Origin of the sequence: Caulobacter vibrioides OR37, from assembly GCF_000372645.1 — a bacterium.
Taxonomy (GTDB): Bacteria; Pseudomonadota; Alphaproteobacteria; order Caulobacterales; family Caulobacteraceae; genus Caulobacter; species Caulobacter vibrioides_E.
The window spans coordinates 1-87,944 of the sequence record NZ_APMP01000015.1 but is presented as its reverse complement, the minus strand read 5'-3'; the positions used below and the strand labels follow the sequence as shown (position 1 = coordinate 87,944).

The following is an 87,944-nucleotide window of genomic DNA, read 5'->3' as shown; positions in this document are numbered from 1 at the left end:
CCCCTCGATATTCTTCAGAACGAAAACCTCGCGCAACTCAGGCGGGAGGTCCATCACGATTTTCTTCAGGGTAAGTGTTTCGTCCTGCGCGGCTGGTGTTCCCATGCGCGTGAAGAAGCTGTCGTCGACCGTCTGCGAAAGGCCGCTTACCCGGTCACGCTTCTTCAGATCGAGCACCAGATTGCGCGCGACCTGGAGGAGCAGGGCCTTGGTGTTGCGCAGCTGTCCGGCCGCTGCGTAGGGCGCCACCCGCAGGAAGGTCTCGGCCACGATGTCCTCAGCCATGTCGCTCCCCCACTGCTTCCTGACCGCCGTTCGAAGCCAACGGTTGTAGCGGCGAAAGAGGTTGTCGCCTGACGCGGCGATGGCCGCTGCTGTCGGTGCTGGGGGAACGGAGCCGTCCACGGAGAAACTTCCAACCTGGGATTGCTCACAGAATCCTACGATCAACTGAACATGAAAAGACTATAAATGAAGAAACTGAGCGTTTGCCGGTCTGTGTGACTTCGCATTGGTCCGTGATCCTGTTCGCGTCGTTGAAGTGGGCGCGCAGGGCGTATGGCCGTCTTGGAAGTACAAGTTGGTCGGCTCATTCGTCATCACCGACGGCAGGCAGGGCTTACCCAGCCTCAGCTCGCTGAAATCGTTGAAATGCAGGTCGGCTCCTTGAGCCGCATTGAGCGCGGCAAAGCGGCTCCGAGTTTTTCCACACTGTCGAAGTTGGCGGAGGCGCTTGGCGTGGAGGTCCGGGACTTCTTTGGTGTCGGAGACTTCGCAGCCGGCGAGGGACGCGAAGACCCGCTCTCAGAAATCGTCCTACTTGTCGCGAAGGCACCGGTGAAGGTTCAGCTCCGGGTTCTAAAAACTGTCAGAGCCCTGATCACTGAAGAATAGCGATCTGCTGATAAACGCGCGCCAACTCGCCGAGGAGTAGGCAGCGAGTCTGCGTCACCTACGCGGCCACAATCAGTGCTCGTGCGCAAGTGTGGCAACTTAACCTTGAATTGTACTGTGGCGCTTCGCAGTAGCGTCAGGTCTCTGGCGCCATGCAAGCATGGCCGCGCCGCTCGATCCTTCGAGACCGGATCGCGCCGCGGGCGGCTGGCGCGCGCGGCTGCGGCTTAGTGTGCCGGACCTGGCCTGGGAATTCCTCAGGCGCAATGTCGAGTACCGCGCCGAGTTCGCCAGGGTTTCGCGCCGTCCCGCACGGATTGATCCATGCTGGGGGCTGCGGTTCGGCGCCGACCCTGACGTCCCTGCGCCGCAAGCCGAGATCTACTGGCGGCCTGAGGCCGCTCCAGGACTGGTCGTGCCGTTCGAGCAGGACGCTCAGATGTCGGCGGCCGAACCGCGCTCATGGCGTCTTCCGGGCGCAGGGCGGCGGGCCGAGGACGGTCTTCATGTGCGGATGCCGGAGGGGCTGCAGCTGCAGTATCGACGCGGCGTCAGACCAAGCGAACCGCTGCTCGTCGTGCTGGCGTTCGACCAGGATTTTGGCCTTCGAGTACGCGCTGTCGATCGGTTGAACCGCGCGGTGGCGGGACTGGCGCCGCCGCCCTCTCACGTCACCGCCGCGCAGCGCGAACGACTGGCCAAGAGTCTCCTGGCTCTGGACGGCGACCTTGCGGGCGACAGCTATCGCGCCATCGCCGGCGCCATCTTCGGCGAAGCCTCGATCGCCCGGGAGCCGTGGCGCACCTCGTCGCTGCGGGCAGCCACCATTCGCCTGGTTCAGGCCGGGCGGCAGTTGATGGATGGCGGGTATCTGAAGCTCCTGCGGGGCGGCCTCTGAGGGGGTGACGAAAACGGCGCCCCCCGTCTGCGTCATCCACCCCAGGCGAGGGGCCGCGCCAGCCTATCCGAACGACACCGGCCTTCTCCGGGCGTCGCCGAGGATACGCCATGAGCAGCGACGCCCCGTCTGCACCCCAACGTCATCTTAAAACGATCGAGGCCGCACGGTTTCTGGGCCTGTCCGATCGAACCTTGGAGAAGCACCGGTCCTACGGCACCGGGCCTGTCTACCGGAAGATCGGCGGACGGGTCGTCTATGCGCTGGACGATCTGATCGCCTGGTCCGAGCTCGCGGCCCGTCGATCGACGACCGATCCGGACGCTCAGATCGTGCCCGCGGCCAAGCGCCAGGCAGAGTCCGGGAAGCGTTTCGTCGCCCCGTCGGCGTCGACCGCGCGGCGCGGATCATGAACGCCCAGGTCGAACTCCTTTGGCTCGACGGCCAGATTGAGCGCTGGATCCGGTTCGGCCGGAGCGCTGAGGAGCGGTTCATCGACCGCCGCCGACGCGTCGTCGCCTTCGCGCCCGGCGCCATCTTCGGGTTCGTCCGGTGGCGCGCGGGCGACTACGGAACCGTCGAGTCCAGGATCGCCGTGCTGCGCGCGGTTCGTCCTGGCGAGCCGTTCACGACCTATCCCTTCGTCGCGCCGGGCGCCGAGGTCCTGCTGAACCTCAGCGGCTGGTCGCGGGTCCAGATGGTGCTGGACGCGATCGATGCGATCGAGCGGATCGGGCTCTCGGCCGCCGCCGTGGCGCCGGATCACTGGCGGCACATCGGCGCCAGGGTCGGGGTCGGGCTGCCGCCCCGGTCCTACGATCGCGCCCGCCACCGCGCGTGGCTGCTGCGCCGGAACCTGGGTCGATGAAGGGCTGGTCGTTCATCGTCGCAGCGATGGTGACCAGCTGCGCGCTCGTCGTGGCGCCGGTTGTCGCGGCGTTCGAGAAGCGCTTGATCCTGAACACGACGGCCAGCGCGCCGCTGGGGTTCTACTGGCTGGACGGAAGGGCGCCGAGGGCCGGGGATCTGGCTCTGGTTCGGCCGCCGATGGACCTGGCGCGGTGGATGGCGTCACGGCGCTACCTGCCGCTCAACGTGCCGCTGATCAAACGGATCGCGGCGGTGAAAGGGCAATCGGTCTGCATCCAGGCCGGCGTGGTCCATATCGACGGGGTCGCCGTCGCGCGTGTCCTGGATCGTGATCGGCTGGGGCGCACGTTGACCGCATCGACGCTCTGCCGCCACCTGGGACCCGGCGAGATCTTCCTGCTGAACGCCGACCCGAGAAGTCTCGACGGGCGCTACTTCGGCCCTCTGCCGCGCCAGACCGTCGTCGGCCGCTTGACGCCGCTTTGGACCTGGGAGCGCTGACATGGTGCGCGTGCTCCTTCTTTCCTTGTTCGACCCGCCGACCAGATCTTTCCTCGTCCCGACCAAGGCCGCGGCAGCGGTCGCGCGCAGACGCGGTCAAGGACGGCCGGTAGGCCGGCGCGCCTGGCGCGCTTTCCTTGACGGTGGCGAGCACGGCCGCACGCTTGCGGATTTCGGGACATCTGTTCGGGCTGCACGGCCAGGGGGCTCGATCCTGGCCGCCTGCGTGCTCGCGGTGGTCGTCTCGACAACAGCGGCGACGCCGTCCCAAGGGCGCGTGCTGGCGCAGGACATCGACGCTCCCGCCAACAGCATCGTCGACGAGGCCGCGGGTCGGTTCGGGCTCCCGGCGAGCTGGATTCTGGCGGTGATCCGGGCCGAAAGCCGAGGAAATGCGCGCGCCGTCTCGACCAAGGGCGCGATGGGGTTGATGCAGCTGATGCCCGACACTTGGCGCGCCCTGACCGCGCAACATGGTCTCGGTGACGATCCTTTCGATCGCCGCGCCAATGTGCTGGCCGGCTCGGCGTACCTGCGCCAGCTCTTCGACCAATTCGGCCGCGATGGCTTCCTGGCGGCGTACAACGCTGGCCCAGGGCGCTATGCCGATGCGCTCGCCGGTCGTCGTCGTCTGCCAGCGGAGACGGTGAACTATGTCACCGAAGTCGAGCGGACGATCGCGGCCGCGCCGCGCTCCGCGGGAGGCGCGGCTGTCAAGGATTGGCGCGTGGCGGGTTTGTTCGCGAAGCCCGGTCCCAGCGCGGAAGACGCGCGCGGCGATGGCCTCTTTGTCCAGGGCGCGCCGCGGTGATCGGGCGATCCTTGAGCCGGGAGAAGGGGGGGAAGGGAGGTCGCTGGGGGAGGGTTTGCGACCTCGGCGAAGATGGCGAGATAAAAGGGCCGGGACCAGATTGGTCCAAGGCCTTGATGGTGTTGAAGAATTTCCGGGACCGCGTTCACCGCCAAGGTCCCGGCTTTTCCACCTTCCTGAATGTTTTCAGGAGTTTGTCCGGGACCAGCCGGTTCGATGGCCCCAATGTCTGACGATCAGGACTTCTTCCTGCGGCTGGGCCGGATCGGCGATCGCGGCGCGGCGAATATGGGGCGCGCCCGCAGCTTCGTCCGGGAGGTTCTCGCCGCCAGCCGCAAGAGCGGGCAGGGCGCGCTGGACCTGAAGGGCAGGGGGCGCATCCGACGGTCTGGACGCGGTCGTGACGCCAGCGGTCGGTCGTCGGTGAGCAATCGCCGGGTGATCATCAAGGCCCGGATCGTCCGGCATGGCGGTGCTCGGTATCGCGCGGCGCCGCTGGCTAAGCACATGGGCTATCTGCGCCGGGAGGGGGTCACCCGGGACGGCGCACCCGCCGAGATGTTCGACCGTGACGGAGCGGCCGACCACGACGCCTTCGCCGAGCGGTGCGAGGGGGACCGGCATCACTTCCGCTTCATCGTTTCGCCCGAGGACGCCGCGGCGCTGGACGACCTGCGCGCCACTACCCGCGAGCTGATGGCCCAGGCCGAGAAGGATCTGGGGACACGCCTGGACTGGGTCGCGGTCGACCATTGGAACACCGAGCACCCCCACGTCCATGTGCTCATCCGAGGCGTCGCGGCCGATGGCAAGGACCTGGTGATCGATCGCGACTACATCGCCCAGGGCCTGCGTCACCGCGCCGAGGCGCTCGTGTCCCTGGAACTGGGGCCGCGGACGCCGGCGGAGGTGGCCGCCAGCCTGGACCGCGAGGTCGAGGCCGAACGCTGGACAAGCCTGGACCGGAAGCTGCGGGACCGGCTGGGGCCCGACGGCCTGGCCGATCTGCGGCCGGACGGCCCGACCGACCAAGGTCAGCTGCGCCTGATCGGTCGGGCGCGGTTCCTCGAGAAGCTCGGTCTCGCCGAGGGAACTGACGGGCGCTGGCGGCTGGATGAGGACCTGGAGGCGCGCCTGCGCGCCCTGGGCGAACGTGGCGACATCATCAAGACCCTGCACAAGGCCTGGGGGCGGGATCGCGATCCCGCGGACCTTCGGATTCGAGGCGAGGATCTCGATGCCCCGCTGATTGGGCGGTTGTCCGACCGGGGCTTGCACGACGAGCTGAGCGGGCAGGCCTATGTGGTGGTCGACGGCGTCGACGGACGGCTGCACCATTTCCGGTTTCGCGACCTGGAGGCGACGGGGGATACGCCGATCGGCGGCCTGGTCGAGATCCGGCTACCGGCTGTCGAGGGCGCCAAGCCCGTGCTCGACCTGGTCCATCGCGCGGACCTGTCGATCGGGCAGCAGATCACCGCCTCCGGGGCCACCTGGCTCGACCGTCAGCTGGTCGTCAGGGACCCGTCGCTCTTGGCCGGGCACGGCTTTGGGCAGGAGGTCCGCGCGGCCCTGGAAGACCGCCGCGCGCACCTGCAGCGTCTGGGCCTGGCCGACCGGGCCGGCCGTCCTAGGCCCGGCCTGCTCGCCCTGCTGCGCGCGGAGGAACTCGAGCGCGTCGGCGGCAACCTCAAGGCGGAAGCGGCCGGGGCCTACAGCGAGGCCAAGGCGGGCGACCTCGTCCAGGGCGTCTACCGGCAGCGCGTGGATCTCGCCTCGGGCCGGTTCGCCATGATCGACGACGGCCTTGGGTTCCAGCTCGTGCCCTGGACCAGGACCTTGGACGACCGCCTCGGGCAGGCGGTGACAGGAACGATGACCCCGGGAGGAGGGGTCGATTGGGCGCTCGGACGAAAGCGGGGGAGAGGGCTTTGACAGCGAGTCCCCTCCATGAGTGGAACGAAGATCCTCTGGGGCCAGATCCTGGTCGTCGGCCTCTTGGCCTTGGCCGGCGTCTGGCTGGCGACTGAATGGACGGCCTGGCGGCTGGGGTTTCAGCCGCAACTTGGACCGGCATGGTTCTACCTCGGCCGATGGCCGATCTATCCGCCGCCGGCCTTCTTCTTCTGGTGGTTCGTCTACGAGGCCTATGCGCCCGGCGTGTTCGCGCGCGGCGCGTTCATGGCGGCCGGCGGCACGGTCGCCGCCATCTTCGTCGCCATCGGCATGTCGATCTGGCGCGCGCGCGAAGCCAAGAAGGTCACCACCTACGGCTCGGCGCGGTGGGCCACCGAGGGCGACGCCAAGGTCGCCGGACTGCTTGGCCCGGACGGAGTCGTCCTGGGCCGGCTGGGCGAACACTATCTTCGCCACGATGGCCCCGAGCATGTCCTGTGCTTTGCGCCAACGCGATCCGGCAAGGGCGTCGGCCTTGTGGTGCCCAGCCTTTTGACCTGGGCCGGGTCGGCGGTGATCCACGACATCAAGGGCGAGAATTGGCAGCTGACCGCAGGCTTCAGGGCCAAGATCGGTCCGGTCCTGCTGTTCGATCCGACCAATCCGCAGTCCAGCGCCTACAATCCGCTGCTGGAGGTGCGCAAAGGGGCGACCGAAGTCCGGGATGTGCAGAACATCGCCGACATCCTGGTCGATCCAGATGGCGCGCTAGAGCGTCGGTCGCACTGGGACAAGACCAGCCACAGCCTGCTGGTCGGGGCGATCCTTCACGTCCTCTATGCCGAGCCCGACAAGACGCTGACGGGCGTGGCCAACTTCCTGGCCGATCCCCGCCGGACGATCGAGGCGACGCTGCGGGCCATGATGGCCACGCCCCATCTCGGCGACCGCGTCCACCCGGTCGTCGCCAGCGCCGCGCGCGAACTTCTAAACAAGAGCGAGAACGAGCGGTCGGGGGTGTTGTCGACCGCGATGAGCTTCCTGGGCCTCTACCGGGATCCGATCGTGTCGGCCGTGACCGCCCGCTGCGACTGGCGGATCGACGACCTGGTGACGCCGGGACGTCCTGTCTCGCTCTATCTGGTGGTTCCCCCGTCGGACATCAGCCGCACGCGGCCGCTGATCCGGCTGATCCTCAATCAGATCGGCCGACGGCTCACCGAGGGCTTGGAAACCGCGCGCCATCGGCCCCAGCTGTTGATGATGCTGGACGAGTTTCCGGCGCTCGGTCGGCTCGACTTCTTCGAGCAGTCGATGGCCTTCATGGCCGGCTATCGCATCAAGGCCTTCTTGATCGCCCAAAGCCTCAATCAGATCGCCAAGGCCTACGGCGAGAACAATTCCATCCTCGACAACTGCCACGTCCGGGTCGCGTTCTCGACGAACGACGAACGGACCGCCCGGCGGATCAGCGACAGTCTCGGCACCGCGACCGAGATGCGGGCGATGAAGAACTACGCCGGGCACCGGCTATCGCCCTGGCTCGGCCATCTGATGGTCAGCCGCCAGGAGACGGCCAGGCCTTTGCTGACTCCGGGCGAGGTGATGCAACTCCCCGCCGACGAGGCGATCGTCCAGGTGTCGGGCGTCGCGCCGATCCGGGCCAAGAAGGCGCGCTACTATGTCGACCGCGAACTGGCCGCCCGCATTGCGCCGCCGCCGGACAAGCCCGCGATCCTTCTGCCCGCGGAGGTCTCCGAATGGGTGTCGACGATCGTGGCCAAGAGCGCGCCCGAAAAGGGTCATGGCGACGTCGACGACGAGGGCGGCCTGAAGATCGAGCCTGAACTCGACCCGCCGGAGACGATCATCCCCGTCGAGCCGGCCGAGGTCGAGCTGGACCTGGATCTCGAAAGTGATGATGGCGTTCAGGCCGAACAGTCCCGCCGGTTCCGGGCGGCGGCGCGCATCGCGGCCCTGGATCCTGACGACGGAATCCCGCTGTGAAGGTCCAGACGAAGGTGTTCATGGCCAGGGATCTTTCCCTGGCCCTGGACGCGGCTTCACGGCGCATGCGCAGGTCCAAGTCCGAGATCGTGCAGGCCGCCGTGGCGGCCTACCTGTCGCCGGACGGTGAGGAGATGGCCGAAGCGGCGATCACGCGCCGCCTCGACCGGATCACACGGGAAATGGAGCGGCTGGCGCGGGACGTCACCATTTCCAACGAAGCCATCGCTCTGTTCGTGAAGGCCTGGTTGACCGCGACGCCAACCCTGTCCGGAGGAGATCAGAAGGCGCAGAACGCCAAGGGGCACGAGCGATATGTCGGGTTCCTGGAGGCCCTGTCGCGGCGCCTGGCGTCCGGGCGCCTGTTGCGCGGCGAGATTCTGGAAGAGGCCGACGGCGACGAGCAATAGCCCTGAACAGGCCATCCTCACTTCCGGCGCCGCACCGCCCAGACCAGGGCGGCCGTGGCGGTGACGAGCGAGGCCAGGGCGGTGATGTGTTCTGGGGTCATGTGGGGCTTCCTTCAAGTGGCTCTGCCCTGCTTGAAGGATTTCTTGAACCTGCACAGGCCATGACCGAGTCCGTGTCCCCCTAACCCGGGGTCGTACCCACCCGCAGGTCACGACGCGGTTGGTACTCCTTGCTGTCGCCGCGCTTTTCGAAGAGTTCGCGGATGTGACGCGCGATCCATTTGTCGTCTGACGTGAAGGTCCATTTGGGATCGTTGCGGATTTGCTCCTCGACCATGCGGGCGCATCTAGACAGAGAGATCTGCGAGTTTTGGGCGATGATCGCCTTGGCGATCAGTCGCAGCTTTTCAGTGGCCGATCGGCTCTTCTGCCGTTTGCCAGCCTTGAAGCGGGCTTGTTGTTCGTCCGCTTGGAGACCACGCACCGCGGGCGCCAGCAGCCGCTCTTCAGCCTCGGCCCGGGCCATCAGGTAGCCGAACACGGCATACGGCGCAGGATCGTAGCTGCTGTTCCCTTCGACCAGAGCAAGGATCGCGCGCTTGTAGGTCTCCGAGAGATCGGGTGACGGCACCGGCCATGCTTCCAGCGGCTCATCGACAAGCTCGTTTATGTCCTCGATCTCGGCGCGGACGCCCAGGCGTGCCAGTAGGGCCTGGTAAGCGGAGCTGTAGTCCTCGACGAAGACGAAGGCATCGGTAGCTTCCTCGGTCAGCAGCACCAGCGGGCGGGTCGCCTCGGAAACAGTTTTGTCGGCGTGCAGTACGACGATGCGCGCTTGCTTGCCTTTGTGGGCGTCGTCGTCGCCAAACTGGGCGAAGGGCGACTTCAGCTGCGCGGTGCCGACGACGCTGATCACGACCAGGCTGCCCGGCTCGACGTCGATGACATCGACGGTCTTGGACATGAAGTCGCGGATCCACGGCGGCGTCCATGGGAAGATCAGCTCCGGCCCATACATCGACTGCCGCTGGCCGTAGGTCCCGAGGGTATGCAGGGGCTTCCAGACCTCCTTGTCGACATCGCATGTCAGGTGGAAGCAGACGCCATCGACGACGACGGGTTCTGGGCTCTCCCAGGCTTCGGCCAGGTCGAGCACTCGATTGATGTGGACCCTGTCCTCGGCGCTCAGTTCGAAGGTTTCGTCGTCAGACATTCGGAATACCCCGCCCTGGCAGCGCCAGCTCTACGCCGGCGAAGGGCTGGAGCGCGCTGGGCGGCGGCCAGTCCCTGTAGGCGTAGTCGATCAGGTCACGGACCAGCTCCGGCAGGCCCGCCGTCGGGCCGGGCTCCAGCGGCTCGCCATGGGCCAGGCGATTGCGAATGTCGGGCAGGGTCGGTCGGATGGGGCTCTTTAGTACGAGCCGCCGGGTCACCTGGCCGCCGTGTTTCTGGCAGAAGGGCAGGGCGGCGTCGGTCAGGCCATCGCCGGTGACGATATAGTCCAGGGCCTTGCCGAATGACGTCCGCATCAGCTTGTGCGGGTTCTTGGGATCATAAACTGGGCGCGGCTTGGTCAGGTGGCCATAGCGATCGACCACGGCGTACTCCAGCGCCGTGAAGGTCAGCAGGTCCGCGGCAATGAGGTGGTCCGGCGACAGCCAAGCGAAGAGATAGGACGTCTGAACGCGTGTCCATCGCTCGGATAGCTTCAGCGGCGTGTGGGCGTTGAGGCTGAAGGCGTCGACGAACGCATACCAGTCGTCGAAGGTGTTGAAGGCGCGCCAGGCCGGGACGAGATCGCGATCGGGCCAGGGGACGCCCATGACGCCCTTCTGGCGGCGGAGCTTCGCGGCGAGGGGTTTCAGGGCGGCGTTGGTCGGCATGGGCCAAGCCTAGCCGTAGATCGGGTCGCATGGGAACCGGACGAAGGGCTTCTCCTTCACTGCACTCGCTCGCCCCGGGATGGCTCCCGCGTCTCGGCGGCGGCGGGCCTTCCAAGTCTAGCGGATAGGGCCGATCCGCCGTTTCCCCTTTTACCGCGCGAAATCCCGACGGCTGGATTCGGCTGTTGAGGTCGTCGGATTCCAGGTCTTCTTACTCATCCCCGTAAGCAACGGGGACCCGCCGTGGACCTTTCCGAACATCAAGCTGGACGCGAACGCAGCCGCCAGATGCTGCGCACCGCGCTGGGGCCGCTGCTGCTGGCCCGCCTCGAAGACCCCGGCGTGGCCGAGGTCATGCTCAACCCCGATGGCCGTGTGTGGGTCGACCGCTTCGAAGGCGGCCAGTTCGACGCTGGCCTGACGGTCACGCCCGAGGACGCCGAACGCATCCTGCGCCTGGTGGCCCACCACGTCGCCGCCGAGATCCACCCCGGGCGACCGCGTCTGTCGGCCAAGTTGCCGGGCACGGGCGAGCGCTTCGAGGGCTGGCTGCCGCCGGTCGTGGCCGCACCGACCTTCGCCATCCGCAAGCCCGCCAGCCTCGTCTTCGCCTTCGACGACTATGTCCGCGACGGCGTGATGACGGAGCGGCAAGCCCAGGTCCTGGCCGATGCGGTGGATGCGCAAGCCAACATTCTCGTGGCGGGACCCACCTCCAGCGGCAAGACCACCCTGGTCAACACGCTGCTGGCCAGGATGGCGCGCACCGGCGATCGGGTGATCGTCGCGGAGGATCTGCCGGAGCTGAAATGCGCGGCCGAGAACCAGGTGGCGCTGAACAGCTGCGACGGCATGGTCAGCCTCACCGAACTCGTCCGCTCGGCCCTGCGGCTGCGGCCCGACCGTATCATAATCGGCGAGGTGCGCGGGCCTGAAGCGCTCGACCTGATCAAGGCCTGGGGGACGGGCCATCCTGGCGGCGTCGCCACCCTGCACGCCGGCTCGGCCCTAGGCGCGCTGCTGCGCCTGGAGCAGTTGGTTCAGGAAGCGGTGGTGACCGTGCCGCGCGGCCTGATCGCCGAGACCATCGACCTTATCGCCGTGCTCGCCGGACGCGGGCGAGCGCGACGCCTCATCGACCTTGTCCGCCTGGAGGGCCAGGCGCCCACGGGCGCCTACCAGCTCAGCCCCGCCTGAGACCCTAAGCCCCCCAACCCCCGACATTGCTCAAAGGAGATGGTCTCGTGTCCACGAGCCTTGCCTTGCCGCGCGCCTATGCGCCCGGCCTGCCCATCCGTGCGCGCCTTCGCGACCGGCTCCCCAACCTCAAGCCCTGGGTCGTCGCCGGCCTGGGCCTGGGCTTCACCCTGCTCAGCGCCCAGGCTCAGGCGGCCGGGTCGGGCATGCCCTGGGAAGAGCCGCTTCAGCAGATCCTGGAGTCGGTCGAAGGGCCGGTGGCCAAAATCATCGCGGTGATCATCATCATCGTCACGGGCCTGACCCTGGCGTTCGGTGAGACCTCCGGCGGCTCGCGCAAGCTGATCCAGATCGTCTTTGGTCTGTCGATCGCCTTCGCCGCCAGCTCCTTCTTCCTGTCGTTCTTCTCGTTCGGCGGCGGAGCGCTGGTCTGATGGCCGGCGATCGCGCCCTGGGGTTCGCGGCCCCCGTCCATCGGGCCCTGACCGAACCGATGCTCCTGGCCGGCGCCCCGCGCGCGATCGCCCTGGTCAACGGCACCCTGGCCGCGGCCCTGGGGCTGGGCCTGCGCCTCTGGGCGGTGGGCCTGGCCGTCTGGTTGATCGGCCATGGTCTCGCGGTCTGGGCCGCCCGCCGCGATCCCCAGATCTTCGAGGTCGGCCGCCGCCACGTGCGCCTGCCCGCGCACCTGGAGGTCTGAGCATGCTCGACCTTCGCGAATACAATAAGCGCCCCGCGCGCTTGGCCGACTTCCTGCCCTGGGTGGCGCTCGTCGCGCCCGGCGTGGTGCTGAACAAGGACGGCGGCTTCCAACGCAGCGCCGCGTTTCGAGGTCCCGATCTCGACAGCTCGACCGACGCCGAGGTCGCCGCCGTCGCCGCTCGCCTGAACGGCGCCCTGCGGCGGCTGGGGTCGGGCTGGGCGATCTTCGTCGAGGCGCGCCGCGACCCCTCAGCGGCCTATCCCGATAGCGCCTTCCCCGACCAGGTCTCGGCCCTGGTCGACGAGGAGCGGCGGGCCGACTTCCTCGGAAGCGGCGACCACTTCGAAAGCCGCTACTTCCTCACCCTGAGCTATCTGCCGCCGATCGAACGGCGCGGGCGGTTCGAGGGCCTGTTCATCGAAGGCCGCAGCGGCGTCGAGATCGACTGGCGCGCCGAGCTGGCCGCCTTCGTCGATCGCACCGATCGCTTCCTGGCGCTGCTCGACGGCCTGATGCCGAGCCTGGCCTGGCTCGACGATGCGGCCACGCTCTCCATGCTGCACGGGGCGGTGTCGACGGCGCGCCAGCGCGTGGCCGTGCCCGAGGCGCTGGTTCATCTCGACAGCCTGTTGGCCACCGAACCCCTGGCCGGCGGTCTGGAGCCGCGCCTGGGTGTTGCGCACCTGCGGGTGCTGACCCTGGTCGGGTTTCCGCCGGCCACGATGCCGGGCCTGCTCGACGACCTCAACCGACTGGCCTTCCCCTACCGCTGGTCGACCCGGGCGCTGTGCCTGGACAAGACGCTCGCCACCGGTCTGCTGACCAAGATCCGCCGCCAGTGGTTCGCCAAGCGCAAGTCGGTGCTGGTGCTGCTGCGCGAGGCCCTGACCCAGGAGCCCTCGGCCCTGGTCGACAACGACGCGGCCAACAAGGCCGCCGAGGCTGACCAAGCCCTGCAGGATCTCGGCGGCGACGCGGTGGCCTATGCCTATGTCACCGCCAGCGTGGTGGTCTGGGATGACGACCCGGCGCGGGCCGACGCCAAGCTCGCCCTGGTCGAGAAGGTCATCCAGGGCCGCGAACTCACCGTCATCCGTGAAAGCGTCAATGCGGTCGAAGCCTGGCTCGGGACCATCCCCGGCCACGTCTACGCCAATGTTCGCCAGCCGCCGCTCTCGACCCTGAACCTGGCCCACCTGGCGCCGATGTCGGCGGTCTGGGCCGGGCCGCACCGCAACCGGCACCTGGACGGTCCGCCGCTGCTCTTCGCCCGCACCGCCGGCTCGACCCCGTTCCGGCTGAGCCTCCATGTCGACGATGTCGGCCACACCCTGGTCGTCGGGCCGACCGGGTCGGGCAAGAGCGTCCTCCTGGCGATGCTGGCCCTGTCGTTCCGCCGCTATGCCGGCGCGCAGGTCTTCGCCTTCGACTTCGGCGCCTCTATCCGGGCGGCGGCCCTGGGGATGGGCGGGGATTTCCACGACCTCTCGGGCGAGAGCGGCAAGGCGCCGGTCCTGCAGCCGCTGTCCATGATCGACCAGCCCGAGGAACGAACCTGGGCGGCCGCGTGGCTGGCGGCGATCCTGGCGCGCGAAGGCGTGACGATCACCCCGACCGTGCGCGAGCACCTCTGGGCGGCGCTGGGCAGTCTGGCCGGAGCCCCGGCGTCCGAGCGCACCCTGACGGGCCTCGTCGCGCTGCTGACCAGTCCGCCGCTGAAGGCGGCCTTGGCGCCGTTCGTCCTAGGCGGACCGCACGGGCGCCTGCTGGACGGCGTCGGCGAGCATCTGGGCGAGGCCGACGTCCAGGTCTTCGAGACCGAGGGCCTGGCCCGGGCCGGGGCGGCGCCGGCGGTGCTGGCCTATCTCTTCCACCGCATCGGCCGGCGCCTCGACGGCCGGCCGACCCTGATCCTGATCGACGAGGGCTGGCTGGCGCTCGACGACCCCGCCTTCGGGGCCCAGCTGCGCGAGTGGCTGAAGACCCTGCGCAAGAAGAACGCCTCGGTCGTCTTCGCCACCCAGTCCCTGGCTGACGTCACCAGCAGCCCCATCGCCGCGGCGATCATCGAAAGCTGCCCGACCCGGATCTTCCTGCCCAACCCGCGTGCCTTGGAGCCGCAGGGCGCCGAGGCCTATGGGCGGTTCGGGCTCAACAGCCGCCAGATCGAGATCCTCGCCCGCGCCACGCCGGCCCGCGACTACTACCTGCAATCGCGGGTCGGCGACCGCCTCTTCGACCTGGGCCTGGGGCCCGTCGCGCTGGCCTTCTGCGCGGCCTCGTCGAAGGCCGATCAGGCCCTGATCGGCAAGATCCTGAAGAGCCACGGCAAGCGTGGCTTCGCCGCCGCCTGGCTGCGCGCCAAGCGCCTCAGCTGGGCCGCCGACCTCCTGCCGGGCGGATCGGCCGCTCCGGCGCCGATCTCCCCGGAGACTTCGTCATGACCCTCACGCGCCGCCGTCTGGCGGTGGCCGTGGCCGCGAGCCTGCTCGCCGCCGCGCCGGCCATCCCTTCCGTGGCCTTCGCCCAATTCACGGTCTTCGATCCGACCAACTACGCCCAGAACGTCCTGCAGGCCGCCCGCGCCCTGCAGACCATCAACAACCAGATCAGCTCGCTGCAAAACGAGGCGCAGATGCTGATCGGCCAGGCCAAGAGCCTGGCCAGCCTGCCGTATTCGTCGCTGGCCGCGCTCCAGGCCCAGGTCGATCGCACGCGTGACCTGCTGGCCGAGGCGCAAGGCCTGGCCTTCGACGTCAGCCAGATCCGAGAGGCCTTCCGCACCCAGTACGGCGCGGTGGACCTCTCGGCCAGCGATGCGGTCCTGACCCAGAGGGCTGACGCCCGATGGGGCGCGGCCGTGGCCGGCTTCCAGGATGCGCTCAAGGTGCAGGCCGGGGTCGTCGGCGGCATGGGCGCCAGCCGCGACCAGCTGGCCAATCTGGTGACCCAAAGCCAGGGCGCGGAAGGCGGCCTCCAGGCGGCCCAGGCCGGCAATCAGCTTCTCGCCCTCCAGGCCCAGCAGCTGTCGGATCTGCTCGCGCTCAGCGCCGCCCAGGGCAGGGCGCAGGCGCTCGAAGCCGCCGATCGCGCCGCCGCCCGCGCCGACGCCAAGGCCCGCTTTTCCAAGTTCATGGGGAGCGCTGGCACGCCATGACCCGATCCCTCGTCTGGGGGACCGTACTGATCATTCTGCTGGGCGCCGCTGTCTTGGCGGGCGGGGCGTCCCAGCCATCATCGACAAAGGCGCCGGCCGCCGCCTCGCGCGATCCGGACCTGGCGCGCTGCCAGGCGCTCGGCGAGGCGGGCGCTGCGGACGCGCAATGCCGCGCGGCCTGGGCGCGGTTCTTCGGCGGGGCCGCGTCATGAGCGACGTCGGCGTCATCGATCGCTTCTTCGACACCTTCAACCGGTACCTCGACAGCGGGTTCGGCTTGCTGGGCGGGGAGGTGGCGTTCCTCTCCACCACCCTGGTGGCCATCGACGTCACCCTGGCGGCGCTCTTCTGGGCCTGGGCCTCGAACGAGGACGTCCTGGCCCGGCTGATCAAGAAGACCCTGTATGTCGGGTTCTTCGCCTTCCTGATCGGCAACTTCCAGACCCTCAGCCTGATCGTCCTGAAGAGCTTCTCCGGACTGGGGCTGAAGGCCTCGGGCGCCGGGATATCGGCCGAGGACTTCCTGCGACCCGGCAAGCTGGCGGCGCTCGGCGTCTCGTCCTGCAAGCCGCTCCTGGAGGCGGCCGCCGAGCTGGGCGGCTTCCCGGGCTTCTTCGAGAACATCGTCCAGATCGTCGTCCTGCTCCTGGTGGCGCTCTTCGTCATCGTCGCCTTCTTCATCATCGCCGTTCAGGTCTTCGTGGTGCTGATCGAGTTCAAGCTGGTCACCCTGGCCGGCTTCGTCCTCGTGCCCTTCGGCCTCTTCGGACGTACCGCCTTCCTGGCTGAGAAGGTCCTGGGCAACGTCGTCGCCAGCGGCGTGAAGGTCATGGTGCTGGCCATCGTCGTCGGCATCGGCTCCTCGCTGTTTTCCGAATTCACCAGCGCCGCCGCCGGCCAGCCGACCTTGGAAGAGGTCCTGGCCATGGCCCTGGCGGCCCTGACGCTCCTGGGCCTGTCGATCTTCGGACCTGGCGTAGCCTCGGGCCTGGTGTCGGGCGCGCCGCAGCTGGGCGCCGGTGCGGCCGTCGGCACGGGGCTGGTCGTCGGTGGCATGGCGATGGCCGGCGCGGCCGCCGCCCAAATGGTCGCCACGGGCGTCGGCAGCTCCGGCGCCGGCGCGGCCGCCGCCGCCGCGGGTGGGGGACGCGCCCCGCCGGCTGGCGGGGCGGCCCCGGCCGGTGGTTCGCCGCCGAACCCGCCGCAAGGGGGCGGTGGGGCGGCCAGTTCGGGCGGAGCCTCCTCGCCACCACCGCCGCCTCCATCCGGCGGACCTAGCGGGCAGGGCGGTTCGAGCGCGCCCAGCGGCCCGAACACGCCTGGCGATGCGACCGACCAGCCCGCCTGGGCCCGCGATCTCGAACGTCGCCAGACCATGACCCATGGCGCGGCCATGGCCGTCCACGCCGCTGGCAGCGGTGACGACCACAGCGCCGGCGCGGCGCCCAGCCTTTCGGAGGACAGATCATGACCCTGCTCAAGGGACCCGCGCGCTATGGCGAGACGCCCGCGCCCGAAACCCCGTACCAGCGCCACGGCCAGGCCTGGGACGACCTGCTGGGCGCCGCCCGCGTCCAGGCCTTCAACTGGCGCCTGATGGCGTTGGGTCTGCTGACGCTGAGTGGCGGGCTCACCGCTGGGCTGGTGACCTTGTCCCTGCGGGGCGGGGTCACCCCCTGGGTGGTCCAGGTCGATCATCTGGGCGAGCCCCGGGTCGTCGCCCCCGCGATCCAGGGCGCGCGGCCGACCGACGCCATGATCGCCTGGACCCTGGCGCGGTTCATCACCGACGTGCGCACCATCTCCACCGATCCGGTGTTGATGCGCCAGGCCTGGCTGCGGGCCTACGACTTCACCTCGACGGACGGCGCGGCCGCGCTCTCCGACCATGCCCGGCGGGCCGATCCCTTCAGCCAGGTCGGCAAGACCCAGGTGACGGTGGCGGTGACCAGCGTGGTGCGCGCCTCGCCCGACAGCTTTCGCCTGGCCTGGACCGAGCAACGCTTCGCCGATGGCCAGCTGGTCGCCACCGAACGCTGGACGGCGATCCTGACCGTCACCCTGCGGCCGCCGCGCACCGCCGAGGGCCTGCGCAGCAACCCGCTGGGCGTGTTCGTCACGGCCCTGTCCTGGTCCAAGGAGTTCGGCGCATGACCCGTCTGATTTTTTCGGCGGGCCTTGCCTGCGCCCTGCTGTCCTCGACCGTCTGGGCGGGACCGAGAACTGTGGATCCGGCGCTGGCCACCCCAGCCGGCATGCAGCCCTTCCCCTGGTCGGACACCGGCGTCTATCCGGTGATCGCCATGCCAGGCCGGATCACCGACATCGTCCTGGAACCGGGAGAGGCGCTGGTCGAAACGGGCGCGATCGCGGCGGGGGACACCGCCCGCTGGACGATCGGCGACACGACGAGCGGGACCGGGGCGCAGCGCCGCGTCCATGTCCTGGTCAAGCCGACCGAGCCGGACCTGTCGACCAACCTTCTGATCAACACCGACCGGCGCACCTACTATCTGGAACTTCGCGCCTCATCCCGGACCTGGCAGGCCCAGGTCTCCTGGGTCTATCCGGTCAGCCCGCCGGTGCTGGTCGAGGCGCCGCCCGTGGCGGCCGAGCTTGATCTGTCGCGGGTCAATCGCGGCTACCGCATCGAGGGCGACCATCCGCTCTGGCGGCCGCTGGCGGTCTTCGACGATGGTCACCGCGCCTATGTCGAGTTCGGGCCGGGCGTCGTCCTGGACGACCTGCCGCCCCTCTATCGCCTGGGCGTCGACGGCAAGACCAGCGAGATCATCAACTACCACATCGAGGGGCGGCGGATCGTCGTCGAGCGGCTGTTCGATCGGGCTGAGCTGCGTTTCGGGATCAAGCGCCAGGCCCAGCGCGTGCGCCTGATCCGCCAGGCCGCCAGTGTGGAGGCGGTCCGATGAGCGACGAGCGCACCCAGGCCGAAGAGGCCATCGCCAAGACCCTGCGGCTGCGTGGATCGCCCGCGCCCGTGGCCCGTCTGTCGCGCCGCGCCCTGATCATCGGCAGCACCGCCATCGCCATCATCCTGTTCGGCGCCGTCAGCTGGTCGATGCTGGAGCATCGCCGGGCCGCCCCGCCGCGGGCCGAACCGCCGCCGGTGGCGACGCCGTCGGAACGGGTCACGGCCCTGCCGCGAGGCTATGCCGGCCCCGCCGGCGTGCCGGCGCTGGGGCCGCCACTGCCCGGTGACCTGGGGCGGCCCATCCTGGCGGCGCAGCGCGCGGGCGCGATGTCGGATGCGCCGCTGGCGTCGCCCTCGGAGGCGTCGGTTTCGTCGCCCGCCCCGCCGCGGGCTCCGGTCGATCCGGACCGCGAGGCGCGCGCGGTGGTGCGGCGCGCGGCCCAACAGAGTGGCCTCTTCGCGGCGGGGCGGGCTGATCGCGGCGGCCAGGCCTCGCCGGCCGTAAAGCCCGAGGTCGCCGGGCCAGACGCCAGGACGACGAGCGTGGAGCGTCTTCAGGCGCCGGCCTCGCCCTATGTGCTGCAGGCCGGCGCGGTGATCCCCGCCGCCCTGGTCACCGGCCTGCGGTCGGACGCGCCGGGTCTGGCCATCGCCCAGGTCACCCAGGACGTCTACGACAGCCTCGGCGGTGGCTTCCTGCTGATCCCGGCGGGCGCGCGGCTGGTCGGGGAGTATGAGGCGGAGATCCGGGTCGGACAGAGCCGCCTGCGGGTGGCCTGGACCCGGCTGATCCTGCCATCAGGCCGCTCCATCGTGCTCGACAAGCTCCCGGCCGCCGACGTGCAAGGCATGGCCGGCCTGCAGGATGGCGTCGATCGCCACAGCGGCCGGATCCTGGCGGCGGCGGGCCTTTCGACCGTGCTGGCGATCGGGGCCGAGACCGGCTCGTCGAGCGACGAGTCCAGCCTGGTCCGAGCCATTCGACGTGGCGGCGCCGACGCCGTCAGCGATGTCGGGCGCCAAGTCGTGGGCCGCAGTCTCGACCGCGCGCCGACCCTGACCATCCGCCCCGGGGCGCCGCTGCGCGTCCTACTCAGCAAGGACCTCGTCCTTGAGCCCTACCGCGTGGGAGCCCGTCCATGAATAAGCTGAAACTGCGTCCGCTGGAGGACGAGACCCCGGTCAAGATGACGGTGGACGTTCCGGCCGCCACCCACCGCAACCTCGTCGCCTACGCCCAGGCCCACGCGACCCAGACCGGCGGCAAGGCGGCCGAGCCGGTTCGCCTGATCGTGCCAATGCTCGACCAGTTCATGGCCACCGACCGCGCCTTCGTGCGCGGGCGGCGGGGGCGCGCCGAGTAGGCCGGGGCATCAAGGCGACTGTGCTTTGACGGGCGCGGTCCCTCGACGTTAGCCTTGGACATGGCCAAACCGCCCAAATCGTTGGATGACGTCGACTGGGAGACGGCCTCGCGCCACCTGATCGAGGCCTTTCCCGGCGCCAGCCTCGCCGAGGTCGTGGCTCGCGCCGAAATGGCGGCCGTCACGCTGGATCACGTGGGCAAGCCCCGCGAGGCGGAATCCATGCGGCGCGCGGCCCAGCACATCCGCAAGAAGGTCATGAACTAAGCCCGGCCGGGGCCGTGGCGAGGTGGTCTTAGGCCGTTTCGCCGCCCTCAGCCGGCGTGGGAGTGGGCGGCCGGCGCAGCGGGCTGGCGTTGAACTCGGCGATCCGAGCCACGCGTTCGGCATGGCGGCCTTGGGCGTCGATCTTCCGGAACGCCGAGACCTTGGCGAACACCGTCAGCATGGCTTCCAGGTTTTCCAGGGTCGGTTCGGCGTCGAACAGCGGACAAGTGACCTCGTCGTTCAGCGCGAAGCCGACCTTGCAGGGCGCCCCTGTGCGCTCCAGGCGAAGGTGGGCGGTCGGGTCCTCAAGACGCGGCAAGCCCCTTTGGTCCAGCCGCCACCAGTAGTCTTCGACCTCGTCGCCGTCTTCGGTACGCAGGGCGTGCAAGGTCGTCGTGAACCGCTGACAGTCGGACGAACAGACCTCCTGCAGTTCGCCCAGCAGCTGGTCGATGATCGGCATCAGAAGCATGCTCTGGACGACATCGGGGTAGGGATTGTCGGGATCGCCCGCCATCAGCACCCGCAGCAGCTCCGTGACGGCGGTCGGGCCGAAGGCCTGCAGGGCGACCAGCACGACATAGGCCTGGGCGCGCAGCAGCGGCTCGGATCTTTGACCGGCGTCTTCGGCGCGTTGGATCAGATAGAAGATGTTGGCGATGGCGTATTGGAGGGTCTCGGCCAGCTTGGCCTTGTCGAGGTCGGCGGCCCAGGGCCGCTGCGCGATCGAGCCGGCCGCGAACTCGGTGGCGATCAGCGCAAAAAGCGTCATGCCGTCCAGGTCGACTTCGCGCCGGGCGGCCCAGAACTCGGCCAGCAGCTTGGGGGCGACGAATTCGAGCCGGCCCCAGAACCGATCCTTGGCCGCTTTGACCCGGCCCTCCAAGCTCAGCGCCTGGGCGAACAAGCGCATGACGACCTGCGGCTGGCGCGACAGCATCCGCTCCAGCGTCACGCCGTCCCACAGCTGCACGACCGGCGTGGGGTGCGCCTGCTGCCAGCGCACCACCCAATCACGGGTGGGGTTGGTGAAGGTCGTGTTGGTGACGATGACGATGTAGTCGAGGCCAGGCTCGCCCAGCGCGTTGTTGACCGCCGCCTTGACCTGGTCGGCCTCCAGCGTCTTGGAGCGGCCCTTGCATTCGAACCACCATCGCTTGCGGTCCATGTCGCCAGCCGGGGTGAGCGCATAGAAGGCGGCGGCCAGGTCGCGGCCGCCATCAGCGGCCCCGCCGCCCGTGCCGCCGACCCGCCATTCCAGGTCCTGCGCCCCCATGGCGTCGAGCAGCCAGTAGACGCATTCCTCCAGGTCCTTGCCCAGCAGGGTGTCGAACCGGATCTCCGAGGGGATCACCCACGGCGTGTCGCCGTCGGCCGCCGCTTCTTCGGTCATGGACTGCAGGTCTCGTTGGCCGAGTCGGCCTCGGCGTGGGAGGCAGGATGTCGAACCTGGCCGAGGGCTTCAACGGCCCGCTCGGCTAGGCGTCGAGTTGCTGACGCAGCTGGGCGATCTTGCGTTTGACCCCGAGCTTGGGGTCGGCGGCGACCGCGGCCTCGTAGGCGGTCAGGGCGGCGGCGATGTCGCCGTCCGCCTCGTAGCCTTCGGCGCCGTAGCGCAAGAGACGGGCTTTGTAGGCGGGATGCAGGTCCGGATTGGCCATGGCGCGGGCCAGGCCGTCCTTCCAGCGGCGGGCCAGGGCGGCGTCGACCTTGCCGCCGGCCTCGCGCAGCAGCGTCTCCAGCACCATCGGCTTGCCGGCCGCCAGGCCGTGTTCGATCCAGGCCTCGCGGTCGATGAACGTCCCGTCGAACCCGAAGGCGAACTCGCCGCCGTCGCGCTGGCGCAACCGAAGGGTCCGGGTCTTGGCGTCGAACTTGTAAGTGTCGGCCCAGCCGATCTCGGGTGAGAAACGGGTGATCAGCGCGCCTGCAGCCAGGTCGAAGACGAACAGCTGGTTACCGTCTGCGTTGGGCGCGTTGGCGGTCTGGGCGACCGCATAGGCGCCGTCGGGCGACAGGCCGTTGTTGTAGAGGTTGGCTTCGACGGTGTGGGCGACCAGGGCGCGGCCGTCGGCGGCGAAAGCGCAGACCCGTCCGCACAGGAGGCCCTGGCCGAACATCCAGTCGTTCAGCACGAAGACGCCGGTGTTGGCGACCCGGCCATCGTGGGGACGCTCCAGGCGGCCTTCGGCGATCACCTGTCCGCCGTCTAGAAGGACATACCGGCCAGGACCGTCCTCGCGCGGGCCGCTGCGGTGCGCGTCGGGGTCGGCGTCCGACCACACCAGGACGAAGCGGCCGTTGGGGGATTTGGCGAACTGGCCGTAGAGGTCGCGGCTGTGAACCCTGGCCGACCTCTTGGTCACGAACTTCAGGTCGTCGTCGACCTCGGGCGCGACCTTGGCCGGTTCGCCGAACAGCTTCTTGAACATCATCCCCCCGCCGCGTTCGGTCGGGCCAGCCTTCGCGGCGGCGTCGCCGCGTGATTAAGCTGGGCCATGGCCTACAAGTCCGCCGACGAGATCCTGAAGCCCGACAGCCGCTTCGACAACCTCTGCGTGCCTGAGGGCGAAGGCCTTCGGTTCATGACCATCGCCGACCATCACCAGATGATCGAGGAGGTGGCCCTGGCCGGCGCGGCGCCGGCTGAGGTGCGTGACGCCTACGACCGGGCGCGCAACGCCAAGCTCTACGCCTTCTTCGACTACGACCTGTTCGTGGTCGGCGAGGTCCAGGCGTTCGGCGCCTTCGAGCTGGCCTTGAAGCATCGCCTCAACGGCCACGGCCTGCAGCAGAAGGGCACCTTGCGCAATCTCGTCGACCGGGCGCGCAAGGCTGGGGTCTTTCCCAAGCTCGTGCCGGGCGCCTCGATCCTCGACGACCAGGTCGAGGTGATCATCCTGCTGCGCAATGCGCTCGCCCACGGTAATTCCGAGATCCATCCGCCCGGCATGGCGTTGCGGACGCTCGAACTCTGCGCCTGGGGGATCGACACGGTGTTCCCGCTGCAGATCGCGGCTGACGGCGCCTAGCCGCGATTTTGCATCGAGACCGATCGACTGGCGCGGTGCAGACTGAGGCGACGGTTCAACAGAGCGCGCGGACCCATGAGGCCCTTCTTCGATCCGCAACCCGATCCGGACGGCGTCACCGCCATGGACATGCTGGTCATCGAGCCGGTGCTCGGCATGGGCGACGGCTACGTGCTGAATTTCAGCGACCGGACCTTCAACGCCTTCGTGGCGCGGCATTTCAACGTCGATGTCACCGCGCCGATGTACACGGGGCGCGGGCCGTCGAAGGCCAATCGCCTGCGGGCGCTGATCTACGCCTTTACACCCGAAGCCCAGGCCGAGGTGCTGCAGGCCTTCCTCAACCATCGTCGGACGCTGGAACGCGAGCACGGCATGGAGCCGCTGGAGCCGGGCTTGGCGGAGCGATACCAGGCCATCGTCGCGCGGCTGGCGCGGGATGCGGCCGATGCGCCGAACCTGGAGATCGAGCGGTTCACCGACGACGCCACCTTGAACGCCCTGGCCGACGCGATCGAACGCGACATCGCCGCCAACGCGCCGCACGCGGCCCTGGACCGGCTGCACACCTACTGCATGAAGAAGTTCGCCGCGCTCTCCGAAGCGGCCGGGCTGGCGGTGGTAGAGCACGAAACCCTTCAGGGCCGGGCAGGGCGGTACATGAACGCTCTGCGTCAGAACGGCGGCCTGGACGAGATCTCCCACAAGATCGCCAAGTCCACTGTCCAAATCTTCGAGCAGTTCAACCACGTGCGGAACAACAACAGCCTGGCCCACGACAACGATCTCTTGAAGCGCGCGGAGGGCCAGTACGTCCTGGAAACCGTGTTGAGCCTGCTGCGCTTCGTCCGGGCCTTGGATGAGAAGGCCTTCGGCCGCTAGCGCTGGAGCGGCCCAGAGGCCATGCCGGCCCCGCCGGCTAGCCTTGCTCAGCTTGATCGGAGGCGGCGGACGCGCCGTTCGGCGGAGCTTCGTCGCGGGCGGCCTGCTTGAACGGGCGCGCGAACCGCAGGGTCAGGAAGGTGGTCAGCGCCAGGACAACGGCGATGTCGTAGAGGCCGTAACCGACGGCCGCGCCCATCGCCCCGGTCGCCCAGAGGCTGGCGGCCGTCGCTGTCCCCGACGCGCGCGCGCCTTGTTTCAGGATTGCGCCGCCGCCGATGAAGCCTACGCCGGTGATCAGGCCTTCCAGGATCCGGGCCTGGGCCGACGAACCCCGGCCCAGCACGGCGATGCCGACCAGCACGAAGCCACAGGCGGCGATGGCGACCAGCGGGAACGTCCTGATGCCGGCGCTGCGCTCCTCGTGCTCGCGGTCCCAGCCCACCGGCAAGGCCAGGATGAAGGCCAGGGCCAGGTTGAAGATGTGGTTGGCGGTTTCCCACAAGGCGGTCGGATCAACCTTCATGGCCAGCAGGCATCTCCCAAGGGGGCGGTCTTGTCGCCATACTTTGACAGAAACCGCCGGGCCGAGCGCCACTATATGGCCTCGCGCGAGTTCTTAAGTGTTCGGCAGTCCTGGCGGGTTCCGTAGCCCGCCGCCATCGTCCAAGTGCAGCCTGTGCAAGGAGCATGCGCATGACCGATCCGACCTCCGCCGCCCGCCACGAGGGCGGTCTGCTCTGCCCCGTCTGTCGCGTCGATCTGGTCATGACCGACCGACAGGGGATCGAGATCGACTATTGCCCCAAGTGCCGAGGCGTCTGGCTGGATCGCGGTGAACTCGACAAGATCATCGAGCGCAGCCTGGCCTATGAGACGCCGCCGCCTCAGCCGGCTCCGACTCCGCGTCCGCAGGCGCCAGAATACGGCGGTCCCTGGGAAGGGGACTACCGGGGCGGCCACGATCGCGGCGGCCACGGCGGCAAGCATGGTGGCAAGCACGGTGGCGGGCATGACGGCGGCTACGGCGGTGGCCATGGCCGGCGTCGCGGCTTCCTGGGCGGGCTGTTCGACTAGATCAGCTCTTCCGGCAGTGGCATGAGGCCGCTGCCGGGCGTGGGCCCAGGCCACGCTCGCGGCGGCACCCGGCTCTTCAGGTCACCGGCGTTTCCTGCGGACGCTCGGATGTCTCATGGCTTAGGGGCGCGCACCATGAAACCGGCCGCGCGCCCGCCTGGAACCGTGAAGTCCCGCGACGAGAAGGTGTTGCGGGTGAAGGTCTTCAGGCCGATGGCGCTGGGCGGGTAGGGGCCTTCGACATGCAGGTTGCGCCACCGTTTGGAGGAGCGTGTGTAGCCTCCGGCCGATTGTTCTTCGCCGCCGCTGCTGTACCAGCTGGAGGAGGGGACCTCGATCATGTGCTTGTGCAGCACGCCACGCCAAAATTGCCCGCCCACCGGATCGATGAACCATAGCTCGCCCATGCCGTAAGCGTGCGCCCACTTCTCCCAGGGACGGACCGAATAGCGCGTGATCTTGAGGCCCCCGGCGAGAGGCTCGGCGCCGGCCAGGACCTCCGGCTTGATCAGGCCGAGCCAGACGACCGGCACGCCGGCGGACATGTAGGCGCGGGTCCGGCGGTCGATCTGCTCGAAATTGAGCGGCGTGTGCTGGACCTCCAGCGCGATCCGCAGCTGGCCCGGCGGCCGCCAGACCAGCACATCGGCGCGACGGTCTCCGTCCCCCGACAGCACCTCGGCCTCCACCGAACAACTGAGGCCCTGAGCGACGAAGGCGTCGTGCAGAAGCAGCTTGGCCTTGAGGTGCGCCTGGGTCTCGCCAGAAGCCCAACTGCACGTGACCGGCGGCTTGTGGGCGAAGTTGTGGGCGACCAGCGCCCCTTTACGGAGGATCACCTGGGTCTTGCAGTTGGGGCAATGGAACACCGGACCCTTCTGGGCGACCCAGGCGGTGATGTGCTGATCGCCTTGCAGCGCCACAAGCATGGCTGGGCCTCCCGATGCGCTCCGTCATCGAAGGTTGAGTCCAGGGCTATGGCAACGCTTGGAGGGTCGATATTTAAAGCCTGTTCGGACGTCCTGGGACCCGGCGGCGATAGCCACCGTCGCCACGCCGGCTTGGGGCTCCGCCCCCAGCGCGCGTCGGATCGGCTTCCGCCCAGCTTCGGCCCCTTCGGGGCCTGCAGCCGGGTCCCCGCGAAGCCGCCCCTCTGCTTGCACCCCCGGTCTCGCCGACGGGCAAGGGTTCGATGTCGAACCCCTGCGTTGAGGATGAGGATCATGGGACAAGCCGCTGATGACCTTGAGCCCCGCATCTATGTCGCCTGTCTGGCCGCCTATAACAGCGGCGTGCTGCACGGCGCCTGGATCGCGGTCGAGGACGAGGACGCCGTCTGGGCCGCGATCCGAGCGATGCTGAAGGCCTCGCCCGAGCCGATGGCCGAGGAGTTCGCAATCCACGACTACGAAGGGTTCGGCGGCGTCGAGATCGCCGAGTACGCCGGCATCGCCAAGGTCGTGGAGACCGCCGCCTTCCTGAGGGCGCGGGGGGAGTTGGGCGCCTTGGTGCTGGCCGAGGTCGGGGGCGACCTGGACGCGGCGGGCGCGGCGCTCGACGACCAGTATCACGGGGTTTTCGCCAGCCTGGCCGACTACTTCCAGGCGATGACCGAGGAGACCACGGTCATTCCGGAAAACCTGCGGCTCTATATCGACTACGAGGCCATGGCCCGCGATGCGCGGCTGAATGGCGAGGTCTTCACGGTCCAGATCGCGCACGATGCGGTGCATGTGTTCTGGACGCGTTAGGCGCGGGGCAGAGCCTTCACCACAGCGACGACCACGGCGGCGGCCGACAGGGCCAAGGCGGCGAGGCCCGCCCAGCCAGTGGGCGTCAGCAAGCGGGCGGTCGGGCGGGAGCGAGCGGGCATGCCCCATCATAGGGCGCCGCTTCGACCTTGGGCAGGCGTCGTCGCGCCTAGGGCGGTCTAGGCCTCGCGGGCGAGCTTTTCGGCCAGGTCCATCAGAGTGCGATCCAGCTCAGGGCGAATGGCGACGGTCTCCATGAGCACCACGGCTTCGCCCTGATCGAACATCGTCTCGATCAGGCCGTCCTTGGGCAGCTTGAAGCCAGGGTAGCGGTCCTTCACGGCGTCTACCGCCCAACGGTGCATCTGCTTGCCGTGGCTGCCGTCGTGCGCCGAACCATCACGGTTCATGGCGTAAAGGGTGTGGCCGCGCTGTTCGAAATGCAGGTGGTCTTGGGTGTTGGGCACGTGCGCGCGATGGAAGATCACCGCGCGGCCCTTGCCCAGGTCGAAGCGCCGACCACTTTCCTCCAGATAGCGCAGGGCTTCCACGGCCTCGGCGTCATTCGTGTCGAAGTAGTGGAAGATGAAATTGTCGGGGACGCTGATTTCGCTGTAGCGCAACTTCTGTTTCTCGCGGTGGGTTTCCGACAACCTAGGCGAGGTTGTGGTGCTTGGCCATGTCGGACCGCGCTTGAGGAACGCGGCCGCCCCGCGCCTTAGTGGGACTGGGTCGCCCTGAGCTCGGCGACCAGCCCGGCATGGGCGCTTTCCGCCTCGCTCCAGTCGGTGTGGTATTCGGTCCGGACGAGTTCGCTCGCCTTGAAGACCGCCGTCTCGAACAACACCGGGTGAGGGCTGGACGGCGATTCATCGAGCCGTTGGTCGAGTCCCGCGAAGACCGTGGAGACCGTCAACTGCGCGTTGACCCGTGACTTGGCGACGACGCGTGTTCCGCTTTCCAGGGCCGCGCGCATCCAGGCCTCCCAGGTCGCCGGATTGGGCTCGGGCTTGGCCGTCTTGCCATCGAGAATATAGGTCAGGGTCATCGCGGGGGAGCCTAGCAGAAGTTGCGGCTACGGCGAGCCCAGGACATGTCACCGGCGTCGGCGCCGCGGTCCTGCAGGGTCGAGAGCACGTCACCCAGGTCGTGCAGCTTGTAGGCGACGAGGTGGACGACATCGCCCTCGCGCTGGATGCGGCCTTCCACGCCCAGCAGGTGGGCCGACAGGGCCACGCGGCGCTGCTTTTCGTAGAGCGTCTTCCAGATCACCAGGTTGGCGACGCCGGTCTCGTCCTCCAGGGTCATGAACATCACGCCCTTGGCCGTGCCGGGCATCTGCCGGACCAGGACCAGGCCTGCCGTCCGGACGAACTGGCGGTCGCGGCCGCTCGCCGCCGCCTGGCAGGGCTTGTAGCCCCTGGCCTCCAGCGTCCCGCGCAACAGGGCCAGCGGATGGCGGCGAAGACTGAGGCCGACATGGCCGTAATCCTCGACGATCTCGCGGCCCTCGGTCATGGCCTTCAGCGTGGGCGCCGGTTCGTTGAGCTCGGACGCATCGGGCTGGTCGAAGAGGGGGAGGGCGGTGTCACGCAGCCCCTTGATCCCCCAGCCGGCTTCGCGGCGCGCCAGGCCCAGGCTGGGGCGAAAGGCGTCGGCTTCGGCCAGGCGCGACAGGGCTCCGGTCCCGACCTGGGCGCGCCGCCAGACATCGTCGATCGAACGGTAAGGGTCTTCGGTCCTGGCCAGGACCACGCGGGCCGCGTCGGCTTCGGCCAGCTTGCCGACCATCCGCAGGCCCAGCCGCACCGCAAGGCCGCCGTCACCCGTCTCCTCCAGGGTGCAGTCCCAGCGTGAGGCGTTGACGCAGATGGGACGCACTTCCACCCCATGCTCGATGGCGTCGCGGACAATCTGGGCCGGCTGGTAGAAGCCCATCGGCTGGCTGTTGAGCAGGGCCGCGCAGAAGACCTCGGGGTGATGGCACTTCAGCCAGGACGAGGCGTAGGCCAGGAGGGCAAAGCTGGCGGCGTGGCTTTCCGGGAAGCCGTAGGAGCCGAAGCCCTCCAGCTGGGCGAAGGTCTGTTCGGCGAACTCGACCGGATAGCCGCGCTCGACCATGCCGCCGACCAGCTTGTCCTTGAAGTGGCTGACCCCGCCCGTGAACTTGAAGGTGGCCATGGCCCGGCGCAGCTGGTCCGCCTCGCCGGGCGTGAAGCCGGCGCACTCGATCGCCACCCGCATGGCCTGTTCCTGGAAGAGCGGCACGCCCAGGGTCTTTCCCAGCACCTTCTCCAGCTCAGGCTTGGGGAAGGTCACCGGCTCCTTGCCCTCGCGGCGGCGAAGATAGGGATGGACCATGTCGCCCTGGATCGGGCCAGGCCGTACGATCGCCACCTCGATCACCAGGTCGTAGAACGACCGAGGCTTCAGGCGCGGCAACATGGCCATCTGCGCCCGGCTCTCGATCTGGAAGACGCCCAGCGTGTCGGCCCTCCGGATCATGGCGTAGGTGCGCGGGTCTTCAGGGGGGATGCTGGCCAGGTCGAGCGCAATCCCCTTGGCGTCCTTCAAGAGGTCCAGTCCGCGCTTCAGGCAGGTCATCATCCCCAGCCCCAGCACGTCGACCTTCATGAACTTCAGCTCGTCGATGTCGTCCTTGTCCCATTCGATGATCTGGCGGTCTTCCATCCGCGCAGGCTCGATCGGCACCAGTTCGTCGAGTCGGTCCTGGGTCAGCACGAAGCCGCCGGGGTGCTGGGAGAAATGACGCGGGGTGTTGAGCAGGAGCTGCGCCAGCTCCAGGGTCAGGCGTAGGCGCCGGTCCGAAAGGTCCAGGCCCATGTCGCGGGCGTGCTTTTCCTCGATGTCCTCGCGGCTGAAGCTCCAGATCTGGCTGGAGAGACCCTTGGTCATGTCCTCGGGCAGGCCCAGCACCTTGCCAACGTCGCGCACCGCGCCGCGCGGCCGAAAGCGCTGGACCACGGCCACGATGGCAGAGCGGTGGCGACCATAGGTCTCGAAGATCCACTGCATCACCGTCTCGCGGCGGGCGTGCTCGAAATCGACGTCGATGTCCGGCGGCTCGTCGCGTTCGGCGCTGACGAAGCGCTCGAACAGCAAGTCGTTGCGCTCGGGGTCGATGCTGGTGATGCCCAGCACGTAACAGACCGCCGAATTGGCCGCCGAGCCGCGACCCTGGCACAGGATGTCCTGGCTGCGGGAATAGCCGACGATGGAATTGACCGTCAGGAAGTAGGGCGCATAGCCGAGCTGGCCGATCAGCCCCAGTTCGTGGTCGAGGATCTTGCGGACTTCCGGCGTCACGCCGTCGGGGAAGCGCTGGGCCGCGCCCTCCCAGGTCAAGCGCACCAGGGTTTGCTGGGCTGTCTCTCCGTCGGCGACCACTTCGCGCGGGTACTGGTAGCTGAGTTCGGATAGCGAGAACTGGCAACGGGCCGCGATGGCGACGGACGCGGCGACGGCGGCCCGATGGCGCGGAAACAGCCGAAGCATTTCGGCCGCGGCCTTCAGATAGCGGTCGGCGTGACGGTCACGCCGGAAGCCGACATCGTCGATCGTGGTGTTTTCGCGGATGCAGGTGACGACGTCCTGCAGCAGGCGGCGGTCCTTGTCGTGGAACAGCACCCGGTTGGTCACCACCGGCTTCACCCCGGCCGTAAGCGCCAGGTGCTCCAGCTCGTAGAGACGCAAGGCGTCGCCGGGCCGTCGGCGCAGGGTCAGGGCCATGTGGGCGTCGGCGCCGAAGATCGCCGAGAGGCGCGAGAGCTGCTGGGCGCAGACCTCGTCGGCGTCCTCGGGCACGAGGATGGCGATCAGGCCCTCGGCGTGGGCGGCCAGGTCGGCGTGGTCGAGATCGCATTCGCCCTTGCCGGCCCGGGCCTTGCCCAGGCTCAGCAGGCGGCAGAGCCGGCCATAGGCGGCGCGATCGGTGGGATAGACCAGGACCGTCATGCCATCGCGCAGGACCAACTCGCAGCCGACGACCAGCCGCACGCCGGTGTCCTTGGCGGCGATGTGGGCGCGCACCATGCCCGCCAGGCTGTTGCGGTCGCAGATCGCCAGGGCGCGATAGCCTAGGCGCTGGGCCTCGTCGAAGAGTTCGCCCGGCGAGGACGCGCCGCGCAGCAGCGAGAAGTGCGAGGCGCACTGCAGTTCGACATAGTCGCCGAGATCCTCCGGGACTGGGTTCGTCATCCGAATACCCCGGCCATGAACCAGCGCTGGCTACCGGTGGCGGCGTCCTCGCCGTCACCGTCGCGGTAGATCCAGTAGCGCTGGCCGCCTTCGTCCTCGACCTGGAAGTAGTCCCGGCTGCGGGCCAGCTCGGCGTCGGCCCGCCACCATTCCCCGAACACCCGCTCAGGGCCGTCGGCCCGCCGCACGCGCCGGCGCGATCCGCGCCAGGTGAAGAAGGCCGGCGGCTGGTCAGGCAGGAGCGCGACCGTCTCGATGGGCTCGGGGCGGGGAAAGAAGCGGGTGGGCCTTGGCCAATCGACCGGCCAGGAATAGGCGACGGGGCGCTCGATGGCCGGGGCCTTGCGGACACTGCGCTCGGGGATGTCGCTCTCTGCGCTGGCCAGGCGGTAGACCGAGTCCGGACCCAGGCGCGCGGCCAGGGTGTCGATCAGACCCGCCAGATCGGCGACTGCCGGCTTGTCCCCACCCAGCCGCGCCTCGTCCTGCCGGTAGGCCAAGGGCTCGGCGCCCGGTGCAGCCAGGACCATCTTGTCGACCCCGAAGCCCGGATCGACCATCTCCAGCTTCTCGCAGAGGAGCTTGGCCAGACGGCGCGCGTCCCGGGCCGGGGTCGACAGGCCGATACGGGCGCTCTCGATCCGGTTGTCGACCCGGTAGAACCAGGCGTCGATCGACTTGGCCCCCAGGTTCAGGGCCTCCAGCGTGGCGCACAGTTCGACCGTCAGTTCGGTCAGATAGCGCGCCATGGTCTCGGGCGCGCCGATCGGTTCGGCGAAGATCTTGGCCGCACGTGGAGTTTCGGGGGCGAAGACCGGTTCGATCGGTTCGCGTTCGCGGGCGAAGGCCTGGTCGAGGCGGCGGATCGGCTCCAGGCCAAAGCGATGGGCTAGCGGCCCCGTGGCCGTCGCCTCCAGCTCGCCGATGGTGTCGAAGCCGGGCTTGGCCAGGGCCTGGACGAGATCCGGCGGCAGGCGCAGGGCCGCCACCGGCAGGTCCCTCAGCTGGACGCCCAGCGCGCCCGGCGGCACGACGAACACCGAGCGGCGCGAATAGCGCGCCAGGGCGTGAGCGCCGCCCCAGCTGTCGGCGATGGCCAGGGTGGCGGTATAGCCGGCCTTGGCCAGGCGCTGGCGGATATTGACCAGCATCTTCTCCTCGCCGCCGAAGAGATGGGTGCAGCCGGTGGCGTCGATGACCAGACCATCGGGCGGGTCCGGGGCCACGGTCGGCGAATAGAGGCGCTGGGCCCAGAGGGCCAGGCGCTGCAGGGCGGCGTCATCCCCGGCGGCGTCGAGATCGTGCAGCACAAGACCTGGGACCATGGCGGTGGCATGGGCCACGGCCTGGCCCAGCCGCAGGCCGGCCTTGGCGGCGGCGAGGTTCATGTGCGCGATCGCACGGCGGCGCCCGACCCGTCCGACCATGACGACCGGAATGTCAGGCGACGGCGCGGCCTTGCCCTGCATCCGCGCCAGCCGGTCGGTAGGCCAGCGGGGCAGGAAGACGGAGATGACCCTTTGCGTCACAGGCTTCTAGCTCGATGTCGAAGGCGTCGCCGGCCTTGCAGCGGAGGAGTTCTAGGAACCAGCGGGGGCGACCCACGCCGGGAACGGAAGGGGGCAGTGGAGAGGAGGGCAGGGTGGAGACCCGCCAGCGAGTTTCCGAGGCCGTCGGCTGGCCAAGGTCCGCCGCGTCGGCGATCCGCCGCCATCTTCGGACCGCGATGGCGATCTGCCCGCTCTTCTCGGCCGCCAGCTGCAGCCGGCGCGAGGCGGTCATGGAGAGCTTGCCGACCTCGCCGATGACCCCGGCCAGGCCCGGCCAGCGCAAACCTTCCTCCATGGCCGCCAGGACGCCGGCCTCGTCGCCCGCGTCCGCGAAGATCACCCGGCTGGGCGGCAGGCCGGCCTGGGCCAGCGACGGGGCGAAGAGATCGGCCTGGCGCCGGCACCAGAGAACCTCACCCTGGGCGCGGGCCAAGATCCCGGCGGCGAACCGGGCGGCCGTGGCGCCATAGAGCGCTTCCTCCGCGCCGCCGGCCACCTCGTGCAGCGCGCCCAGCGCCAGGCCGCCGCCTGGCAGGCGCGCGTCCAGCGGCGGAACGCCGAACGGCAACACCGCCCGGGTGACGCGATCCTGGGTTTCCAGGGCGCGGACCTTGCGGCGGAGGGCATCGAGGGCGGCGGGATGAAGGGCTGCTGACATGTTTGGAAGAACGACCTTGTTCCAGCTTTGTTCTCTTCGGCGTGCGGGAGTCAACGGGGCCATGGGTGCGGCGCAGGCGCGCGCCCACCGCTAGATCCAGACGCGGCAAGGGTTTGAGCGGAATCAGAATTTTTCAGCGGCGACCGAAGGTGACGTACCTTGGCAGCGCCGTCTGCGACCCTCGATCGCTAAACGGCGCCGTGCGCGCTAGAGTGGCGCGGGGGGAGCGTCATGGATGAGGATGAGCCTGAGGACGGCCGCCCGGTCTGGCGGGAGTGGCAGGGCTGGATCGGCTGCGCGCTGGCGGCGGTCATGCCGACGGCCATCCTCACCAGCCTCGTCCAGCGGATCGAAGGCAGGACCGAGCCCTGGTTCGTGCCGGGCCTGTTCATCGGCGTCTTCACGCTGATGGTGCTGGCCGCCAGGCCTTGGACGATGCGCTAGGCAGATCATCCTCGTGGACTTGGACCGCGAGCGCCGCGGCCGGGTCATGCAGGTCTCTGCCACGGCGACCGAAGCTGACGTAGGCGGGCGGTCCTTCTCTTTGTCAGCGGCTCACGGGCCGCCCGACCCCTGGCGGTGGCGGCCGGTCGAAGACCCGCTTGGGTTGCTGGCTTGACTGTGACTAGGGGGCTGGCCAGAAGTGGCCAGAATGGCCTGTGGGATCGCTTGAAAAGACAATGACGCTCGATGTCCGCGGCAGCATCAAGAACACCAAGCTCAGCAAGAATCCCTACGTGGTGTTCGAGGAGCTGATCTCGAACGCCATCGATTCCTACCTGATCCGCAAGCACGACGATCCGACCGCGCCCAGCCTCAGCATCCGGGTCGACGTGGCGTTTCAGAAAGTCGATCTGCTCGACGATCGGGATGTGATGACCATCACCTGCGCCGACAACGGCTGCGGGCTGGGAGAGGCCCAGCTGAAGGCCTTCCTGACCAAGGACACGTCGTACAAGGACGACCTGACGATCTCGGGAATCGGCAAGTGCAAGGGCGCGGGTCGTATCCAGTTCTTCCACTATTTCGCCGGCATGGCGATCGACAGCACCTTCCGCCGGGATGGGCAGGTGTTTCGTCGCTGGATGACCTACGACGAACGTCAAAAGCAGATCGAGGCCGACGATTTCGCTGAGGACGCTGGCGACGCTTCGAAGATCGGCACGACCATCCAGCTGCTGAACTTCAAGGATGCCGCACGGGTTCGCCTGCCGCCCAACGCGCTGCTCAGCGCGATGTTCTCGGCGGCGGCGCTGAAGAAGCAGATGCTGCTGGCCTTCCTGCAGCGCCTGGTCGGCCTGTCTAGCCAGCTTGGCGATTTCGAGATTGTCTTCTCGACCACCCATTGGGCCCAGCCCGACCAGACCGAAGTTCTTCGGCGCCAGGACCTGCCGGTCGTCACGGCCGTGCGGGAAGTCCAGGTCGAAGAGCGCGACCCGGACACCGGCGGCGGTCTGGGGACTTTCCAGACCTTCAGGCTGTCCCACTATCGGCTGGATGCTGCATCGTTCGGCCTGAAGCGTAACGCCATCGCGTTCTGCGCCAAGTTCTCGCCGGTTCGCGACATCACCAACCGATACCTGCGCAGCAAGACCGAACAGAACAATCCCGTCGGCGGCTACAATCACATCGTCCTGATCGAGAGCGACTTCCTCGACCAGCACGTCAATGAGCAGCGCGACAACTTCGAGGATATTCCCGAAGAACTTGAGGCCGGCGGGCTCTTTGGCTCCGAGCGGGTGTCCTACGAGACGATCCATGCCGCCATCGATCCGGTGATCGACGCCATGGTGATCCCGGGCGACTGGAAGAAAGAGGACGTGGTCAAGGAGATCACCGACAAGTACGGCGTCACCGAGGACATGCTGCAAGAGACCTCCACGCGGGTGGTCTACGGCGAGTCAGCCCAGAAGATCGTCGATCGGGTTCTGAAGAAGTACCAGGAAAAGGTCATCGACGAGACCGCCGAGATCTACCGCCTGAAGGAAGAGATTGTCGCGGCCGAGCCGGACTCCGCCGATTTCCGCAAGAAGATCAGCGAGATTTCGTGGAAATATACGACGTCGCTGAAAAACTTCGACATGGCCAACCTCTCGCAGCTCGTCGTGCGGCGCGCCTGCATCGTCGAGGTTCTGGCCCTGGCCTGCGGGCGAAACCTGTCGGTGCAGAACCTGGATGACGGCGCCCGACGCAAGGACGAGCGGATCATCCACAGCATCTTCTTTCCGATGCGCCAGGACAGCACCGAGGTCACCGACCACGACATCTGGCTGCTGAGCGAGGAATATCACTACTACGACTACATCGCCTCGGACATGCCGCTGGCCAACATCGTCTGGAACAGCGACGAGAAGGTCTTCGAGAACGACATCGATCAGGCCTTCAAGGACCTGCTGGCCCGCCGCGCGCAGGACCACGGCGCCAAACGGCCTGACATCGCGCTGTTCAGCAAGGAAGGCTCGGCGATCATCGTCGAGTTCAAGGCGCCGGGCGTGTCGATGGACGACCACGTCGGCGACCTCAACCAATATGCCCACCTCCTGGCGGCCAAGTCGGGCGGGAGGATCAAGAGGTTCTACGGCTATCTCATCGGCGACACGCTGGATCCATTGCGGCTCAACGGCTGGACGCCGTTCCCTACCGGCAAGGGCTGGTTCAATTCCGACAATCTCATAGACCCGACGACACGCACGAAGCTGGGCGAGACCTACTTCGAGATCCTGCACTTCGACGATGTCGTGGATCGCGCCCGCAAGCGCATCGGCGTCTACCAAGACAAGCTGAAGTTCAGCATCCCCAAGTAGCCGCAGACCGCGCTGGAAAGGACCTCGCCGTGGACTCGCCCTTCGTCAGCGATGAGCATCGCGAGGCCTTCGCGCGTTACGGCCGCGCCCACTTCGCGATCCAGACCCTGGAGTACGAACTGGTCAACACCTACAGCGTCCTGAGCCTGCTGCCCGAGCGCAACGGGGTCGAGGACGCGGCCTGGGAAGGGCGGGTGGACGACTTCTTCGACACCAGCTTCACCCACACCTTCGGGACCATGCTGGGCAAGATCAAGAAAACGGGGCGCCTACCAGCGGAGCTGCTGGCGCGGCTGGAGGCGTGCAAGCCCGAGCGCGACTTCCTGGTCCATCGCTTCTTCAGGTTCTACATCGAGGGCGGAGCGCCTCCAGATCAGCTCGAAGCCGCGATGATCGCGCGCAGCGACGCGGCCTGCGATGTCTTCATGGCCCTGAACCGGGACCTGGAGGCCTTCAGCCATGGCATGGCCGAACGCTTCGGGATCACCGCGCAGATGATCGCCGACGAGATCGAAGCCGACCAGACCGCCCGCCAGCGGTCTGGCGACGTCTAGATCGGCGCCGAGCGGCCCAGGATCTCGATCTTGCGGGGTGGGTCGTCTTCGACCGCTCTCCAGACCGCGTCGATGAGCAGGCCCTGGTAGGCCTCCAGCGCGGTCATCGCAGGCGTGTGCTCCAAGGCCATGGTCAGAACCGCGCGGGCGGCGACTAGGGCAAGGTCGCGCGTACGTTCAGCATCATCGTGGACGCCGATCGCGGCCAAGGCGGCGCGACGGGTCCAGCCGTCCAAAGGCCCGGTCAGTTCCGCGACCAACGTCGGGCCTTCGATCGTGCGTCGGACGCAGAAGCCGAGCGCGAGCACGCCACGGCGCGAGACCGCGCGCCAGTAGTCGATGGGCTCTAGGCTAGGTTCCTGAGGCAGGGTCATGTCCGGCTTAATAGCGTTCCGTCGACGAAGCGATTTGCGCATATCATAGCCGATGATGGACCTGGCGGGGCGCTGCCGCTGGCAGCCGAAGTTTTGAGGCCTATCTCGTATAGCGTACGTCGGAGAAACGCCCCCGGTGCCGAACCATCCGTCCTCGACGCTGCAGCGCCCGCCGGAGGCTCTGATCCGACGCTTCCACCTGGGCCAGGTCGGCAACGACACGGTCAGGACCTTTCTGACCAAGGGCTATTCCCTGGCGATCTGCTGTCGCGAATGTCCGCGACTGATCGAGTGGACGCCCGAGGATCTGCTGGAAAAGTTCGAGCATCGCGTGGACGTCAAGATCGCCGATATCGCCGCGCGGCTGTCCTGCACGGGCGTAGAAGGGTGCGGGTCAAAAGACGTCGCGGTCTTTCCCCACCTCTTCGACGGCGCGTGGTCCTGGACGCCGCCGGACCGCTAAAGCCGATCAGGCCGGCACGACGTCGTCGCTCTTGCCGCCGGTGGCCACCACCTTCAGCCGATCGGGCAGGGGCCGCTGCAGCTGGGCGACCTCAGTCCAGGGGGCGTCGCTCATCCATAGGTCCCATTCCTCCGGCTCGGTCAGGATCACCGGCATGGCCTTGGCGTGGTAGGTCTTCACCGGCTCGGCCGACTCCGTTGTCAGGAAGCCGTAGGCGACGATTTCCTCCCAGCCCTTGCTCTTCATCCGCACGCAGGCGTGCGGCGTCCAGATGCCGGCGAAGAAGGCGATCGGGCGGCTGTCATCCAACGCGAACCAGATGTTCTTGCGCGTCCTCTCGTGGTCTTGGTCCGGTTCGGCGAAGGACGTGAAGGGCACCAGACACCGGTTGCCCGCGCCTAGCCAGGGCGCCCAATGGGTGTTGATCCTGCCCGTCTTCTGGCTGACCGTGTTGCGCACGTTCGTGGTGCCCTTGTCCGGCTCCATCTTCAGTAGTTCGTCGAAATCGAACTCCGTGCCCTTGGCGCGCAGCTTGTCAGCCCGCTCCGTCGCGGCCTCGAACAGGGCCTGTTTCGATGACGGCATGCCCCAGCGCGCATCGCGCATAATCCTCTGGCCTTCCTGGCCGCGGGTGATGATCGGCGCGGCGTAGTCAGGGTAAATCCCCGGCATCGGCGGCTGGTTGTTGTTGAGGTCGCTCATAGCGCGCGCCAGGGCGGCGACTTCCGCCCGCGCCTTCATGAGGGCGTAGAGATTGCACATCCTCGAATGTCCCTGCCGGCCGATCCATTGAAGCTAGCGGTCAGGCGACCAGGTGCAAGGCCGTCTTCAATCGGCCTTCAACCACACGCGCGCATGCCACCAGCCCAGCGGGGCGCATTCCGGGTCGCCCAGGCCGTCGAAGAACATCTCGACGTGCTGGGCGCGGGGATGGTCGACCAGCGCCTGGCAGGGCGCGCCCTGGCCATGCAGTTCCACCTCCGGCGGCCGGTCAGGGCGCTCTTCGTCGAGCGGGGGGACGGTGTCCAGGGCGCTGTCCAGCCAGACGACCAGGCCGCCATCGCGGCCGGCGTCGACGTGGCGGACGGCGGGCAGGGTTTCAAGGTAGCCGGGCTCGCCAAGGACGCCGTCGATCTCCACGGCGGTCAGCGGCTCAGCGGTGACGGGATGGGCGTGGTTCATGAGAACGAATATAGAACATTGGTGGACGGAGTCGAGGCGCCATGACGCCGCGGGTGGAATGGGCCAAGGTTGCGGCGTAGCGCTTCGACACGCTGGGCGCTTTTAAGGTTCGAGGACAGGGCACGGTGAGGAATCTGGACGCAGCGATCAGGGCCGTTCAGCCTGGCGACTGGGCGACTTGGCTGACGTTCTTCGTGGCTGTGGTCGCGCTGGTGTTTTCCGTCCTGGCGTGGCGGACCTCGGCCAAAGCCCAGCGGTTGGCTGAACGGCAGGAGGCGCGGCGGACGCCGAAGCTGGAGGTCCGCTTGCTGGAATCCTTCCACCGCGACCTCGGCGAGGAGGGCAAGCTCTTCGCCTTCAAGGTCCAGATCGCCAATCCGACAGACACCGGAAACTCAGTCTCGCTGCTCGAACTAGCTATCCGCTACCGTCGCGATCTTCCGATGTCGCTGCGTCTGCCGGCGATCGCCTACCGCGATTTTGGCGAGGGCCACGGCCTTTCAACACCCTTTCGCATCGATGCACACCAAGTCGAGTCAGGATGGTGCTACTTCCTGGCCGCTCCGAAGCTTCTCGCGGGCTCCGTCACCGACGGCTACGAGGTGATCGCCAGCGATACTCACCAACAGGCGACGGGCGTCGAGGTGTTGGTGATGTCGGAGCGCCGAGCATGAGCATCTTCAAGCCGGCAATTTTCCGGCTCAACCATGATCATGAGCGGCTGGTGGCCCCCATTGTCGCTGACGGCGCCATCGGGACGGGCGGGATCGGGGACGGCCGCATCATCCCTCTCGTCATCCTCGACACGTCGCAACGATCCGACATTGACGCGGCGATCGAGGCGCAAGCCTCCGTCCACCAAGGTGACGTCAAGGTTCAGTGGGGGCAGCTGCCGGGCCACGACCATACGGTCGCGCTCTATCTAACACTCCAGCGGCCAGCTGAGGCCTTTGTCATCGTCGAGTTCGACCTCACCAAGAACCAGGGTGTCCTGGTGGAGAATATTCTCGCAAGCCGGGGTCTCTATATCCAAGCCGGGCGACCAGGGGATCGCCTGAAGCACGATGTGAATCGGCCGAAGCTCCTGGCCGAGGTCCCGGACACCGGGTTTCGGCCAGCGTGGGATCGGCTCTACTTCGACTATACGGTCAAGGCATTCCGAGCACGCGGGCTGCCTCGTCCTGCCGCCAAGCAAGCGGCGCGGGCAGCGATCAGGGAGATTCGCAAGATCGTTTCGATCCGCCCAGCCTTCGCGACGAGCGAGGACTAACGACGCCAGGGCTACGGCAAGGAAGACTAGCGCTTCCGGCGAAAGGCCCAGACAAGCTTGGCTAAGGCGGACGCAAGCGCAGCCAGGGCCAGAATGACCGCCGGATTGAAGAGGGCGTCCGTCAATCCAGGCTCTCCGTCTCCCAGGTTCCGGTCACCTCTCGACGGTCGAGGATAAGCAGCTTGCGCGTTTGGATCCCAGGATCGACGGCGAGATGACCTGCGGCGATGACAGCGTAGCGCTGTGGGTCGCGCTCGGGTTCATGAAGCACGCCGCAGACGAGCGCGATGCCAGCGCGACGCAGGAGGGCGATCTGGTTGGTGATCGCTTGATAGAGAGGGCGAACGCCGCCCAGTCGCGATCTTGGCGCCAGCGTCGGGAGGGCTAGCCGTACAGTCAGTTCGGACAAGAGTTCGAACAGCTTGAGCAACTGAGGCTGGTCGTTAGGGCAGTCGCCGATCGGCGCAAACACAAGGTGCATGCATCGCGCGATGCGCCGAAACTGCAGTTGCTTGGCAAACGGTTCGACCGAAACGAAAACCGTGTGCCCGTCGTACTGCTGCGCTACTTCTTCCTGCGTCAGCGGGGTTCGCGGCGCGGTGTAGTAGCCGGGCGGATAGCCGAACGCGGCGCCGACCTTCTCCATCAAGGCCGGCTGAACGGGCTCGCCGCGCTCGATGCGCTCGATGGTCGACAGCGACACATCAGCCAAGCTGGCTAAGGTGCTTTGCTTCCACCCGTGCAGCTTGCGACGGACATGAACATTGAACGCGATGATCTCGACTGGCGGCAAAGTCGCCTTGCCAGGTTCTGGGCGCGGTAAAGCAACAAGCCGGTCGTATAGTGAAGCGGGCATGGGGTGATCCTTTCGCCAGCCTATATCGACTGACCGCGCCTGCCAAAGGAGGGCTGTTCGTCCTTCAGTCGCTGTCGGCCGCGATCGAGGTGGGGCCGTTGTCGGCGGCTGCTTTGCCATCGTCACGCATTGCTGGGTGAGCCGTGGGGCGACTTGGGGTAGTCTCGAGGAATGATCGGTAGAGACCCCTCCCTCGACGCCTGGGCCATCGAGCAGCTTCAGGAAACTCAGGCGCGATCCGAACACGAAGTGCATGGCCTCGGCCTGCCGGACGGCGATCCTTGGCCGGGCGCTGGCGCCGTTCGGATTGAGTGCGAGGACAACCGGCAGGGAAGGCGAGAGCTGTTTCTGTCGGCCCGCCCCGTTCGCCTGGGACAGGTCGAGCTAATCCTTGACTTGAAGACGCAGGCGCCAGGGCGCGACCGACCTCACGGCAAAATCGTCAACATGGCTGTCTCACCCGACGCCCTGCGGGATTTCGCGCAAATGCTGCTCGACGCTGCTGACGAGGCCGAGCGCAACAAGCCCCGACCGAGGCCTGTTCGCTAGTCGTCTGGATCTGTCCAGGGCTTGAGAAGCGCGACCGCGGCGTGGACCGACTTGGCTTTGATGTGAGTGTAGCGGCGCAGCATCTTCCAGTCCTTGTGGCCGGTAATGAGGGCGACCTGTTCGATCTTCAGGCCGGCTTCGAACAGGCGGCTGGTCGCCTCGTGACGGGTGTCGTGGAAATGCAGGTCGTCGATCTTTAGCTTGGCGACCGTCCGCGTGAAGGCCGCGCTGATCGCCTCCGACGTATAGGGGAAGATGCGGTCGTCGAAGTTCGATCGGATGGCGCGCTGCTCCTCGATCAAGGCTAGCGGGTCGTAGCCGGTGATGCTGACCAGCGGGATACGCTGGTCGTTGCCGTACTTGTCGCGCGGGTCCTTACGATCGCGAATAATGATGGTCTTGGCCCGGAGGTCGAGATCGCTCCAGGTGATGCGGCAGATCTCGTCCTGGCGCATGGCGGTACCGATCGCGAACTGGATGATCCGCGTCATCGGGTTCTTCTGCCAGGGGTTCTCGTCGAACGCCTTGAAGATCAGGTCCAGCTCTTCCTGGGTCGGTCGTCGGTCGCGTTCCTGACTCTTTCCGATCAGGCCCAGATGCTTGAGGGCCAGACGTCCCAGCTCGATCGGCTCGATCTTAGTGTCGATCTCATGGACGGCCGAGGCATGGGCGAAGACCAACTTGATCCAGCCAACATACATGCCGATCGTCACAGGGCCGGTGCCGCCGCGCGCCCGGGTGCGGCCGAACTCGATGATGAACTGCCGATCGATCTTGGCGTAGGCGGTCTTTCCGATGGTGCGGCGCAGGTGAAGCAGCGCCTCCAGCTTCGTCCGCCCGATCGGCTTTTTCGCGGCCGCCAGATCGTCGATGTGCAGATCGATCAGGTGGGCCAGCGACGTCTTGCTAGCGATGTAGGTCTTCATCGGGGCCAAGCCCCGATCGATCGCGCTCTCCTGGGCCGTGGCCCAACGCCGCGCGTCCTCGCGCAGTTTGAACGTCTCGCTTATATAGCGGCCCTTCCGACGGATGATCGCTCGCCAGGCGCCGGAGGGCAAATTCACAAAGGTCGCCATTTTCGTGTACGCCATGTGTACAGTGAAATGTCGGAACATAGAGAAAACCTGGGTACATTTGGGTACAAGCTTCGGTTTTCGGTATCTCCTAACACATTGAATATACGACAAAAATGACGCGATTTGAACCCCATAGATTTTCTGTTGCGCCCATGATGGACTGGACGGACCGGCATTGCCGGTCCTTGCATCGCGTCCTGTCGTCGAGGGCGTTGCTCTATACCGAGATGGTGACGAGCGGCGCGGTCGTGCATGGCGATCGGGAGAAGCTGCTGAGCTACGATCCCGGGCAGCATCCGGTGGCGGTGCAACTGGGCGGGTCGGAGCCGGCCGAGTTGGCCCTGGCCGCGCGGATCGCCGAGGACTTCGGCTATGACGAGATCAATCTGAACGTCGGCTGTCCGTCGGACCGCGTGCAGAGCGGCCGCTTCGGCGCCTGTCTGATGCGGGAGCCGGACCTCGTCGCCGCGTGCATGGCGGCCATCAAGGACGCGGTGAAGGTTCCGGCGACGGTCAAGTGTCGGATCGGCGTCGACGACCAGGACCCGGAGGAGGCTCTGTTCGGCCTGGTCGACGCTTGCGCGGCGGCCGGGATCGACAGCTTCGTCGTACACGCGCGCAAGGCCTGGCTGAAGGGACTGTCGCCCAAGGAGAACCGCGACATTCCTCCGCTGGATTACGACCTCGTCTACAGGCTCAAGCGCGAACGACCGAACCTGACCATCGCCATCAATGGCGGCGTGCCGAGCCTCGACGCGGTGCTGGAGCATCTGGCCAACGGCGTTGATGGCGTGATGCTGGGGCGGGCGGCCTATCACGAGGCCGGCCTGCTTGGCGAGGTCGACCGGCGGGTTTTCGGGATGGACGTCGCGGATATCGACAGCTTCGAGGCGGTGGAACGTTATCGGCCGTACATGGCCCGAGAATTGGCCGCCGGGACGCATCTGGCGGCCATGACCCGGCACATGCTGGGCCTGTTTCATGGCCTGCCGGGCGCCCGCGCGTGGCGGCGCGTCCTGACGGTCGAGGGCGTCAAGGCCGGGGCGGGGCTGGAGGTCGTGGATCGGGCGTTGGAGGCCGTGCGCGCGGCCCTGGCGGCGCGTGACGCGCGCGCCGAGGCGCCGGCCGCCTGAGGTCCTGATCTAAGGGTGCAGGATCAGTGAGTTCGGGGTGGCCTCGAACCGAGACAGGCGGCCCAGATAGCTCATGCCCAGCAGCGAGTTCTCGAGACCCTTCTCGATGACCAGGGCGTCGACGTCGCGCACCTTGGCGCCGGCGATGGCGACGCTGGCCAGCTTGACCGAGGCCGCGCGGGTGCGGCCGTCGGCGGTGATGACGTTGTAGTCGTAGTTCAGCTTGCTGGTGTCGATGCCCAGGCGCTGGGCGTCGGCCATGCTGAGTGAAACGGCCGTCGCGCCCGTGTCGACGAGGAAGCGCACGGCCTTGCCGTCGACCGAGGCCTGGGCCCAGAAGTGGCCGTCGTCGCCCTTGGTGATCTGGGCCGCGCCGCCCTCGGCGCCGCCGAGCGTGGCCGTCGCGGCGGAAGGGGCGCGAAGCTCGGGGCGGCGGAGATCGTCCAGCGACACGACCGCCTTGGCCGCGCCGACCGCCGACAAGGCGCCCACGAGAGCGATCGCCGCGAACCTCAACATCAGACACCCCGCCATACAGGCTTTGAGACCGCTTCTGCGATCGTTGCCTCGATTATCGGCGGGCAGGCGTTTTCAAGCCGTGAATCAAAAGCGGCGATTTTCAGATCGTGGTTAACAATTCGACATCAAGTATATGTCGTATTGGTGCGAGTTTAATTACGCGGATTTAATGGGAAATATTACATACAGGTAATGGATATTATGTCTTGGAATTAACTTCGAAGGCCTCGGTGTCGACGCTATCTATCCCCTGGGCAATAGAGAGCCCGTGAGGGATGAAGTCATGAAAGCGTTTGTCATCGCGGCCGTCGTCGCCGCCTCGGTCGCGGGCGGGGCGCAGGCCGCCGGCTCTGGCCTCAGCGATCTTCAATTCCTGAAGGCCGCTCGCTGCCGTGGTCTGGCGAGCTCGGAGAACCTGGGCAAGCTGGACACCGCGTCGCTCGACGCGCTGCTGCGAAGCGAGTCCGCTCAGCGCGATCTGCCCGTGCAGACCTCGGCGAATGGGCGGATGACGTCCGCGCGCAAAGAGGCCGACGCCGCCACGGGCGACAAGAAGGCCAAGCTGATCGCCGAGCGCGATGAGGTCTGCGCGCCGTTCATGAGCGGCGCGAAATAGGCGTCAGCGTCCGCTGGCCGCCATCAGGCTGGCCATCGGATCCGGGCGATCGGGGAGGGCGGCCATGATCGCGGCGCGCTCCTCATCGCCAAGCCGGGCCCAGCCCGCGATCTCCTGCAGGGTGCGTCGGCACCCCAGGCAATAACCGGTGACGCCGTCGACCGCGCAGACCTTCACGCAGGGCGTGGCGATCGGGCGGGGCGGCTGGGCGGCGGTGGTCATCTCGTTTTCGATTTTCGGCGTTCGGCCGACGAAGCGCAAGCGTCGTCGGCGTGGCGCGGTCTTGTCCAATCGCAAGGAGTGTCCCATGCGCAAACTTATCGCTGTCCTCGCGGTCGCCGGAGTGTCCTTGGCCGCCGCGCCGGTATTCGCCGGCGAGCCCGCCTGGAGCGACAGCGAGTTTCTGAGCGCGAACCGCTGCCTAGGGCTGGCGCAGTCCAAGGATCTGGGCGTGGTCGATGCGACGGCCTTGATCGCGAAGATCAAGCAGGAGGGGCGGGGACGCATAGGCTATGTTCGCGATCGCGCCGATGAAATGCGTAGCGCCGCCCTGCGCGATGGGCGCACCCGCAGCGAAACCGTGAGGGCTAAGCTGACGGCGGAACGAGATGGCGTCTGCAAGGTTTATCTCGGCGCGACGGTCGCGGCAAACTGATCCGAGGGCCTTTGGGGTTGCTTTGAGCGCGGAGCGGTTTAAGTCCGCGCGTCATGACGTTCGAGACCGCTTCGCCCTTCGCCGACATCCGTCAACTGGCCGCCGCGCCGCCCGCGCCGGGGCCGTCTCCGACGCTGGAGCAAGGCGGACGACTGGCCGAGATCTCGGCCTGGCTCAGCGCCTGGAGCGGCAAGACCCCGCCCGCCGTCAACCGGCCGGTCGTGGCGCTGTACGCCGGCGCTCGTCAGGGTGTCGGCCCGCGCGGCTGGGCGCGCGAGCGGCTCGAAGCTATCGCCTCGGGCGGCGCGACCGTCTCCCGGCTGGCCGGAGCGCAGGGCGCGGGCCTCGAGGCCTTCGACCTGGCCATCGACCGCCCGTCGCCGGATTTCGTCGAAAAGCCGTCGATGAGCGAGAAGGAGGCGGCCGCGACCATGGCCTTCGGCATGGAGGCCCTGGCCAAGCAGCCGGACCTGCTGATCCCCGGAGTCATCGCCGCCGAGCCCGCCCGCGCCGCCGGAGCGATCTGTCTCGCCCTGTTCGGCGGCGAGGCCTCGGACTGGTCGGACCAGCCAGAGCCCGTCGCCGCCGCCGTGGCGCGCGCCAAGGCCGAGGGCATGGGCGAGGATCCGCTGGAGATCCTCCGTCAGCTGGGCGGTCGCGAGACGGCCGCCGTCGCCGGGGCCATCCTGGCCGCGCGCGTGCAGAAGATTCCGGTGCTGCTGGATGGCTACGCGGCCTGCGCCGCCGCCGCGATCGTGCGCGCCGTCGACCCCGCCGCCATCGAACACTGCATGGCCGCGCATGTCGGTCCGGCCAAGGGGCACGCCCGCCTGCTCGAAATCCTCGACAAGCGGCCGCTTCTGGCGCTGGATACCGCGGACGAGGAAGGGGTGGGCGGCGCCTCGGCCCTGGCGCTCGTCAAGCTGGCCTGCGAGGTCCGATAGGGCTTGCCGCCGCGGGGTTTTGGGCGGGCTAGGTGAACGCGGATAATATTCACTTCCGTTGACGCTAACGTCATCTTTCCAAACGGTCGTTCGACCGATATCGTGGCTCCCGAAACGCAATAACGGCCTCCCGCAGAGGGGCCGATTGAACGGGAGCCCGCCATGAATCTGGACTTCTCGCCCGAGGACCTCGCTTTCCGCGACGAGGTTCGCGCCTTCATCGCCGAGAACTATCCGGCGGGCCTGCGAGACAAGCAGGAAGAAGGCGAGGAGATGGCCAAGGAGGATTTCCTGTCCTGGCACCGCGTCCTGGCCAAGAAGGGCTGGATCGCTCCGGCCTGGCCGGAAAAGTACGGCGGTCCGGGCTGGACCTCGGTGCAGCGCTACATCTGGTCGGAAGAGACCGCTCGCGCCGACTGCGTGCCGATCCTGCCGTTCGGCATCAACATGGTCGGCCCGGTGATCTACACCTTCGGCACGCCGGAACAGAAGGAACGCTTCCTGCCGCCGACCCTGTCGGGCGACATCTGGTGGTCGCAAGGATATTCCGAGCCGGGCGCCGGTTCGGACCTGGCCAGCCTGAAGACCAAGGCCGAACGCTTCACCGGCGACGACGGCAAGGAATACTATCTAGTCAACGGCCAGAAGACCTGGACCACAATGGCCCAGCATGGCGACTGGATCTTCTGCCTGGTCCGCACCGACCCGAACGCCAAGATCCAGGAAGGCATCTCGTTCCTGCTGATCGACATGAAGTCGCCGGGCGTGACGGTGCGGCCGATCATCACCCTGGGCGGCGAGCACGAGGTCAACGAGGTCTGGCTCGAGAACGTCAAGGTGCCGGTCGAGAACCGCATCTACGAGGAAAACAAGGGCTGGACCTGCGCCAAGTTCCTGCTGGCGCACGAGCGTAGCGGCATCGCCGGCGTGGCGCGCTCCAAGCGCGGCATCGAGCGCATCCGCCAGATCGCCTCGACCGAACTGGGCGACGACGGCTCGGCCCTGATCCAGGACCCGATGTTCAAGCGCAAGGTCGCCGAACTGGAGATCGACCTGACGGCGCTGGAATATACCGAGCTGCGCACGCTGGCGGGCGAGGCGGCCGGCAAGGGCCCCGGTCCGGAGTCCAGCGTCCTGAAGATCAAGGGCACGGAAATCCAGCAACGGATCACCGAACTGGTGCTGGAAGCCGCTGGCCACTACGGCGCGCCGTACTTCCGCGGCTTCCCGAAGGACGGCGACAACGCCCATCCGATCGGCCCCGACTTCGCCCATCGCGCCGCGCCGACCTATTTCAACGTCCGCAAGACGTCGATCTACGGCGGCTCGAACGAGATCCAGCGCAACATCATCGCCAAGATGGTGCTGGGGCTCTGAACTAGAACTCTAGCACCCCTCCCCCTCGCGGGGAGGGGCTGGGGGTGGGGGTGTCAGCACGGACGCCAGGAGCTTTGCACCATTCCGACCGAGCCGATCGCTCGGCTAAGCGAATGCGTCGCGAGCCGACCTTGGCGGAAAAACTGTTCTGGAAGGCGCTGAGGAAGGTCGAGATCCCCGGATCCCACTTTCGCCGCCAAGCGCCGTTCGGACCCTACATCGTGGACTTCGTCTGCCATCGTCATCGGCTGATTGTCGAGGTGGACGGCGCGGTTCACGACCTGGACCATATCGCCGCCCGTGACCTCGAACGCCAAACTTGGCTGGAGGGTCGAGGGTATCGGGTGATCCGGGTTCCCAATTCACAAGCCATCAACGACCCGTATTCGGCAATCGAGAAGATCCTGGCGCTCGTCGGCGCCGACACCCCCACCCCTAACCCCTCCCCGCAAGGGGGAGGGGAACCATAAGAGGAAGCGCTCCCTATGGATTTCAACTTCACCGAAGAGCAGTCGATGGTCCGCGACACGGTCGCGAGCTTCCTGCAGGACAAGTACGACTTCGAGACCCGCCGCAAGATCGTCAGTTCCGACGCTGGCTGGCGCGCCGACTACTGGAAGGCGTTCGCCGAGGAACTGGGCATTCTGGGCGCTTCGTTCAGCGAGGAGCTGGGCGGCCTGGGCGGCGGCGCGATCGACAACATGGTCATCATGGAGGAGTTCGGTAAGGCGCTCGTGATCGAGCCCTATCTGGGCACCGTGGTGATCGGCGGCGGCTTCATGAAGCACTCCGGCTACGCCGGCGCGGCCTCGGTCGTCGAGGGCATCGTCGGCGGGACCACCACCATCGCCTTCGCCTATGCCGAGCCGCAGGCCCGCTACACCTGGCAGGACCTGAAGACGACGGCCAAGAAGGACGGCGCGGGCTGGACCCTGAACGGCCACAAGGCCGTGGTGGTCGGCGCGCCCTTCGCCACGCACCTGATCGTCACCGCCCGCACCGGCGGCGCCCAGCGCGACGCAGGCGGCGTCGGCGTGTTCCTGGTCGACAAGAGCCTGCCCGGCATCGTGACCCGCGACTACCCCACCGTCGACGGCAACCGCGCTTCGGAAGTCTATTTCGAGAACGTGTCGCTTCCGGCCGACGCTTTGATCTCCGAGGATGGCCTCTCGCTGGTCAACCAGGTGATCGACGAGGCCACCGCCGCCGTCGGCGCCGAGGCCGTGGGCGTGCTGCGCAAGCTGCACGAGGGCACGCTGGACTATGCCAAGCAGCGCAAGCAGTTCGGCACGGCCATCGCCAACTTCCAGGTGCTGCAGCACCGGATGGTCGACATGTTCATCGAGGTCGAGCAGTCGGTGTCGATGATCTATATGGCCACCATCAAGGTGGGCGAGGACGCCGCCGAGCGCGCCAAGGCCGTCTCGGCGATGAAGGTGCGCGTGGGCCGCGCCTGCAAGTTCGTGGGCCAGAACGCCATCCAGATCCACGGCGGCATGGGCATGACCGACGAGCTGGCCATTGGCCACTACTTCAAGCGCGCCACCATGATCGAGGGCCTGTTCGGCTCGGTCGATCACCACCTGAAGCGCTATGAGTCGCTGTCGTTCGATGCCGCCGCCTAAATCGGCGCACGGAATAGCAGCCTAGAATGCCCGAAACCGCCTGCGTCATCCCGACGCGGGCGGTTTTTTCTTGCCTGGTTCTCGGAAGGCCCGGGGCGTTGCGAGATCTGTCCCTTGGAAGCGCTCGCCCTCTCGCGATGTCGCGGGCTGATCAAGCTTGGCGCGGCGCGCGTCGAGTTGAGCGCCCGATCGTCTCGGCCAGCGGTGAAGCTTGATCGCCGGTCGAGCGCCAGAACTTGGCCTCGTCCTTGCGCCCAGCGGCGGATGGCCGACTTGGGCCGGCTGGCAAGTAGCGTCGAGCGAGAAGGGATTATCTTACAATGCTTTATGGAGGCGGTGAGCCGCGCGCTCGCGCGTGGAATCCTGCGATTGGACGGACACACGGGCGTGTCGGGCCCCGGAAGTCGCTTGTCACGTGCGTTTCGGGCCCTTCCGACATGGACTCCGACGACCATCCAAGGCCTCGGGAAAACGCGGTCCAATGCACGCTCGGATTCACGATAATAAATCAGTATACAGAGTATTTATCTGGGTGCGGAAGCCTGCCGCGACGGCCATCGTCCGTGCGCTGATATGCTCCTTATACGGATTATTTTTGCTTGCGCCGGGCCCGCAAAGGCGCATGATCTCCCCCGACGCGCTGACGACTAGGAGGGTGTGAACCCCTGTAAGCCGCGCGCGTCTCCTGGTCCTAACGGCTATGTCTGGGAGACGCCGCCATGAATGTATCGAAGATGAACCACGCCATGTTGTCGTTCGCCCTGATCGGGGGAATGTTGGTGGGGCGGCCGAGTCCAAAACCGGCCAAGTCGTCGTCAAGCTCGACAGAGCGCAAATAGTCCCAAGGGGCCCCACACCCCACGAAAAAGGCCTCCGTCGGTTTCCCGGCGGAGGCCTTATTTCTTCATGCGACTTTCGAGGCTCAGGCCTTGGGCTTGGCCGCCGTGTTGCATTGGGCGATCGCCGCGTCGTCCAGTGAAACGCCGCGATAGCTGAAGGCGGTCACTTCGCCCAGTTGGCCGACCAGCTTGCGGCAGGCGCGCGCGACGGGCAGCGACTGGACCTTGCTGGCGGCGCAGCTGTCGCCTTCGCAGTTCCAGACCGAACCTTCGTGGATGAACTTGGTGATGGTCGTCGGGGCCTTCAGCTTCAGCGAAGCGCCTTCGTTGTCGGCCGCGAAGGCCGGGGCGGTCATCAGGGCGCAGGCCATCAGGCCCGCGAAAGCAGCGGTACGCATCTCGTTGGTCTCCTATCCCCACGCCGGATGGGAGATCCGGCGCATGAGCGCGGGCGGACGTCCGCCATCTTGCTCATGCCCATAGTGCGTCTTTTTTGAAAACTAAGTCAACTGGCTAAGTTCGGCGGGTTCGCCGGCCGACGCGACCTGAGCGTCCCAGGACAGCAGAGCGGGGGTGACGTCCTCGGCCTTCTCGACCGCGCGCCAGGCGTTCGCCAGGCTGGGCGGGGTCAGGCCCTCGTCGATCGTGTGGCGGATCAGGGCGAAGAAGGGATCCCAGAACCCGCGCGGGTTATGGAACACGATCGGCTTTTGGTGAAGATCTAAACGACGCCAAGATAGCAATTCGACGATTTCTTCCAGCGTGCCGATCCCGCCGGGCAGCACGACGAAGGCGTCCGAGCGCTCGTACATCATCATCTTGCGCTCGTGCATGTTGTCGACGACCACGGTCTCGACGTCATCGAAGGGCTGCTCGCGCCCGCGCAGGAAGGTCGGGATGACGCCCAGCACCTTGCCGCCAGCGGCGTGCGCGCCCCGGGCCGCGGCGCCCATCAGTCCGACCCCGCCGCCGCCATACACCAGCCGCAGGCCGGCCTTGGCGAAGCTCTCGCCGATCCGGTGCGCGTCGGCGATGTAGGATGGATCGGCGTCATTGGACGATCCGCAATAGACGCAGACGGAGCCCAGGCGGCTAGACTCGTTGGGCATCGTCGTCCACTCCACACAAAGACGGCGGCGCGCGAGGATGCGCGCCGCCCGCCAGTTTCCTATTTGAGGCCGCATGATCAGGATTCGGTTCCAGGCTTTCAAGTCGCCGATCGTCGCCATGGGACTCGCGGCGGCGATGCTGGCCGCCTGCGGCGACGGCGCGCCGGTGACGCCCGAGGAGCACAGCAAGCCCGACAGCGCCGAGGCCGGCTATCTGGCGCCGCCCACGGTCGAGAGCGTCGGCCGCGCGTCCGGTCAGGTCGCCCTCTCGGGCCAGGCCACGCCCAAGGCCGAGGTGCGGCTGCGCGCGCCGACCGGCGAGACCGTCAAGACCAACGCCGATCCCGCCGGCCATTGGAGCCTGACCCTGCCCATCCGGCCGGGCGTGCGCCTGTTTGGTCTTTCGGAGACCCACGCGGGCAGAACCGTCCAGGCCGAGGGCTACATGATGGTCTCGGAGGACGGCGACGTCGCCCAACTGCGGGCGGGGGCGGGCGCCTATCGCTTGGTGGCCGGGTCATCCTCGCCGAAGATCCTGGCGGTCGACGTCGATCGCGAGGGCGGGGCGGTGGTTTCCGGCGTGGCGGCGCCGGGGGCGGGGCTCAATGTCCGCGTCGATCGCACGACGCGGGGCGGCGGGCGCGCCGACGATCAGGGCCGTTTCTACATCTCGCTGCGCGATCAGCTGGCGCCCGGCGCGCATGACGTCCAGATCGGCGGCGAGGGGGGCGAGGACGCGGTGAGCGTCGTCGTGTCGTCGCCCGCGCCCCTGACGGCCGGCCCAGTCCGCTCGGAGCGCACGCCGACGGGCTGGCGCGTCGACTGGTTGACGCCCGGCGGCGGCGTCCAGACCACGCTGCTGATCGGTGACGGACGATGAGGGGCTTGGGCGGGCCGCCCTCCGCCAGCCGCGCCGCCACGCCCGGCGCCATCGCGGCGGCTGACCAGCCGGTCAGGTTCTGGGCCGCGATGGGCGATCTCGTCCGGCTGGTGGCGCGCTCGCGGGCGCCTGGTCTGCGCTGGCGCGTGACCGTCGCCCTTGTCCTGACCCTGTCGGGCAAGGCGTTGGGCGTTCTGGCGCCGCTGATGCTGGGTAAGGCGGTCAATCATCTGTCCGCCGGCCATGGCGCGACCGTAGGGGTGACCTGGGCCTTCGCCGGCTTGGCGGCGGGCTGGGCCTTCGTGCGCTTCGTCGCCGCGGCCGCTCCCCAAGCGCGCGACACCATCTTCACGCCGGTGGCCCAGGCCGCGCAGAACCGCGCGGCGGTCGAGACCTTTTCGCACGCCCTGTCCCTGTCGATGGACTTCCACCAGTCCAAGCGCACCGGCTCGCTGTCGCGGGTGATCGATCGCGGCGCGCGGTCGATGGACTTTCTGCTGCGCAGCCTGGTGTTCAACCTGGCCCCCACGGGCGTCGAACTGATCATGGCGGCCGTCGTGCTGGCCAAGGCCTATGACTGGCGGTTCGCGGCCGTGGCGATGGGGACGGTGGCGCTTTACGGCTATCTGACCTTCGCCATCTCGGACTGGCGCATCGGTCACCGTCGCGCCCTGAACGAGGCCGACGCCGAGGCGGCCGGGCGGGCGGTCGACGCCTTGCTGAACTACGAGACCGTCAAGTCGTTCGGCGGCGAGGCGCGCGCCGTCGGCGGCTATGCCGGCGCGTTGGACCGTTATGGCGAGGCGCAGATCAAGGCGACCAATTCGCTGAACCTTCTGAACCTGATCCAGTCGGCGGTGATGAGCCTGGGGCTGGGCGGCATGGCGGTGCTGGCGGGCGCCGAGGCCGCCGCCGGCAAGATCGGTCCGGGCGACGTCACCGCCGCCGTTCTGATCCTGATCAACCTCTATGCGCCGCTGAACATCCTCGGCTTCGCCTATCGCGAGATCCGCCAGTCGCTGATCGACATGGAGGCGATGCTGGACCTGCGTCGCCAGACCGCCGATGTGGCCGACGCGCCGGACGCGCGCGACTTGCCGCCCCGCGCCGACCAGCGCGGCGGCGCGGTGGCCTTCGATAACGTCTCTTTCCGCCACGACGCGCGATCGGAAGGTCTATCGGACGTCTCCTTGACCGTCGCGCCGGGGACCACGGTGGCCATTGTCGGCCCCTCGGGCGCGGGCAAGACCACGCTGGTGCGTCTGGCCTTGCGGATGATCGACCCCCAGGCCGGCCGGGTGACGCTGGACGGTCACGATCTGCGCGACCTCAAGCAGGCCTCGCTGCGCCAGGCCATCGCCCTGGTTCCGCAGGACGTGGCTCTGTTCAACGACACCCTGGCCGCCAATATCGCTTTCGCACGCCCGGACGCCGGCGAGGCCGAGGTGTGGGCGGCGGCCGAAGCCGCTGAACTGGGCGACTTTATCCGCAACCTGCCCGACGGCATGGCGACCAAGGTCGGCGAACGCGGCCTGAAGCTGTCGGGCGGGGAGCGTCAGCGGGTCGGCATCGCCCGAGCCCTGCTGGCCCAGCCGCGCGTGCTGATCCTGGACGAGGCCACCAGCGCGCTGGACGGGCGCACCGAGGCGGCCATCCAGGCGACCTTGCGCAAGGCCCGGGCGGGGCGAACGACGCTGGTCGTGGCGCACCGCCTTTCGACCATCGCCGACGCCGACGAGATCGTGGTGCTGCGCCGGGGCAGGGTGGTCGAGCGGGGGCGACACGAAGCCCTGCTTCAGGCCGGCGGCGAATACGCGGCCCTCTGGCGTCGTCAGACGCGGGAGCGCGAGCCCGTCTAGAGTGTTTTTCTTGTCGCGAGCCGGGGGCTATACCGGACACGACCGCCACCCAGGGAGTTCCGCCTTGCGCTATCTGCACACCATGGTCCGCGTCCGCGATCTAGACGCCTCTCTGCGGTTCTATTGCGACGGCCTGGGGCTCCGCGAAGCGTATCGCATGGAGAACGAGAAGGGGCGCTTCACCCTGGTTTTCCTCGCCGCGCCGGAGGACCTGGAGGCCGCCAAGGAACGCAAGGCCCCGCTGGTCGAGCTGACCTACAACTGGGACGACGAAGAGTACCAGGGCGGGCGCAATTTTGGTCACCTGGCCTATCGGGTCGACAACATCTACGAGACTTGCCAGCGGCTGGCGGACATGGGTGTGACGATCAATCGCCCGCCGCGAGACGGCCATATGGCGTTCGTGCGCTCGCCGGACGGCATTTCGGTCGAGTTGCTGCAGGACGGCAGCCTGGAGCCGGCCGAGCCCTGGGCCTCGATGCCCAATGTCGGCGCCTGGTAGCCTGCCTTAACCCCCCGGCGTGGCGTTGACCCCGGCCAGCTCTTCCAGCCGGCGACGCGGGGCGTCAGCTATGCCGGTCCATAGGATACGGGCCAGTTCCATCCGATAGGCGGTGGCGTAGCCAGGCACGAACATGCCTTGCGCGCTATCGCGCGTGGCGGCGCTCAGGGCGCGGACAAGATCCATGCGGGCTAGTATGGCCTTGCGATCGACCGGCGCCTCGCTGTCCGAGGACCCGACCCGCTTGTCCAGTTCGAGCGCGGCCTTGACGGCCAGACTGACCAGGGCGGGCAACTGCCCGGTGTCGCCCCTGGTCTTGCCGCGGATCTCGGGCTTGGCCGGGTCCTTGTTCGCGAGTTCGAAATCCAGCGTCGCGACCACGCGCTGCAGCGTGGCCGGCCAATGGTCATTCGCGGTCGTCATGATGAATTCCTAGCCCCCCGGCATCTTATCCATCTTTCGGATAGCGATGTTCGCGCTCGGGTCAAAGGGGACGGGGCTTCTCGTCCTCGCTTTGGGCTCGACGCGCCTCTGGAAAAGCAGAGGGCGGCTTGCCAAATGCGGGGCGCGTTTTCTGTTCAAGAGGGCCTATCGCATGACGGATCTAGCCGCCTTTCCGATCACCAAGCGCTGGCCCGCCCAGCATCCCGACCGCATCCAGCTCTATTCGCTGCCGACGCCCAACGGGGTGAAGGTCTCGATCATGCTGGAGGAGACGGGTCTTCCTTACGAGCCGCACCTGATCGACATAGGCAAGAACGAGACGTGGGGTCCAGAATTTCTGTCGCTGAATCCGAACGGCAAGATCCCGGCGATCATCGATCCCGATGGTCCCGGCGGCCAGCCGCTGGGTCTGTTCGAGTCCGGCGCGATCCTTGTCTATCTGGCCGAAAAGACCGGCCGCTTCCTGCCGACCGATCCGGCGGCGCGCTATGAGACCCTGCAGTGGGTCTTCTTCCAGATGGCCGCCATCGGCCCGATGTTTGGCCAGCTGGGCTTCTTCCACAGGTTCGCGGGCAAGGACTACGAGGACAAGCGTCCCCGCGACCGCTACGCCGCCGAAAGCAAGCGCCTGCTGGGCGTGCTGGAGGAGCGTCTGGCGTCGCGAACCTGGATCATGGGCGACGACTACACCATCGCCGACATCGCCACCCTGGGCTGGGTGAGGAATCTGGTGGGCTTCTACGAGGCTGGCGACCTGGTCGACTATGGCGCGCTGAAGCATGTGCCGCGCTGGTTGGAAGCGGGCTTGGCGCGGCCGGCGGTGCAGCGCGGCGTCAACAGTCCCGCGCGTCCGTGAGGGGCTCGGGGCGCCCGCGACCTTTTGGCCGAGATGACGAAAATTAGGATCTCATTAACCATAACGGGCCGATTTTCAGGTGTCTTCTTTGAAGGCACCCACCATCACTGACTTTGCCAGCCCGGCCGCGAGGTCGGGCTGTTTTTTCGAAATTAGGCGCTTGCATCGGCGCGGCGAGGCGGCTATCACGCGGCCTCTTCTGAGAGCGACCTGTTCCGCGGTAGCTCAGTGGTAGAGCAGCCGGCTGTTAACCGGCTGGTCGTAGGTTCGAATCCTACCCGCGGAGCCACTCCTCCTCTCGCAGGAGCTTTCCAAAAAAGCAGCGACTTGGTCGGGCTGAGAGCCCGCGTCGTCGCGTTTCGCGAAACCCGATCTTCATGGCTTGCATCGACTCGAAGCGGTCGCTATCACGCGGCCTCTCTTGAGAGCGACCTGTTCCGCGGTAGCTCAGTGGTAGAGCAGCCGGCTGTTAACCGGCTGGTCGTAGGTTCGAATCCTACCCGCGGAGCCACTCCCCCGCCGAGCGGGGGCTTTCCACATCAATCCCACGACGGCTTCGACCGGATCGTCAGCGGCGCGCCGCCGTCCGCGTGAACCGAAACGCGATCGCCCTGGCGCTCGAAGGTCAGGTCGACCATCTCGGAGCCAACGCGCAGGCGCTCGACCTTCAGCCGGTCGATGCCGATGGGCAGGCGCGGATCGACCAGGATGATCTCGCCGCGATTGGCGTCGATCGTGATGCCGAGACAGGCTTGCAACATCATGAACACCGATCCGGCCGCCCAGGCCTGGGGCAGGCAGGCCACCGGATAGGCCACCGGAGGTTCGCCGGCCGAGCGGGGAAAGCCGCAGAACAGCTCCGGCAGGCGCATCCCCATCCGGCTGGCGGTCTCGAACAGGGCCGAGGTCAGCTTCACCACGCCGTCGCGCTCGCCGTAGCGAGACAGGCCCATGACGCACAGCGCCGTATCGTGCGGCCATACCGAACCGTTGTGATAGCTGATCGGATTGAAGCGCGCCTCGCCGGCCGCCAGGGTCCTTAGCCCCCAGCCCGAGTTGAAGGCGGTCGACAGCAGCTGGTCGGTGACCTTGCGGGCGCGATCGGGCGAGGGCAGGCCGCAGAACAGCAGATGGCCCGGATTGGACGACAACACCCGGCAGAGCCGCCCCTGGCCGTCGATGGCGATGCCGTAATAGCCGCGCTCGTCCATCCAAAAGCGCCGTTCCACCTTTTCGCGCAGGGCGGCGGCCTTCTGGCGCCATAGCGACGCCTGGCCGGTCTCGCCCCGCCGCTCGGCCAGACGGGCCATCTCGCGATAGGCGGCGAAGGCGTAGCCCTGCACCTCGACCAGGGCGATGGGGCCGGACGGGTAGCGACCGTCGGCGTGGAACACCGAGTCCTCGCTATCTTTCCAGCCTTGGTTGGACAGCCCGCTGTCCTGACCGCGCGCGTAGTCGATCAGGCCATCGCCGTCGCTGTCGCCGTCGTGCTCGATCCAATGCATGGCGCGCAGCAGGGCTGGCCACAGCGCGTCGATCAGCGCGTTGTCGCCGGTGCGGGCCTGATAGGCGCCGGCCAGGGCCACGAACAGCGGCGTGGTGTCGACCCCGCCATAGTAGCGGCCGAACGGCACCTCGCCCAGCGCCGGCATCTCGCCCTTGCGGGTCTCGTGCATGATCTTGCCGGGCGCGCTGTCGCGGAAGCTGGAGCGCTCGAGGGCTTGGTGCGCGGCGAGGTAGCGCAGAACGCCCTTGGCCAAAGACGGCTCGAACCAGAGAATCTGCCAGGCGGTGATGATGGCGTCGCGCCCGAAGGCGGTCGAGAACCAGGGGATGCCGGCATAGGGATAAGGTCCGGTCTCCATCCGCGTGGTCAGCAGGGCCAGATCCGAGCGGGACTTGCCCAGCCACTCGTTGAACAGGCGTCCGGAACTGTTCAGACGCGCTCCGTGCCGTCGGCGCGAGCGCATGTCCCAGCGCGCGCGCGCGGCCGCGTCGCGAAAGCGCTCGCGGCTGGGCATGTGGCCGTCGACCACGCCGATCTCCAGATAAAGGTCCGTCTCGCCCTCGGCCTGCAGGGTGAACATGAACTCGGCCTTGTACGGGCCCAGGCGATATGGCGCGTCCGAGAAGGCGATGTACGAGGAGCGCTCCACGCCATCCAGGCCGATATAGCTGTAGGCCACCCGTCGACCGTCGATATGCGGCGGGCCCTTCACGCCGCGTCGGGGGCGATGCGCGCCGCGCACCTCGAACATGTCCTTGAAGTCGGCGTCGAACTCGAGGGTCAGGGGCAGCAGGACGGTGTCGCGACTGTAGTTGACGCAGCGAATCCGCTCGAACAGCCGCTCGCCCCACAAGAAGCGCTTGCGCTCGATATGCAGCACGCCCGGCGGCCCCATCGGACCGCCGGGGTAGGGCAGGGCCTGGTTGGCGCCATTACAGGTGAAGAAGACGTTGTCGTGCGCCACGGCCGCCGACAGCAGGGATGGCGCGCGGCCGCCCAGCGTCAGGCGAAACAACGACAATATCCGGGTGTCGTTGTGGAACAGTCCATCGCCTAGGCCGGCGATGTCGCCGAACTGATCGGCGACGATGAACGTGTCCTTGTCCTTGAGGGCGTAGAGATTCTGTGGCGCGCGAACCTCCGCCGTCACGCCGTAGTCGACCGGAGCTTCCAGCGCCGGCGCGAGAGTCTCCATGACCCCTCCTTCATGTCGTCAGGCGCTTTGCGCCAACTCGACGAGGGAGGGATAGACGGCGTGACCGCCGCACAGTCGTTCGTACAGCGCCACGTACCGCCGAGCCATCGCCTCGGACGAGAACCGTTCCTCGAAACGCAGACGAACGCGTTTTCGATCCAGACCGTCGACGCGGAGGATGGCGTCGGCGGCCTCGTCGTCGTCGCGAACGATGAACCCCGTGACGCCGGGATCGATCACCTCGGGCACCGAACCGCAGGCATAGGCCACGACCGGCGTGCCGCAGGCCATGGCCTCGATCATCACCAGTCCGAAAGGCTCCGGCCAGTCGATCGGGAACAGCAGGGCGTCGGCCCCGCCCAGGAAGGCGGACTTTTGGTGGTCGCCGATCTCGCCGATGAACTCGATCAGCGGATCGCCCAGGATCATCGGGGCGATCTTGTCCTCGAAATAGGATCGGTCGGCCGGGTCGACCTTGGCGGCGATCTTCAGCTTCCGGCCCAGGCGCTTGGCCAGCATGATCGCACGGTCGGGCCGCTTCTCGGGCGAGATACGCCCCAGGAAGGCCAGGTAGCCGTCGCTCTTCGGGCTGAAGTGGTAGAGATCGGCGTTCATGCCGTGGTGGACCGTACCGGCCCAGTTGGCGAACGGCAGGGGGCGGCGCTGGTCGTCGCTGATCGAGACCAGCGGGAACTGCGGCCAGCGCTTGTAGACCGCGGGCAGATCCTTCAGGTCCAGACGCCCGTGCAGGGTCGTCAGGGTCCGCTCGGCGCGGTCGGCGAAGAACGGAAACTGCACCATGTCGGTGTGAAAGTGGATGACGTCGAAGCTGTCGGCGAGGGCGCGGACCTCGGCGATCTGGGCGAGATGGGCGGCGAGATCCGATTTCAGGGGGGCGGGGTCCAGGCGAATGGCCTGATCGCGAGTGGCGACCAGACGGGCCTTGGTCTGGGCGTCCGCGCTGGCGAAGAGCGTGACCTCATGGCCCAGGTCGACGAGGGCGTCGGTCAGGTGCGCCACGACCCGTTCGGTGCCGCCGTAGAGGCGCGGGGGAACAGCCTCGTAGAGGGGAGTGACCTGGGCGATCTTCATGAGACGGACCTTGCACGGAGGAACTGGAACGCGGCGCTGGTCCGCTCGACAACAGTTCCGCCGACGGCAAATGGTTCCGCCGACCGCCTTTTTGCCGCCTTATTGCGGCGACTCGCGCTGACGACGCTCCAGGCGTTCTCGACGCTCGCGCTCTTCCCGCGCTTCGCGCTGTCGGCGACGCCAACGGCCATAGGCCTTGCGAAGAGCATCGTCGAAATGCGGCGACAGATAAATCAGCACAAGCGCAATGATCGCGAGCGCGAGCACCAAGGGCGCGTTGGACATGGCATTTCCCCACGAAGCCACAATATTGAAATGCTTCCCCCCTGGGGCGGTCTTACCCGCCCGGATTGTTGTATACCCAGAGACGAAAGTCGTTCAATCAACGTTCGGTGACGGTTCTTGGGAAGGGAATATCCGCTGAACTTTTGAACGCTCGCGACCGGATGGCTGGAGTTGATGTCGCTTTTTAGGCCGTCGCGACATGGGAACGGCGCCCGCGCGGCTTGGGATCGCATTGCGTTTCGGTCAAGCCCGGACCTATAAGCCTCCTCGAAAGTCCAGTCCTTCGAGGGATTCCATGAGCACCGACTTCGCCGCCGCGCGGCTGAACATGGTCGAGAGCCAAATTCGCACCGCCGACGTCACCGACCTGCCGTTGCAGGACGCGTTGCGGGTGGTGGCGCGCGAGACCGTCGTGCCGCCTTCGAAGGCCTATCTGGCCTATGCCGACGCCGATATCGAGTACGCCCCGGGGCGCTGGCTGCTTCGTCCGCGCGAAGTGGGCAAGCTGCTGCAGGCTCTGAAGCCGCGCGAAGGCGAGAAGGCCCTGGCCATCGCCGCGCCCTACGCCGCCGCCGTGCTGGAAAAGATGGGCCTGGCGGTCACTCGCCTGGAGGGGGACGATCTGAAGACCGCGCCGGCCGGGACCTTCGACGTCATCATCTGCGAAGGCGCGGTCGCCGCCGCGCCGAAGAGCTGGCGGGACGCCCTCGCGGTCGGCGGCCGGCTGGGCGTGGTCGAGCGCACGGGTCCGGTGGGCCGCGCCGTCATCTATCTCCGCGCCGAGGACGGCGTGGGCCGTCGTCTCGACTTCGACGCCTCGCCGCCGATCCTGGCCGGCTTCGAGGTCGAGCCCAGCTTCAGCTTCTGAGTGCGGGCGGCGCCCGCGCGGGTTACCCCCCGCCGCAGACGCCGCAACGTGCGCGTGAAAAAAGCTTAACTAGCGGCGGCTGGCGGTCGGAATTACACGCCCTCATATTGTGGCGCGCGCGCGTCGCGCGATTGGGGATAGAATTTTGATGTCGAACCGTCGACGGGCCGGGTGGCTGGCCGCCGTTTGCAGCGCGGGCCTCATGGTGGGCGCGGTCGGCGCCGCGCACGCCGAGACCCTGGCTGACGCCATCGCGCTGGCCTATCAGACCAACCCGACCCTGCAGCAGCAGCGCGCCAGCACGCGCATCACCGACGAAAACGTCGTTCAGGCCAGGACGGGCTTCCGGCCCACCGTGGGCGGTCAGTTGCAGGTGGCCGGTTCGAACACCGGGCAGCCCGTCGGTCCCGATCTCAAGGCCTCGAGCAGCAGCGCGACCCTGTCGATCTCGCAGCCGCTTTACACGGGCGGTCGCGCCAGCGCCAACCTGACCGCCGCCGAGGCCGACGTGCTGTCGGCGCGCGAGAGCCTTCGCGCCGTCGAGCAGGGCGTGCTGGCCAATGTCGTCCAGGCCTATGTCGATGTCCGCCGCGACCAGGAGCGCCTGCGCATCGCCAAGGAAAACGTGGCGGTCCTGACCCGTCAGTTGGATGAGTCGAACGCCCGCTTCGACGTGGGCGAGATCACCCGCACCGACGTGGCCCAGTCGCAGGCGCGCCTGGCGGCCGCTCGGGCCGGTCTGTCCTCGGCCCAGGCCCAGCTGGAGGTCAGCCGCGCGGCCTATGCCGCCGTTGTCGGCCAAAGCCCTGGCGACCTAGCCCCCGAGCCGTCGCTGGCCGGGCTGCTGCCCGGGGCGGTGGACCAGGCGTTCGAGGCGGCCCAGTCGCGCAATCCCAGCGTCACCGCCGCGCAATACGCCGAGCAGGCCGCCGCCGCGCGCGTCGCCGTGGCCAAGGCCGGTTATCGTCCGACGGTCTCGGCCAGCGCCTCGCTGGGCTATGCGGCGCAGCGCGCCGCCGGCGTCGGCAGCCAGTTCGACGACTACAACCACGCGGTCACTGGCGCGGTGACCGCGTCGATCCCGATCTTCACCGGCGGTCTGACGACCTCTCAGGTGCGCGCCGCCACCGAGCGCGAGAATGTCGCGCGCGGCGCGACCGAAAGCGCCAAGCGCACCGCCATCCAGCAGGTCTCCAACGCCTGGAGCAACCTGCTGGCGTCGCGCGCCAATCTGGTGTCGAACCAGGAGCAGGTCCGCGCCACGCGCATCGCCTTCGAAGGCGTGCGTCAGGAGCAGCAGGTCGGTCTGCGCACCACCCTGGACGTGCTGAATGCTCAGCTGGAACTATCGAACGCCGAGGTCGCGCTGGTCGGCGCCCGTCGCGACGAGTACGTGGCCAGCGCCGTCGTGCTGCAGGCCATGGGCCAGCTGGACGTCGGCAAGCTGGCGGCCGACACCAAGACCTACGACCCCAAGGTCTCGTATGATCGTGTCACGCATGGCGTCGGCTGGACGCCGTGGGAGCCGATCGTCGAGGCGATCGACAAGGTCGGCGCGCCCTCGACGGGGTCCAAAGTCGCGCCAAAGTAGGCCTCGCGCCGCGTCGATTCAGCCCACAACGAATCCTTGAGCTTGCTTAAGACGCTCAAGTCTGCACCATCCCGGCTAAGCGCGCCCCAAGGCGCGCAAGGATTCGTACCTCTTTACGACGGCCTCGCACATGTCCGATCAGAGCTCTCAAGAACCTACGATGGAGGAAATCCTCGCCTCCATCCGGCGCATCATCTCGGAGGATGACGCGCCCGCGGAGCCTGCCGCCGAGGCCGCGCCGCCGCCTCCGCCGCCCGAGCCGGAGCATGTCGAGGATGATGTTCTCGAACTGACGGACCCGATCTCGCCGGAGCCCGAGCCGGAGCCCGAGCACCCGCCGCTGGAAACCGTCGGCGACCTCGACGTCTATTCGCCGCCGGAGCCGGCCCCCGTCCACACGCCGCCCCCCGCCGCGCCCGCGCCGGTGTTCAATCATGACGACATCGCCGACAAGCTGGTCGGCGATCACGCCGCCTCGGCGGCGGCGTCGGCCTTCGGCAGCCTGAGCTCGGCCCTGCTGATGCCCAAGGACGGCCGCACCCTGGAAGATGTCGTACGCGAGCTGCTGCGCCCGCTGCTCAAGGAGTGGCTGGACCAGAACCTGCCGCGCATCGTCGAGACCAAGGTCGAGGAAGAAGTCCACCGCATTTCGCGCGGTCGCGGCGTCTAGTCTTCCGAAAGACCCGAGAAATCGAGGCGGTCGCCGTGGCGGCCGCCTTTTTCGTTTCAGAATCCGTCAGAAAACCCAGGCCCGCCGGTTTCCCGACTGGGCCGCAGATGGCATATCCGCTCCGCCATGCTCGAAAAAACCTTCGATCCCAAATCCGTCGAACCCCGCCTGTACGCCGCCTGGGAGGCCTCCGGGGCCTTCAAGCCCAGCGAGGACCCGAACGCCGAGCCGTTCGTCATCGTCATCCCGCCGCCGAACGTGACGGGCTCGCTGCATATCGGCCACGCGCTGAACAACACGCTGCAGGACGTCTTGACCCGCTTCCACCGGATGCGCGGCAAGGCCGCCCTCTGGCTGCCGGGCACCGACCACGCGGGCATCGCCACCCAGATGGTCGTCGAGCGCCAGCTCGCCGCCCAGGGCAACATCGGCCGCCGCGACATGGGCCGCGAAGCCTTCGTCGACAAGGTCTGGGAATGGAAGGCCGAAAGCGGCGGGGCCATCACCAACCAGCTGCGCCGGCTTGGGGCGTCGTGCGACTGGTCGCGCGAGCGCTTCACCCTGGACGAGGGCCTGTCGGCCGCCGTCCGCAAGGTGTTCGTCCAGCTCTACAAGCAGGGCCTGCTTTATCGCGACAAGCGGCTGGTCAACTGGGACCCGCAGTTCCAGACCGCCATCTCTGATCTCGAGGTCGAGCAGAAGGAGGTCGACGGCGCCTATTGGCACTTCGCCTATCCGCTGGCCGACGGCGTCACCTACCAGCACCCGATCGCCTTCGACGACGAGGGCAAGCCGACCGAGTATGAGACCCGCGACTACATCGTCGTGGCGACCACGCGTCCCGAGACGATGCTGGGCGACACCGGCGTCGCGGTTCATCCCGACGACGAGCGCTACAAGGGCCTGGTCGGCAAGTTCGTGACCCTGCCGATCGTCGGCCGCCGCATCCCGATCGTCGCCGACGACTACGCCGACCCGACCAAGGGCTCGGGCGCGGTGAAGATCACCCCGGCCCACGACTTCAACGACTTCCAAGTCGGCAAGCGCGCGGGTCTGGAGGTCATCAATATCCTGACCGTCGAGGCCAAGCTCAATGGCGCCGTCCCGGCTGAATATGTCGGCATGGACCGCTTCGTCGCGCGGAAGGCCATCGTCGCCCGCGCCGAGGAAGAGGGTTGGCTGAAGGAAATCGAGAAGACCAAGCACATGGTCCCGCACGGCGACCGTTCGGGCGTGGTCATCGAGCCCTTCCTGACCGACCAGTGGTACGTCGACGCCAAGACCCTGGCCCAGCCGGCCCTGAAGGCCGTCGAGAGCGGCGAGACGGTCTTCGAGCCCAAGCACTGGGAAAAGACCTACTTCGAATGGCTGCGCAACATCGAGCCCTGGTGCGTTTCGCGCCAGCTCTGGTGGGGCCACCGGATCCCAGCTTGGTTTGGGCCAAAGTTTGATGGAGCGGCTAATCGCGCTTCGCCTAACGAGTTTGAAATTTTCGTCGCAGAGACGGAAGATGAGGCGCGTCAGCTAGCATACGATCACTACCATGCGCTCCGGATGGAGCGCCACGATATCGATGTACTGGCTGGTAAGCCGGATTCTGCCGATTTCATGAAGCTTCTGGATCGGTTCTGGAATCACGGCGGGCCTATCCCAATCTGGCGCGACGAAGACGTCCTCGACACCTGGTTCAGCTCGGCGCTTTGGCCGTTCTCGACCCTGGGCTGGCCCGAGAAGACCGCCGACCTCGCTAAGTTCTACCCGACCAGCACCCTGGTGACGGGCTTCGACATCATCTTCTTCTGGGTCGCCCGGATGATGATGATGGGCATCCACTTCATGGGCGAAGCGCCGTTCAAGCAGGTGTTCATCAACGCCCTCGTCCGTGACGAGAAGGGCGCCAAGATGAGCAAGTCCAAGGGCAACGTGATGGATCCGCTGATCCTGATCGACGAGCTGGGCTGCGACGCGGTGCGCTTCACCCTGACGGCGATGTCGGGCCAGGCGCGCGACATCAAGCTCTCCAAGCAGCGCATCGAGGGCTATCGCAACTTCGGCACCAAGCTGTGGAACGCCTCGCGCTTCGCGCAGATGAACGAGTGCGTCCGCGTCGAGGGCTTCGATCCGGCGACCGTCCAGCAGCCGATCAACAAGTGGATCCGCGGCGAGACGGTCAAGACCGTGGCCGAGGTCACCCAGGCCCTGGAGGCCCCGGCGTTCGACGAGGCGGCCGGCGCGCTCTATCGCTTCGTCTGGAACGTGTTCTGCGACTGGTACCTGGAGCTGGCCAAGCCGATCCTGAACGGCGATGACGCCGCCGCCAAGGCCGAGACCCGCGCCACCGCCGCCTGGGCGCTGGACGTGATCCTGAAGCTCTTGCACCCGGTGATGCCGTTCATCACCGAGGAGCTGTGGGGCAAGACCGCCGAGTTCGTCGGCCCGGCGCGCGACACCCTGCTGATCTCGGCGAAGTGGCCTGAGCTGCCGGCCGAATGGATCGACGCCGAGGCCGAGGCCGAGATCGGCTGGCTGGTCGAGACGGTGGGCGAGATCCGCTCGATCCGCGCCGAAATGAACGTGCCGCCGTCGGCCAAGCCGGCGCTCAGCGTCGTCGGCGCCGGTCCGGAGACCAAGGCTCGCCTGGCCCGTCACCGCGACCTGCTGCTGACCCTGGCGCGCCTCGACAGCGCCCGCGAGGCCGAGGCCGCGCCGGCCGGCTCGGTCCCGATCGTGATGGGCGAGGCGACCGGCGCCCTGGCCATCGCCGACTTCATCGACCTGGCGGCCGAGAAGGCGCGTCTGACCAAGGAAATCGCCGGTCACGCCGGCGAGATCGACAAGGTCAACAAGAAGCTCGGCAACCCCGACTTCCTGGCCCGCGCCAAGGAGGAGGTCGTCGAGGAAAACCGCGAGCGCCTCGCCGAAGCCGAGGCCGCCAAGGCCAAGCTGGAAGCCGCGCTCAGCCGACTGGAGTCGGTGGGGTAGGGACTTCCAAGGCACGGCCGTCATCCCGCGCCTTGTGCGCGGGACCCCTCTGCCTGCCGCGCGGGCGAAGAATATTCGCGCTCGCAAGCGAAAGCTGAACCATGGGCGCCGCGCATGAAGCGCGGGATGGGCGACGTTTGGGAGCGCGTCGCGATCAGGCCGGCCCGTCTAACTTATCAACGATCCCTTAGCGTCAAACGGACGTTTGCATCCGGCTTCGCGCTGTGCTCTCTGGTCGTCGAACGCGCTCGATAGACAAGACGCGACGTCATACCGGGAGAGTATTCATGACCCAGGCCGCCGCCGCCCCCGCCGCCATCCCTTGGCCCGCGATGTCCGTTCAGCAAGCCTACGCCTTGATCACCCAGCCTGGCACGCCGGGTGAGATGGAGGAGATCGAGATCCGGGGGGTGAAGACGCGGGTCTGGAAGAACGCGCCGCCGACCCTTCGCGACACTGTCCTGTTCGGCCGCTCGCACGGCGACAAGATCTTCCTGATTCACGAGGGCGAGCGTGTCAGCTTCGAGGCCTTCTATCGCGCCGTGACCCACATGGCCGCCGAGCTGGAGGCCTTCGGCGTCCAGAAGGGCGATCGGGTGGCGATCGTGATGCGCAACCTGCCCGAATGGCCGGTGGCGTTCTATGCCGGCCTGTCGCTGGGCGCGATCGTCACGCCGCTGAACGCCTGGTGGACCGGGCCTGAGCTGGAATACGGCCTGACGGACTCGGGGGCCAAGGTCGCGATCGTCGACGTCGAGCGCTACGAGCGCCTCGCCGAGCACCTGCACAACTGCCCGGACCTGCAACGGGTCTATGTGAGCCGGTCCAGGGAAGAGATCACCCGTCCCTACGTGATCCATCTGGAAAACGTGATCGGCGGCCCCAACGACTGGGCGGGGCTTGACGAGAAGCCGATGCCGACCGTCGCGATCGCGCCCGATGACGACGCGACGATCTTCTATACCTCGGGCACGACGGGCAAGCCGAAGGGGGCCATCGGCACCCATCGCAATATCAACAGCAACATCTTCGCCGCCGCCGCCGCCTCGGCCCGCGCCTTCCTGCGGCGCGGCGAGGCGCCGCCCCAGCCCGACCCCAGCCTGCCGCAGAAGGGCTCGCTGCTGTCGGTGCCGTTCTTCCACGCCACGGGCTGTTTCGCGGTGCTGAACCCCTCGCTGTTCGCCGGGGCCAAGCTGGCGATGATCCGCAAGTGGGACCCGGAAAAGGCCATGCAGCTGATCCAGGACGAGAAGCTGACCCAGATGGGCGGCGTCCCGACCATCGCCTGGCAGATCATCGAGCATCCGAACCGCGCCAACTATGACCTCTCGTCGCTCGAGAACGTCGCCTACGGCGGCGCCCCGTCCGCGCCGGAGCTCGTGCGCAAGATCAAGGAAATCTGGCCGAAGTCCTCGCCCGGCAACGGCTGGGGCATGACAGAAACCTCGGCCACCGCGACCTCGAACTCGGCGGAGGACTACGAGAACCGTCCCGACAGCTGCGGCCCGGCCGTGCCGGTCACCGATCTGAAAATCATGACCGTCGATCAGCCCTATCGCGAGCTGCCGATCGGCGAGGTGGGCGAGCTGTGGTGCAAGGGGCCTCAGGTCGTGCGCGGCTACTGGAACAAGCCCGAGGCCACGGCCCAGACCTTCGTCGACGGCTGGGTGCGCACGGGCGACCTGGCGCGCCTGGACGCCGAGGGCTTCTGCTTCATCATCGACCGCGCCAAGGACATGCTGATCCGGGGCGGCGAGAACATCTACTGTATCGAGGTCGAGAACTGTCTCTACGACCACCCGGCGGTCATGGACGCCGCCCTGGTCGGCATTCCGCACAAGACGCTCGGCGAGGAGCCGGCGGCGGTCGTGACCCTGAAGCCGGGCGCGGAAGCCACCGAGGCCGAGCTACGGGCCTTCGTGGCCGACCGGCTGGCGGCCTTCAAGGTGCCGGTCAAGGTGCTGTTCTGGCCCGAGACCCTGCCGCGCAACGCCAACGGCAAGATCATGAAGAACGAGCTGAAGAAGGTTTTCGTGGAAGGGTAGGTCCGCGTTTCCACGCTGGAGAGACGGGCCCGCATCGACTGATGCGGGCCCTTTTAGTTAGAGCGCGTTAGGTTTAAGTGCGAGCGGTTAAACCGCTCGAGCGCGCTCTAAATATTTGAATTTATAGCCTGTTTATCCGCTTCAAATGATTCCATTTGAAGCGGACAGGCTCTAGGCGAAGACCGGAGGCCTGCGGTGCGCCCAGGGCTGGGCCTCCTCCAGCTGGTAGGCCAGCTGGAACAGCAGCGCCTCGCCGCCGGCGCGGCCGGCGATCTGGACGCCCACCGGCAGTCCGTCCGGCGTCCGGTGCAGCGGCACGCTCATCGACGGGGCGCCGGCGACGTTCTGCACCGGCGTGTAGCCGACATAGGTCGTCAGGCGGGCCTGCAGCTCCTGGAAAGGAACCCAGCCGGCCACATAGCCCAGCTCGACCGGCGGTTTGCCCAGGACCGGCGACAGGATCACATCGTATTGGGTCAGCCAGGCGTCATAGAGCTGCATGTCGGTGTTCAGGCGCTCGATGGCGGCGGGCAGGGCCGAAGCGGGAAGCTGACCGATCAGCTTGGCCATCGCCAGGCTGAAAGGCTCCAGCAGCGTCTCGTCCGGCTCGCGACCGACGGCCTGACCGATCGCCGTGACCAGGTCCGCCGCGCCGCTGGCCCAAAGCACCGTGAAATCCATGCTGAACTGGCCGCCGTTCATCGGCCAGTGGGTCGGCTCGACCTTGTGGCCCAGGCTCTCCAGAAGCTTGGCGGCGTTGTTGACGGCGGTCTGAACTTCCGGATCTGGGGTCACCCCCGTGCCGGTGTTCATCACCAGGCCCACCTTCAGCGACCGCTTCAAGGGTTCGCTGATGACGCCGACCGGCTTGAACACCGCGTCGGCGCCCGTCCGTTCGGTCGCCGCGAACAGCGCCGCGGAGTCGCGCACGCTGTGCGAGACGCAGTGCGACACCGAGATGTCGATGCCGCGCGCGACGGGACGGCCCGGCAGCATCCGGCCGCGCGAGGGCTTCAGACCGAAAAGGCCGCAGTTGGCCGCCGGGATGCGGATCGACCCGCCGCCGTCGGTGGCGTGGGCGATCGGGACCATGCCGGAGGCCACCGCCGCGGCCGCGCCGCCGGACGAACCGCCCGACGAGCGGTCCGTGTTCCAGGGATTGCGCGTGGGCGTAAAGCCCATCGGCTCGGTGGTCGGCAGGAAGCCGTATTCCGGCGTCGCCGACTTGCCGATGACGACGAAGCCCGCCGCGTCGAAGGCGTCGACATAGGGCGTCTGGGTGGTCTCGGGGAGCGCGTTCAGGCCGCTGCGCGAACCATTGCGGGTGGGCAGGCCCTTATAGGGATCCAGGTCCTTGACCAGGAAGGGCACGCCCGCGAACGGACCGCTCAGCTGGCCGGCCTTGGCCTTGGCCAGGGCGCGGTCGAAGTCAGAGGTGACGATCGCGCCGATCTGGGGCTCCAGGGCTTCGGCCTTGCGGATGGCGTCTTCCACCGCCTCGACGGCGCTGATCTCCTTGCGGCGAATGCGACCCGCCAATTCCGTGGCGTCTGAGGTCCAGGGCGTAGTTGCGGACATTGTTCTGGTCTCTGCCTTCACTGAAGATGCGGCCGCGACAGCGGCGGATGCGGCCAGAAGGCCGCGACGACTAAAGCGCATCGGTTTCACTCCCCCCGATGGGTCCGACGTCTGCCGCGCCGGTGCTTGGCGTCGAGTTGACCTGGAAGAGACCCCCGCCGCAAGCCCGTGCTAAACGCCTCGGCGAAGTTTCGAGAGGACCCCATGGCCAGGAAGCGCATCGATCAGTTGCTCGTCGAGCGTGGCGTCTTCGACAGTCGCGCCAAGGCCCGCGCGGCGGTGGAGGCCGGCCGGGTCGCCGTCGATGGCCGGACCGTCGCCAAGCCCGCGGAAGCGGTTGACGAGGAGGCCGAGATCCGGGCCGAGGCCGCGCATCCGTGGGTCGGGCGCGGGGCGCTCAAGTTGGTCCATGCGCTGGACCTGTGGCCTATCCGCGTGGAGGGACGCGTGGCGATCGATGTCGGCGCCTCGACGGGGGGCTTTACCGAGGTGCTGCTGTCGCGCGGCGCGGCCAAGGTGTTCGCCGTCGATGTCGGTCGCGATCAGCTGCACGCTCGGTTGAAGGCCGAGCCGCGCGTCGTGGACCTGTCGGGCGTCGACGCGCGCGCCCTGGACGACGGCCTGATCCCGGAGTCGCCGACGCTGGTGGTCAGCGACGTCAGCTTCATCTCCCTGACCAAGGCCTTGCCGGCGGCGCTGGGGCTCGCGGCGGCGGGCGCGGATCTGGTGGCGCTGATCAAGCCCCAGTTCGAGGCCGGACGCGAACATGTCGGCAAGGGCGGCCTGATCAAGGATCCCGAGATCATCGCCCGCGTCGAGACCGAGATCGCGGCGTTCGTCGGGGCCTCGGGTTGGTCGGTGAAGGGGCTCGCGGAGAGCCCGATCACCGGCGGCGAGGGGCAGGTCGAGCGCCTGATCTGGGCGACCAAGGGCTGAAACGAAATCGGCCGCCCTTTCGGGCGGCCGATGGTTTTCCGCGAGGCGGTGATCGACTTAGTCGACGACCTGATACTTGCCGCTGGCGTCGGGGCAGACGCGAACGAAGCGCTTCTGGACGCGGCCGTCCGGCAGGTAGATCGGGCTCTCGGCCAGGGTGCAGCCGTTGATGTCCGGCTGGTTGGCGCGGTCGTTGACGCGATAGCCGCTCTCGTAGCTGTGCTCGTAATAGGTTTCGCGACGCCGGTCGTCGTAGGAGCCCCGGCGATAGTAAGGATCGTCGTAGGAGCCGTTGTAGGCGGCCGGCGGCGGGGGGGGCGGAGGCGGCGGGGGCGGCGCTTGGCCGGGCGTGCAGGCGGCGGAGCTCTTGCCGATGCCCGCGCCGACCACGGCGCCCAGCAGGCCGCCGAGGACCGAGCCTTCGGTGCGACGGCCGTGGGCGGCGATGTTGCTGCCGATCACCGCGCCGATGCCCGCGCCGGCCAGACCGCCGCCGGTCTCCCGATTCGTCGTCGAGCGCCGGCAGGCGTCGTAGTAGTAGCCTTGATTGTCGTAGGCGCCGCTGGGCGGCGCGCCGTAGGCCTGAGCCGAGGCCAGGGTCGGCGACAGAACGCCGCAAACGAGGGCGACGGAGACGCCCAGAACGGTCTTCATCTTGGAGGTCCTGCTCTTCGAGGCGATCATGGTCATGAGAGAAGCTGTCTTTTTAGGGGCGGCCCCGCTCTCCGTCGAGAGAGCCGGGCGCGCCCGCGCCCATCCGTTGATATAGACATGAACCCGGCAACATGAACGGTCCCTGACCGACATATTCAGCTTGGCTTGTCCGCGCGGAAAATCGTCCGTCGCCCTAGTTTTAGGGTATGGACGGCGGATGCAAGACCTGACGATCAACGCCGTCGGCGCCCAAGGCGACGGACTTTCCCGCACCGAAGACGGCAAGCCGGCCTTCGTGCCGCTGACCTTGCCCGGCGAGCGGGTGCGCGCGACGATGGATGGCGCCCGGGGCGAGGTCGAGGCGATCCTCGCCGCTAGCCCCGACCGGATCGTGCCGAGCTGCAAGCACTTCGGGACCTGCGGCGGTTGCGCTTTGCAGCATTGGGCGGCCCAGCCCTATCTGGCCTGGAAGGCCGAGCAGATCCGCATCCAGCTGTCGATGGGGGGCCTGGAGACCGAGATTCTGCCGACCTTCGCCTCCCCACCGGCGTCCCGACGACGCGTGGCGCTCCACGCCCGCAAGGGCGGCAAGGGCCAGGGCGCGCGGCTGGGGTTCAAGGAACGCCGCTCGTGGAACCTGACGCCGATCGAGGAATGTCCGGTCACCGATCCACGGATCATCGCCGCCTTGCCGGCTCTGGCGCGTTTGGCCGAACCGTTCCTGGAGCATCCGAAGTCGGCCCCGACCCTGCATGTCACCCTGACCGGCACGGGTCTCGACATCGACGTCACGGGCGTGGAGCGCAAGAGCGGCGGCCTGTCGGCCGACGCCCGGATGCGCGCGGCCATGGCGGCCGGCGAGGGCGACTTCGCGCGGGTCACCTTGGCGGGCGAGACCGTCTATGGCGCGCGTCAGCCGCTGGTAAAGCTGGGCCAGGCGGTCGTCGCCCTGCCGCCGGGCGCCTTTCTGCAGGCCGTGCCGGCCGCCGAGCGGGCCATGGTCGATTTCGCGGTCGCCGAGAGCCAGGGCGCGAACCGGATCGCCGACCTCTATTGCGGGGTCGGCACCTTCACCTTCCGCCTGGCCGAGATCGCCGGGGTCTACGCCGCCGAGATGAGCGCTCCGGCCATCGCCGCCTTGAAGGCCGCCGTCGGCCCGACCTCGGGTCTCAAGCCGATCACCGCCGAGGCCCGCGATCTCGTCCGTCGTCCCGTGCTGAGCACCGAGCTGGCCAAGACCGACGTCGTCGTCATCGACCCGCCGCGCGCCGGCGCGGCCGAGCAGACGGTCGAGATCGCCAAGTCCAAGGTCGGCAAGGTGGTCGGGGTGTCGTGCAACCCCGCGACCTTCGCCAAGGACGCCCGCGTCCTGGTCGACGCCGGCTTCCGGCTGGAGAAGGTGGCGCCCGTGGACCAGTTCGTCTGGTCGCCCCATATTGAACTGGTCGGAGTGTTCACGCGCTGAGGCCGGGATGGACGAGATCGCGATAGGCGAGGGGCGGAAAAGAGCGGCGTTCGCGGCGGACGCCGCTGGCCAGCGCGCCAGGGCGATGGTCAAGGCCGCTTGGTGGACGGCCGCCGGCGCGCTTGCTCGAACCCTGACCCAGCCGACCCGAGGCGAGCAGGCGCGCGCGTTTTCGCCCAAGACCGCGCCGCCCGTGAAGGCGTCCTTGCGTCGGGCCTATCTGGAGGCGTTCGAGAAGGACGCTCGCGACGTGGCCGCCGGTCTCTATCCGCCGCTGGAGGATGGTCCGGCGCGCCCATCGACGGCTCTACGTGAGGCGGCCGACTTCGTCGCCGACGCCTTCGAGGTCGATCAGCGTCGCCGTCGGGGCGACGGCGTCGAGGTGCGCGAGGTGGTCGATAGTCCAGTCTATCCAAACTATTATCGCCAGAATTTCCACTACCAGTCCGGCGGATGGTTCACCGCCGAGAGCGCCCGGCGATACGACGCCCAGGTCGAGGCCCTGTTCTCGGGCACGGCGTCGGCGATGCGTCGACGGGGCCTGTCGCTGCTGGCTCGGCGCTGGCGCGGCCAGGATCATCGCAACGCGAAAATCCTCGACGTCGCCTGTGGTTCGGGCGGCTTTCTCAAAGACTTGAAGGCGACCTTTCCCCGCGCGGCCATCTCCGGCGTGGATCTGTCCGAGGCCTATCTGGCGCGGGCGCGCCAGCGCAGCGGTCTGGGCGGCGTCAAGGCCAAGGCCGAAGCCTTGCCCTTCGCGGATTCGGCTTTGGACGCGGTGACTTGCGTCTATCTCTTCCACGAGCTTCCGCCCCGGGTTCGTCCGTTGGTCGCCGCCAGCCTGGCGCGGGTGATCAAGCTTGGCGGCGTGCTGGTGCTGGTCGACTCGGTGCAGCCCGGCGACACCCCGGATCTGGCGCGGCTGCTTGAGGCGTTCCCCGTCTATTTCCACGAGCCGTATTATGGCAGCTACGCCGAGACCGATCTGCCGGCCCTGTTCGCCGAGGCGGGCTTGCGCCTGGTCGGCCAGGACCGCGCCTTCCTGACCAAGGCGCTGCTGCTGGAGAAGACGGCCGCCTGAGTTGCCTCCCCGCCATCGCCTTGGCTAAGCATGGACGGGGCGGGGACAAAACTTGCGGAACGAACCGACGGGACGGCGATACGAGACCCTGGACGGCCTGCGCGGCGTCGCGGCCGTCGCGGTGCTGCTTTATCACATCGGCGGCTGGACCGGCCGGCCCTGGCTGGCGACCCACGGCTACCTGGCCGTCGATTTCTTCTTCTGCCTGTCGGGTTTCGTGCTGGCTCACGCCTATGGCCGGCGCGACATCGGCTGGCTGGGCTTCATGCGGGAGCGGCTGATCCGGCTTTGGCCGCTGATCGCCATCACCATGTTGGCTGGCGCGACGGTGATTATCCAGCATCGGGAGCGCGTCCCTGGATGGCTGGTTCTGGGCTTGCTGATGATCCCGCGCCTCTGGACCCAGGACGACGGGTTCTCCCCGATTTTTCCCTTGAATCCGCCGGCCTGGTCGCTCTTCTTCGAGCTTCTCGTCGGCGCGGCCTGGTTTCCTCTGCGGCGGTTGGGCACGATGGGGCACGTGCTGCTGGGCGTGCTGCTGACGCCAGCCATGCTGTTCATCGCCCACGGCATGGGCGGGGTGCTGACGGGCTGGGACCGGGCGACCTTCGTCATCAGCCTGATCCGCACGGCGTGTTCGTTCACACTGGGTTGGGCCTGCTACCGGCTCCAGGGCTATACGCGACTGTCGCTGCCCGCCTGGCTGCTGGCGCTAGTCGTGGCGGCGGCTTTCTGCGCCCCGTGGACCGCCTTGAACTGGCTGTACGACTTCGTCTGTCTGGGCCTGGTCTTTCCCTTCGTGGTGCTGGCGGGACGCGGCGATCCCGACGGCTTTGGGGGCGCGCTGTGCCGCGTTTCCGGCGCGATCTCCTATCCGCTCTACGTCCTGCACTGGCTGGGCTGGGAGCTTCTGCTGCGCGCCTTTCGGGCGATGGGCGGCGAGGGCTATCCAGCCGGCTTCGCGCTGACGGCCATTCCGCTGATCCTGGCCGGCGCCTGGGCCATGCTGAAGCTCTATGACGAGCCGGTTCGCCGTCGCCTGAAGGCGCTCTAAAAAATCTCCGCCCGCTGTCGGAAGCGGGCATAGTCCCCCGTCCTTGGGACGAACGAGGAAGCTTCCATGCTGTACGCCATCCTTTGCTACAATCAGGAAGACGTGATCTGCGGCTGGTCCAAGGCGCACGAGGACGAGGTCATGACGCGCCTGGGCGCGGTGCAGGAGAAGCTGGCCCGCGAAGGCCGCCTGGGTCCCGTCGCCCGTCTGATGCCCACGACCGCAGCCACGACGCTGCGCAAGGACCGCGAGCCGCCGCTGGTGCTGGACGGGCCGTTCGCCGAGACCAAGGAGCAGCTTCTGGGCTTCTACGTCGTCGACTGCGACTCCCTCGAGGGCGCGCTCGACATCGCTCGCGATCTGGGCAAGGCCAATCCGGGCCGCTCCTATGAGATCCGTCCGATCGCGCTGTTCAATCCGGCGCCGACGTCGGAGGCCGTCGGGACGTGACCGAACTGGGCTGGATCGAGGGAGCGATCACCGCCGCCCGGCCCCAGGCCATGGCCGCCCTGCTGCGGTACTTCCGGGACATGGACGCCGCGGAGGAGGCCTTTCAGGAGGCCTGCCTGCGCGCCCTGAAGTCCTGGCCCCAGAAGGGGCCGCCCCGTGATCCGACCGCCTGGCTCATCCTGGTGGGGCGCAACGCCGCCGTCGACGCCGTCCGCAAGTCCAGCCGAAACACCGCGCTGCCGCCCGAGGAACGGCTCTCCGACCTGGAGGACGCCGAGGCCCGGGCCGCCGAGCGCCTGGACGGTTCGCGTTATCAGGACGACGTCCTGAGGCTGCTGTTCATCTGCTGCCATCCGGACCTGCCGTCCACGCAGCAGATCGCGCTGGCCTTGCGGGTCGTCTCTGGCCTGTCGGTCCGCGAGATCGCGCGCGCCTTCTTGGTCAGCGAGGCGGCGATGGAGCAGCGGATCACCCGCGCCAAGGCCCGCATCGGCGCGGGCGACGCGCTGTTCGAGGCGCCGGGACCGATCGAGCGCGCCGAGCGTTTCGCGGCCGTGGCGGCGATGATCTACCTCCTGTTCAACGAGGGCTATTCGGCCAGCGGCAAGGCGCTCGAAGCCAAGGGCGGGCTGTGCGACGAGGCGATCCGCCTGGCGCGGCTTCTGCTGCGCCTGTTCCCGTCCGAGCCCGAGATGATGGGGCTGACCGCGCTATTGCTGATCCAGCACGCGCGCTCGGACGCGCGCTTCGATGCCGACGGTTTGGCGATCCTGCTTGAGGATCAGGACCGAAGTCTCTGGAATCGCGAAATGATCGGGGAGGGGCTGGCGCTGATCGACAAGGCGATGCTCAAGCGAGATCCCGGTCCCTACCAGGTCCAGGCCGCCATCGCCGCTCTGCACGCGCGGGCCGGCAGCCCGGAGGATACCGACTGGGTCGGCATCGACGCCCTCTATGCCACGCTGGAGATCATGCGGCCTTCGCCGGTGATCACGCTGAATCGCGCCGTGGCCGCCGCGAAGGTGAGAGGCCCCGAGGCGGCGCTGGCGATGATCGCGCCGCTCGAACGTCCTCTCGCCGCCTATTTCCACTACCAGGGCGCGCGCGGGGCCTTCCTGATGCAGGCTGGCCGCAAGACGGAGGCGCGTGAAGCCTTTAACCGCGCCATCGCCCTGGCCTCGACGGCGGCCGAAGCCGCCAATATCCGACAGTATCTCGATCGCTTGTCGGCGGAGGCGGAAAGGCCTCACCGTTAGCGCGGCGTCTGGTCGGGCTGGTCGCGTTCGCGATGAGCGCCTCCGTGCGGCGCTTTTTTGTTCTTGTTATGTTCTGAAATTGGGCTCATAGTCGCGCGATGTCCGAGGCCGTGAAACTCAAGCCGACGCCCAAGGGACGAGGCGCGAAATCCAATCGAACCGGGCGCTTCGAAGCGGAAGTTCGCGAGGCGTTCGATGACGGTTGGGGCGAGGAGGAAAGCCCCAAGCCGCTGCGCACCGAGCTGCAACCGATGAAGTCTCGGACGATCATCGCGCGCAACCAGAGCCCGGACGTCGGCTTCGATCGGTCGATCAATCCGTACCGCGGCTGCAGTCACGGCTGCATCTACTGCTACGCGCGGCCCAATCACGCCTATCTGGGCCTTTCCCCGGGCCTGGACTTCGAGAGCAAGATCTTTTTCAAGCCCCACGCGGGCCAACTGCTGGAGAAAGAACTGGCCAAGGCCAGCTACAAGCCGGCGACGATCCATATCGGCGGCGACACCGACCCCTATCAGCCCGACGAAAAGCAACTGCGCGTGACGCGTCAGGTGATCGAGGTGCTGGAGCGCCACGGGCACCCGTTCACGATCATCACCAAGTCGGCCCTGATCCTGAGAGATCTCGACATCTACGCCCGGCTGGCGGCGCGGAAGCTGACGCGGGTGGCGATCTCGATCACCACGCTGGACCGCGCCTTGGCCCGCAGCATGGAGCCGCGCGCCGCGACGCCCGGCAAGCGGATCGAGGCGGTGCGGCGGCTGACCGAGGCGGGCGTGCCGGTGACGGTCATGTTCGCGCCGGCCATCCCCGGGCTGAACGACCACGAGGTCGAGGCGGTGCTGGAGGCCGCCTCGAAGGCCGGCGCGCGGGGAGCGGGCTATGTCGCCTTGCGTCTGCCACGCGAGATCGCGCAGCTGTTCGAGGAGTGGCTCGAGACCGATCATCCGGACCGCGCGCGCAAGGTGATGTCGCTGGTGCGCCAGATCCGCCAAGGGGAGACCTATCGATCCGGCTGGGGCGAGCGGATGGTCGGCGATGGTCCGGTGGCCGAGGTGCTGCGACAGCGGTTCCATCTGGCGGTCAAGAAGTTCGGCTTGGACCAACCCTGGACGCCATTGGACTGTCGTCAGTTCACGCCGCCCAGGCTGGGCGGCGCGCAGTTGGACTTGTTCGGATAGGGCGTCGGCGCCCTCTTGACCGCGTCGTCGTCCCTCGCGAAGCAGGGGCATGATCTCCGTCGTCCTCGTCGCCTCCGAAGACTTGCCGGGCCTGGCCGCCCAGATGGCCCTGCTGGTGCCCGCCGCCGTGGACGGTCTGGTCAAGGAGGTGATCCTGGTCGCCGATGGCGAGCCGGGCGTCGAGGCCCTGGTCGAGGACAGCGGGGCGCGGCTGGTGACGACCTCGGGCGACCGTCTGGCGGCGGGCGCGGCGGCGGCGCGGGGCGATTGGATCCTGACCTTGCGCGCGACACCGGCCCTGCGCGAAGGCTGGCGGGAGCCGATCGAGAAGCACCTGGCCGGCGGGGGCGGCGCGCCGGCCGTCCTGGTGGTTCCGGGCGGTGGTCTGCTCGGCAAGCTGGCGCCGCGCTGGCATGGCGTGCTGGTCCGGCGTCTGGACTGGCCGACACGCGCGGGCGACGAGAGGACGCTGGCCTCGGCCTTGAAGGCCAAGCGCCTAAGCTATTGAGACGCGGTCAGCTGGCCCATCAGCTGGTCGATCGAGGTCGGAGTCGCGATCTGTGGGTCTAGGCGGAAGTCCACCGTCCGCGCGCCGCTGGCCACCGCGTCCAGGGTCTTGTTCTCGGCGCCAAGAAGCCGGCGATAGGTCCAGTAGCTGGCCATCACCTTCTCGACGTAGTTGCGGGTTTCCTTAAACGGCAGGCTCTCGATCAGCAGCAGGCTGTCGCAGTCGGCGCCCAGCTGGGCCAGGGTCTTGTTCAGCGTGCCCGGACCGCCGTTATAGGCCGCCACGGCGCGCAGCAGGTCGGGGCTCTTGAGGCCGCGATCCATCAGCCAGGTGAAATAGTCCTGGCCGGCGCGCAGGTTGAAGGCGGGGTCGAACAGCGGCGAGGTGTCCGACCGCAACTTGTCGTCGCCCACCGCGTCGGCGGCGGCGATGGGGCGCACCTGCATCAGGCCCATGGCGCCGGCGTTGGACACCGCCAGCGGATCGAAGCGGCTTTCCTGGCGCACCAGGGCGTAGACCAGCGCCTTATCGATCGTGAAGCCGCCAATCGGATCCAGCGGGGGCAGGGGATAGTCCTCGCCGCCGACCCGACGCACGGGGCGGCCGGCGTTGAGCGGAGCGTTGGCGTTCAGGGCCAGGGCCAGGGTGGTCCAGTCGGCGCGCAGGTTTTCATCTTCCGCCAGGGACAGGCCGGCGCGCAGCTCTTGCCCGGCCTCGCGCCACCGGCCGATCTGGGCCAGGGCGGCGGCGCGGCGGGCGCGCGGATCGGACTGCATCAGCCGATTGAGCGAAGCGGTGTCCGGTCCGGCATACGACGCGCGGGTGATCAGCGACGCGATCGGATCCTCGACTTCGTCCGCGAGGGCGACGCCGGACAGGGCCAGCTGTCGCGCGGCGATCATGCCGTAGAAGGTGTGCGGCGCGCGGGCGGCCTGGATCAGCAGTGTCCGGGCCTGGCGCTCGTGACCGCCCTGGCTGGCGGCGCGCGCGGCCCAGAAGGCGCCGGCCGCGCGCAACCACTCGTCCTCGTGCTCGTCGTCGGCGACCTGCTGAAAGTAGGCCTCGGCCTTGGCGGAGTCGCCCAGGCGGAACGAGGCCAGGCCGGCGATCCAGCGTTCGCCGCCGGCGACAGCCAGGGTCAGGGCCTTTTGCACGTCGCCCGAATAGTAGGCCTCGCGGGCGGCGCGGCCCTTGTCGGCCGGAGGAGGGTCTTTCTCTCCGGCGACGAAGAGCGCCGGAACCGGCGGTGGGGCGACCCGCTTTCCGGCGGGCTTGCGCTTGAGGGCCAGGGCGTAGATCCGGTCGGCGCCGGCTTCGTTGCCATAGGCTTTCAGCCACGCGGTCAGGTCCTGATAGCTGGCCGCGTAGGCGGTGGGATGCATGATCCGGGCGAAAGCCAGCCGGCCGCCCAGTTCACGGTCGTGGATATTGGCGAAGGCGGCCTTCGCGGCGTCGAAATCGCCGCGATCCGTGGCCGCGAAGGCCGCGCGATAGTAGCGCACATCGTCTTGGGACAACGGCTCCAGCGCGCCGGCGCGCGCCGAAAGCGCGGACGCGCAGAGGAGAAGGGCCGAAATCACGGCCAGAGGGCGAGCCCAAAGCTTCAAAAGCGATCCGCGCGTTCCCACGAACACGCGTCCCCCGTTCCGACTGGTCGGGACGAATGTCTAGTGGGGACGACCCGGTCGATCAAGTCTTTCGGTAAGCGTGAGAAGATCTTGCCAGGCCTTCTTCTTCTGCGCCGGCGTGCGCAGCAGGAAGGCCGGGTGCAGGGTCGGCATGGCCGGCAGTTCCATCGTCCGGTCTTCCGAGATCCATTCAAACCAGCGACCGCGCATCGACAGAATGCCCTCGTCGCGCTTGAGCATAGCTTTCGCCGAGGCGCCGCCGGCCAGCAGCAACATCTTCGGCTTCACCAGGGCGATCGCCCGTTCGACGAACGGGGCGCAGACGGCTTGTTCCTGGGGCGTGGGCGTGCGGTTGCCGGGCGGTCGCCAGAAGACCGTGTTGGTGATGAAGACCCGCCCCTCCAGGCCCGCCGCCTTGAACATGCGGTCCAGCAACTTGCCGGCGCGGCCCACGAAAGGCTGGCCCTGGGCGTCCTCGTCGGCCCCGGGGCCCTCGCCGATCACCATGACCGGAGCATCGGCCGCGCCGCGCGAGAACACGGCCTGCTTGGCGCCTTGCATCTTCAGCGGACAGCCATCGAAGGCGGCGATGGCGGCGGCCAGGCTCGGCAGGTCGTCGCAAGAGGCCGCCGCGGCCTTGGCGGTCGCGACGGCCGAGGCGATATCCGGGGCGCGGGCGACGACGAGGCCCGGACGGGCCGCCGGCGGAGGCGGGGGCGGCGGCTGGCTGCGGACCCGGAGCATCGCCGCGCCCTCGGCCAAGCGATCGATCGGCGCGTCCGCGTAGGAGGCCTCGACGCCGGCGTCGGCCCAGAAGGCGAGCAGGCTTTCGATGGCGCGTTGATCCACGGCGAGGCTCATCACTCCTCATTAGAGCGAGACCGCCAAAAGCGGGAGCGGTTTTGGCGCGCGCCGGGCTTCAAAATGCAAAGGCGTGAGCGCCTCCGAACTGGCGCGGGCGCGCATCGAGCTCGGCCTTCACATTGCGTCGCAGCAAAAAAGCGAAATCTGGCGCTTGACCGCCACCGCGTCACGTTCTGATAAGCTGTGACTCAAACAGTCATAAGACGGGCCGCCTGAACCAAGGCGATAGGCTCGACCGGGAGACCCTATGAGCGAAGACCTCGAACGCGAGTCGATGGAATACGACGTCGTCATCGTCGGCGGTGGTCCCGCGGGCCTGTCGGCGGCGATCCGATTGAAGCAGATGGCGGCCAAGGCCGGGACCGAGATCTCGGTGGCCCTGCTGGAAAAGGGCTCGGAAGTCGGCGCCCACATCCTGTCGGGCGCGGTGATCGATCCCAAGGGCTTGGCCGAGCTCTTCCCGAACTGGAAGGAAGAGGGCGCGCCGCTGGAGACGCCGGTCACCAAGGACCGCTTCAAGCTGCTGGGGCCGCAGGGCGAGCTCTCCCTGCCGATGTTCGCCATGCCGCCGTTCATGCACAACCACGGCTGCTACATCGCCTCGCTGGCCAATGTCACCCGCTGGCTGGCGACCAAGGCCGAGGAACTGGGCGTCGAGATCTATCCGGGCTTCGCGGCCTCGGATCTGGTCTGGAACGACGACGGCTCGGTCAAGGGCGTGATCGTCGGCGTGGTCGGCATCGCCAAGGACGGCCACCACAAGCCGGACTATCAGCCGGGCATGGAGCTGCACGGCAAGTACGTGTTCATCGCTGAAGGGGTGCGCGGCTCGCTGGCCAAGCAACTGATCGCCAAGTTCAAGCTGGACGAGGGCAAGTCGCCGCAAAAGTACGGCATCGGCATCAAGGAGCTTTGGCAGGTCCCGCCCGAGAAGCACCAGCCAGGCCTGGCCGAGCACACCACCGGCTGGCCGCTGGACAACAAGACCGGCGGCGGTAGCTTCATGTACCACTTCGGGGACAACTACGTGGCCATCGGCTACGTCGTGCACCTGAACTACAAGAACCCATGGCTGTCGCCGTTCGACGAGTTCCAGCGCTTCAAGCAGCATCCGTCCGTCCGGCCTCACCTGGAAGGCGGCAAGCGCATCGCCTACGGCGCGCGCGCCATCACCGAGGGCGGCTACCAGTCGGTGCCGAAGCTGACCTTCCCGGGCGGCGCGCTGATCGGGTGCTCGGCCGGCTTCGTCAACGTGCCGCGCATCAAGGGCAGCCACAACGCCGTCAAGACCGGGATGCTGGCCGCCGAGGCCGCCTTCGAGGCGGTGCAGGCGGGCCGCGCCAGCGACGAGCTGACCGCCTACCAGGCGTCCTACGAAAAGTCGTGGGTCGCCAAGGAGCTGAAGGTCGTCCGCAACGCCAAGCCGCTACTGGGCAAGTTCGGCACGGCCTTGGGCGGCGCCTTCGGCATGTTGGACATGTGGACCAACCACCTGTTCGGCTTCTCGTTCTTCGGCACCCTGCCGCACGACAAGACCGACGCCGCCTCGACGGGCCTGGCCAAGGACTACCAGCCGATCGTCTATCCCAAGCCCGATGGCGTGATCAGCTTCGACAAGCTCTCGTCGGTGTTCCTGTCGGCCACCAACCACGAGGAAGACCAGCCGGCGCACTTGAAGCTGAAGGATCCGTCGATCCCGATCGCGGTCAACCTGCCCAAGTACGGCGAGCCGGCGCGCCTCTACTGCCCGGCCGGCGTCTACGAGGTGCTCTACAACGAGCAGGGCCAAGACCCGCGCTTCCAGATCAACGCCCAGAACTGCGTCCACTGCAAGACGTGCGACATCAAGGATCCGTCTCAGAACATCACCTGGACCACGCCCGAGGGCGGCGGCGGTCCGAACTATCCGAACATGTGACAAGACACGCCTCCCAGGTCTTCCTGGGAGGCTTTTTCTTGCAGGCCGCGCCGAAACCTCGGAGGGTGCGGGGATGACGCGTATCCAAGCTTTTCTCGCCTGTGTTTCCGTTTCGGTTCTGAGCGCCTGCGCCGCCGCGCCGGACGCGCGGATCCCGCTGAGAGGAGCGGTCGGGCAGAACGTGCGGCTGTTCGACACCCGCACCGCCTATGGCCAGTTCCTGGCGGGCCAGGCGGCGTTGCGGGACGGCAAGTCGAAGGAGGCGGCCAGCCTCTTCGAGGCGGCGTCGACGCTGGGCGACGATCCCGGCGTGCTGGCCGAGCGTTCGTTCACCGCGCTGGTCATGTCGGGCGAGATCAGCCGCGCGGCGGCCATAGCGCCGAACGGTCCGGACACGCCCGAGGCGATCAAGCGCTTGGGCGTGCTGACTCGCGTGGTCGAGGCTCTGGCGGTCGGCAAGGGCAAGGACGCCCAAGCCCTGCTGAAGAGCGATCCTCCCGGTTTCCCGCACCAGCAGGCGGCGGCCTTGCTGGCCCCCTGGGCCGCCGCCGCTGCCGGCGATAAGGACGGCGCGATCGTCCAGCCGGCGCTGCGCGGCGACAAGCTGGTGCAGTTCTTCGGCCAGCAGGGCCAGGCGCGGCTGTTCGAGCGCGCCAAGCGCTATGACGAGGCCGAGACCGACTACAAGGCCCTGACCAGCGACACGACGACGGCCAGCATCTTCACGTTGGACTATGGCGCGTTCCTGGAGCGCCGAAATCGTCAGGCCGACGCCGTGGCTCTCTACGACAGCGCCCTGCGCGCGGCGCCGAACGACACGGGCCTGCTGCGAGCCCGGGCCCGCGCCGTCGCCAAGGGTGCGCCGCCGGCGGCGCCGACCCTTCGCCAGGGCGCGGCGGAGGGGCTGGTGGCCTGCGCGGCCACCTTCGCCGGCGAGCGTCAGACCCAATTCGCGCTGGCCTATCTGCGCCTGGCTCTGCGCCTGGATCCCGATCGCGACGAGGCCTGGGTGCTGGTCGGCGACCTCCTGAACCAGAACCAGGACTCGAGGGGCGCGATCGAGGCCTATGGCCACGTGCCGCCTGGCGCGCCGCACTATGCTTCGGCCCAGAGCAAGATCGCCTGGGCCTGGAACGACCTGGGCGACAAGGCCAAGGCCTTGGAAGTGGCGCGCGCCGCCGCCAAGGCCGCCCCCGATGATCGCGACGCCCAGGTGGCCCTGGCCGACCTGCTGCGCGCCAACAGCCAGTGGAGCGAGTCGGTGGCGGTGCTGGACCCGCTGATCGCCCGCGAGGCGGCCAGCCCGGATTGGCGACTGTTCTATCTGCGCGCGGTGGCCCTGGACCAGGCCGGTCGCTGGCCGGACGCCGAGCGCGATCTGAAGAAGGCCTTGGAGCTTAATCCCGACGAGCCCGAACTGCTGAACTTCCTCGGCTATACCTGGATCGATCGCAACGAGCACGTGCCCGAGGCCCTGGTCATGGTCCAGCGCGCCGTGCTGGCGCGGCCGCAGTCGGGCGCGATGCTGGATTCGCTGGGCTGGGCCTATTATCGCCTCGGCGACTACAAGGCCGCCGTCGAGAAGCTGGAGGGCGCGGTCGAGCTGGAACCGGGGGATCCCGACGTCAATGGCCACCTGGGCGACGCCTATTGGCGCGTCGGCCGCAAGACCGAGGCGCAGTACCAGTGGCGGCGTGTCCTGACCCTGGAGCCGGACGAAAAGCAGAAGACCGAGGCCGAGGCCAAGCTGAAGAACGGTCTGGCGGCCGCCGGGCCGGCGACGACATCGACGATGGCGCACAACTGAGCTATCGGGCGGTTGTCCTATCCCAGGCTCGAGTGAGAGATCATGCGGCTTTCCGCCTTCGCCCCGGCCAAGGTCAATCTGTTCCTGCACGTGGGCGCGCCGGACGCCGAGGGCTACCATCCGATCAGCAGCCTGATGGTCTTCGCGGACGTCGGGGACCGGGTGGCGATCCAGCCGAGCGACGCGCCGGGATTCGAAACCTCGGGACCGTTCGGCGCGGCGATTCCGTCCGGCGCCGATAATCTCGTGGTTCGCGCCGCGCGCGCCTTTCACGCCAGGCTGGGCGGGCCGATTCCGCCGTATCGACTGATCCTGGACAAGCACTTGCCGATCGCCGCGGGGCTGGGCGGAGGCTCCAGCGACGCGGGCGCGGCGTTGAAGCTGCTGCGCGACGCGCTGGCTCCCTCGCTGTCCGATGAGGATCTCAAGCCGCTGGCCGCCAGCCTCGGCGCCGACGGCGCGGCGTGCCTGCGAGCCACGGCCCTGCTGGCCGAGGGGCGAGGGGAGATCCTGTCGCCAGCGCCAGAGTTGCCCGAACTGCACGCGGTGCTGGTCAATCCGGGCGTTCCATCGCCGACAGGGGCCGTTTATCGCGCCTATGACGCGGCCGTGCATCCCGAGGGCGCGGCGCTTCCATTCCTGCCCGCCAGTCTGGAAACCGCCGAGGAGATCGCCGGCTGGCTGGCCGTCGCCACCCGCAACGACCTCCAGGCGCCGGCGGTCGCGCTGGAACCGCGCATTAGCGAGGCGCTGGACGTTCTGAGCGCAGAGCCCGAAAGTCTGCTGGTCCGCATGTCGGGTTCGGGCGCGACCTGTTTCGCGCTCTGCGCCGGCGACATCGAGGCCGAGACCCTGGCCGAGCGGCTGGCGGTCCTGCGACCCGACTGGTGGGTGCGGCGCTGCCGCTTGAGCTGAGGAGCCCCGCATGAAGCGTCGAGACCTGCTCGCCGGCCTGGGAGGCCTGGCCGTCGCGCCGGGCCTGGCCAAGGCCCAGATTCTGAACCTCGCGCCGACGCCGATCGTGCCGGGGGCGGGCGACATCCTGGTCAGTCTTGAGACCAGCCTCGGTCCTATCGTCATCGCCTTAAAGGCGCGGCAGGCGCCGCTGACCACGGCCAATTTCCTGCAGTATGTCGACAAGAAGCTCTATGACGGCGCGTCGTTCTGGCGGTCGGCCAAGTCCAAGAGCCCGGTCGACTACGGCCTGATCGAGGGCGGGCTGCAGAGCGACCCGGCCAAGGTGCTCCCGCCGGTGGCGCACGAGCCGACCACCCAAACCGGTCTGCGCCATGTCGACGGCACGGTGTCCCTGGCCCGGCGCGCTCCCGGCACCGGCGACAGCGACTTCTTCGTCTGCGTCGGCGAGGCGCCGTATCTCGACGCCAATCCGGCGGCCGAGGGCGACAATCTGGGCTTCGCGGCCTTCGGTCAGGTGATCAAGGGCATGGAGGTCGTGCACAAGATCCTGAACCTGCCCACGCCGGGCAAGGCGACCAATCCGGTGATGGAAGGGCAGATGCTGGACCCAGTCGTGCCGATCGTGACGGCGCGGCGGATCTAGATCAGGCGGGCCAGCAGAACGACGCCTCCGGCCGCCGGGACCAGCAGCAATTGCGCCAGCACCGTGCCGGCCACGCGGCTGCCGGCGAACCAGACGACGGCGCGGCGGAAGGCGGCCTCGCTGACCCGGCCGTCCATCACATCGTCGGTCATGATCGAGAGCGCCGGGTCGATCAGCACGAACAGCAGGATGGTGGCGACGCCGTTGATCATCGAAGACAGGCTGACGGCCGTCACCCGGAACTGCGGGTCCAGATAGCCGGCGTAGAGCGACGCGAAGACGCCGACCGTCAGCAGGGCCTGGGCCAGAACGTTCAGGATGATCACCCGCGCCGGCACGTCGATCTTCTGCTTCAGCGTTTTCAGATGCGTGGGCGAGGGCATGGCGACCGCCTCACGGATATAGCCGACGCCGCCCTTGGCGAAGGCGTGCAGCAGCAGCTTGGGCACCGAGCGGTGGACTTGGAAGTGCGCCACGGCGCGCGTGAACAGGCGCTGGGCGGTCGGGATCGCCAGGGCCCCGACCAGGGCGGCCAGACTGGCGCTCGCCAGCAGCCACTGGAAGTCGCCGAGCAGATGTCCACCCGAGCCGTGCAGGAGGTTGCTCTCGATCCGCTTGGACAGGAACGGCCCCTGGAAGGCGTTCGAGGCTCTCGAAAGCAGGACCAGTACATTGAACAGCGCGAACGACATGGCGATGCGCCGCGTCCGGACCCCGGCGATGCGCACCGCGTAGGCCAGGGCGCCGATCAGGTGGATCACGAAGGTCAGGACGCAGAGCAGGAAGAGTTGGGCGTCCACTGAAGGCCTCCGTTGGATTGGCCCGAGCTTGGCCGATCGGCGGAAAAAGAGAAAGGGCGCGGAGATCGCTCTCCGCGCCCTTCGCCCCTCGACGTCGCGCCAGCCTTAGCTGTGGTAGGCGCGCTCGCCGTGTTCCGAGATGTCCAGGCCTTCCTCTTCGGCCTCGGCCGAGGCGCGGATGCCCATGATCAGCTTGATCACGAAGAAGACGATGGCCGAGGCGACCAGCGACCAGATGATGGTCACGCCGACGGCCTTGATCTGGGCCATCATCTGGGTGACCAGGTCGTAGGCGCCGTTGTCGCAGGTCAGCAGGTCGCCGTCCTTGCCGCAGGTCGTGTAGTCGACGACGCCCGCGCCGCCCCACTTCGGATTGACCAGCAGGCCGGTGCCCAGGGCGCCGACGATGCCGCCGATGCCGTGGATGCCGAAGGCGTCCAGGCTGTCGTCATACTTGAAGGCGTTCTTCACGACCGAGCAGAAGAAGATGCAGACCGGCGAGACGACCAGGCCCAGCAGGATCGAGCCCATCGGGCCGGCATAGCCGGCGGCCGGGGTGACGGCGACGAGGCCGGCGACCAGGCCCGACGCCAGGCCAAGGGCCGAGGGCTTACCGCGGGTGGCCCATTCGACGACGATCCAGGACAGGCCGGCGGCGGCGGTGGCCAGGAAGGTGTTGATCATGGCCAGCGAGGCGCCGCCCGAGGCTTCCAGGTTCGAGCCGGCGTTGAAGCCGAACCAGCCCACCCACAGCAGGCCGGCGCCCACCAGGGTCAGGGTCAGCGAGTGCGGGGGCATCGGTTCCTTACCGTAACCCTGGCGCTTGCCCAGGATCAGGGCGCCGACCAGAGCCGCGATGCCGGCGTTGATGTGAACGACGGTGCCGCCGGCGAAGTCCAGCGCGCCGAAGCCCCACGACAGGCCGCCCTTCGGCGTCACGGTCGGGTTCAGGGCGATGGCGTCGGGGCCAGGCCACCACCAGACCATGTGGGCGATCGGATAGTACGACAGCAGCGGCCACAGGACGGCGAAGACCACCATGGCCGAGAACTTGAAGCGTTCGACCAGCGAGCCGACGACCAGGGCGGCGGTGATGGCCGCGAAGGTCGACTGGAACGCGATATAGGTGAATTCGGGGATGACGACGCCGGTCGAGAAGGTGGCGACGTTGCTCGACGGGGTCACGCCCTTCAGGAACAGACGGCTGAAGCCGCCGACGAAGGTGTCCCAGCTGCCGCCGTCCGAGAACGCCAGGCTGTAGCCCCACAGCGCCCAGGCCAGGATGCCGATGATGCCGACGGTCGAGACCTGCATCATGACCGACAGCATGTTCTTGGTGCGCACCAGGCCGCCGTAGAACAGGGCCAGGCCCGGGATGATCATCAGGAGGACCAGCAGGGTCGAGACCAGCATCCAGGCGTTGTCGCCCTTGTCGACCTTGTCGGTGATGGTCGGCGCGGCCTTCGGGGCGGGCGTGGCGGCCGGCGCGGCGGCCGCCGGAGCCGGAGTCGCGAGTCTACTCGT

93 protein-coding genes and 2 tRNA genes are annotated in these 87,944 nt (G+C 67.8%); 63 read left to right on the top strand and 32 right to left on the bottom strand.

The window, feature by feature from the left end:
• Nucleotides 1-285 (bottom strand): RNA polymerase sigma factor (locus tag OR37_RS21835; protein ID WP_004620362.1); only part of this gene is annotated, 285 nt, incomplete at its 3' end.
• A gap of 273 nt (nt 286-558) precedes the next feature.
• Here OR37_RS21835 and OR37_RS12670 point away from each other — a divergent pair.
• From OR37_RS12670 to OR37_RS12630, 9 genes are all read left to right on the top strand, one after another.
• Nucleotides 559-894 (top strand): helix-turn-helix domain-containing protein, encoded by a 336-nt coding sequence (locus OR37_RS12670; protein WP_081612932.1) that lies wholly within the window; start codon nt 559-561, stop codon nt 892-894.
• Between the two features lie 160 nt (nt 895-1,054).
• Nucleotides 1,055-1,792 carry a DUF2285 domain-containing protein gene (locus OR37_RS21475; protein WP_099539009.1) on the top strand — a complete coding sequence of 246 codons (738 nt, stop codon included), beginning with the start codon at nt 1,055-1,057 and terminating at the stop codon, nt 1,790-1,792.
• Between the two features lie 110 nt (nt 1,793-1,902).
• A complete protein-coding gene (locus tag OR37_RS12660; RefSeq protein ID WP_004620359.1) occupies nt 1,903-2,205 on the top strand; it encodes a helix-turn-helix transcriptional regulator in 303 nt (100 codons plus the stop codon).
• Nucleotides 2,202-2,660: a DUF2840 domain-containing protein gene (locus tag OR37_RS12655; RefSeq protein ID WP_004620356.1), complete on the top strand. Its 459-nt coding sequence runs from the start codon at nt 2,202-2,204 to the stop codon at nt 2,658-2,660. Before OR37_RS12660 ends, OR37_RS12655 begins: the two co-directional genes overlap by 4 nt.
• Nucleotides 2,657-3,163 carry a S26 family signal peptidase gene (locus tag OR37_RS12650; RefSeq protein WP_004620353.1) on the top strand — a complete coding sequence of 169 codons (507 nt, stop codon included), beginning with the start codon at nt 2,657-2,659 and terminating at the stop codon, nt 3,161-3,163. The genes OR37_RS12655 and OR37_RS12650 overlap by 4 nt, the downstream gene beginning before the upstream one ends.
• A gap of 1 nt (nt 3,164) precedes the next feature.
• Nucleotides 3,165-3,974 (top strand): lytic transglycosylase domain-containing protein, encoded by an 810-nt coding sequence (locus OR37_RS12645; RefSeq protein WP_004620351.1) that lies wholly within the window; start codon nt 3,165-3,167, stop codon nt 3,972-3,974.
• Nucleotides 3,975-4,199: 225 nt separating this feature from the next.
• On the top strand, nt 4,200-5,909 hold the full coding sequence (locus OR37_RS12640) for a relaxase/mobilization nuclease domain-containing protein (protein WP_035017358.1): 1,710 nt from the start codon (nt 4,200-4,202) through the stop codon (nt 5,907-5,909).
• A 15-nt stretch (nt 5,910-5,924) separates the two neighbouring features.
• Entirely contained in the window at nt 5,925-7,877 is a 1,953-nt protein-coding gene (locus tag OR37_RS12635; protein WP_004620346.1) for a conjugal transfer protein TraG, read from the top strand.
• Nucleotides 7,874-8,287 (top strand): CopG family transcriptional regulator, encoded by a 414-nt coding sequence (locus OR37_RS12630; protein ID WP_099539015.1) that lies wholly within the window; start codon nt 7,874-7,876, stop codon nt 8,285-8,287. The genes OR37_RS12635 and OR37_RS12630 overlap by 4 nt, the downstream gene beginning before the upstream one ends.
• 181 nt (nt 8,288-8,468) lie before the next feature.
• Here OR37_RS12630 and OR37_RS12625 read toward each other — a convergent pair whose 3' ends face one another.
• Both OR37_RS12625 and OR37_RS20780 read right to left on the bottom strand, forming a co-directional pair.
• Nucleotides 8,469-9,500, bottom strand: coding sequence for a hypothetical protein (locus OR37_RS12625; RefSeq protein WP_004620342.1), 1,032 nt, complete (start codon nt 9,498-9,500; stop codon nt 8,469-8,471).
• The gene (locus OR37_RS20780; RefSeq protein ID WP_004620340.1) at nt 9,493-10,170 is read right to left on the bottom strand and encodes a hypothetical protein; all 678 of its coding nucleotides are present in this window, start codon (nt 10,168-10,170) and stop codon (nt 9,493-9,495) included. The genes OR37_RS12625 and OR37_RS20780 overlap by 8 nt, the downstream gene beginning before the upstream one ends.
• Nucleotides 10,171-10,458: 288 nt before the next feature.
• Here OR37_RS20780 and trbB point away from each other — a divergent pair, with 288 nt between their 5' ends.
• From trbB to OR37_RS12560, 12 genes are read left to right on the top strand one after another with little or no spacing between them, the layout of a single operon-like run.
• The gene (gene trbB / locus OR37_RS12615; protein WP_004620338.1) at nt 10,459-11,367 is read left to right on the top strand and encodes a P-type conjugative transfer ATPase TrbB; all 909 of its coding nucleotides are present in this window, start codon (nt 10,459-10,461) and stop codon (nt 11,365-11,367) included.
• A 47-nt stretch (nt 11,368-11,414) separates the two neighbouring features.
• Complete coding sequence (locus tag OR37_RS12610) at nt 11,415-11,801, top strand: TrbC/VirB2 family protein (protein ID WP_004620336.1); 387 nt, start codon at nt 11,415-11,417, stop codon at nt 11,799-11,801.
• The gene (locus OR37_RS12605) at nt 11,801-12,067 is read left to right on the top strand and encodes a VirB3 family type IV secretion system protein (RefSeq protein WP_004620335.1); all 267 of its coding nucleotides are present in this window, start codon (nt 11,801-11,803) and stop codon (nt 12,065-12,067) included. The genes OR37_RS12610 and OR37_RS12605 overlap by 1 nt, the downstream gene beginning before the upstream one ends.
• A 2-nt stretch (nt 12,068-12,069) precedes the next feature.
• Nucleotides 12,070-14,514 carry a conjugal transfer protein TrbE gene (gene trbE / locus OR37_RS12600; RefSeq protein WP_004620334.1) on the top strand — a complete coding sequence of 815 codons (2,445 nt, stop codon included), beginning with the start codon at nt 12,070-12,072 and terminating at the stop codon, nt 14,512-14,514.
• Entirely contained in the window at nt 14,511-15,227 is a 717-nt protein-coding gene (trbJ, locus tag OR37_RS12595; protein ID WP_004620332.1) for a P-type conjugative transfer protein TrbJ, read from the top strand. Before trbE ends, trbJ begins: the two co-directional genes overlap by 4 nt.
• A complete protein-coding gene (gene trbK-alt, locus OR37_RS12590; RefSeq protein ID WP_004620330.1) occupies nt 15,224-15,439 on the top strand; it encodes a putative entry exclusion protein TrbK-alt in 216 nt (71 codons plus the stop codon). The genes trbJ and trbK-alt overlap by 4 nt, the downstream gene beginning before the upstream one ends.
• On the top strand, nt 15,436-16,698 hold the full coding sequence (gene trbL / locus OR37_RS12585) for a P-type conjugative transfer protein TrbL (RefSeq protein WP_004620328.1): 1,263 nt from the start codon (nt 15,436-15,438) through the stop codon (nt 16,696-16,698). Before trbK-alt ends, trbL begins: the two co-directional genes overlap by 4 nt.
• On the top strand, nt 16,695-17,381 hold the full coding sequence (gene trbF / locus OR37_RS12580; RefSeq protein WP_004620326.1) for a conjugal transfer protein TrbF: 687 nt from the start codon (nt 16,695-16,697) through the stop codon (nt 17,379-17,381). The genes trbL and trbF overlap by 4 nt, the downstream gene beginning before the upstream one ends.
• Nucleotides 17,378-18,157, top strand: coding sequence for a P-type conjugative transfer protein TrbG (trbG, locus tag OR37_RS12575; RefSeq protein WP_004620323.1), 780 nt, complete (start codon nt 17,378-17,380; stop codon nt 18,155-18,157). The genes trbF and trbG overlap by 4 nt, the downstream gene beginning before the upstream one ends.
• Entirely contained in the window at nt 18,154-19,302 is a 1,149-nt protein-coding gene (locus OR37_RS12570) for a TrbI/VirB10 family protein (protein ID WP_004620322.1), read from the top strand. The genes trbG and OR37_RS12570 overlap by 4 nt, the downstream gene beginning before the upstream one ends.
• On the top strand, nt 19,299-19,523 hold the full coding sequence (locus OR37_RS12565) for a DUF2274 domain-containing protein (RefSeq protein ID WP_004620319.1): 225 nt from the start codon (nt 19,299-19,301) through the stop codon (nt 19,521-19,523). The genes OR37_RS12570 and OR37_RS12565 overlap by 4 nt, the downstream gene beginning before the upstream one ends.
• 60 nt (nt 19,524-19,583) lie before the next feature.
• Nucleotides 19,584-19,790: a hypothetical protein gene (locus tag OR37_RS12560; protein ID WP_004620316.1), complete on the top strand. Its 207-nt coding sequence runs from the start codon at nt 19,584-19,586 to the stop codon at nt 19,788-19,790.
• A 28-nt stretch (nt 19,791-19,818) separates the two neighbouring features.
• Here OR37_RS12560 and OR37_RS12555 read toward each other — a convergent pair whose 3' ends face one another.
• On the bottom strand, nt 19,819-21,183 hold the full coding sequence (locus OR37_RS12555) for a restriction endonuclease (protein ID WP_004620314.1): 1,365 nt from the start codon (nt 21,181-21,183) through the stop codon (nt 19,819-19,821).
• An 85-nt stretch (nt 21,184-21,268) separates the two neighbouring features.
• Entirely contained in the window at nt 21,269-22,225 is a 957-nt protein-coding gene (locus OR37_RS12550) for a hypothetical protein (RefSeq protein WP_004620313.1), read from the bottom strand.
• A 63-nt stretch (nt 22,226-22,288) separates the two neighbouring features.
• Here OR37_RS12550 and OR37_RS12545 point away from each other — a divergent pair, with 63 nt between their 5' ends.
• On the top strand, nt 22,289-22,822 hold the full coding sequence (locus OR37_RS12545) for a hypothetical protein (RefSeq protein ID WP_004620311.1): 534 nt from the start codon (nt 22,289-22,291) through the stop codon (nt 22,820-22,822).
• A 75-nt stretch (nt 22,823-22,897) separates the two neighbouring features.
• Nucleotides 22,898-23,704, top strand: a complete 807-nt coding sequence (locus OR37_RS12540; RefSeq protein WP_004620309.1) for a hypothetical protein — start codon at nt 22,898-22,900, stop codon at nt 23,702-23,704.
• Nucleotides 23,705-23,741: 37 nt separating this feature from the next.
• On the opposite strand, the gene OR37_RS12535 is transcribed toward OR37_RS12540, so the two are convergent.
• Complete coding sequence (locus tag OR37_RS12535; protein WP_004620306.1) at nt 23,742-24,230, bottom strand: MgtC/SapB family protein; 489 nt, start codon at nt 24,228-24,230, stop codon at nt 23,742-23,744.
• A gap of 170 nt (nt 24,231-24,400) precedes the next feature.
• Between OR37_RS12535 and OR37_RS12530 the strand changes: the two genes are divergently transcribed.
• Nucleotides 24,401-24,781, top strand: a complete 381-nt coding sequence (locus OR37_RS12530) for a TFIIB-type zinc ribbon-containing protein (protein WP_004620304.1) — start codon at nt 24,401-24,403, stop codon at nt 24,779-24,781.
• 113 nt (nt 24,782-24,894) lie between these two features.
• Here OR37_RS12530 and OR37_RS12525 read toward each other — a convergent pair whose 3' ends face one another.
• Nucleotides 24,895-25,710, bottom strand: a complete 816-nt coding sequence (locus tag OR37_RS12525) for a competence protein CoiA (RefSeq protein ID WP_004620303.1) — start codon at nt 25,708-25,710, stop codon at nt 24,895-24,897.
• A 294-nt stretch (nt 25,711-26,004) separates the two neighbouring features.
• Between OR37_RS12525 and OR37_RS12520 the strand changes: the two genes are divergently transcribed.
• On the top strand, nt 26,005-26,532 hold the full coding sequence (locus tag OR37_RS12520) for an antirestriction protein ArdA (protein ID WP_004620301.1): 528 nt from the start codon (nt 26,005-26,007) through the stop codon (nt 26,530-26,532).
• Here the strand turns inward: OR37_RS12520 and OR37_RS22340 are convergent.
• From OR37_RS22340 to OR37_RS12495, 6 genes are all read right to left on the bottom strand, one after another.
• On the bottom strand, nt 26,529-26,654 hold the full coding sequence (locus OR37_RS22340) for a hypothetical protein (protein WP_255409018.1): 126 nt from the start codon (nt 26,652-26,654) through the stop codon (nt 26,529-26,531). The two genes, OR37_RS12520 and OR37_RS22340, sit on opposite strands and share 4 nt — an antisense overlap.
• 57 nt (nt 26,655-26,711) lie before the next feature.
• Complete coding sequence (locus tag OR37_RS12515) at nt 26,712-27,155, bottom strand: hypothetical protein (RefSeq protein ID WP_099539019.1); 444 nt, start codon at nt 27,153-27,155, stop codon at nt 26,712-26,714.
• 95 nt (nt 27,156-27,250) lie between these two features.
• Entirely contained in the window at nt 27,251-27,580 is a 330-nt protein-coding gene (locus OR37_RS12510; RefSeq protein WP_004620297.1) for a hypothetical protein, read from the bottom strand.
• An 11-nt stretch (nt 27,581-27,591) separates the two neighbouring features.
• On the bottom strand, nt 27,592-30,750 hold the full coding sequence (locus OR37_RS12505; RefSeq protein ID WP_004620295.1) for an error-prone DNA polymerase: 3,159 nt from the start codon (nt 30,748-30,750) through the stop codon (nt 27,592-27,594).
• A complete protein-coding gene (locus OR37_RS12500) occupies nt 30,747-32,279 on the bottom strand; it encodes a Y-family DNA polymerase (RefSeq protein WP_035017355.1) in 1,533 nt (510 codons plus the stop codon). The genes OR37_RS12505 and OR37_RS12500 overlap by 4 nt, the downstream gene beginning before the upstream one ends.
• Nucleotides 32,191-32,958, bottom strand: coding sequence for an ImuA family protein (locus OR37_RS12495; protein WP_004620292.1), 768 nt, complete (start codon nt 32,956-32,958; stop codon nt 32,191-32,193). The genes OR37_RS12500 and OR37_RS12495 overlap by 89 nt, the downstream gene beginning before the upstream one ends.
• Nucleotides 32,959-33,189: 231 nt before the next feature.
• On the opposite strand from OR37_RS12495, the gene OR37_RS12490 reads away from it, so the two are divergent.
• From OR37_RS12490 to OR37_RS12480, 3 genes are all read left to right on the top strand, one after another.
• On the top strand, nt 33,190-33,402 hold the full coding sequence (locus tag OR37_RS12490; RefSeq protein ID WP_004620290.1) for a hypothetical protein: 213 nt from the start codon (nt 33,190-33,192) through the stop codon (nt 33,400-33,402).
• Nucleotides 33,403-33,638: 236 nt separating this feature from the next.
• Entirely contained in the window at nt 33,639-35,762 is a 2,124-nt protein-coding gene (locus OR37_RS22135; RefSeq protein WP_004620288.1) for a hypothetical protein, read from the top strand.
• A gap of 29 nt (nt 35,763-35,791) precedes the next feature.
• Complete coding sequence (locus OR37_RS12480) at nt 35,792-36,316, top strand: hypothetical protein (protein ID WP_004620286.1); 525 nt, start codon at nt 35,792-35,794, stop codon at nt 36,314-36,316.
• On the opposite strand, the gene OR37_RS12475 is transcribed toward OR37_RS12480, so the two are convergent.
• On the bottom strand, nt 36,313-36,690 hold the full coding sequence (locus tag OR37_RS12475) for a hypothetical protein (protein ID WP_004620284.1): 378 nt from the start codon (nt 36,688-36,690) through the stop codon (nt 36,313-36,315). The genes OR37_RS12480 and OR37_RS12475 overlap by 4 nt on opposite strands.
• A 136-nt stretch (nt 36,691-36,826) precedes the next feature.
• Here OR37_RS12475 and OR37_RS12470 point away from each other — a divergent pair, with 136 nt between their 5' ends.
• The gene (locus OR37_RS12470; protein ID WP_004620283.1) at nt 36,827-37,153 is read left to right on the top strand and encodes a hypothetical protein; all 327 of its coding nucleotides are present in this window, start codon (nt 36,827-36,829) and stop codon (nt 37,151-37,153) included.
• 6 nt (nt 37,154-37,159) lie between these two features.
• Here OR37_RS12470 and OR37_RS12465 read toward each other — a convergent pair whose 3' ends face one another.
• Both OR37_RS12465 and OR37_RS12460 read right to left on the bottom strand, forming a co-directional pair.
• Nucleotides 37,160-37,915, bottom strand: a complete 756-nt coding sequence (locus tag OR37_RS12465; protein WP_004620281.1) for an SOS response-associated peptidase family protein — start codon at nt 37,913-37,915, stop codon at nt 37,160-37,162.
• A gap of 66 nt (nt 37,916-37,981) precedes the next feature.
• The gene (locus OR37_RS12460; RefSeq protein ID WP_004620279.1) at nt 37,982-38,335 is read right to left on the bottom strand and encodes a hypothetical protein; all 354 of its coding nucleotides are present in this window, start codon (nt 38,333-38,335) and stop codon (nt 37,982-37,984) included.
• A 125-nt stretch (nt 38,336-38,460) separates the two neighbouring features.
• Here OR37_RS12460 and OR37_RS12455 point away from each other — a divergent pair, with 125 nt between their 5' ends.
• Together OR37_RS12455 and OR37_RS12450 are read left to right on the top strand one after the other, a co-directional pair.
• On the top strand, nt 38,461-39,009 hold the full coding sequence (locus OR37_RS12455; RefSeq protein WP_004620277.1) for a hypothetical protein: 549 nt from the start codon (nt 38,461-38,463) through the stop codon (nt 39,007-39,009).
• Nucleotides 39,006-39,605: a hypothetical protein gene (locus OR37_RS12450; RefSeq protein ID WP_004620275.1), complete on the top strand. Its 600-nt coding sequence runs from the start codon at nt 39,006-39,008 to the stop codon at nt 39,603-39,605. The genes OR37_RS12455 and OR37_RS12450 overlap by 4 nt, the downstream gene beginning before the upstream one ends.
• A 121-nt stretch (nt 39,606-39,726) precedes the next feature.
• On the opposite strand, the gene OR37_RS21675 is transcribed toward OR37_RS12450, so the two are convergent.
• Nucleotides 39,727-40,461: a helix-turn-helix domain-containing protein gene (locus OR37_RS21675; RefSeq protein ID WP_131368823.1), complete on the bottom strand. Its 735-nt coding sequence runs from the start codon at nt 40,459-40,461 to the stop codon at nt 39,727-39,729.
• 171 nt (nt 40,462-40,632) lie between these two features.
• On the opposite strand from OR37_RS21675, the gene OR37_RS12440 reads away from it, so the two are divergent.
• Nucleotides 40,633-41,010, top strand: coding sequence for a hypothetical protein (locus OR37_RS12440; protein ID WP_035017354.1), 378 nt, complete (start codon nt 40,633-40,635; stop codon nt 41,008-41,010).
• Here OR37_RS12440 and OR37_RS12435 read toward each other — a convergent pair.
• Nucleotides 41,007-42,074: a site-specific integrase gene (locus tag OR37_RS12435; RefSeq protein WP_235046578.1), complete on the bottom strand. Its 1,068-nt coding sequence runs from the start codon at nt 42,072-42,074 to the stop codon at nt 41,007-41,009. The two genes, OR37_RS12440 and OR37_RS12435, sit on opposite strands and share 4 nt — an antisense overlap.
• A 125-nt stretch (nt 42,075-42,199) precedes the next feature.
• On the opposite strand from OR37_RS12435, the gene dusA reads away from it, so the two are divergent.
• Nucleotides 42,200-43,219, top strand: coding sequence for a tRNA dihydrouridine(20/20a) synthase DusA (dusA, locus tag OR37_RS12430; RefSeq protein ID WP_035017351.1), 1,020 nt, complete (start codon nt 42,200-42,202; stop codon nt 43,217-43,219).
• Nucleotides 43,220-43,228: 9 nt separating this feature from the next.
• On the opposite strand, the gene OR37_RS12425 is transcribed toward dusA, so the two are convergent.
• On the bottom strand, nt 43,229-43,738 hold the full coding sequence (locus tag OR37_RS12425; protein WP_004620267.1) for a TIGR02281 family clan AA aspartic protease: 510 nt from the start codon (nt 43,736-43,738) through the stop codon (nt 43,229-43,231).
• A gap of 283 nt (nt 43,739-44,021) precedes the next feature.
• On the opposite strand from OR37_RS12425, the gene OR37_RS12420 reads away from it, so the two are divergent.
• Nucleotides 44,022-44,354 carry a hypothetical protein gene (locus tag OR37_RS12420; RefSeq protein WP_004620265.1) on the top strand — a complete coding sequence of 111 codons (333 nt, stop codon included), beginning with the start codon at nt 44,022-44,024 and terminating at the stop codon, nt 44,352-44,354.
• A 3-nt stretch (nt 44,355-44,357) separates the two neighbouring features.
• Here the strand turns inward: OR37_RS12420 and OR37_RS12415 are convergent, their stop codons facing one another.
• Nucleotides 44,358-44,576, bottom strand: a complete 219-nt coding sequence (locus OR37_RS12415; RefSeq protein WP_035017361.1) for a DUF1289 domain-containing protein — start codon at nt 44,574-44,576, stop codon at nt 44,358-44,360.
• Nucleotides 44,577-44,661: 85 nt separating this feature from the next.
• On the opposite strand from OR37_RS12415, the gene OR37_RS12410 reads away from it, so the two are divergent.
• The 6 genes from OR37_RS12410 to OR37_RS21460 all read left to right on the top strand — a co-directional run bounded on the left by OR37_RS12410 (nt 44,662) and on the right by OR37_RS21460 (nt 49,794).
• On the top strand, nt 44,662-45,009 hold the full coding sequence (locus tag OR37_RS12410; protein ID WP_004620262.1) for a hypothetical protein: 348 nt from the start codon (nt 44,662-44,664) through the stop codon (nt 45,007-45,009).
• Nucleotides 45,010-45,062: 53 nt separating this feature from the next.
• On the top strand, nt 45,063-45,953 hold the full coding sequence (locus OR37_RS12405) for a nicotinate-nucleotide--dimethylbenzimidazole phosphoribosyltransferase (protein WP_004620260.1): 891 nt from the start codon (nt 45,063-45,065) through the stop codon (nt 45,951-45,953).
• Nucleotides 45,954-46,115: 162 nt separating this feature from the next.
• On the top strand, nt 46,116-47,330 hold the full coding sequence (locus OR37_RS12400) for an acyl-CoA dehydrogenase family protein (RefSeq protein WP_004620257.1): 1,215 nt from the start codon (nt 46,116-46,118) through the stop codon (nt 47,328-47,330).
• A 44-nt stretch (nt 47,331-47,374) separates the two neighbouring features.
• Nucleotides 47,375-47,800 carry an endonuclease domain-containing protein gene (locus tag OR37_RS12395; RefSeq protein WP_326972915.1) on the top strand — a complete coding sequence of 142 codons (426 nt, stop codon included), beginning with the start codon at nt 47,375-47,377 and terminating at the stop codon, nt 47,798-47,800.
• A gap of 15 nt (nt 47,801-47,815) precedes the next feature.
• Nucleotides 47,816-48,955 carry an acyl-CoA dehydrogenase family protein gene (locus OR37_RS12390; RefSeq protein ID WP_004620252.1) on the top strand — a complete coding sequence of 380 codons (1,140 nt, stop codon included), beginning with the start codon at nt 47,816-47,818 and terminating at the stop codon, nt 48,953-48,955.
• 704 nt (nt 48,956-49,659) lie between these two features.
• Entirely contained in the window at nt 49,660-49,794 is a 135-nt protein-coding gene (locus tag OR37_RS21460) for a hypothetical protein (protein ID WP_106404379.1), read from the top strand.
• A gap of 83 nt (nt 49,795-49,877) precedes the next feature.
• On the opposite strand, the gene OR37_RS12385 is transcribed toward OR37_RS21460, so the two are convergent.
• Together OR37_RS12385 and OR37_RS12380 are read right to left on the bottom strand one after the other, a co-directional pair.
• Complete coding sequence (locus OR37_RS12385) at nt 49,878-50,192, bottom strand: CC_3452 family protein (protein WP_004620251.1); 315 nt, start codon at nt 50,190-50,192, stop codon at nt 49,878-49,880.
• Between the two features lie 102 nt (nt 50,193-50,294).
• On the bottom strand, nt 50,295-50,903 hold the full coding sequence (locus OR37_RS12380) for a TIGR00730 family Rossman fold protein (RefSeq protein ID WP_004620248.1): 609 nt from the start codon (nt 50,901-50,903) through the stop codon (nt 50,295-50,297).
• Nucleotides 50,904-50,976: 73 nt separating this feature from the next.
• On the opposite strand from OR37_RS12380, the gene OR37_RS12375 reads away from it, so the two are divergent.
• The 3 genes from OR37_RS12375 (at nt 50,977) to OR37_RS12365 (ending at nt 54,144) form a co-directional block, all read left to right on the top strand.
• On the top strand, nt 50,977-51,783 hold the full coding sequence (locus OR37_RS12375) for a hypothetical protein (protein WP_004620247.1): 807 nt from the start codon (nt 50,977-50,979) through the stop codon (nt 51,781-51,783).
• Nucleotides 51,780-53,642, top strand: a complete 1,863-nt coding sequence (locus OR37_RS12370) for an ABCB family ABC transporter ATP-binding protein/permease (RefSeq protein ID WP_004620245.1) — start codon at nt 51,780-51,782, stop codon at nt 53,640-53,642. The genes OR37_RS12375 and OR37_RS12370 overlap by 4 nt, the downstream gene beginning before the upstream one ends.
• A gap of 64 nt (nt 53,643-53,706) precedes the next feature.
• A complete protein-coding gene (locus tag OR37_RS12365) occupies nt 53,707-54,144 on the top strand; it encodes a VOC family protein (protein WP_004620242.1) in 438 nt (145 codons plus the stop codon).
• 6 nt (nt 54,145-54,150) lie between these two features.
• Here the strand turns inward: OR37_RS12365 and OR37_RS12360 are convergent, their stop codons facing one another.
• Nucleotides 54,151-54,567 (bottom strand): hypothetical protein, encoded by a 417-nt coding sequence (locus tag OR37_RS12360; protein ID WP_004620240.1) that lies wholly within the window; start codon nt 54,565-54,567, stop codon nt 54,151-54,153.
• A 172-nt stretch (nt 54,568-54,739) separates the two neighbouring features.
• Here OR37_RS12360 and OR37_RS12355 point away from each other — a divergent pair, with 172 nt between their 5' ends.
• The 3 genes from OR37_RS12355 to OR37_RS12345 all read left to right on the top strand — a co-directional run bounded on the left by OR37_RS12355 (nt 54,740) and on the right by OR37_RS12345 (nt 55,955).
• The gene (locus tag OR37_RS12355) at nt 54,740-55,444 is read left to right on the top strand and encodes a glutathione S-transferase N-terminal domain-containing protein (protein WP_004620237.1); all 705 of its coding nucleotides are present in this window, start codon (nt 54,740-54,742) and stop codon (nt 55,442-55,444) included.
• A 214-nt stretch (nt 55,445-55,658) separates the two neighbouring features.
• Nucleotides 55,659-55,733 (top strand) — tRNA-Asn (locus OR37_RS12350).
• A gap of 147 nt (nt 55,734-55,880) precedes the next feature.
• Nucleotides 55,881-55,955: transfer RNA gene (locus tag OR37_RS12345), tRNA-Asn, on the top strand.
• Between the two features lie 28 nt (nt 55,956-55,983).
• On the opposite strand, the gene OR37_RS12340 is transcribed toward OR37_RS12345, so the two are convergent.
• The 3 genes from OR37_RS12340 to OR37_RS12330 form a co-directional block, all read right to left on the bottom strand.
• Nucleotides 55,984-58,146, bottom strand: a complete 2,163-nt coding sequence (locus tag OR37_RS12340) for an amylo-alpha-1,6-glucosidase (RefSeq protein ID WP_004620235.1) — start codon at nt 58,144-58,146, stop codon at nt 55,984-55,986.
• Nucleotides 58,147-58,164: 18 nt separating this feature from the next.
• Nucleotides 58,165-59,238, bottom strand: coding sequence for a glycosyltransferase family 4 protein (locus OR37_RS12335; protein WP_004620234.1), 1,074 nt, complete (start codon nt 59,236-59,238; stop codon nt 58,165-58,167).
• Between the two features lie 99 nt (nt 59,239-59,337).
• On the bottom strand, nt 59,338-59,523 hold the full coding sequence (locus OR37_RS12330) for a hypothetical protein (RefSeq protein WP_004620231.1): 186 nt from the start codon (nt 59,521-59,523) through the stop codon (nt 59,338-59,340).
• A gap of 295 nt (nt 59,524-59,818) precedes the next feature.
• On the opposite strand from OR37_RS12330, the gene OR37_RS12325 reads away from it, so the two are divergent.
• From OR37_RS12325 to OR37_RS12305, 5 genes are all read left to right on the top strand, one after another.
• Nucleotides 59,819-60,391: a protein-L-isoaspartate O-methyltransferase family protein gene (locus tag OR37_RS12325; RefSeq protein WP_004620228.1), complete on the top strand. Its 573-nt coding sequence runs from the start codon at nt 59,819-59,821 to the stop codon at nt 60,389-60,391.
• A gap of 142 nt (nt 60,392-60,533) precedes the next feature.
• Entirely contained in the window at nt 60,534-61,982 is a 1,449-nt protein-coding gene (locus OR37_RS12320) for a TolC family outer membrane protein (protein ID WP_081612934.1), read from the top strand.
• A 130-nt stretch (nt 61,983-62,112) separates the two neighbouring features.
• Complete coding sequence (gene popZ / locus OR37_RS12315; RefSeq protein WP_035017348.1) at nt 62,113-62,652, top strand: pole-organizing protein PopZ; 540 nt, start codon at nt 62,113-62,115, stop codon at nt 62,650-62,652.
• Nucleotides 62,653-62,778: 126 nt separating this feature from the next.
• Nucleotides 62,779-65,634 (top strand): valine--tRNA ligase, encoded by a 2,856-nt coding sequence (locus tag OR37_RS12310; RefSeq protein ID WP_004620221.1) that lies wholly within the window; start codon nt 62,779-62,781, stop codon nt 65,632-65,634.
• 287 nt (nt 65,635-65,921) lie between these two features.
• Nucleotides 65,922-67,679 carry a class I adenylate-forming enzyme family protein gene (locus tag OR37_RS12305; RefSeq protein WP_004620219.1) on the top strand — a complete coding sequence of 586 codons (1,758 nt, stop codon included), beginning with the start codon at nt 65,922-65,924 and terminating at the stop codon, nt 67,677-67,679.
• Nucleotides 67,680-67,850: 171 nt separating this feature from the next.
• Here the strand turns inward: OR37_RS12305 and OR37_RS12300 are convergent, their stop codons facing one another.
• Nucleotides 67,851-69,338 (bottom strand): amidase, encoded by a 1,488-nt coding sequence (locus tag OR37_RS12300; protein WP_035017346.1) that lies wholly within the window; start codon nt 69,336-69,338, stop codon nt 67,851-67,853.
• 123 nt (nt 69,339-69,461) lie between these two features.
• On the opposite strand from OR37_RS12300, the gene OR37_RS12295 reads away from it, so the two are divergent.
• A complete protein-coding gene (locus OR37_RS12295) occupies nt 69,462-70,193 on the top strand; it encodes a TlyA family RNA methyltransferase (RefSeq protein WP_004620216.1) in 732 nt (243 codons plus the stop codon).
• Between the two features lie 57 nt (nt 70,194-70,250).
• Here OR37_RS12295 and OR37_RS12290 read toward each other — a convergent pair whose 3' ends face one another.
• Complete coding sequence (locus OR37_RS12290; RefSeq protein WP_004620213.1) at nt 70,251-70,883, bottom strand: hypothetical protein; 633 nt, start codon at nt 70,881-70,883, stop codon at nt 70,251-70,253.
• Between the two features lie 181 nt (nt 70,884-71,064).
• On the opposite strand from OR37_RS12290, the gene OR37_RS12285 reads away from it, so the two are divergent.
• The 7 genes from OR37_RS12285 to OR37_RS12255 all read left to right on the top strand — a co-directional run bounded on the left by OR37_RS12285 (nt 71,065) and on the right by OR37_RS12255 (nt 77,842).
• Entirely contained in the window at nt 71,065-72,312 is a 1,248-nt protein-coding gene (locus tag OR37_RS12285) for a class I SAM-dependent RNA methyltransferase (protein ID WP_004620212.1), read from the top strand.
• Nucleotides 72,313-72,319: 7 nt separating this feature from the next.
• Nucleotides 72,320-73,393 (top strand): class I SAM-dependent methyltransferase, encoded by a 1,074-nt coding sequence (locus tag OR37_RS12280; protein WP_004620211.1) that lies wholly within the window; start codon nt 72,320-72,322, stop codon nt 73,391-73,393.
• Between the two features lie 52 nt (nt 73,394-73,445).
• Nucleotides 73,446-74,447: an acyltransferase family protein gene (locus OR37_RS12275; protein WP_004620209.1), complete on the top strand. Its 1,002-nt coding sequence runs from the start codon at nt 73,446-73,448 to the stop codon at nt 74,445-74,447.
• A gap of 66 nt (nt 74,448-74,513) precedes the next feature.
• Nucleotides 74,514-74,897 carry a YciI family protein gene (locus OR37_RS12270; protein ID WP_004620206.1) on the top strand — a complete coding sequence of 128 codons (384 nt, stop codon included), beginning with the start codon at nt 74,514-74,516 and terminating at the stop codon, nt 74,895-74,897.
• Nucleotides 74,894-76,153 (top strand): RNA polymerase sigma factor, encoded by a 1,260-nt coding sequence (locus tag OR37_RS12265; RefSeq protein WP_004620205.1) that lies wholly within the window; start codon nt 74,894-74,896, stop codon nt 76,151-76,153. Before OR37_RS12270 ends, OR37_RS12265 begins: the two co-directional genes overlap by 4 nt.
• 98 nt (nt 76,154-76,251) lie before the next feature.
• Complete coding sequence (locus OR37_RS12260) at nt 76,252-77,334, top strand: PA0069 family radical SAM protein (protein WP_004620203.1); 1,083 nt, start codon at nt 76,252-76,254, stop codon at nt 77,332-77,334.
• A 49-nt stretch (nt 77,335-77,383) separates the two neighbouring features.
• Nucleotides 77,384-77,842, top strand: a complete 459-nt coding sequence (locus tag OR37_RS12255) for a hypothetical protein (protein ID WP_004620200.1) — start codon at nt 77,384-77,386, stop codon at nt 77,840-77,842.
• Here the strand turns inward: OR37_RS12255 and OR37_RS12250 are convergent.
• Nucleotides 77,836-79,470, bottom strand: coding sequence for a lytic transglycosylase domain-containing protein (locus OR37_RS12250; RefSeq protein ID WP_004620199.1), 1,635 nt, complete (start codon nt 79,468-79,470; stop codon nt 77,836-77,838). The two genes, OR37_RS12255 and OR37_RS12250, sit on opposite strands and share 7 nt — an antisense overlap.
• Before the next feature lie 39 nt (nt 79,471-79,509).
• Nucleotides 79,510-80,331 (bottom strand): uracil-DNA glycosylase, encoded by an 822-nt coding sequence (locus tag OR37_RS12245; RefSeq protein WP_004620196.1) that lies wholly within the window; start codon nt 80,329-80,331, stop codon nt 79,510-79,512.
• 250 nt (nt 80,332-80,581) lie between these two features.
• Here OR37_RS12245 and OR37_RS12240 point away from each other — a divergent pair, with 250 nt between their 5' ends.
• From OR37_RS12240 to OR37_RS12225, 4 genes are all read left to right on the top strand, one after another.
• Nucleotides 80,582-82,252 (top strand): electron transfer flavoprotein-ubiquinone oxidoreductase, encoded by a 1,671-nt coding sequence (locus tag OR37_RS12240; protein WP_004620195.1) that lies wholly within the window; start codon nt 80,582-80,584, stop codon nt 82,250-82,252.
• 73 nt (nt 82,253-82,325) lie between these two features.
• Entirely contained in the window at nt 82,326-84,059 is a 1,734-nt protein-coding gene (locus tag OR37_RS12235) for a tetratricopeptide repeat protein (protein WP_004620193.1), read from the top strand.
• Between the two features lie 42 nt (nt 84,060-84,101).
• On the top strand, nt 84,102-84,974 hold the full coding sequence (locus OR37_RS12230) for a 4-(cytidine 5'-diphospho)-2-C-methyl-D-erythritol kinase (protein ID WP_004620190.1): 873 nt from the start codon (nt 84,102-84,104) through the stop codon (nt 84,972-84,974).
• A 10-nt stretch (nt 84,975-84,984) separates the two neighbouring features.
• Nucleotides 84,985-85,620 carry a peptidylprolyl isomerase gene (locus OR37_RS12225; RefSeq protein ID WP_004620189.1) on the top strand — a complete coding sequence of 212 codons (636 nt, stop codon included), beginning with the start codon at nt 84,985-84,987 and terminating at the stop codon, nt 85,618-85,620.
• Here the strand turns inward: OR37_RS12225 and OR37_RS12220 are convergent.
• Together OR37_RS12220 and OR37_RS12215 are read right to left on the bottom strand one after the other, a co-directional pair.
• Nucleotides 85,617-86,420, bottom strand: a complete 804-nt coding sequence (locus tag OR37_RS12220; protein ID WP_004620187.1) for a lipid II flippase Amj family protein — start codon at nt 86,418-86,420, stop codon at nt 85,617-85,619. The genes OR37_RS12225 and OR37_RS12220 overlap by 4 nt on opposite strands.
• A gap of 105 nt (nt 86,421-86,525) precedes the next feature.
• On the bottom strand, nt 86,526-87,944 hold a 1,419-nt coding region (locus tag OR37_RS12215; RefSeq protein WP_004620185.1), incomplete at its 5' end, for an ammonium transporter.

Excerpts from the sequence above, each read along its gene's own strand:
- OR37_RS12670 (WP_081612932.1), top strand. The coding sequence starts at position 559 with ATGGCCGTCTTGGAAGTACAAGTTGGTCGGCTCATTCGTCATCACCGA.
- OR37_RS21475 (WP_099539009.1), top strand. The coding sequence starts at position 1,055 with ATGGCCGCGCCGCTCGATCCTTCGAGACCGGATCGCGCCGCGGGCGGC.
- OR37_RS12660 (WP_004620359.1), top strand. The coding sequence starts at position 1,903 with ATGAGCAGCGACGCCCCGTCTGCACCCCAACGTCATCTTAAAACGATC.
- OR37_RS12655 (WP_004620356.1), top strand. The coding sequence starts at position 2,202 with ATGAACGCCCAGGTCGAACTCCTTTGGCTCGACGGCCAGATTGAGCGC.
- OR37_RS12650 (WP_004620353.1), top strand. The coding sequence starts at position 2,657 with ATGAAGGGCTGGTCGTTCATCGTCGCAGCGATGGTGACCAGCTGCGCG.
- OR37_RS12645 (WP_004620351.1), top strand. The coding sequence starts at position 3,165 with ATGGTGCGCGTGCTCCTTCTTTCCTTGTTCGACCCGCCGACCAGATCT.
- OR37_RS12640 (WP_035017358.1), top strand. The coding sequence starts at position 4,200 with ATGTCTGACGATCAGGACTTCTTCCTGCGGCTGGGCCGGATCGGCGAT.
- OR37_RS12635 (WP_004620346.1), top strand. The coding sequence starts at position 5,925 with ATGAGTGGAACGAAGATCCTCTGGGGCCAGATCCTGGTCGTCGGCCTC.
- OR37_RS12625 (WP_004620342.1), bottom strand. The coding sequence starts at position 9,500 with ATGTCTGACGACGAAACCTTCGAACTGAGCGCCGAGGACAGGGTCCAC.
- OR37_RS20780 (WP_004620340.1), bottom strand. The coding sequence starts at position 10,170 with ATGCCGACCAACGCCGCCCTGAAACCCCTCGCCGCGAAGCTCCGCCGC.
- trbB (WP_004620338.1), top strand. The coding sequence starts at position 10,459 with ATGCTGCGCACCGCGCTGGGGCCGCTGCTGCTGGCCCGCCTCGAAGAC.
- OR37_RS12605 (WP_004620335.1), top strand. The coding sequence starts at position 11,801 with ATGGCCGGCGATCGCGCCCTGGGGTTCGCGGCCCCCGTCCATCGGGCC.
- trbE (WP_004620334.1), top strand. The coding sequence starts at position 12,070 with ATGCTCGACCTTCGCGAATACAATAAGCGCCCCGCGCGCTTGGCCGAC.
- trbJ (WP_004620332.1), top strand. The coding sequence starts at position 14,511 with ATGACCCTCACGCGCCGCCGTCTGGCGGTGGCCGTGGCCGCGAGCCTG.
- trbK-alt (WP_004620330.1), top strand. The coding sequence starts at position 15,224 with ATGACCCGATCCCTCGTCTGGGGGACCGTACTGATCATTCTGCTGGGC.
- trbL (WP_004620328.1), top strand. The coding sequence starts at position 15,436 with ATGAGCGACGTCGGCGTCATCGATCGCTTCTTCGACACCTTCAACCGG.
- trbF (WP_004620326.1), top strand. The coding sequence starts at position 16,695 with ATGACCCTGCTCAAGGGACCCGCGCGCTATGGCGAGACGCCCGCGCCC.
- trbG (WP_004620323.1), top strand. The coding sequence starts at position 17,378 with ATGACCCGTCTGATTTTTTCGGCGGGCCTTGCCTGCGCCCTGCTGTCC.
- OR37_RS12570 (WP_004620322.1), top strand. The coding sequence starts at position 18,154 with ATGAGCGACGAGCGCACCCAGGCCGAAGAGGCCATCGCCAAGACCCTG.
- OR37_RS12565 (WP_004620319.1), top strand. The coding sequence starts at position 19,299 with ATGAATAAGCTGAAACTGCGTCCGCTGGAGGACGAGACCCCGGTCAAG.
- OR37_RS12560 (WP_004620316.1), top strand. The coding sequence starts at position 19,584 with ATGGCCAAACCGCCCAAATCGTTGGATGACGTCGACTGGGAGACGGCC.
- OR37_RS12555 (WP_004620314.1), bottom strand. The coding sequence starts at position 21,183 with ATGACCGAAGAAGCGGCGGCCGACGGCGACACGCCGTGGGTGATCCCC.
- OR37_RS12550 (WP_004620313.1), bottom strand. The coding sequence starts at position 22,225 with ATGATGTTCAAGAAGCTGTTCGGCGAACCGGCCAAGGTCGCGCCCGAG.
- OR37_RS12545 (WP_004620311.1), top strand. The coding sequence starts at position 22,289 with ATGGCCTACAAGTCCGCCGACGAGATCCTGAAGCCCGACAGCCGCTTC.
- OR37_RS12540 (WP_004620309.1), top strand. The coding sequence starts at position 22,898 with ATGAGGCCCTTCTTCGATCCGCAACCCGATCCGGACGGCGTCACCGCC.
- OR37_RS12535 (WP_004620306.1), bottom strand. The coding sequence starts at position 24,230 with ATGAAGGTTGATCCGACCGCCTTGTGGGAAACCGCCAACCACATCTTC.
- OR37_RS12530 (WP_004620304.1), top strand. The coding sequence starts at position 24,401 with ATGACCGATCCGACCTCCGCCGCCCGCCACGAGGGCGGTCTGCTCTGC.
- OR37_RS12525 (WP_004620303.1), bottom strand. The coding sequence starts at position 25,710 with ATGCTTGTGGCGCTGCAAGGCGATCAGCACATCACCGCCTGGGTCGCC.
- OR37_RS12520 (WP_004620301.1), top strand. The coding sequence starts at position 26,005 with ATGGGACAAGCCGCTGATGACCTTGAGCCCCGCATCTATGTCGCCTGT.
- OR37_RS22340 (WP_255409018.1), bottom strand. The coding sequence starts at position 26,654 with ATGCCCGCTCGCTCCCGCCCGACCGCCCGCTTGCTGACGCCCACTGGC.
- OR37_RS12510 (WP_004620297.1), bottom strand. The coding sequence starts at position 27,580 with ATGACCCTGACCTATATTCTCGATGGCAAGACGGCCAAGCCCGAGCCC.
- OR37_RS12505 (WP_004620295.1), bottom strand. The coding sequence starts at position 30,750 with ATGACGAACCCAGTCCCGGAGGATCTCGGCGACTATGTCGAACTGCAG.
- OR37_RS12495 (WP_004620292.1), bottom strand. The coding sequence starts at position 32,958 with ATGTCAGCAGCCCTTCATCCCGCCGCCCTCGATGCCCTCCGCCGCAAG.
- OR37_RS12490 (WP_004620290.1), top strand. The coding sequence starts at position 33,190 with ATGGATGAGGATGAGCCTGAGGACGGCCGCCCGGTCTGGCGGGAGTGG.
- OR37_RS22135 (WP_004620288.1), top strand. The coding sequence starts at position 33,639 with ATGACGCTCGATGTCCGCGGCAGCATCAAGAACACCAAGCTCAGCAAG.
- OR37_RS12475 (WP_004620284.1), bottom strand. The coding sequence starts at position 36,690 with ATGACCCTGCCTCAGGAACCTAGCCTAGAGCCCATCGACTACTGGCGC.
- OR37_RS12465 (WP_004620281.1), bottom strand. The coding sequence starts at position 37,915 with ATGTGCAATCTCTACGCCCTCATGAAGGCGCGGGCGGAAGTCGCCGCC.
- OR37_RS12460 (WP_004620279.1), bottom strand. The coding sequence starts at position 38,335 with ATGAACCACGCCCATCCCGTCACCGCTGAGCCGCTGACCGCCGTGGAG.
- OR37_RS12450 (WP_004620275.1), top strand. The coding sequence starts at position 39,006 with ATGAGCATCTTCAAGCCGGCAATTTTCCGGCTCAACCATGATCATGAG.
- OR37_RS21675 (WP_131368823.1), bottom strand. The coding sequence starts at position 40,461 with ATGCCCGCTTCACTATACGACCGGCTTGTTGCTTTACCGCGCCCAGAA.
- OR37_RS12440 (WP_035017354.1), top strand. The coding sequence starts at position 40,633 with ATGATCGGTAGAGACCCCTCCCTCGACGCCTGGGCCATCGAGCAGCTT.
- dusA (WP_035017351.1), top strand. The coding sequence starts at position 42,200 with ATGACGCGATTTGAACCCCATAGATTTTCTGTTGCGCCCATGATGGAC.
- OR37_RS12425 (WP_004620267.1), bottom strand. The coding sequence starts at position 43,738 with ATGTTGAGGTTCGCGGCGATCGCTCTCGTGGGCGCCTTGTCGGCGGTC.
- OR37_RS12420 (WP_004620265.1), top strand. The coding sequence starts at position 44,022 with ATGAAAGCGTTTGTCATCGCGGCCGTCGTCGCCGCCTCGGTCGCGGGC.
- OR37_RS12415 (WP_035017361.1), bottom strand. The coding sequence starts at position 44,576 with ATGACCACCGCCGCCCAGCCGCCCCGCCCGATCGCCACGCCCTGCGTG.
- OR37_RS12410 (WP_004620262.1), top strand. The coding sequence starts at position 44,662 with ATGCGCAAACTTATCGCTGTCCTCGCGGTCGCCGGAGTGTCCTTGGCC.
- OR37_RS12405 (WP_004620260.1), top strand. The coding sequence starts at position 45,063 with ATGACGTTCGAGACCGCTTCGCCCTTCGCCGACATCCGTCAACTGGCC.
- OR37_RS12400 (WP_004620257.1), top strand. The coding sequence starts at position 46,116 with ATGAATCTGGACTTCTCGCCCGAGGACCTCGCTTTCCGCGACGAGGTT.
- OR37_RS12390 (WP_004620252.1), top strand. The coding sequence starts at position 47,816 with ATGGATTTCAACTTCACCGAAGAGCAGTCGATGGTCCGCGACACGGTC.
- OR37_RS12385 (WP_004620251.1), bottom strand. The coding sequence starts at position 50,192 with ATGCGTACCGCTGCTTTCGCGGGCCTGATGGCCTGCGCCCTGATGACC.
- OR37_RS12380 (WP_004620248.1), bottom strand. The coding sequence starts at position 50,903 with ATGCCCAACGAGTCTAGCCGCCTGGGCTCCGTCTGCGTCTATTGCGGA.
- OR37_RS12375 (WP_004620247.1), top strand. The coding sequence starts at position 50,977 with ATGATCAGGATTCGGTTCCAGGCTTTCAAGTCGCCGATCGTCGCCATG.
- OR37_RS12370 (WP_004620245.1), top strand. The coding sequence starts at position 51,780 with ATGAGGGGCTTGGGCGGGCCGCCCTCCGCCAGCCGCGCCGCCACGCCC.
- OR37_RS12360 (WP_004620240.1), bottom strand. The coding sequence starts at position 54,567 with ATGACGACCGCGAATGACCATTGGCCGGCCACGCTGCAGCGCGTGGTC.
- OR37_RS12355 (WP_004620237.1), top strand. The coding sequence starts at position 54,740 with ATGACGGATCTAGCCGCCTTTCCGATCACCAAGCGCTGGCCCGCCCAG.
- OR37_RS12340 (WP_004620235.1), bottom strand. The coding sequence starts at position 58,146 with ATGGAGACTCTCGCGCCGGCGCTGGAAGCTCCGGTCGACTACGGCGTG.
- OR37_RS12335 (WP_004620234.1), bottom strand. The coding sequence starts at position 59,238 with ATGAAGATCGCCCAGGTCACTCCCCTCTACGAGGCTGTTCCCCCGCGC.
- OR37_RS12330 (WP_004620231.1), bottom strand. The coding sequence starts at position 59,523 with ATGTCCAACGCGCCCTTGGTGCTCGCGCTCGCGATCATTGCGCTTGTG.
- OR37_RS12325 (WP_004620228.1), top strand. The coding sequence starts at position 59,819 with ATGAGCACCGACTTCGCCGCCGCGCGGCTGAACATGGTCGAGAGCCAA.
- popZ (WP_035017348.1), top strand. The coding sequence starts at position 62,113 with ATGTCCGATCAGAGCTCTCAAGAACCTACGATGGAGGAAATCCTCGCC.
- OR37_RS12310 (WP_004620221.1), top strand. The coding sequence starts at position 62,779 with ATGCTCGAAAAAACCTTCGATCCCAAATCCGTCGAACCCCGCCTGTAC.
- OR37_RS12305 (WP_004620219.1), top strand. The coding sequence starts at position 65,922 with ATGACCCAGGCCGCCGCCGCCCCCGCCGCCATCCCTTGGCCCGCGATG.
- OR37_RS12300 (WP_035017346.1), bottom strand. The coding sequence starts at position 69,338 with ATGCGCTTTAGTCGTCGCGGCCTTCTGGCCGCATCCGCCGCTGTCGCG.
- OR37_RS12295 (WP_004620216.1), top strand. The coding sequence starts at position 69,462 with ATGGCCAGGAAGCGCATCGATCAGTTGCTCGTCGAGCGTGGCGTCTTC.
- OR37_RS12290 (WP_004620213.1), bottom strand. The coding sequence starts at position 70,883 with ATGACCATGATCGCCTCGAAGAGCAGGACCTCCAAGATGAAGACCGTT.
- OR37_RS12285 (WP_004620212.1), top strand. The coding sequence starts at position 71,065 with ATGCAAGACCTGACGATCAACGCCGTCGGCGCCCAAGGCGACGGACTT.
- OR37_RS12280 (WP_004620211.1), top strand. The coding sequence starts at position 72,320 with ATGGACGAGATCGCGATAGGCGAGGGGCGGAAAAGAGCGGCGTTCGCG.
- OR37_RS12270 (WP_004620206.1), top strand. The coding sequence starts at position 74,514 with ATGCTGTACGCCATCCTTTGCTACAATCAGGAAGACGTGATCTGCGGC.
- OR37_RS12260 (WP_004620203.1), top strand. The coding sequence starts at position 76,252 with ATGTCCGAGGCCGTGAAACTCAAGCCGACGCCCAAGGGACGAGGCGCG.
- OR37_RS12255 (WP_004620200.1), top strand. The coding sequence starts at position 77,384 with ATGATCTCCGTCGTCCTCGTCGCCTCCGAAGACTTGCCGGGCCTGGCC.
- OR37_RS12245 (WP_004620196.1), bottom strand. The coding sequence starts at position 80,331 with ATGAGCCTCGCCGTGGATCAACGCGCCATCGAAAGCCTGCTCGCCTTC.
- OR37_RS12240 (WP_004620195.1), top strand. The coding sequence starts at position 80,582 with ATGAGCGAAGACCTCGAACGCGAGTCGATGGAATACGACGTCGTCATC.
- OR37_RS12235 (WP_004620193.1), top strand. The coding sequence starts at position 82,326 with ATGACGCGTATCCAAGCTTTTCTCGCCTGTGTTTCCGTTTCGGTTCTG.
- OR37_RS12230 (WP_004620190.1), top strand. The coding sequence starts at position 84,102 with ATGCGGCTTTCCGCCTTCGCCCCGGCCAAGGTCAATCTGTTCCTGCAC.
- OR37_RS12225 (WP_004620189.1), top strand. The coding sequence starts at position 84,985 with ATGAAGCGTCGAGACCTGCTCGCCGGCCTGGGAGGCCTGGCCGTCGCG.